Below are 115,343 nucleotides of genomic sequence, written 5' to 3' on the forward strand. Positions count from 1 at the left end.
GTCGGTGGCCGTGTGCCGCGGGAATACGTCCGCGCTGTCGAAGCCGGTTGCCGTGACGCGCTGGCGGAAGGCCCGCTCGGCGGGCACCCGGTGACCGGTGTTCGGGTCACGCTGACCGACGGGGCCACCCACTCGAAGGACTCTTCGGAGATGGCGTTCCGGACGGCGGGGCGGTTCGCGCTCCGGGCCGCTTTGGCCGCCGGTGCGATGACGCTGCTGGAGCCGGTCGCCGAAGTGACCGTCACCGTGCCCGAAAGCGCCGTCGGCGTGGTGCTCGGCGACCTCGCCGCCCGGCGTGGCCGGGTGCTGGGATCGGTGGTGCGCGCGGGAACGACCGTGGTCACCGCGACGGTGCCGCTGGCCGAACTGTTCGGCTACGCGACGCGATTGCGCAGCCGAACCCAGGGTCGGGGCACCTTCACCGCCCGGCCGACCGGCCACGCCCCGGCACCGGAGGGACAACCGGTCCGGTAGCTCGACGATGGCCCGCCCACGAAACTGTGGGCGGGCCATCGCCCGAACCGCTGTCACCCGGCGATCGGGCGCCGGATGGCAGCCGTCTTCAGCCGATCACGCCACCGGCCACGGCGGACGGCAGTTCTGCCGCGGCAACGCGTGCGATCCGTTGGTGTACACGCCGTCCGCGATCGTGTCCTCCATGATCGAGCGGTGATCCGTGGGACGGGCCCACTGGTAACACAGGTGCTGGGCGAAGTACCCGCCCGGCGCTTCGATGGTGTCGAAGTGGCAGACACCGTCGGTCTCGATGCAGTAGCGGATGTACGGGATACCGCCGAAGTCGGTGCGGCCGGGACCGAACGACACGTAGCCGCCGAACGGCGACGGCGCCCCGGTGCCCGGCGGGAGCACCGCGCTGATCCCGCGTCCCGGCGGACCGACGGGCTGCATCGGGTCGGCGAAGATCTTCGCCCTGAACCGCGACTTGTCCACCGCCAGCTTCCCGTCGGCGATGTCGTTCAGCACCAGGTTCGCGACCAGTGCGCCCTGCGAGTAGCCGACGACGGTGAATTCCGCGCCGGGGTTCTCGTCGAAGGAGCTTTGGGCGACACGACGGGCTTCTTCGTGCCCGCGCGCGACACTCTGGTCCATCGGCGTCTGGTCGCAGTTCGGTGCTCCGGCGGCCCCCGCCGGGTAGTGGACCACCTTCTTGATCCCGCCCCGCAACCAGGCGTCGTTGTAGACGGTCGCGGCCCCGTCGCAGGTGCCACCGATGAGGATGTAGTAGCGCGCATCGTCGGCCTGGGCAGCCGGCGCGGTGACGCCGATCAGCCCGGCGGCCAGCGCGGCCGCCGCCAGGACCCCCCTGAGCTTCTTCACATTCATCGTCCTTTCGTTCGACTACGGTGCGTGTTCGAACGCTAGGGACGAGTCATGAAATTTTGATGAAACCTCCTCAGCGGTGCGCGAGCACGTTGACCACGTGACCGCCGGGATCGCGGACGAAGAACCGCCGGACGCCCCACGGTTCGTCGGTCAGTTCGTGCACGATTTCGGCGCCGGACGCCTTCGCTTCCTCGTACGCCGCGTCGACGTCGTCCACCTGGATCGAGACGGCCGGGACGACGGGCGCGGTCTCGTCGTGGGTCATGAGACTCAGCTGCACCTCCGGCCGCTCCGGATCGGCCAGGGTCACGATCCAGCCGTGATCCATCACCACTTCGAAACCGAGCACCCGCTCGTAGAAGGCTCTCGCCTGCTCAAGGGACTTGGTCTCGAGGTCGGCTACCACTCTCTTGATCGCCATGCGCCGATACTGGCACAGCCCTCCGACGGTTTCGGGGGAGCAGGAGCGGGGTCGCGAGCATGAGCGCGCCGGCGATGCCGACCGCCGCGCGCGGTCCGGTGAACGCGGCGAGCAGGCCCCACAGCGCGGTCAGCGACGCGGTGGTGAGCTTGCCGGCGATCGACCAGGCCGACAGCGTGCGTGCCGCGCGGTCGAGGGGAACCTGTTCGAGCCTGCTGGTGGCGAGCACCGGATTGAACACGCCGATGCAGGTGATCAGGCAGAATTCGACGACGATGACCAGGATCAGCCCGGGCACACCGGGCTGGATGAAGACCAGCCCGACCGGCCAGCAGATCCGGAGCCAACCGGCGGTGAAGAGGACTCGGTCCCGGCCGTACCGGGCGACCACGGTCCGGGAGAGCCTCGCCCCGATCAGCCCGCCGAGGCAGGGCACGGCGAAGGCGACCGCGTACTCCCACGGAGCGAAGCCGAGCTGCCCGAGCATCAGGACGGCCATCAGCGGCGCGGTCGCCATGATCAGACCGTTGACCACGATGGTGTTGACGAACAGCGGGCGCAGCAACGGGTGGGTGAGGATGAACCGCCAGCCTTCCCGCAGGTCGCGGCCGGTCAGCCGAGGACCTTCCCGTTTCGTGGGTGGTGGCTCCGAACCACCGACCGCGCGGATCCCGAGCGCCGAGAGCAGATAGCTGACCGCGTCGGCGGCGATCGTGATCACCGGACCGAAGAGACCGACGGCGAAACCGCCGAGCGGCGGGCCGAGCACGGTCGCGGTCCAGGTCGTCGATTCGAACCGGGCGTTCGCGACCAGCAGATCTTCTCGTGCCAGCAGGGTTTTCAGGAACGCCCCGCTGGCCGCCAGGAACGTGATGTCGGCCGCGGCGACGATGACGGACACGGCGAGAAGCTGGCCGAAGCCGAGCGACCCGAACGCGTACGCCACCGGGACGGTCAGCAGCGCCGCGCACCGGATCAGATCCATCGCGATCATCACCGGCCGTTTGCGGCGGAACTCGACCCAGGGGCCGAGCGGCAGCGCGACCACGGCGCCCACGACGAGACCGGCGGACGCCAGCAGCGAAACCTCCGTGGTGCCCGCGCCCAGCGCCACGATGGCGATCAGGCTGAACGCGTCGAACGCGAACCTCGTGCCGAACGCGCTCGCCGCGTACGCCGCCCACAGCCAGCCGAACCGTCGCCCCAGCGATCTCCCACCCACTCGCGAGATCCAAGCAAGCCGGGATCTCGAAGTCGAACAACGGGTCGTTGGCGGGTCACAACCGCGGGTTGTGCGACCCGCTCACAGCTCCCCGAGCGCGGTGACCGGTGATTCGACGCAGTCGGCGACGAACCGCAGGAATCCGCCGGCGGTCCCGCCATCGCACACCCGGTGGTCGAACGCCAGGGTCAGCTCGCAGATCTTGCGCGCCACGAGCGCGCCGTCGACCACCCAGGCGCGGTCGATGATCCGGCCGATGCCGAGGATCGCCGCTTCCGGGTGATTGATGATCGCGGCCGAGCCGTCGACCCCGAACACTCCGTAGTTGTTGACCGTGAACGTGCCGCCCGCCGGTCCGGGTTTGCCTTCCCTGGCCTGTGTGGTCCGTTCGCGAATCGCCGCCGAAAGCTCCCTTGTGGACAGTGAGCCCGCGTCGCGGACCACCGGCACGACGAGCCCACGGTCGGTCTGCGCGGCGAAACCGAGGTTGATGTCCCGTAGCTGGACGATCTCGTCGCCCTCGACACGCGAGTTCAGCTCCGGGTACTTCCGCAGGCCCGCCACGGCGAACCGGGCGATGAGGCCCAAAATGCTCACCGGGCGATCCGGGGCCGAAGCGTTGAGCGACTTGCGCGCCGCGACGAGTTCGGTCGCGTCGACGTCGACCCAGACCGTCGCCTCGGGGATCTGACGGCGCGAAGTCGTCAGCTTGTCGGCGACCGCCTTGCGAACGCCGGTCAGCGGGATCCGCGTTTCCCCGTCCGTCTGTTCGGGGACGGTGAGCGCGGCTTCGACGTCGGCTCGCCGAATGATGCCGCCCGGACCGCTTCCGGTCAGCTTCGTCAGGTCGATCTTGTTGTCCGTGGCCATCTTGCGGACGAACGGCGAGATCACACCCGGCGCCTTCGACGGCTTCTCGGGAGTCGCGACGACGGTGCGCGTCCGGCGGCGTCTCGTCGTGGTGGTCGTGCCGTAGCCGATGAGGACGTTGCCGCTGCCTTCGCTCGCGGTCGTCACGCCGGGTTCGCTGAAGCCGGGGCCGATGGTGAGCAGGGGAGCGCCGACCGGCAGGGATTGACCGGGTTCGCCGTGGAGGCGGGTGACGACGCCGGCGAACGGCACCGGCACTTCGACCGCGGCCTTCGCGGTCTCCACTTCGACGACGGGCTGGTCGACACCGACGGTGTCGCCCTCCGCGACGAGCCAGGTGACGATCGTGCCTTCGGTCAGTCCCTCGCCGAGGTCCGGGAGCAGGAAGTCAGGCACCGGCCACCACCGGTTCGTCGTTCCACTGCAGCCGGGCGACGGTGTCCAGGATCCGGTCGACGTCCGGAAGCTGATGGCGCTCCAGTTTCGGTGGCGGGTAAGGGATGTCGAGGCCGGTGACCCGCAGAACGGGCGCGTGCAGCTGGTGGAAGCACTGCTCGGTGACCCGGGCGACCACCTCGGCGCCGTAGCCGCCGAATCCGGCCGCCTCGTGGACGACGACCGCGCGTCCGGTGCTGCGCACCGAAGCGGTCACGGTCTCGTCGTCGAACGGGCTGAGCGACCGGAGATCGACGACTTCGACGTCCCAGCCTTCGGCGGTCGCGGCCTCCGCGGTCTCCAGCGCGGTGGCGACCATCGGACCGTACGCGATCAGCGTGACGTCCTTGCCCTCGCGGCGCACGACCGCGCGGTCCATGGCCGCGCCGTCCCGGGTGAAGGACACGGGTTCCTTCGACCAGTAGCGGCATTTGGGTTCGAGGAAGATCACCGGATCCGGTGAGTCGATCGAGTCGCGCAGGAGGTCGTAGGCGTCCTGGGGAGTGCCGGGCGTGACGACGCGCAGGCCGGGGGTGTGCGTGTAGTAGGCCTCGCTCGAATCGCAGTGGTGCTCGACGCCGCCGATCCCGCCCGCGTAGGGGATGCGGATGACCATCGGCAGCGACAGCGCGCCGCGAGTGCGGTTGCGCAGCTTCGCGACATGCGAGGTGATCTGCTCGAACGCGGGGTAGGCGAAGGCGTCGAACTGCATTTCGACCACCGGGCGGAACCCGCCCATCGCCATCCCGACCGCGAAGCCGACGATGCCGGACTCGGCCAGTGGCGTGTCGAAACAGCGCTCCTCGCCGAAGTCGGCGGTGATGCCGTCGGTCACCCGGAACACGCCGCCGAGCGGGCCGACGTCCTCGCCGAAGATGAGCACGCGATCGTCGTCCTTGACCGCGTCGCGCAGAGCGGCGTTGAGCGCCTGCGCCATCGAGATCTCGGTCATCAGGCCTCCAGTTCGGCGGCGACCAGCGCGCGCTGGGCGGCCAGTTGGCGGGTCGGGACGGCGTACACGTGCTCGAACAGCGACATCGGATCCGGCTCGACGTCGGCGTTGAGGGTGTCACGCACCCCGGCGGCGAACGTCTCCGCTTCGGCACGGAATCGGTCGATGTCGTTGCCGGACAACAGATTTTCGGTGGTCAGATAGGTTTCGAGACGGCGCACCGGGTCGGCCGCGCGCCATTTCTCGACCTCGGCCTGGTCGCGGTAGCGGGTGGCGTCGTCGGCGTTGGTGTGCGCGTCGATCCGGTAGGTGTGCGCCTCGACCAGAACGGGTCCGAGGCCCGACCGCGCGTGCGCGACGGCGTCGTCCAGCACCGCGAGGACCGCGAGGGCGTCGTTGCCGTCGACCTGCTCGGAGCGGACGCCGTAGCCGACACCCTTGTACGCCAGCGCGGGGGCGGCGCTCTGCTTCTCGAACGGCACGGAGATCGCGAACCCGTTGTTCTGCACGAAGAACACCACGGGAGCCTTGAACACGGCCGCGAAGTTGAGCGCCTCGTGGAAGTCGCCTTCGCTGGTGGCGCCGTCGCCGATGAGCGCGAACGCGACGCTGTCCTCGCCGCGGCGCTGCATCGCGTGGGCGAGCCCGGCCGCGTGGAGGGTCTGCGTCGCCAGCGGCGTGCACTGGGGAGCGACACGGGTTTTGACGGGGTCGTAGCCGCAGTGCGCGTCGCCGCGAAGCAGGGTCAGGATCTCACCCGGTTCGAGCCCGCGAGCGACCAGCGCGACCGAGTCGCGGTAGGTGGGGAAGAGCCAGTCGGCGTCGGTGAGGGCCAGCGCGCTCGCGACCTGGCAGGCCTCCTGGCCGGCACTCGACGGGTAGACCGCGAGACGGCCCTGTTTGGTCAGCGCGGTCGCCTGCGCGTCGAACCGGCGGCCGAGCACCATCAGCCGATAGGCCTCGACGAGCCGTTCGGGCGGCGGCTCCGAATAGCCGCCGTGCTCGTCGACGCGTGTGCCGTTCTCGGCGAGGAACCGCACCGGGATCCCGGACGGCAGCAACGCGGCGGCAGGGGTCTCCCGCGACATGGCGCAGCACCACCTTTCACAGACATATGATGCTGAGATGGTGGTTTCCGGGGTCCCAGTGTTCAAGAAGTACGCGAAATGAGCGACAAACTGTCCTCAGAATCGGTTCAGCCGGACCAATCGTCCAGTAGTGGCGTGGCTCACGGCCGCGATCCGGGACGATCGGTCCTTGCCCTCGACGACATCGATCGCGCGATCCTCGCCGAACTCACCGCCGACGGCAGGCTCGCCGTCCGCGCACTGGCGGAGCGACTGCACATCTCGCGCACCAACGCCTACGCGAGACTGGACCGGCTGATGTCCGAAGGCGTCATCACCGGCTTCGGCGCCCGGATCGACCCGCGGCGCGCCGGACTCGGGACAAGCGCGTACATCCTGATCACCGTCGAGCAGACGTCATGGCGGACGATGTCGGCCGAGCTGCGGCAGATCCCGTTCGTCGAGCACGTTTCGCTCGTCGGCGGCGACTTCGACATCCTGCTGCTGGTGCGGACACCGGACAACGCGTCGCTGCGGGACGTCGTGCTGGAACGGTTGCAGGCGCTGGACGGCGTGCGATCGACACGGACCTGGCTGATCTTCGAGGAACAGTCAGGCGTCACCCCTCGTGAGTGGTGAGGGATCTTCCTCGCTCGTGTCGTCTGGGGGATCTCGCGTCTATGAAGGATCTGGGACGTTGAGTGTCCTGAATCCTTCATAGACGACACGTGTGGCGGCGGCCTGGCACCTTCCTGTAACGCTCTTCGCCTTCTCGCCGAATACAGGCGGGTTCGATGGCGGAGGCGGAGGAATCATGGCGCGGGTCCTGCTCCTGCTGTCGGTCGCCGCGGTGTGCTTCGTGGCGGTCGCCTGCGCGAGGTCGGCTCCGGCCGCGCGCCCACCCGTCACGGTCACGACGACCACGACGACCTTGACGACAACAGTCAACGCCGGACGGGGGATGACGCAGCGCGACGTCGAGAAGCAGCGCGACGAGTGGCTCCGCCGGCATCCGGGTCGGTGCGCCGCGGGCGAGACCGGAGCCGTGGCACCCTGTTGACCGAGACGCACCACCGAGCACGCCATTCGGGTGATAACGGTTCGGCATTCGCTGTATCTGACCTGCTTCCCATTGACACCTTCCTACGATCGCGGCGACTGGGTGGAGGAATGCGGTGACGGTGGAGGGCGCGGGTCAGGACTACCTGACGCGGCAGATCGGGGCGCTGCTCGAAGCGATTCGCGAGGAGGGGCCGGTCGGTGAGGGCAGACGCAGTTTCCGCCTCGCGGGGCATCTCGCGGCGGAGGGCGGGTTCCATCTCGGCGACATCCTCGCCGCGACGGCGCAGCTGCTGGCGGTCCACGCGTGGAACAACGGCTATCTCGCGGCGGCGGAACTGCTGACGCGCCGGATGCGGGAGTTCGGTGCCGAGTCGGTGGAGCTGGTGCAGTACCTCGTGCGGTTGGAGACCGGGAGCGAGCAGGGCTGGCTTCCTCAGGACGACCGGGAAGCCCTCATCGACTACGCGCGGCGGGCCAGGAGGCCCGACATCGAACGCCGGGCGCAGGCGATCGAGCCGTTGCTGCCGGAGGTCAGTGACCCTGAGCGTCCTGATCGGATGGCCAGTGAGTCGTGAGATAGTGCTCGGGGTCCGCGAGGATGCCGCGGATCACCGAGCCGGCGGCCCCACGTACGGCGGCTCCGGTGCCGAGCGCCGAGCGGACGACCCGCACCGGCGACCATGCCGTACTGGGTACGCGGCGTTCGAGCTCGGCGAGGAGTGGCTCACGCAGCCACGGCTCCAGCCGCGCGTAGGTTCCGCCTAACACCACCGCCGGAACGTCCATCAGATTGACCACAGTGGACAGTCCGACGCCGAGATGCCCAGCGGCGGTGGTCACCGCGGAAACCGCCGTGTCGTCGCCGGATTCCAGCGCGGAGACCAAGTCGTCCACCGATTCCGCGCCCGCGAGACGCAGGATCTCCTCCTGTCCCGCCATCCGTTCCAGGCAACCGTTCGCGCCGCAGGAACACGGCGGGCCGTCGGGCGCCACCGGCAGGTGGCCGATCTCGCCGCCCGCGCCGCGGACGCCCTCGAACAGGGCGCGGTCCAGCACGATGCCCGCGCCGATGCCGATCTCGCCGGACACGTGGACGAAATCCGGCAACGCCGAGCCATGCCAGAGTTCGGCGAGTGCCGCGAAGTTCGCTTCGTTGGCGACGGTGAACGTCTCGCCGAGCCGGTCGGCGAGGTCGACGTCGCGCCAGCCCAGGTTGGGCGCCAGCCGCACGAGCCCGGATTCGACCAGGCCCGGAACCGCGATACCGACGCCGCCGACGGGGACGCCCAGCGCCTCCGCCTGCTTGCGTGCTTTGCGCAGGAACGCCGAGACGCGCTGGAAGACGCGCGGGGTCCGGTTGTCCGCGTACCGGACCTCCTGCGCCCGGACGGTGCCGGTCGGATCGACGAGGCAGGACGCCAGGTAGTCGACGCCGATTTCGATCCCGAGCCCGTGCGGGCCGGTGGGGGAGAGCGACACGACGGTGCCGCGCCGTCCGGGGCCGACACGCTGTTCGGGTTCGCCTTCGGCCACGAGATCCGCCGCGATCAGGCGGTCGACCACGGTCGACACGGTGGCCTTCGTGAGCCCGGTGGCGGCGGCGAGACCTGCTCGCGACGTGCCCGGTCCGTCCGCGATCGCGCCGAGGACGAGGGCGGCGTTGTGCTGCCGCACGGTGTGCTGTCCCGCCGGACGCGTGCCGATCATCGCGCGATTGTATTCGTTCGATGCCTGAACGAAAGCCTTGACCCGCCGCAGGGGCGTCGATAAGTTCAGGCATCAAACTAATTGGGAGGCGAGATGGCTCAGGCACCGACGCGTGAGGACAAGTTCAGCTTCGGGCTGTGGACCGTGGGCTGGCAGGCGAACGACATGTTCGGCCCGGCGAGCCGTCGGCCGCTCGATCCGGTCGAAGCCGTGCACCGTCTCTCGGATCTCGGTGCCTGGGGGATCACCTTCCACGACGACGACCTCGTCCCGTTCGGCTCGGCCGACGCGGAACGCGCGCGGCACCTCGAGCGCTTCCAGGGTGCGCTCGCCGACACCGGTCTCGTCGTCCCGATGGTCACCACGAACCTGTTCAGCCACCCCGTTTTCAAGGACGGCGGCCTGACCAGCAACGATCGCGATGTCCGTCGCTACGCGCTGCGGAAGGTGCTCCGGAACCTCGACCTCGCCGCCGAACTCGGCGCGTCGACGTTCGTGCTCTGGGGTGGCAGGGAAGGCAGCGAGACCGACGCCGCGAAGGACGTTCGCGCGGCGATGGACCGCTACCGCGAGGGCATCGATTTCCTCGCCCAGTACGTCATCGACCAGGGCTACGGCCTCCGGCTCGCGCTCGAACCGAAGCCGAACGAACCACGCGGCGACATCCTGCTGCCGACCATCGGGCACGCGCTGGCGTTCATCTCCACGCTGGACAACCACGAGATCGTCGGCGTGAACCCGGAGGTCGGGCACGAGCAGATGGCCGGGCTCAACATCGTCCACGGCATCGGGCAGGCCCTGTGGCAGGGCAAGCTGTTCCACATCGACCTCAATGGCCAGCGTGGCCCCCGGTTCGACCAGGACCTCGTGTTCGGGCACGGCGACGTGCTGTCGTCGTTCTTCCTGGTCGATCTGCTGGAGCACGGCGGCTACGACGGGCCGCGGCATTTCGACTACAAGCCGCTGCGCACGGAGAACATGGACGGCGTCTGGGCCAGTGCCGAGGCCAACATGGCCAGCTATCTCCTCTTCGCGGAACGCGCCCGCGCCTTCCGCCAAGATCCCGAGGTGCGCGCCGCGCTGGACGCCGCGCTCGTCCCGGAACTGGCGACGCCGACCCTCGACGAGGGCGAGACGGCGGCGGATCTGCTGGCGGACCGGTCGACGTTCGAGGACTTCGACCCGGACAAGGCCGCGGAACGCGGTTACGGCTTCATCCGCCTGTCCCAGCTGGCCCTCGAACACCTCACCGGGGCACGCTAGAACCGGTCGACGTCGAGGACGGCCTTGGCGAATTCCGCCGGGGCCTCCTGCGGCACGTTGTGGCCGATCCCGTTCAGGACGCGGTGCTCGTACTTGCCGGAGAACTTCGACCGGTACGCCTTGCCGTCGGTGTTCGGGCCGTCGAAATCGCTGCCGATCGTGATGGTGGGCACCGAAACCGCCGGCCCCTGCGCGAGTTTCGCTTCCAGCACGTCGAGTTTCGGGTCGCCGTCGGCGAGGCTCAACCGCCACCGGTAGTTGTGGATCACGATGGCGACGTGGTCCGGGTTGTCGAAGCAGGCCGCGGAACGGTCGTAGGTCGCGTCGTCGAAGGTCCACTTCGGCGACGCGATCTTCCAGATCAGCTTGTTGAAGTCGTGGCGGTTCTCTGTGTAGCCGAGGATGCCGCGCTCGGTGGCGAAGTAATACTGGTTCTCTCATCTTCGGAGTGTTCGGGAGCCTACCGGAGAAGGTCGGGGCTGCCAAACGGCGGTGGTTCAGGCGGGTCGGAGCGTACCGGAAAGGCGCGGAGTCCAGGGGAGGGATGCAAAGGCATGGATAAGGCATGGGCGTGTCAGTCCCGCTGTCGATGCGCAGGAAAGAGAGAATCTCGCTGGACACGCACCTGGACGTTCGCGATGGGTGGCTCGTGGGCCACTGCTAGGGTTGATCGCCGTTGTGGGCTTCGTGATTCCTTGACCAGGGTCGCCACGTAACCTACAGGTTCGTGGTGTGAGATCACGGCGGCAGAGCCAGCGAAATGCTGTGGAGTCGGATCGGCAGTTGGCGGCGATCCGGGAGCATTGCCGTCCTGCAGGGAAGGGCATGTGGGCGCTGCTCGCCGCCTACGGAGCGTGTCAGCCGCATTCGTTTCCGGTACGTAGCCGGGGCGATCAAGGTCGACACCTTGCAAGTTGGACTTTCGCGCGATAAGGCGGGGGTAAGTGGTGCGAAGATTTGCCGTATGGAGAGTTAAAGGCGGGCTACTGGCGACATTGCCACAAAGTCCGACACTCAAGTCGGTCCTAGTGACGCTTGGTGACTCTCGGGATGTGTCATTCCATGGCGAGATCCTGCTTACGTCGATCGATGAGACGGCGTAGGTCCGCACGTGTTGAGTCAAGCGTGCTGTCGGCGGTATATCCACAGAAGTGGAAGGTTGCCACGTTGGTGGTTCACCTGTCCGCATCTGACTGGTCGCTGCCAGTCAGGAGTTCAATCAAATGCGCTCCACTGATCTTCCAGCGGTTGCCGACGCGGCGCGAACCGATAGTTCCGTTTCGGCACATCGAGTGGACCGTCCATTTGGACTTGCCAATTATTTCGCCAACTTCGCGAGGTGAGAGCCAAGCGGTTGGCGCGATGCCGGTTTCGATGTTGTTGGATTGCTTGTTGATCATTCTTCGCCACCTTCAGGCGGAGTTCTCATTGAGCATGTCGGGTAATGGGTTGATGTCGATCTAGCAGCACTTTGAAAACTGGAGTCCTATGCCGCTCGTTGACGCGATGTATAATTTTGGGACCCTCTGAAATTCATTTGAGGCAAGGTTAATGCTCGTCTTAAGGTGCGCGTCTCTGTGTTGGATGGGAGCGTATGCTCTTGAATCTATTTCGCGGTGAGTTGACGGTCATCTTTTCTGTGTGACGCGCAAGGTTGGGTGAAAATGTTGGCCCCGCGTTTTGTGTGCGATTCTTGGGGGTTGAGGAAGTGGTAGCTGGGCAGTTGGCAGTGCGGGTGACGAACTCCTGACGTGCTTGATTCCAGCGTGAGTGCCATGCCGTTCGTTCATCTAGATGGGTGCGTCGCAGGCGCTGATAGTTCGCCGTGCCGTAGGAGGTCGCGTGGGGGGTGTACAGAATAGTGGGGGATTGGGCAAGGCAATTCGCCACTATTTCGTTTAAGTGCTTTGTGAGTTGCCAGCTGTCGCAGTCCTTGGTGCCGCCTCGGTAGCTGTGAGTGCGGTGGATGAGGCCAAACTGCTCAGCTGTATCGCGCGCTCGTCGCACTGATTTTGGATCAAGGAGAGACCTCTCGGCCCATGAGCGGACCGATAGGGACCCGGATCGGGTGACGATAGCGACCGCGATAGCATCGAGAGCCGCATACAGGGTTGAAGGTTTTAAGGCGGTTTGCTTGACGGATGAGTGCTGCAGGCGAAGAGACGCTGTAATGTGCAGGATCTGTCGCGTCAGCGCGATCTGATGGCGGTGATCGTCCCTGCGGAACTCAGCCGATGACCGGTGTTGAAGTCGGCGGCGCCGGACGCGGTCGATACGCGCTTCGTTGAGCGCGGGAAGCCAGCGTTCCGTTTGCCAACGCGAGTGGCCCAAGTACCGTGCTTGCGTGGGAGAAGCCTGCATGAAGTGTCTCCACGCAGCGTTCTCTGTGAGGTCTTGCTCGGCATCGACGATCGTCTGCGCGGGGGCCCAGATCCATCGTTGCCAGGCGTGTTTGCCGATGTCTGCTGCCTTGGTCCCAGGGCGGTTCGCAGCTCGCCAAGCCTGCTCCGTGGTCCAGCCGGCACGGGCTCGCGCGAGAGCATCGCCGTATTCGCTTTCCGAGCGGCTTGCGGCCCGCGGTGATCGTGCAGTGGGATGCCGAGAACGGTTTTGATATCTAGATCGGGGTTGGCTTGGGCTGGGCGCGGGTAGGTCGCGTGCTTCAAGGGTGCCGTCGAGGATCGGACAGGGGAGACCTAGACGGTGTGGTGCTGTGATGAGACGAAGTGTGGTGCGGACGGTCGCTGAGATCGCATGGTGTCGTGCGAGCTGGGCGCAAAGTGCACGTAGGTCGTCTCGGAGCTGCGGTGGTACGAGGGCGATGAGGTGAAGGTGTCCGGGGCGGCCAGAGGAGCGGCGTAGCCAGGGGAGGCCGAGGCGTTCGCACCAGGAGACGAGGGCGTCGCTGAAGGCATGTCCGGCTTCGGCGGGGGCTCCGGTGTCGCCGGGGTCGACGTCGATTCCGCAGGCAGATGGGTGGAGGGTGCCGACAGTGCTTACTGCGTTGGGGGGCCAATCGCTGATGCGGTTGGGACGCTGGTGAACTGCTTCCACGGCTGTGTTGTCGTCGGCGATGTAGATGTACGGCGGGCCGAATAGTGCGATGTCGAGGTCGGTGCATGCGGGGTCTGGAGCAGGTTGGTCGACGGCGCGGTGGTCGGGCTGGTCGTTGCGGAGGTCGTTCATTCGGATCACCAGTGCTGCGGTTGGGAGGAATGGATGCCGGTGAGTTCGAGGACCGTGCGGGGCTCACGCGCACCAGCAGGTTCGGCGCTAGTGGCGGGAACCCTGGACGTCGTGGCTTGTGGGGAGTGGCGGGGTCCGGGTTGTCCAGGGGAGGAGAGTCGGTACCTGGTAGTCCCGCATCTCGTTAGGGACGGTGGTAATGCGCAGGATGCTGGCGGTCCAGGTCATGCCGATTCCGATGCCGATGAGCGCGAGGTGGTCGCCTGGTTCTACGGCGTGGCGGGTGAGGAGGTGAGTCAGGCCGATGAGCTGGTCGTTGGGGCCGACGTGGCCCCATTGGTCGCCGGCGTGGATCAGGCTGCGCTCGGGCGGCAGTCCGAGTGGCTGCAGGCACTGGCTGTGCAAGAGACGGTGTCCGTAGTGCGGAAGTAGGACCCATCTGAGGTCGGCGGCGTCGAGCTGTGCGTGGCTTAGTGCTTCCGCTACGACATAGGTCAGCCCGGCCGTGTTGCGCTGATGAATGGATGCGACGCCGACTGCGTCGGTGTAGTGCGCTTTGCGTTCGCGGATGGCCTCGATCCCGACTTCGGTGGTTCCGGGCGGCTGGAACCGTGTCGCGCCGCGGTGGAGCTGTTCCAGCGTGGGGTCGCTCCAGGAGCTTGTCGCGAGGACTTCGGCCAGGCCGGGCTCGCGGCCGATGATGAGTGCGGAGCCGCCGTCGCCGTAGGCGATGTCGCGGTCGGCCGTGAGGTGGTCGAAGGCGGGCGGTCCAAAGGTTTCGCCCCCGGTGAGCATGACGGTTCCGGCGTCTTTGCTGCCCGCGAGGATGCGTGCGGAGAGGTCGAGGCCGCCGATCAGGGAATTGCTCATGGCGTTGATTTCGGTGGCGATGCCGGGACCGGCGGGGAGGCCGAGGCGTGAGCGGACGTAGGCGGCGCGGGACCAGAAGTCGAGTCCGCGGGATCCTCGCCAGATTGCGGCGTGAAAGTGGAGGTTGGGCACGGACAAGGGGCCGTCGGTGGTCATGGCGAGGCTCGCGAGCGCGTTGCGGCCTGCTTGGACCGCGAGGTCCATGCCGGTTCGGCCGCGGGCGAGGGAGATGGATCGCTGTCCAGTCGGGGAGTCGGTGCGGCGCGTCGAGGCGGCGGTGAGTTCGCGAACCGGCACGAGGTCGCCGAGCGCGGCTCCGATGCCGCGGACGTGGATGTCAGTCCAGCGCATGTGTACTCCTGGTGCCGGTCGAGTGGAGGTGTAGGTCGCGGACGATGGCCTCGGGGGAGGTGTAGTAGGCGCGTAGGTGATGTCGGGACAGACCCGAACAGGCCGCGACTTCGTCTAGGGACAGAGCTGCCTCGTCTCTGGCGCAGGTGTGGTGGGTCAGCAGGTCCTGTGCTGTGGCCAGGATGGATGCTCGCATCGGGGTCTCCGGACGACGTAGTGGCGGTGTGATGGGTCAGCGGATGTGGCGGACGTGACCGGTGCGGCGGCTCATGAGCCGGTGCATGTGGTCGCTGCGGAGCTTGTCCACTTGCCGGAGTACCCGAGGCCTCAGATCGGGGAGGTGCTCGATGTCGGCGCTGAATTCCGGATCGCCACGAAAACAGGTGATGAGTACGGAGGCGTTGAGGCTCAGATTCACTACGCAGTACGGCGTATCCGGTGGGATGTAGATCATGTCGCCGGGGCGAGGCAGAGCTGTCTCGAGGTGGTGTCCGGATAGGATCGCGGAGTATCCGCTGACGATGGTGAGTATTGCCTCGGTGGTCCGGTGCCGTTGGGGCGTGGTGGTTTTACCGCCAGGGATGTGCATGCGCCCGGCGGAGACCGAGCGGACGGGCACGGCTGGTGCGTAGATGATCGAGGTGTTGGCGCAGCCGTCGTCGTGGACGTGGGTGTCGGCTCCGGTCGGTGGCCGGTGAACCGCTCTGCTGGTGCTGGTCATGCACTGCTCCTGATGACGTGGTTTAGTGGAGGATGGGTGTGCGGGCGAGCTTTCGGGCGAGTCGCGTGTTGGCGGCGGCGGCGTCGGGTGTGCGTCGGCCGAGTCCGCAGGCCGCGGCAATCGTCCTGATTGGACGGTCGAACTCGTCCTCGGCGAGCTGAAGTGCGATGAGGGACGCTGCGGCGTGGTTTTCATCGACGAGTCCCGCGATGATGTCGATGTTGCTGCGGAGATGCCCCAGCGCGCGATAGAAGGAACGGTCGGTGGATGGTGCGCTGGTTCCCGTGCACAGCGGAATGTGCGCAGTCGGCATGGGGTAGCCGGCCTTGGTCAGGCGGCGTTCGACGGCGTTGAGGTAGAGGACGGCGGCGACCAGGTCCGTGGGTTCGAACAGCGGCCGATGAGCTAGGTCGCCGTAGCAGAGGTGGATGATCCAGTTGATCTCCGGCGGTGCGGCGGTGATCAGTTCGGCTGTCTGCTTCGCGAGCCCGAGTGCGAGCATCTTCCACAATGGCCGCGGGGTGCGTTCGAGCAGGGTGAGCACAGCGGGCGTCTCGAGTTGGAACGTGACTTCGGTATCCCAGCGGTTGTGGATTTCGAGGACGTCTTGAACCAGCGCGTCGCGGAAGATGGGGAGTGCGGCGAGGGCGGGCCGGGGAGCGCCGAAGCAGAAGTAGCTGAGGTCCAACGCATTGGGTAGCGATACCTGGTGCGGTGGCAAGGCTCCGGTCGTGCGCAGGCGTGGGCGCGTGGACATGGCGACGGTGACGTCACGCACTCGGCGTAAGGAGACGTCTTCGGGCGCGAGAAACCGGCCCGGCGCGAGGCGGTAGGTCGGCATGTCGTCATAGCCGGTTGAGTTGCCGGTACGGCGTGGTTGGAGCGCGGGGACGTTCGTGAGGCTGATTAGCCAGTCGATGATCCAGCGCGGGTCGCGGTCACTGGGCAGCGTGAGGAAGTTCGTGTCGCCGGCATGGTCGAGGAACCATTGCATGGCTTCCATGTCGGTCTTGGACGCCGCGGGTGGCAGTGAACCGACGAAATGGATTGACCGCTCGGAGATCTCGTCAGAGTAGGCGTGCGTACTAGGGGTGCTCTCGGAATGGATGGTCGTTGACATGCTTTCTCCCCGTCGTGAGTAGGAAATGGCGGTGGGTATGGGGTGTGCGGGCGGCGCGGGGAGTTTCGCCGCGGTGCGGTGTTCGGCGGGTGGTCTGCCGGTGCACGTGACCCGTCCTCGTGTGGAGGCGAGGACGGGTCACGGCGTCGCCAGGTGGCTGGAGTTAGCCGGTGACCGGAAGGGATCCGGGTTTCGGCTGGGGTTTGGGCGCCTGCCGGGCCTCGGGGGCGATGTGGTGGTTAGCGCGGTCCCCGGGACGGTTTGGCTGTGAGGCCTTGGGCGGCTCTCCGGGCTTGCTGGGTGTTGGGGTGCCTGGCGGATTGGTGACAGGAGGCGTTCCGGTGCCGCAGGAGACCGCCGCGACGGTGATGGTGAGCGCAGTGTTCTTGCGTGGTTCGCTCGTGGGTACGGTCGTGGTGCTACCGGAACCTGCTGCGGAGACGGTGATGACGGCGGCGGTGGCCTTGCCCTGGCCGGACGCTCCGGGCCGAACGGTGAGATTTCCCTTGCTGCCGCCGGAACCGCTGACGGTGGTCTTGCCGTTGCGGCAGGTGGCAGAGAACGGTCCGACTGTGGTTCCGCCTACGCGGACGCTGGCGACGGTCGCTTCGGCGAGCCCTGCGCCGGCCTTGACGCGGACTCCGCTAGCGACGACGGCGCCGGACTTGGTGGAGACCGATCCGCCGCCGGTTTTGATCGCGCCGCTGCTAGACACGCTGGGTTGTGGCGCGAGGGATTCGGTGCCACTGACGGAAATGCCGCTCGCGACAGAGATGGTTTCGGCGTGCGCCGGGGTGAGGCATGACGTCGCTCCGGCGGCGAGGAGAGCGCCGATGCTTAGTCCGGTGAGCATGACGCGTGTGTGGGCGTTATGGAATGCGGATGTGGTCATGATGGTCGCCTTCTATCGCTGTGGTCTGAACTTCAGTTGATGAGGACAGGGGTGCCGAGGGGCACTTCGGTGCTCAGTAGCCGGAGGGCGTCCGCGGGCACACGGATGCATCCGTCGCTGGATGGTTTTCCGAAGACGTTTGGGGTGGGCCATCCGTGGATTCCGGTGGTGCCGGGGCCGCCGCCGAAGGTTTCGAGGCTGGTGGAGTGCGTGCCAAGTGGAAGGATCACGGGGCTGAACTGCTGTGTCGGGTCGATCAGGGAGGCCAGCACGAACGTCCGTCCGGGCGGGGTCTCCGCGTTTGGTTTCCCGACTCCGACTGTCCATCGTCCAATCAGGCGGCTTCCATGGTGAAGCGACAGCTGGAAGGAGCTCCGCTCGACTGTGATGAGATAAGGGCTTGTTGCGTGTTCCAGAGAATCGTCCTGAGTGGACAACCATCCGGTGGCGCCGTTGGGTCGAACTGGCAGGAGTACTTGCACCCAGCCTGGTTCCTCGACAATGACGGGCACCCAGGTGTCGGAGGTGATCTGCGTGGGCGGCAATGCGGCGATGGCGTCTTTGCCGGGGGCGGAAAACACGGGAATCGTCCTGTTTGGATGAACGACATGCCCGGTGGGCGCCTGGCTGGGTTGGAGATCTGGGGGAGCTTCGTTGATGACGTCGAACGTCGTGGCCTTGGGCAGGCTCGCCAGATCCGATACAGCGGGCGGCGCTACGGGCCGGTGTCCTGCTGTCGTCGCGGTACCGGTACTGAGTGGCGTGCCGGACTCGTCGACGAGGTTGGTCACGAACAAGGGCAGGAAGGCGCATGCCAGAAGAGCCATGCCGGTGCCGGCAAGGAAACGTGTGAAGCTGACTGCGTCGGACGCGTAGTGCGGCTTCTTTCGCCACAGTTTCTTGCTGTGTACGTCCTCGGGAAAGGGTTCTTCGGTCACGACGAGTTCTCCGGGTTTGTCTGGGGTTGCGGTCTTCGCCGTGCCCGCCCCCGACGAACGGGCACGGCGAAGGGAGCTAGCGGGCAAGCGAAGAAACGAACGCGGGGCCCGGGGTACCTACACCTGTGACCGGGTCCCAACCGCGGCCGCTAGCGAGGTTCTGCGGCCGGGCGTCGAAGTCGACCAGGTAGCTGCCTGCCGCGCCGGGGACCTTGGCGCCGGGCAGGGCGTGCATCACCGGTGTCCACACGCCTGCCTTCTGCGGCACGACGTCGACGAGCACGGAGGGGGCGTCGCGCAAGGCGTAGAGAGCGGGATTCAGCAGACCCCCACGCTGTGTACCGCCCCGGGCCTGCTGCGCGTTCGCGGCCAGGCCTGCCATCAGCGGCGCGGCCAGCGATGTGCCGCCGGAGACGCTGAGGCCGTAGCGGCCCGAGGTGTCGGTGTAGCCGATCAGCAGTCCGGTATAGGAATCTGCGAGTGCGGCGACGTCCGGGATTGCTCGCCGCCCGTTGGAGACGCTGGCGGGAACGATTCCCTGCTGCCACTCGGGCGCGTCGTACAGGGCGGACGGCCCACCGCCGGCTCCACCGGCGAAAGGTCCGTCCGCATCAGACTGCGGAACCCACTTCTGTCCGGTCAGCGTGCTACCGCTGTTCTCCCACCCGGTGAGGACTTTGGGCTTGTTGTCCTGGCCGAGCCCCACTGTGGTGCCGCCGACGGCGGTGACGTATGGGCTCGTGGCGGGGAAGCTCGCAGTGGGTGTCCCGACGGCACCGCTGTTGTTCCCGGCGTCGCCGCTGGACACCATGATCGACTGCCCTTGGATGGAGGCTTGCAACGCCATCTGGTTGAAGAGATCCCGTGTGGCGGGCGGCATGCGCCGCTCGCCGTCCGCATTGCCCCAGGAGGCGCTGATCACGTCGGCGACGTTGTCCCCGACCGCCTTGTTGAAGGCCTCGTACAAACCGCCGATGCAGGACCTCGCGGCGTAGTAACGAAGTTCCGCCGCCGGTGCGATCGTGTGCGCGGCTTGCACATCGAGTGTCTGCTCGACGTTCCAGCTGCCGGAATCGCATTCCTTCTCGTCGGTGAAACCGCCGTCGGGAAGTACCTTGCTGTACTGGCCGGCCGCGAGCCCCGGTGTCTTGGTGTCTGCCGCTGCCCGGTTGATATCGGGGCCCAGCGTTGTTGAGTCGTAGGCGCCGACGATGCCGATCGTTGTTCCCGCGCCGGACTGGCCAGGGTTCAGGCCGTACATCGCGCGCACCGACGGTCCGGTGTAGCCGCACAGGAAGTTCGACTGGGCTCCGGCCGGATACTTCTGTGGTACGTCGCGGTTGTTCTGCTCGCCCCACCAGCGTGCACAGGTCTGGGCCTGGGCGGTCGCATGCGGAGTGGTGTGCTGGGGCAGGATGGTCTTTTCGCTGTCGTCGAGACCGAGGACGGCGGTGATGGAGGTCCTGAGTGCCGTCGGCACGCTGATTGGTGTCTCTGGGGCGACGAGCGTGGTGATCCGGTCGGCGACCTTATCTCGGTAGGTGGCCAGCTGTGTGCCGAACGCCTTCTCCAAGACCGAGGTCGGGGCGTGGGCTTTGACCATAAAGCGGTTACTGCTGACTTCTTGGACCGATACCCCCTGCCCGGTTAACCAGTCGCGCACGGAGTTCACCGCGGCTTCGGTTGGGGCGAACCGGTCGAGGAACTGCCGCGAGGTGAGGAAGTTGCCTCGCTCGGGGTTGTTCGGTGATGCCAGGCGTGTGGCAAGCGTGTGCGCGGAGGCAGGGTCGCGTAGGGAAAGGGCGACCTGGATCTGACGGACGGACTGATCGTTCGCTTCCCCGGTGCGTGATGGCGGTGTTGCCCACGCCGGCACCGTCCCAGCGACGGTGGCACGGGCGTCGGCATCGACCGGTTGGGCCGCGGCCGGTGCGACGGTGGTTAACGTCGCGGCGGCCAAGCCTGCGACGGCAGCGCTTAGCCAGGCGTTTTTCGGCATGGAAGTCCCCTCATGCGTAATCACGGAATGTAAATCGAATAGATGCGGGCGCGAATGTGCCCGAAAAGAATTCCTCGGAACCCGACGGTCCTACAGAGGCAGTCGGGCGTGATTTGCCGGATGGCCGGCGTGATGGGCGAGCGAGCCGTGTGCGGCGTTCACCGCGCAGGACGCGACGCCTGCGGCGGTCCCCGCGTGTGGTACCCGCCGTCGGCGGTGGCTCCCGGAGTGTCCATTGAAGCCTTCGATCTGCGAGCGCTGGAAGTGCGAAAAACTGGACGATCTGAGATCAAGGTAGGCCAAAGTGGCTAAAGCGTCAACTTTCTAAGACGATTGCTGTGATCGGTGGGCGTCGGCGGAGCAGGGCCGCCGCATGTTGGCTCCATGGCGGATGGCCGGGTGGCTCTACCTGCGCCGAGGTGAGTAGATCCACTCAGTCGACAGGTCGACCGGTGCGGATACACCTGAATGGACTAGTTCCCATGTCGGGAACGCGGTGGACAACACGTCACCGTGTGGCACGATCCAATATCGGGGAGTGAGGGGGTCGATCGAGTGACCGAAATGCGAGAGGTGGCGAGCCCAGCAAACGGCGCTCGGCCATATCTGACGCTGGCCGAGAGGTTTCGTGCTGAGGTGGTGTCACTATGCGACGAGCGCTACTGGACATTGCGCGAACTGAGCCGGCGGGCCTTCCTCGACGTCGGTTTCCTCAGCAAGCTGATCCGAGGTCTGGTGCCTGCCACGGTCGACGTCGCCAGAGCTCTTGATACTGCTTTCGGCACTGCATCCAGGCTGCAGAACCTGGTCATCCGGATTCGATCCGACCTTCATCCGCAACTCCCCGTGGGCAGGGAGTTCGTCGGCAGGGGGAGCCAACGCGCACGGCTCGACGGCCTCGTGGCCCAGATGACGACAGACTCCCCTGCCGCAGTGGCGGTCCTCGCGGGCCCGGCGGGGGCGGGAAAGACCTCCCTCGCGGTCCACTGGGCCAACTCACAGAAATCGGCGTTCGACCTGATCTTGTGGGCCGATCTCTACGGATTCACCGGCGACCAAAGTCAACGGGCTGAGCCTGGCGACGTCCTCGGCGAGCTGTTGAAGGGCCTGAGTGTCTCAGCCGGTCGTATCCCGGTCACTGAGACCGAACGGCTGCAATTACTTCGCGGCAATCTCAGTACTCGCTCTGCGCGTGTGCTCATCGTGCTCGACAACGCGGTCGACCTGGCCCAGGTCAAGCCGGTACTTCCCGGGACGCCGGGGACCCTGGTGCTCATCACCAGCCGAAGGCGGATTCGGGGACTGGCCCAGGTCGCGCGCACGGTCCACGTGCCCGTACCGCCGATGACCGAAGCCGACAGTGTCGATCTCCTCAGCTCGCTGATTGGGGCTGAACGTGCCGCGCAGGAGCCCGAGGCTGTTGCACGTGTCGTCGACCTGTGCGCGTCGCTGCCGCTGGCGCTCTCCATCGCCGGAAATCTGATCTCCGCCGATGCAAGGACCAGTGTGTCCCAACACGCTGAGGCACTCGCGGATCGCGGCCGGTTACGCATGCTCGACGGCGACCACGCTGGCATCGGTGTGCGCGCAGCGATCAGCTGGAGCGTCGCGTCCGCCCAGGCCGAGGAAGCGCGCTTGTTCCGACTCCTCGGTATCCACCCGGGACCGAGGTTCACCGCTGGCACGGCCGCCGCGCTGGCCGGGTTGACCGAACCCGAGACACTCCCACTGCTGGATCGGCTCGTGGACGCACACCTGATCCAGCAACACCAACAACGCCAGGGCGGCTACCGGTTTCATGACCTCCTCCGCGACTACGCCAGTGAAGAAATTCAGGACCCGCGCTGGGAAAACGAACGCCGCGATGCGACGGAATGCCTGATACGGTGGTATGTCCACAGCTGCCACGCCGCTGACCTCGCCCTGACACCACTGCGCGATCACCATGAACCACTCGACGCGCCACCAACCGGCATCTATCCCGCGACGTTCGACGACGCGAGCGCCGCGTTCGCCTGGTGCACAGCGGAGCTTCCCAACATCGCACCGGTCGCGCAGTTAGCGCTTGATCAGCAGATGTGGTGGGAAGCATGGCGAATACCGACCGTGCTCATCGACTACTTCATCTTCGCTCGACCGTTCCACGTCTGGACGAGCAGCATGCAGATCGCGCTGACCGCGGCCGAGAAAGCGGAGAACGACCTCTGGCTAGCCGAAGTCGCGGACAAACTCGCGGCAGCCTACTCACGCATGCGGGACTACGACCGTGCGGACGACCTGAGCCGCCGCGCGATCGCACTGACCAAAGACCGCGTTCCCGTCTATCCGCGCCTGGGCTGGTCCTACATGAACCTCGGTATTAGCGCACACGTTCGTGGTGACATCGCAACGGCGGTCGACCTGATCGGCCACGGTGTGGACGCGTTCGTCGCTGGCGGCTCGCGCATCGGCGAGCTCGCCGCACGTATCGAGTGGGGTACCGCGCTCCGTGACGCCGGTGATCGCGACCGGGCGCTCCAGCAAGGCCGCATGGCGTTGGAAGCGTTCCGGGCCGACGGTGATTCCCACGGGCTCGCGTCCGCGCTGGCTCCGCTCGCGCGCACGTGCAGAACCTTCGGGGAACTCGACGAAGCACTGGCGTGTAGCGAGGAAGCCGCCGAGTGCTTCCACTCGGTCGGCGACGCTTGGGGCGAAGCCGACGCACTCGAGATCAAGGGCCTTGTGCTCGTGGATTTCGGCCGCCGTGCTGACGCTATCGAGGCGCTGACCACAGCGCTGCGACTGGTCGAGCCTCTGGACGAGGTCAAGGCCGAGCAACTGCGTCGAGAAATCAGGACGCACGACGCTGCTAGCGGCTCGACATGACCGACCACAACCAGGATCCGCTCGCCAATCCGGACGAAGCAGGTCACGTCATGCCGACGTCCTACCCGTCTGCCGCACAACAGTACGGCCAGCGGCTCTACCAGCTTCGTACCCGCCACGGCCTCAAGGTCAGGGACCTCGAAGACCGGACCCGTGAACTCGTCGACGCCCGCATCGCCGACCTGCGCAAGCACCCCGAGACCGCCAACCTGACAACCCCAGAGCTAGAGGATCTCGCCGGGAAACCGGTCAGCAAGAGCGCGATTTCCCGCATCGAGAAGGGAAAACCTCCAAGCGTCGACGCGGGCAAACTTCTCGACGAAGCCCTCAATGCCCACGGCACACTGGAGATCCTCGCCGGCCCGGCACGAGCGGAGCCCTCAGGTCATCTGCCCGTCAAACCGCCTTACTTCGTCGGTCGACAATCAGAATTGGAGCAGCTGACCAGATTAACCTCCCAGCCGCCCGCCCACGAAGCGCCGACCCTGATCGTCATCGGCGGACTTCCAGGCATCGGCAAGAGTGCCCTCGCGTTGCAATGGGCGCATGGCATGTATGCCCGGTTCGACCTTGTGCTCTACGCAGCCCTGGGCGGATACACATCAGGAAGCCCAGCGACCCACACGGAAATCCTCGCAGACTTGCTCCGCGGCCTCAGCGTCGAGCGAGATCATGTACCAGCATCTGAGCATCAGCGAGAAACGCTACTGCGCGAGCACCTTTGTCGCCGTAAACAACAGGTTCTGGTGCTGTTGGACAACGCGCGCGACTCTCAGCAGATCGAGCCGCTGCTGACCAGCCTGGCGGGCACGACTGTCGTGGTCACCAGTCGACAGGAACTCTCCGGGTTGGTCATCGACCACAACGCCCGCACCGTCCGGCTCGACACCCTTACAGACAACGAAGCATGCGCGCTCGCGGCTGACATCATCGCAGACGAACGCGTCGAGGCTGAGCCCGATGCCGTGGCACAACTTGTGGACCTGTGTGCATCACTGCCTCTGGCAATCCTGGTTGCCGCGGAGCGCATCGCCGCCGACCCCGACACCAGCATCGGGGAGCACGTCGCTGCCCTGGCCGACGTCGAGCGGCGCCTGCAGTTGCTCGACATCGATGAATCCGGCGGCGTGCGAGCCGCGTTCGAATGGTCCTACCGGACACTTCGGCTCGACGCTGCACGGATGTTCCGCCTGCTCAGCCTGTATCCACGGCCTCGCGTCACTGCCCAAGCGGCGTCAGCGCTCGCGGGCGTGACCATCGCCAAAGGCCTTCGTCTTCTCGATGACCTGGCCCAGGCACACCTGCTGCACCAGATCACTGTCGACAGCTTCCACTTCCACGACCTCCTTCGCGTCTACGCCGCCGAGCAAGCCGACCAACAACCGGAGGACGAGCGGCAAGACGCGATTGTTCGGCTGGTGACTTGGTTCCACCACACCGTGAACGCGGCAGCCTGGGCATTGACGCCGATGCGTGACCACCACGTCCACCTATCTCCGACACCACACCAGGTGACCCCCCTGGCCTTCGATGGTTTCACCGCCGCGTTCGCTTGGTGCTCGGCGGAGCTGTCCAGTCTGCCGGCCGTCGCGCACCTCGGTATCGATCACGGCCTCTACTTCGAGACGTGGCGGATGGCGATCGACTTGTTCGAGTATCTGGTCCACAGCCGCACGACCGAGCTGTGGATCATGCTGATGGAACTTGCTGTCGAAGCTGCCGAAAAGGACGGTCACACATCCCGGCTTGCCGAGGCCCAAGAGAAATTGGCGGAGGGATACCGGCGAGGCGGACGCCTCGACGAGGCCCGCGAATTCGATGAGCGCGCGGCACGCACCGCCGGCGCGCGCGGACCGAGCCGCACACTCGGTTTCGCCCTGCTGGGTTTGGGCAAGGCAGCCCATACTGCAGGGGACCTGACGGAAGCCTTCGTGCTCACGCGACGCGCTCTCGACGTGGCCATTGCGGCCGGAACGCGAATCGGCGAGGCGATGGGGCACATCGCACTCGGCAGCGTGTACCGCGACCTCGCGACGCCCGACTTGGCGATCACCCACGGCGAGAAGGCTGTCACGATGTTCGCATCCGTCGATGACCAGCATGGTGTTGCTGTCGCACTGCTGCCGCTCGCCCGGACTTATCTGGCGTTCGGGCAGTTCGGCCAGGCCCTGCATGCGTGCGAATGGGCTCAGGAAGCGTATGCCGCGACCGCGGACCGTTGGGGGCGGGCGGACGCACTCGGTGTCAACGCCGAGGTACTCGATCGGCTCGGCGATAGCCAGGCGGCGGCGCGGTGTTTGCGTGAGGCCTTGCCGTTGCTGCGAGGGCATGACGACGGGATGGCGGGTCGCTTCGCCGACTACCTTGCCGGCCTCGAGAACCGCTAGCCGGGTCGCCAATGTCCGGCGCCGAGTCGGCGCGCTGGGTGCTCTTTGGGCAGGCGCGGGCCGTTGCCGAAGAACTTGTCGCGCAGTGTGCCGGGAGCGTATTCGCGTTGCATGAGCCCGCGACGCTGCAAGATCGGGACGACGTGCTCGATGAACTCCTCGAACGATCCTGGTGAGGTGACGTATTCGAGGTTGATGCCGTCGACGCCGGCGTTGTGCCAACGTTCGATGTTGTCGGCGATCTGCTCGGGTGTGCCGACGATCCGTCGGTTTCCCCAGCGGAGAAGGAGCTCGCCGAGTGTCCAGTCGTCGCGACTGGACCAATCGAGCAACTTCCGGACGGGAGCGGACACGTCGCGATGCCGGAGGTCTGCGACTTTCGCGGCAAGGTCCTCGGATCCCCAGTCGTGATAGAGAAACACACTCATCCTCGCGGCGTTCCCCTCGACGGTCTGTCGTTCGAGAAGTTCTGCGTCTCGACGGCGGGCCTCCTGTTCGCTGCTGGCGATCAAATAGGACTGTGGAACGAAAATCTTGACGTTGCTCGCTTCGCGTCCCGCGTCGATGGATGCTTGCCGTACATCGGCCACGATGGGCGCGGCGGCATCTGGGTCAAGAGCGCTGATGAACAATGCCTCGGCGTGTCGACCCGCGAAGGCCCTTCCGGTGGGCGACATCCCGGCCTGGAACAACAGCGGGGTCCGTTGCGGGGACGGTTCGCACAGGTGGGGACCATCGAGCTCGTAAAACTCGCCGCGGTGTTTGACGGCGTGGACTCTTGCTGGATCGGCGAAGGTGCGAGTAGTCGTGTCGCGGACGGCAGCGCCGTCTTCCCAGCTGTGCTCCCACAATTTGTATACCGCTGCGGTGTATTCCTCGGCCCGACGATAACGCTCGGCGTGCTCGGGCAACCCGCCGAATCCGAGGTTTCTCCCCGCGCCGGGGAGAAACGACGTGACGATATTCCAGCCGATTCGGCCGCCGGTGAGGTGGTCCAGTGTGGACATGCGTCGCGCGAACTCATAAGGATGGGCCTGGAGGACGTTGGACGTGAAGACGAACCCGAGGTGCTGGGTGTGGTAGGCCAGCAGCGGGATCAGGACCGAGGGGTCCCCGGTGGGGAACTGCATCCCCTCGGCGACGGTCGCGTCCCGGTTTCCGCGGAAAACCTCATATGGCGCCAAAACATCGGCGAAGAACACTGTGTCGAAGAATCCCTGTTCCAGCAGCATGGCAAGGTCGATCCAGGGCTGAGGAAGGTGATAGTCCAGTTGTCGGCTGTCGGGCTCGAACGCGAGTCCGGGCGCATGATGGGATGGCGCGACCATGGTGAAGGCGTTGAACGTCACGTACGGGCGGTTAGCCATGGTGTCCGTCCTGCGGGGTGGGGGAGAGAATGCTGGCGCCGATGGTGTCCTGGCAGATTTCGCCGGAATAGGCCATGAGCCATCCGGCTTGCGCGTCGCGGAAGGCCCGCTCGGTGTCTCCGCGGATGTAGCCGGAGCCGCCGCCGACGCGGACACCCAGGTCGGCGACATCCCGGGCGATGGAGTTGGCCAGCAGCTTGGCGTGCATCGTGGCGGGCAGGAAGCCGGGATCGATCTGGTCGGCGAGCCAGGTCATGTGCTGGGCATACATCGCGGCTGCTTCCAGCCGGGAGGCGACGTCTCCCACGGCAAAACGCACCCACTGCATGCCCGCCAGCGGATCACCGGTAGTTGGGATCGTTCGGGTTCGCGCGTGGATGGTGAGCGTGGTGAGCGCCGCGTCCGCGATGCCGAGAGACAGAAACGGGAGACCGGCGCCGATATGGTTGGGCCGCGGCCCGGTCGACGGCGGGCAGCGCCGATCTTCGGGGAGGAGGGTGCCGGCGAATTCGATGAGTTGGGATCGGCTGGCGCGCAGGCCCATGGTGTCCCAGATCGGAACGAAGGTCATCGTGGGATCGGTGTCTAGGCCGAAGAAAGTAGGCCTGTCGTCGACGAGCGCGTTGACCAGGAAGTGGTCGGCGACCTCACAGCCCGAGGAGAAGCGTTTCGCGCCGGACAGCCGGTATCCGCCGTCAGCGGGTTCGGCGTGCTGGAGGGGTTGTAAGAACAGGTTCCCGCTGCTCGGTTCGGACAGCGCGTTGGCGAACCGTGCGCCGCCGATGAGTTCGTCAGCCCAAAATTTCGCCATGTCCGGAGAGGACATTTCGATGAGGCCGATCGCCGCACCGATGTGCATGACCCAAATACACGCGGTCGACGGGCACGCGGCACTCAGGGTACGAACGATCGTTCCGTAGCTGCGATAGCTGAGTCCCTGCCCGCCGAATGCGGTGGGAACAAGAGCGGCGTCGATGCCGGCGCCGTGCAGGGCGCGTAGGTTCTCTACCGGCAGCGCACCGGTCGAGTCGCGCTCTGCCGCGCTCTTGGCGAATTCGTGTGCCAGCTCCGCGGCGGCGGCGATCCAGTGCTGTTCGTGATCTGGTGGCGCGAACGGGTGCGTCACGTCGGCTCCTTCTGTGGTGGGAGGTGGTGTGCACGTCGGGCTCTACGCCGTCCATCGACGATGAGCAGAACGATTGAGGCGATCCATGGCAGCAGTTGATAGGCCTCGACCGGCAGGCCGAGCGATCGGGTTTGCGCGAGCAGGGCGAGGCTGTCGAAGATGCCGATCATTAGCGCCGTGGCGCCGACCCCGATCGGATGACGGCGCGCCAGGATGACGACTGCGAGCACGATGAAGCCACGCCCTGCGGACATCATCGGGGCGAAACTGCCGATTGAGGAGAGTGACAGCACCGCACCCGCGAGCCCACCGAACCCACCCGCGATCAAGGCCGCAGTAGCGCGATGCCTGCGGACGGAGATCCCGAGGACGGACGCGGAGACAGGATCATCACCGACAGCACGCAGCCGTAGACCGAGCCTGCTAGCTCGCAGCATCCACCAGACGGCCAAGGTCGCGGCGATCGCGAGGTAGGCGGAGACGCTTGTGCCAGTGAACAGTGGCCCGAGCACAGGGAGCTGTTCCAAGCCCGGCAGGGAGATAGTCGGCAGTGTCGGCACGCTCAGGGCGGTGTTTCCGGCAGGATCGGCGACCTGGGCAACGTACGTGCTGAGACCCGTGCCGAGCAGGGTCAGCGTGATCCCGATAAGGACCCCGTCCCCGCCGCAGGCCAGCGCCGCCGCGTACAAGACGCCGAAACCGAGACCAACGACGACGCCCGCGCCGAGTCCTACCCAGGGACCGGCCAGCGCGGCACCGAGCACGCCGGCGAGTGCGCCGGACACCATCGTCCCTTCCAGTCCAAGACCGATTCCGGCGCCGGAACGCTCTAGGACCACCTCGCCGAGGCCCGCCAGGATCAGCGGCGTTGCCGAGCTGATGGCGCCGATCAGCACGAGGACCACGAAATCAGCCATCGTGGCCGCCACGTGCGGTGACAGTGTCGCCTGCCGCAGACCGGCGAGCCTTGGCGCGCCGGGCAAAAGCGATCGCGAGTACCGCCGCGCCGAGCAGGACGGCTTGTGCGACTATGCCGATTGCGGAGGGGATCCCGGTACGCACCTGTACACCGCCCGCACCGGTACCGATGGCCGCGTAGACGACACCGGCGACGACGATCGGGATAGGGCGGCACCCGCCGAGAACCGCGACGATCAGGCCCCCGAAACCGACACCACCGGCCACCGCGGGGGTGAGTCGCTCGTCGACGGCGGCCAGTTGGTACCAGCCCGCCAGCCCTGCCGCCGCGCCGGACACGACAGTCGTTCCCACAAGCGCTCGCACCGGTGTGACCCCTGCGCGTTCTGCGAGCCAGTGGCGCTCACCGAAGATCTCAAGCAGGACGGCGCTGCGGCCACGATGCCACCAGATCGCCACGATGAGCAGAACCAGGACGCCGAACACCGCGGAGCTCACCCGGCCAGGCACGGGAAGCCACGGAATGAGTGCGGCCTCGGGAAGGTTTGCGCTGCGCGCGGTCGCGGACCCGGCCGGGTCCCGCAGGTGGGTTCGCAGCAGATAGGCCAGCAGCTGCACGGAGATGAGCGTGGCCAGCAGCGCCGTCAGGATCTCCGATACCCGCCACCGCAGCAGTGCGACGCCGGGCAGCAGCGACCAGGCCGCGCCTCCACCAGCACCGGCCGCCGCGCCTAGCGGAAGCGCGACCCAGGACGGCACCCAGTCCCCCAAGGACAGCAGAACGGCGGCAGTGGTGGTGGCGCCGACGATCATCTGGCCCTCGGCACCTACCACGACAACACCTGCCCGCAGTGGCACCGCAGCGCCGAGCGCGATCACAACAAGCGGAATTGCGGACGTCACAGTCTGCGAGACGTTGTACGGCAGCCCGAACGCGCCGTCGACCCAGCCGACGACGGCGTCCACAGGATCACCGCCGGAGGCAAGGACGAGTACGACCACCAGGACGAAGCCCGCGACGGCGACCGCGGCGCCGATCAGATAGTCGCGTCGCAGCAAGGCCTTCACCCCGCATCTTCCTCAGCAGAGGCGTTCGAGGCGGCATCGGCGGCGGGAAGCCCGGACGTGAGCCGCCACACCACTGTGTCGTCGAGCTCGCCGATGGGCACGTCGGCGAGGATCCGGCCCTTGGACAGCACGACAACACGATCCGCGAGCTGACGGGCCTCGTCCAGATCCGCGGAGATCACCAGGACGGCTGCTCCGGCGTCGGCTGTCCGGTTGATCTCGGCATGGATCGCGCGGGCCGCCAGCAGGTCCAGGCCGAGTGTCGGTCCGTGGAGGACCGCGACATCCGGACCACTGCCGAGTTCGCGGCCGACGACGAGCTTTTGCTGGTTCCCGCCCGACAGCGCCGTGACAGCGACTCTCGGGTCTCGAGGGCGAACGTCGTGTCGATCGAACAACGCGTCAGCGGCCCGTACGAGAGCGGCCGTGTCGGGCGCGCCCCGGCGGGTAAACGCGGGTTCGCGCAGACGCGTCACCATCGCCGACCACCACGCCGCGCGCCCCGGTAGCAGCGCGTCGAGCCGACGTTCGGGCACGTAAGCCACTTGGCGCCCACCGGACACGGTGCCGTTCGCGGGGGCAATGCGCCCCGCCGCGACCTCGGCCAGCGCGCGCTGGCCATTGCCAGCGACGCCGACAACACAGACCACTTCACCAGCGCGTACCCGGAGGCTGATGTCCCGGACAGGGACCGGATCGCCGCATGTCGCAGAGACGCCCGACAGCACAAGGACATCCTCACCGGGTTCACGAGTCCGTACCGGAGGAGGTGACGGTGCCTGGTCATCGCCGATGATGGCGCGAGCCAAGGTCTCGTCGTCGACGGCGGCGACGGGGCCGCTGTGGACGACCCGGCCATGCGCGAGCACGGTCGCGGTGTCAGCGACCCGGCGCACGTCGGCGAGGTAGTGGGTGATGAGCAGGATCGCCACCCCGGTATCGGCCACCGCGCGCAGGTGGTCGAACAACGTGTCGACCTCCCGCGGTCCGAGCGCGGAGGTGGGTTCGTCCAGCAGCAGGACGCGAGCGCCCTGCGCCAGCGCCAGCACCAATTCCCCGAGCTGGCGTTCGCCCCGGCTGAGATTCCGTGCCGGGGTGTCCAGGTCGATCGGAACGCCCGCCTGCGAGGCCACGGATCGCAACTTCGCCGTGAGCTTTTGCCGGCGCACAACCCGGTGGGGCTGGCTCAGCGCGAAGGTCTCCACGAGGGTCAAATCGTCGACAAGGCTGTCGGCCTGCGGGATGATTCCGACTCCGTGTTCGATCGCGTCGATGCGTCCGCCGAATCGAACCGGTGACCCTGCGACCTCGACATGCCCGTCGTCAGGCGCTTCCAGCCCGGCCAAGATCTTTCCTGCGGTGCTCTTCCCCGCTCCGTTCTGACCGAGCACGGCGTGAATGTGTCCGCTCTGCACGGCCAGGTCGACGTTTTCGAGGGCTTGGACCGCGGGAAACCGTTTGGAGACCGAGCGCAGCGCCAGCAGGGGCGCCGCGGTCATCGGCCCGGCTGCCAGGGCGTGATGGTTACCGCGCCCGCTCGCAGGCGCTCCGCTAGATCGGAGATCCGCTTGTCCAGATCGGCGGGCATCCCCGGAGCTGCGGCAACCTTGGTCAAGTCGGCGGGCACGAGAGAGGCGTTCGCGATGGTCGACGTCGTGCCTTTACCGCCGAACGTGCCAGCCTTCAACCGCGCCGCCCAGTCCATCAGGATCGGTGTCAGGTCGGTCTTCACCTGGCCGATATTGACCGATGCGGCGGCATGGCTGGTCGACGCCGCCAACCCGATGGTCGCGATTCCGGCGGCTTGGGCTGCGGACGCGACGCCGGTGCTATACCCCTCGGCGTTGGTGGCGATCAGCTTCGCCCCGGCTGCGATCTGCGCGGCGGTGGCCTGGCTGGCCCGCGCGGCGTCTTCGAACGATCCTGTGTAGACCGGTGGGAGCTGCTGCGCTGATGGGTTGGCGGCTGCGAGCCCTTGGCCGAAGCCGTGCCATTGAGCCTCGAGGAAGGGGGCTCGCTCGCCGTCGACGACGCCGACCGGGGACAGCTGCGCCGAACCGGCGATATATCCCATCAGATAGCCGAGTTGTAGTGCGTCGTACGTCCACGTCTCGACAGAGGCGGTTGCCTTGTCCAGGATGTCCATCCCGCCAGTGGCGACATACCGCGCTGAAGGAATCTGTTTCGCGACTTTGAAGACCGTGTCCGAGAACCCTAATCCCCAGCCGATGACGAGGTCGTAGCCCGAGGTCGCGTACTGCCTGAGGGTGGCCTCTGCTTCGGCGTTGGTGACGTTCTCCGAGACCTGGACAGTGATCTCGCCGCGTTTCTGAAGTTCGTGCGCGGCATCTGCGGCGGTTTGGTTGAATCCGCGGTCGTTGGCGTTTCCGCCCAAGACGATCGCGACTTTCGGCACCGCGCCGACTGGAGCCGAGTTGTCGCCACCTGCTTTGCAGGCCGTCAGTTGCACAGCCACCACCGCCGCCAGCATGGCGACGACCCCACGCAGTTTCGTGCCTTTCATCCGTGTGTTCCTCCCAAGATCCCTCGGGCAGACCCTGCCAGACTCGACGCTGTCCCACAGAAAGAGGCAACACCTCCCGGCGAGCGGAATGGATCGTTTGTGCAGGTCAACGTTGTCCCTGCATGATCGGCAACGACTTGCCCTATCCAGCTCCGTTGGTTTTCAACAGACTGACAATCAACTAAGTAGACCGCCCATACCGTCACAGTGGCGCCGGACTCGGCGCAGGCATGCGGCTTAGATCTGCCCGGTACCGAACACAAGCGGGCTACCAGACGTAGCGAGGGAGAGGGGACGCCATGGCTTTCGGGGGCAGCCGGAGAGAACTCAGGCGGCGCTGCGACGATCTGATCGAGACGTTACCGATCCGCCCCGGATTCGAAGTGACGACCTTCCTCGAGGAGTTGAGCGCGCAGCGGAAGACGCCCTTGACGCTGTGGCGGATGAACGCCACGGCGGCGACGCCCAGCGGCATGCTCGTAACCACCAAGACGATGGACTATGTGTTCGTGGTGCGCGGTACCCCATTGGCGCACGTCGTGCACATCCTGGCCCACGAACTCGGCCACCTGCTACTGGGCCACCAGTGCTCGCGCAGCCCAGGATTCCCCGACAGTCGCAGCCAGCCTTGGGAAGAGCTGGAAGCGGAGGAATTCGCGTACCGATTCGCGGCGCGGGTAAGGCTGGTGGAACGACGGCACCGGATGCGCGGGTCCTACCGGGAGGTGCTCGCGGCGTTCGGATCACGAAGCCACCGGTACCAGTACGGTGTCTGACCTTTCCAGCGTGGCGGCTTACATTGCCGCGCTGGTCACTTTCAGCGAATGCGCGCGCAGGCTCGCCGTGGATCGGCACCTGCCTTCCGCGCTAAGCCGCGACTATCTCACGGTCGGGCTGTTGCTCGCCAGTGCTTCCCTCGTAGCGGGGGCGCCGGCCACGATGCGCTGGAGTGACCAGCACACGGGAGTGCAGCACGTCGCCTATCTGATCCACTGCATCTTGACCATGCTTGCGATGGTCTGTATGGCGGGTTTCCTGCGTACGGTGACGATGACGACGGTACGGGTGCGGACAACGGTCGCCTTGTTCGCGGGATGTGCTGGTGTCCTCGGCGGTTTGTACGTGCTGTTCGGCACGGCAGATCCGCAGTTCGGCGTTACCGGTCGACACCCGGCGTCGTTGGCGTTCACGCTGATCTATCTCGGGTTCATGATCACGTGGATTGTGGCGTTCATCCGTGGAGCTTGGCGGATATCTCGCGGCGCTGACTCGGAGGTGCGCTTCGGGATCTTCCTCGCTGCCCTGGGTATGGGTGTCGGGCTAGTCGGCTTGGTGTGGAAGGCGTTGGTACTGCTCGAAACTCTCGTCGTCCCTGACGCGCCGATCCGGAATTCCGCCTTCACGCTCCTCGCCGAGGCCCTCGGCGCTGTCCTGTTCGCGGCGGGATCGGGTTTCGCGGCTGCGGCACGCCGGGTCGACGAATCCAAGGATCAGGCACGGGCCGAAGCGATCAAACTCCTCTGGGAGCGCCTTCGGCCGGTCTGGTCGCAGTCCGAGTTGTACACAGGGGAGGACGACCTGGACTTCCGTAGGCAAGTCGTCCAGGTCTTCGACACCTGCCTGACGCTGCGAAGCTATGTCGATCCTACGCTGGAACCCACGATCGCCACGGTGATCACACAGCGGCGGCTGGGCGCGAGACGCGGGGCGCGCGTGACCGCGGCCGCTAAATTGAGAATTGCCCTCGCCGCCTTCGAGAGCGGCTCACACGTCGCGACGTCGGGGCAGAACGCCGATCCCGCGCCGCAGCCCACCCTGCTGGCGGCCGACGAACAGAGCGAACTCGGCTGGATCGCCGAGGTGGCGCGCGCATGGACCGACAACGCGGTGAACGACATCGTCCAGCGCGCCTGTGCCAGCATGGATCCCGGCAGGTGCCACCGGTGACCTCGTCGGCCGGCTACCGCTTCCCTGTGGTGGTACCCGTCATGACGATGGCAGCTGTTCGGTGTCCGGTGGTGACGACCGGCTGCGGTCGATCGCTTGCAGAACCTCCAGAAAAGCCATCCGCTGAACGACATCGTCCTGGCCCAGCGACTGAACCTCGCGGGGTCGGACCCCGGTGAACCCGATCTTGTTCATCAGCTCATAGGTCCGCCGGTCCAGGTCGTCAAGCCCTTCGGGGTCATCCAGAAGATCCTCGAGCTGACTGGCCGGAACCGAAGGGTCCAGCAGGCGGGCATCGATACGCCAGAAGCCCGCCAGAGCGAGCGCGACCGGTGCACGGAGGTGGCGTGTCTTGCCACTGGCATAGGAGTAGATCATCGCGCGGCTAAGACTCTTCTCGCCTGCCCGACGCTCGACCCACGACGCGATCTTCGGCGGGTATACCCTCTTCTGCTTCAAGCCGCGCGGCTTCTCGGCGATCACCTCGGGGTCGAACACCAGATCGCCCCGCCACAGGTAGCAGAAGGACTCGTGGTCGATCAAGTACGACAAGCGTTCCGCCAGGGTCGGGAGTGACAGCAGCGTGGTCGTCAGCTGGATCTGCGCTGCCGGCGTACGCAGCGGCACCGGCGATTCGGCAGGCTCCTTCTCGCTGATGTCCTCTGCCGCTGTCGTGTCCGCGTCGTCAACCATCGGCATCCCCCTTTCAGTTCACCGCACACCGTACCCAGGCGGTCGCCTGACTGAGCGTCTAGTCGTCTGAATGCTCACTTTAGTTGACATTATCGCTTGATCGCCTAGTGTTGACGATAGATAGTCAACAAAGTAAGACGATCTGAGTCCGGTTCGATGTGTGTCGTTCCGCCGTCGACCAGGGCTTCGTGTCGCTGGCTCCCGTACTGGCGGCATGCGTCAGGTCGCGAAATTACCCCGCATGGGCGATCGCCCACGCGGGTCCGGTCACTCTCCACCGGATCTTGTCGCCGACAACCCGACCGGGTTGTCGGCAGATCCCCGCTGGAGAGGAGGCGGAAGCGTGAGCCGACAAGTACCGCCGTCCAGGCCTTCCATAGCTAGACCCGCCGAATCGGCCTTGAGCCGCCCCGATCTCCAAGCCGCTGTCGACGCGGAGATCCTTGCCCGTGGCCTCGAGGTAGGACAGAGCGGTGCGGATACATCCCCGTCGGCTCGCGATGTAGACCGGAGTGCCTCGGTCGCCGCGGCGACCGCACGTGCGGTCGCCGCCAGCGTCTGGCAGGCCGGGCAACCTACTGGTGACCCCGCCGACTGGGCGGACTTCGGGCGCGTGGTTCCGGTGCTCGCCGCTTCACCGGGCGCAGGAGCCAGCGTCACCGCCGCCACCGTCGCCGACGCGTTACAGATCGCTGGCCGGTCCGTGCTGATGATCGACACCGCTGACCCGAGCCGGTCCGGCCTGAGCCGCGCCTCCGCAGTTGACGGCCCCCAGGTGCCAGGGCCTCATCCGGCGATCCGGATCCGGTTCTCCTGGCGTGCCCAGGCTCTGCTGGCCCGCGCGGAAACAACGCTCCCGGTCCTGGCGCCGGGAATGCTTCCCCCGCCGGCGTTCTGGCGCCCAGGTCCACGCAAGATCGATGTCACGGTTGTCGACATCGGACACGACCCGTGGCGCGTCGGCGCAAACCCTCTCCTCGGGGCAGGAGCGTGGCTACGCGGCGGGAATCCAGCCCCGATACCGATTCTCGCCGTCCGGCCGAGCACGCCATCACTGGCCCACGCCGAACAGATTCTCGCGAGGTTCGAAACCTGGACCCGCGTCGATGCCATCACGCTACCGGTGCAACTCGTGGTGGTTGGAGCTCGACGATGGCCCGCCACCGTCACGGCCACCGCCGGAATCCGCGTACAAAAGCTGCTCGACAGCGCCATCTTCCTGCGGCCTGATCCCGAGCTGGCCGCTCACGGTGTTACCGCCGACGTCACACCGTCCCGTATTCGCTCGGCCGTGCTCCCGGTGCTACGGCGACTCGAACTCGTACCCACCGACAAGCCCTCCCGGCTCCGTACGCCCGGTCCGAAGGACCAGGCCCGTGAAAAGGGAGGGCGCACTCATGATCGCCCACACCATCGTGGAATGGCTGACCCAGCAACCGGCCCCTCCAACGCCTAGCCCGGCGCCCCTGCCGAACCCTGTCCCAGTAGAGCCGCCGGGCGCCAAAGCGATCCTCGGCCTCCTCAACAACGTCAAGTGGGCCGCGGGTATCGCCTTGATGGCGGCGTTCTTCATCGGCCTCACCGTCTGGGCTGGTGGCCGCTGGGTCGATCACCACCGCGCGGGCAAGGTCGGCTTGGTCATGATGCTCTGCGCTATCGGCGGAGCCATCCTGTACGGGATCGGCTACTCGCTGATCGACGGATTCTCCAAGGGGTGAGCGGCATGTTCACTCCCGACACCGATCGTCGCCTCGTCCGCGCCCGGATGACGATTCTCGCCCTCATACTCATCACATTGCTTGTAGTTGGCCTCGCTGCGGCACTGGCCATCGCGAATTTCCGAACAACGACCACGCCGCCGCCAGGAGGAACAGGACCTAGCAACCCGGCTGCGCCCGGGAAGGTCACGACACTCGAGCCAGAGCCGACCCCGGAACCCGGCTGGGACGTTGTAGCACAGAAGAAACTCGCTCTGCGCCCGATGCTTCGCCTGCCGGCCGAGGCCGCGCAGCCCCACGCGCTGAGTCCACAGGCCGGGCCGGAACTGAAGATCCCGGAAGCGAGCCATACCGCTGGCGTGTGGATCCCCGGCGGGTTCCCGGGAACACCCGGAGGCGCCCTTGCTCAGCTGAAAACAGCCGATGAAACGGGCCTGCGAGGAGGAGATCCGGCTGTCTACGATCGGGCCTACACCGAGATCGCCCTACCCGGCGCGCCTGCGGTCGACCGCACGGGACTGCACACCTTGCTGTCTACCTTCCGCATGCGTGCCGGAATCGCGTCCGGGGAGCCAAAGCCAGGCTTGACGGTCACCTATGACGTGACCCACGGGCAGGTCAAGGGGACCACGGACCAAGGGCGTTATGCCGTGGTCTGCGTGCTCGGCATCCTCACCTTTGACTACAACGGACAGTCGACGTCCATGGGGGTCGGTGACTGCCAGGCGATGCGCTGGATCGGAGCCGCGTGGCGGATCAGCACGGGAAACCAGGCCGCGATGGCAGCGAGTGCGTGGCCAGGTAGCGCGGAATCCGTGCAGGCCGGGTATCGCAGCCTGGGTGGGATTCCGCGATGACTCCGGAGGACATTTTCGTCTGGCTGGGACGGACCGCCGGTGATCTGGTCGGTGGGCTGGCATCCAGCGTCTTCGAAGTAGCGATGCAGGGTATCTGGATCTCGGCGCTGTGGCTGCTGCGCGAGGCGTTCACCCTGGTCGACTGGCTCTCGACGTTCACAGTATCGACAACGGACGGACCTGTCGGAACGTTGTGGCCGATGATGCTGTGGCTCGGGGGCGTCATCGCGCTCGGGCTGTTCTTCTGGCAAATCACCGTCTCGGTCCTGCGTGGAGGCCGCGGGTTCATCCGTGTCATGTCCGGACCCTTCCAGTACGGTGCCGCTCTCGCAGTCACGGTCGGGGCGATCGCCGGCTTCCTCGCCGCCGCGGACGGAGCCACGACCGGAATTCTGAACGTCCTGCACGTCGGAAACTTCAGTGACGCCCTGAAGGTAATGGGGCTGGTCGACGCCGGCACCGACTCGGTGAAGGCTGTCGTGCTCGGGCTGACCGCGATTTTCGGTCTCGTTCCCGCAGTGCTGGGTTTCGCCATGGAGATGGTCTTCCGCGAAGCGGCCATCTATCTGTTGACGGCGACTGTACCGATCATCGCAGCCGGTCTCATCTCGAACACGACCGCAGTCTGGTTCTGGCGCGGCATGCGATGGGTACTGGCGATCATCTTTATCAAGCCGGGCATCGCCGTCGTACTGGTGATCGGCATCGGTGCGACTGGTGAGGCGAAGGGACTTTCAGGTCTGCTCGCCGGGGTCGCCATCCTATGGATGTCCGTCTGGGTTCCTCTCGTGTTGTTCAAGCTGTTCGCGTTCATCGATCCCAATACAGAAGCGGGGGCGGCCGTTCGTGGAGCGTTCTCCGATGCCGGGATGGACTCCTACGGCTCCGACAGCCCAGGCGGAAAAGCGGGGACATCGGCGTTCAACGCGGCCAAGAACAAGCTGTTCGGTGGTTCTGACAACGACGAGGAAACCGGCACCCCGGATGATTCCGAGGCGGCGAACACTGACCGTTTTGACTCGGCCACGGACGACGCCGAACCGGCCGCTCCTGACGATGAACCCAGTGACTCCACCGCTGAGGCGGAGGACAGAGATAGCGACCGAAGTGGACCTGAAGAAGGTGCGATCGCCACGGGGGGCAGCGACTCGCCGCCGCCTGATTCGGTCCGCGACGTCGGCGAGGCCCCCGAAACCGGAGACGTGTTAGCGGCCGGAGACGAATCCTCGGAGTCTGACGCCGCAGACGCGGCGGCTGGGGTGCTCCCGGAGGCGGCTGCCGCGTCCGCCGTCGAGGCCGCGGTTGAGGACGACAGCGACGACGAGGGCGGCGATCCGAACGCGGGGAAGGTGCTCGAATGAGCAGCCGCGTGTATCGAGGGCTCTCACGACGTGAGCACGACGGCTGGATCCTCGGGCTGACGCCGGCGCAGGCGCTAGCGTGCGTCGCGCTCGCCGTGCCGGTTGCGATCACCCTTTCCGCAGGTGAGATCACCAAGGCGTTAGTGATCGCGTGCGTCAGCTGCCCGCTGGCGGCACTGGTTGCGGTGCCTGTCCGCGGACGGACCGCCGCGCGCTGGCTGGCTCATCTGCTGCTGTTCCAGGTCGGCGCAGCCTTCGGCTGGACGCGCTGGCAAACCCGAGCCGCCACCGGGCAAGTCGACCCCGACGAGCCCGACTTGCCCGGCGCGCTGGCCCGGGTGCGATTCCCTGACGGGCCACCGCTGCGTGACCAGGGACGGGTCTGCCTGATCCACGACACTGGCGAAGGTCGCTGGGGTGCGACCGCGCGCCTGTCCCACTCCGGTGTGGGAATGCTGTCAGACAACGAATGCGAGCTGCTTGCGGCGCGACTGGGGAACTTGCTCGAAGCCCTTGGCCAGCGTGAGGTCATCGACCGGATGTCACTTCTGGTGCGGACTGTTCCCGATGACGGGGCTGACTACCGTGCATGGCGGGCCCGCAACGAAGTCGTCCCGGCGCCACCACTGGCAGCCGAGACAACCAGGGAACTCGACCGCACCATCGGCCTGCCCTCGGTCCGCCACGAGATCTTCGTGACGATCAGCGGACGGGAAGACACCCTCCGGCGCCCAGCTATCGCCGCCGGAGGTGGCGCCAACGGCCGCGCCATCGTGCTCTACCGCGTCCTGGACAGCATCGACGAACGGTTCCGTGCCCTCGGCGCCCACAGTGTTCGCTGGCTGTCGGGTGGACACCTGGCCGAAGCGATCCGCACCGGGTTCAACCCAGCGACGGCGGCCATCCTGAACGCGAGTCATAACCAGGGAAAGCCCGCGTCCACCAGGCTTCCGTGGGCGGCAGCCGGTCCGACTCATGCTCCGGCACCGTCCGCGCGGGCCTACCACCATGATGGCTTCTCCACCGTGTCCTATGCGGTGCTGATGCCACACCGCGGCACGGTGTTCGGTTCCCTCAGCTCTCTTCTGGCGGTGAAGACACCGGGCGAACGGCGCAGCCTCGCCGTGCACTACGAGATCATGCCGGCCAACCGCGCGCACCGGGCCGTACGCGGTACCCGGTTCCGGACCCGCGTCATACGGGACTGGAAGGCGACCAAAGGGTTCGCCGCCAGTGCCGAGGACCGCCACGAAGCCCGACGCGCCAGCATTCAGGAGGACGCGATCGCGTCCGGTCACGGCATGGTCAGATTCGCGGTCGCGACCGCGGTCACAGTGCCTTCGACCTGGCCGGTCGAAGACCACGCGGCCCGACTGGAAAGCGCCATCGCCGGGAGATTCCGGTTGCTGCGTATGGAACTCGCACAGGATGCCGCGTTCGTCGCCACCGTGCTTCCGCTCGGCATCGGCCTTCCCCGGCTGCGTGGAGGTGGATGGTGACCCGCGACCACGCAGCCGCCGAACGGTCCGTGCGGGACCTGCTGTCCACCTTCGGCGCACCGCCAGCAGTGAGAAAACCCGAGCAGCCGCGAACTCGACGTCGTGAGCCGGTCAACCGGGCGATCGCGCCTCGCCGTGGCCGCCGCCGCCCCGGGCACGGATGGTCACCAGTGCCACCGCCTCTGGCGGTGTATCAGGCCAGCACGCACGAAGTCGGTGGCGTCTTCCCACTCCTGGCGTCCAGTCCGATGCCAGCGGTCGGGGCGAGGATCGGCTATGACGTCACTGCCGGGGGAGCTTTCTACGTTCATCCCGTCGAGGCTGTGCTCACCGGTGCCTGCACGAATCCGAACGTTGTCGTGTTCGGCGAGCCGGGAACCGGGAAAAGCTCCACCGTCGTCGCCTTCACGACGCGCATGATGCCCTTTGGCGTGAAGACCTTGATCAGCGGTGACGTCAAGGGCGAGTACACACCAGTCCTGAAGGCGCTGGGAGCGACACCGATCGTGCTCGGCCCCGGCAGTCCGGCCCGCATGAATGCCCTCGACCTCGGCCCGCTCACGGCGCGCTGGGACACCTGGACTGCGAGGCGTCAACGCAATGAACTCACCTGGGTACTCGGCCGGTGGGTACAACTGCTCACCGCGCTCGCCGAAGCCCAAGGGTATGCCGCCACTGTGACGGACGAAGCCGTTCTTTCCGCCGTTCTGCACCGCGCCGTTGGCGCAGCGGACGCCAACACCCGGCTTCGCCCGATCACCATCCCCGACGTTCATCGCGCCCTTGCCGATCCGCCCGACGAGCTCTGGCAGGAGAGCAGGTTCGCCGACCGGCGCCAGTTCCTCGACCACCTGCGCCCCATCACCGACGCGCTGAACAACCTGGTTTCCGGGCCGCTCGCCGGCATGTTCGACGCGCCGACCAATGTGGAACTCGACTGGGACGCCCCCGCGCAATCGATGGACCTGTCCCGGCTGGACAGCCGCGGGGACAAGGCAGTCGCAGTCGCCCTGACGTGCCTCGGGTCATGGTCGGCCATCGCCACCGACCTCCAAGACGATGGCGAGATCCGCATCGTCGTCCGCGACGAAGTGTGGCGACAAATGCGGCTCGGAGTCCGCGCGCTGATGTCCTTCGACAGCGAACTGCGCCTTTCCCGCAAGCACAAGATCATCCAGGTCGCGCTCGTTCACAAACCCGCGGATTTCCTGACCGTTGGCGACGCCGGATCGCAGGCAGCGTCGATCGCCCGCGACATGCTCAGCCTGTTTAGCACGAGAGTCCTTTTCGGGCAGACAACCAGAGTCGCGTCCGAGCTCGGCGAAGCGCTCTCGCTGGCGGAGAAAGAACAACAAGCGGTATCAGGATGGGCCAACCACCGCCGCGGACGCGCCCTGTGGAAGACGGAAAACCAGACCGGACGCAAAGTGCAGACCGTGCTCAGTGCCGTCGAACGACGCCACTTCGACACTAACGTCCAACTGCGAAGCACTCGCCGAAGTATTCGGTCCGTGTCCGCCCATAAGCCCGACTGCGGCGAAGAGGATTACGATCGAATCGTCGCCCGTGACAGTCAATCTCTTGAGGTGTAAGGAGCGGGCTGATGGGTGACGCACGGATTCAGCTACAGCCCCTTCCGAACCTGCATGCAGCCAGAGAGGTTCACGTCGGATGGGACCAGGCGCTCCAGACCTACTATGCGCACGTGAGTAACGGCGTCGACGCAACTGGACGCGAAAATTTCGCTCTGAGAATTGGAACCACATTCGAGGAGATCTCTGACCCTCTGGTGGTAGTTGAAGCAGTCTGCGCCTACGCGGACGTGCCCGCTGAACTCGATCACCTCCTTGACGTCGGGCGAAGGCTTCCTAACGCAACGATGACTGACCTGCGTGAAGACTCCCGGGTCTATAAGAACGAACAACGTTACAACGACAAGATGAACGAGCTTTATCGACCAGGAGGATTCGCCACGCAACTGTCGCATGAACAGGTGAATCCCATCCTGGCTGAGCACGGCTGGGTCATGAGCGAAGTCAGTCTGATCAACGGCGGGCATTCGGAGACATACACCAGAGGCGGACACGAGCTCACGATCCCGTGGGGATGGCCGGATTCGCGCCACGGCGAAGAGCAGTTGCTGAGCCCAGTCATCGCCGACGGCAAGAAATATGGCGTGTCGACCCCTGAAGCGCTAGCAAAGACTCTTGCCCATGTCCGATACACCCCAGTTCCTGATCCCCGCGATCTGCAGAGGAAACACGAAGCTGTAGATGAAAACGATCTGATGGAGCGTGACATTGCGCTGCGGGAAGAGCCACCCGACGATGATCTCAGCTTCGGTACCGGAATGGGCTACTGATGAGCCACGAGAAGCGCGCAGGATGGGGCGCCGTGGTCTTCCTCGCCGTCGTGGTGCAAATCGTGGCACCGATCGCGACACTCGGCCTGCTGCTCATCGCCGCCGGCGGTGGCCCCGGACCGATTTGCGAGCCGCCGGAAACCGGAATCGGCAGGATCGTCAAAGACCCCACTCCTGCACCGTCCGCTGAACAACTGGACATTGCCCGCACGATCGTCACTGTCGTCCGGCAACGAGGCCTGCCTCGCAGAGCAGCGGTCCTGGCCATCTCGACCGGACTCGTGGAATCCAAACTGGCCAACCTGGACTACGGAGACCGCGACTCCCTCGGCGTCTACCAGCAGCGTCCCTCCCAGGGCTGGGGCACACCGGCGCAGATCCTCAACCCGGTCTACGCCACGAACGCGTTCCTCGACCGGCTGGTCGCCATCCCCGGCTGGGACACCCTGCCGCCCGGACAGGCGCAGCAGCGGGTCCAGCGCTCCGGCTTCCCGGATCGATACGCGCCGCGCGAATCTGAGGCAGCACGAATCACCAACGCGGTATGGAACGACACAGCACCGCCGGCGGCGCCTGTCCGGCAACGTACCGAGACCGCGGACCTGCCCGCGGGTTGCGTCGACGACGGCGGCTCGGATATCCCGATCAGCCCGAACGAGGTTGACCGCACCAAACTGCCCGCCGGCTACCAATACCCAGCCGACCCTCGGCAACGCGCAGCGGTCACCTACGCCCTCGCGCAACTAGGGAAGCCCTATGTATGGGGCGGAAAAGGCCCGAACGGATTCGACTGTTCCGGGCTCATGCTCGCCGCATGGGCCGCCGCAGGCGTAGGGATTCCAGCCGGAACTGTCAGCCAAGTCCATACCGGACACGCGGTCCCCGGCCTGAACCATCTCATGCCCGGCGACCTGCTCTTCATTCCCGGATCCCTAGGAACGCCAGCTAATCCGCGCCATGTCGGCATGTACGCGGGGCACGGCCTGATCGTCAACGCCTACGACTCCAGCACCGGTGTGATCCTCGAACCGCTGTCCGCGTGGAGCGGAAAGATCGTGATGATCCGCCGCGTCGCAGACCCCAGCACGCCCTCCCCGAACTCGGGAGGGAGACCGCCAGATGGGCAACAACCCGGCCCGCGTCAGCGGCATGGACCGCGACGCAGCCCTCATGGGCCTGATCATCGCCGCGCTCATACTGATCCTCGCCCTCGCGGCCGCGATCAACACTGCCGCGGCCGTGACATGCGGTGTCACCGGTAGCGGCTGGTCCTGGCCGCCCTTCCCGGCTTGGCTACCGAACGCGGGGCGCATCATCGTGGCCCCCGCCAGCCCCGGCGCGCACCTGCGCGAGCCGTGGGCATCGGCCCTCGACGACCACGCCACCGTGTTCTGGGCGATCACCGCAGTCCTTGTGGCACTGAGCGCAACAGCCGTCGTCACGCTCGCCATCGTCGGGCGACGGCGCTGGCGGCCGGTGAAACCCGGACACGCCACCCGCCGGGACATGCGCAAGACCTTGTCGCCGCGCCGCGCCCGCGTCACAGCCGCCTGGACCCGTGGTGACCTCACCAAGCAGGAACGCAAGGCCGCCGACCTCACGGAAGTCGCCGTCCCGCTACACCGAGGACCGAATCACCAACTGCTCGTGACCTCCCTGGAGAACCCGACAGGGGTGATCGCGCCGACCCGTTCCGGGAAGAGCCGCACCGACCTCATCCATAAGGTGCTCGCTGCGCCCGGTGCCCTGTACGCCTCTACCACGAAGCCCGATCTCGCCGAGTGGGCGATGCTTGCGCGCACACGGCGGCCCGACGCAGGACCGGTCCTGCTGTGTGACGCCACCGGCACTGTCCACTGGCCCGCCCGGGTGCGCTGGTCACCGATCACCGGCTGTCATGACCCGTCCGTCGCGTTGCGCCGCGCCGAAACCCTCATCGAAGCGTCCTCGCTTGGCCTCCGCGAGACCGGCGGCAACGACAAAGTCTTCCGTGGCCGCGCTTCGATCGTCCTCCAGGCTTACCTGCTCGCCGCCGCGGACCATCAGCGGACTGTGACCGATCTCGTCAGCTGGGCGATCACGAAACCCGCCGACCAAGAACCGGTCGAGATGCTCAGCGCCCGATATCCGAACTTCGCCTACAACCTCGCCTCGGAGATCGGCATGGTCGCTGAGACCTCCGACGCGGTCTGGATGTCGGTGCGCCGCGCCTTGGAACCCTTCATGGACCCCGCGATCCGAGACTTCGCCACACCACCGCCCGGCGAGGAACTCGACATCCAGGACTTCCTTCTGCGCAAAGGGTCCATGTTCGTCATCGCGGGCGAACACCAAGCACCGCAAGCCCGGCCAGTGCTGACCGCGCTCGGGGAGCAGGTCGTCACCACCGCCCAAGACCTCGCGCTCGAGCAGGAACGCCGACGACTCGAACCGGCCGCCACCATGATCTTCGACGAACTCTTCGACGGAACACCCGTACCGCGGCTACCCGGTCTGATCGCCGATACCTCCGGACGCGGCGTACTCATCCACTGGTCGGCACAGTCACGCTCCCAGCTCGACGAACTCTACGGCGAACACGGCCGACGGCAGCTGATCGACAACACCCTCACACTGACTGTTTTCGACAGCATCAAAGACGACAAGACGCTCGAATGGCTCTCCACTCTCGCGGGACACCACCGGCGCAAGACCTACCAGCAACACAGCGACGGCTGGTTCGGCGCTGGCCGCACAGCCACCGGCGCGGAAGACGCCTTGACCTACCGGCCTGGCGCCATCCGCACCCTCGACAAGGGCCGCGTCCTGATCATTCACGCCAATCTCCGACCGATCCTCGGCCGCACCGTCGACGTATCCCGCCGACAGGACTGGGACCAGCTCAACGCGGACGTCGACACCATCCGGGCCGGCAACGCCCAGATCACCACCGACGGCTACACCTACCAACGGGCCCAACAACTCCGTGCCGCCGCCACCGCGATCGGCGGCTCGCGATGAGCAACGAGGACATCCCCCGACCCCCGCGGCGACAACCCGACGAGCATCAGGACGGCACAGGCAACCGGCAGGAACCGACGGCAGGCGACACACCCGAACAACAGATCGCGATCCTGCGTGCCGCCATCGGTGACCTACGACGCGAGGTCGCGCAGCAGCACGACCTGGCCAAAGACCTCGCGCTACAACTGCAACGACTCGTCGCGGACGACGAGGCCGACCCGGACCAGAGAAAGAACCGGCCGGCCCCCTGGGTACCTTTCGACCCTCCCGCCTCAGGTGCCCGCGACCCGTTGGTCGGCATCGCCCTCTTCGTCGAGTACTACAACACCACTTACGTCGGCCTCCCCGGCTCGCGCGCCGTTGCCATCCCGGACTGCTGGCTGAACCACCCCGGACTCCTGGCCGAGATCGCCACACTCGCCTACTTCTGGCGCGCGGCGAACACCGGCCCCAGAGCCAACGTCAAAGACGCGCAGTACTGGCACCACACGTTCCGGCCCGGCTTCGCCGCCCGCCTGTCCAGCGAGTGGACACACGCCCACTGCCGCGCCAGCAGCCACAAGGACGCTGGCGCACCAGCACGGCCCGATCGCTACTCCGCGCACGGAAGTGACCCCACCCACGACGCAGCGGAAGACCAAGCAACCCCGGCCGCGCAGCCGCAGCCCCACCGCAACCAGGCGAACGACAAATAGGACAAGAGAGGAATAGGCCGTGGCGTACCCGAACAACCGTGTCCCCCTCACACCGCGGGACACGACCACGAACCCGCACCTGGAGATCGTCGTCGGATGGGACCGAGGAATGCAAACCTACTTCGCCCAAGTCTTCAACGGCACCAACGAATACGGCGAAGACATCATGCTGGTCGACATCGGCACCCGGGTCGGCGAGATCACCTATCCCGGCGCCGTCATTGACGCAGTCCGGCCGTACGCGGACATTCCCGACGACCTCGGACGAATGCTGGCCGCGCAACGAGAAGCCGACACCTCCACATACGGCCAGCTGCGCAGGGAAGCCGGACACGTCGCACGCGCTGCAGATCTCGCGGGGATCGATATCACAGTCGCACTGACCACCACCTCGCCAAAGGACGGTCGCACACAGGCCTTCGAGTCCACTGACGACGACGTGGACGGAGGTGAACACCTTGGACGCGGGATGGGGTACTGACGACAGCAATCGGTACGTGCGGTACCAAGCCGATAACGCGATCGACGAGTTCGAAGCACTGACCGCCGCAGGCATCGCTGCCCCCGTAGCTCGGCAGCAAGTGGCGATCGATAGCCCAACGACCTACGACGGCAGAACGATCGCCGAACACGCCGTCGACCAGTACACCAGCCTGCTCGACCAAAACTTCGGAGGAGACGAAGCTCAGGAACACGCTGCCGACGTCACCAGCTACGCGGTCACAGACTTCGAAGACGACGCGCACCTGCACCGTTCCACGGCCGCGATCTCCGAGGAGGACATCGTCGCCGATCTCGACGATCCCTTGAACTCCGGAGACATCGAAGACCTTGGCCGTGGGCTCGGCTGCTCCTGAGCACTCGGGACACTACGACTTAGCCATCGTTGCCGTGTCCACAATGGGCGTTGGGAGGATGTGGAAGCGCGGGCCCGGCGCGCTGAGGGGGAGGGTGCGCACCAGGCCCGCGTCCTTGAGGCTACAGCGCTGTCAGAAACCCATGCCGTTTCGTAGGTCCGCGGCTTCGGTGTGAGCCGCGTCCATGTCTTCGTCGTAGTGCTGGTCGCGCTCGTCGTCGAGGCGGTCTCGGTCGGCCGCGGCTGCGTCGCTGAGCGCTGCTGTCTCGACGCCGTCGAGTGTGTCTCGCGCGGCCTCGACGCTGAGCAACGCGTCGGACTGCTGGTCTTCGGGATCGTGCGGTATGGCCATGATGCTCCTCCATGTGTCGGTGACGGTTTTCCAGGCCTGGGCCTTGGTGCCCGGATGACCGGGTTGAGAGCCCAGGGGCATGTGGGGGTCGTTGCTCGTGACATGGAAGTTCTCGCGGTAGGCGGCGGCGAGTCCGATGGCCGTGTCCCAGCGCTCGGCCGCGGCTACGTCGGTGGGCCGCTGACCGATGTGTTCAGCCCACGAAGGGCGTTGGCGAAGCACCTGTTCACGGAGTTGGTGCACTCGTTCGGTGATCTCGGCGTTGAGTGCGTCGAGGCGTTCGATCCGGCTGGTGGGTTCGCTGGTGTGGCCGTGGTCGGCCACGGCCTGCCAGGGCAGCGGGAGATGGTGGCCATCGCCCGCGTCGAACTGCTTCGCTAGGACGGCGACCAGCGCTTCCCCTACGTCACGTGGGAGAACGCTGCGGGTGAGCGGGACGGTCCCAGTGACCTGTTCCGCGGCTTCTGCCAGCGCCGTCTCGACAGCGAGCCCGCGGATTCCGCCGCCGGCCGCGTGCCGCCACACGATGCCCCACCGTTCGTCGTCGACGTCGGCGTCCGGAAGCCGCTCGGCGACGATGGTCCGCCACAGCCGAACCTGATCGTCGCCCGGGACACCGATCAGGGCAGGTGGGTCGTGGGCGGCGACATGAGCGGAGACGCGCTTCGCGAGCACGGCAGCTGGGTCATCCGCCCAGCCGAAACCGGTGTGGTCGGTGACGGCGCGGACGAGACGCTCGGCTTGCCAGCCGAGATCCTGAGCTCGAGATAGGGCGGCGAGCGCGGCAGGTTCTGCGCCTGCGTTGATCGCGCCCGGGACGTAGCGGGCGAGGATGTCCAGGTAGCGGTCCTCGTCGCCGTCGCGAGCGTGCATGTCGTACTTACGTACCAGGATGTCCAGCGTCTCGATCACGTAGCTGTTCTCGACGGGCTCGAACTCGGTGACTGCTTCCTCGACCTCGACGGATTCGTCCGCAACCGGAGCGCCTTGGCCAGGAGCGGTGGTGGTCGTTCCCTGGGCCAGGGCATCCCATCGGGAGGTCAACGCGTGCCACGCGTGAGCGCGGGCACCGTGGCTGTCGGGCGCGGGGCCAAGTGGCTCGATGGGGTCGGCACTGGTGATTCGGAAGGTTTCGCGGTAGCCCGCGGCGAGGCCTACCAGTTCGTCCCATTCTTCCGCGGTGATCGGGTTGTCGGGACGTGGTCCGAGTTGTGCTGTCCACAGGGGTGGTGTGCGGATGGCGGCGGCACGGAGTTCGTCGACGCGGCCCGCGATTGCGGTGTTCGTCTCGGTGAGATATTGGGCGTGCCCGGGGACGTGGCGGACGTGCGCGAAGTCCGGTCGCGCTAGCCACGGCACAGCGGGCCGATGGGCTTCGCCGAGCTCTGCGCGGCGTTCCAGTTCGTTGGTCAGGACCGCGTCCGCATACAGGTGATCGGGCATGGGATCCGGCCCGGATGGGCGGCCAGCGAGGTGGTGTGCGACCAGCGTTAGTGCCGCGTCGATGTCGAATCCGGCCGCCAGTGCGCCGGTGGCGCGTTGCCAGACCCGCGTCCACTGAGGCTCTTCGACGGCGACGTGAGGAGCGATCGTGTCGATGATGACGCGCCATCGCGTGATGTCCTCGCTCGTGGCCGGCGCCAGCGGGTGCGGCGGCGACTGTTGTTCGACCCGTGTGGCGATGCGCTTCTGAAGTACCGCGCCCGGGTCATCGACCTTGTGCAGTGGACCGCCACGTAATGACTCCCGCACCAGCGGGTCTGGTTGCCAGCCGAGATCGTGCGCGTTGCGCAGTGTCTGGATCAGGGCGGCTTCGCTGTCCAGATCGACGGTCGTCGGCGCATGCCGGGCGAGCACGGCGCGATAGCGGTCCTCGTCGCGATAGGTGGCGGTGTAGTTGTAGCGCAGCACGAGCGTGCCCAGCGAGACCTCGACGTCCTGCGCCTCGCGCAGGGTTTCGGTGGCCGAGACCTCGGCCCCGGAGTGGTTCAGGACGCCGGTCAGCACGGATTCCGGCGTTTGCACCTGCGGGGTCTCTTGGTGCTGATCGATCACGTGATGGACCGTGATCACGTACATGAAGTTCTGCAACATCGCGCGGGTGATGCCGGGATAGAACTGCTCTCGGGTCATCGTCGGAGGGACCAGCAGGTGCGCGTTTCCGGTACTTGTCATGCCCTGTACCCGGTTCACTGTCGCCGCGTACGCCAGTTCGACATGGGCTTTCACGTAGTTGGCGGGGAGGGTGATCGTCCCCTTGTGAGACCGGTGGGTGACCGTGATGCGCCCGTCGCGGTGCACGGATTTCACGGTCCACACGTCGCCGTTCTTCACGAAGTCCTGGCCGCCGTACAGGCTCAGCAGGCGTTGGTTGTGCCGAGTGACGACCCAGTCGCCGACACCGGCGGTCGTGGTGTCGTGCAGGTCGACCTCGCGACCGCGGACGATGGCGCCGCGCCGAAGACGGACGTCGCGCGCTTCGGTGTTCAGCGCGACGGTGTCCTCGTTGGTCGGGACGATCAGCAGCGACTGCACGCCGCGGTCGAGGTCAGCCCGCCAGTTGGCGTGCGCCGCGTCGCGCATGGTCTCCAGCGAGCCGTCGAAAACCCGGTTGGCCTCGAAGTAGTAGTCGAGTCCAGCGGGATCGGCGTTGCGGATCTGGAGCGACGCGGCCGCTTGGTCACGACGGTCCTCGCCTTGGAAACGCACGATCTCCGAGAACCGCACGGCACCGACGTCGTGCGCGATCAGCCGGATCGCGCCACCGGCTTCCACGGCGGCGAGCTGCGCGTCGTCACCGATCAACCGGACATCGGCGCCGCGTCGTAGCGCGTACTTGATGACCGCGTGCAGCGTGTGCGTGCCCGCCATGGCCGCCTCATCGATGATGACCAAATCCCCGGCGGCGATCGGGAACGCGCGGTCGACGAACCCGAACCGTTGCGCCGTGGTCAGCTGGTGCAGCGTGTATGGCCGGGCTCCGATCGAAGCACCAAGTTCTTGCGCTGCGCGCGCGGACGGGCCGAAGGCGTACACGCGGTGGCCTGTCCGACGCCACGCCGTGGCGAGCACCTTCATGGCGGTGGTCTTCCCGGCGCCGGCCGGAGCCAGCGCCAGCTGCAGACGGCGGCCCGAGCGGGCGAACTCGGTCACCATCCGCCGTTGTCCGGCGTTGAGCTTCTGCCCCGCCATCGCCTTGTCGACGGTGTCGGAGCGCAGCCGGTGACCGCCGCGGCGACGGGCCCAGGCAACCAGGTCTGCCTCGGCGGCGAGCGTGGCGGTGGTGGTGTAGCGCGGTGACCGATGCTCGACGAAGACCGATTCGCCGTCCCGGCGGCGCAACGACACCGGTTCCAATACCGTGACAGGTCCGGTCAGCGCGAGCGTGTCCGGCTCTGCCAGAACCGCGGCGACCACGTCGTCGACGAGCTGTTCACGCGTCGCGGTCGGCACCGTGAGATGCGCGGACTGCCGGTGCGCCTCTGCAGCGAGGTTCCACCACGAGAAGTGACTGTAGTGGTCGGAGACGACCTGGCGGGTGACCCGAGCCAGCTTCGCGACGTCGACCGGCGACGATTCCTTGGTGCCGGTCAGGAACACTCGTCGCCCGAGGACGTCCAGGATGCTCGGCGGAACGATGTTGATCGCGTGTTCGCGCCAGACGCGCAGGTGCTCCGCCAGCGTCCGGGGAGGCTGCTTCCCAGGGCGATTGTCGTACTGCGCGGCCCGGTCGATCGCGAAGATCTCTTTCGGTTTCGGTTCGCGGCCGTGGGCTTTGGTGAACTCCACGATCCGCTTCGCGCGCGCCGCTTCGAATTGCTTGTGTCGCTGAGAAAACGCCTTCACCAGCGACACAGGGATTCCGGCGAGCTGCCACACCGGCCGGGTCATGTCGACGCCGTGCGCGCCGCGCTGCGTCCAGGACGCGCCCTGTTCGCGGAACAGGTCGCGCACGCGGCTGTCGAAGTACTCGCTCGCGGTGACGGTGGCCGCCAGGATGGTGCGACCGTCCAGCGCTGTCCACTCGCCGTCGTCGCTGCGCTGTACCTTTGAGGAGATCAGCGCATGGATGTGCAGGTGCGGGTCCGAAGCGCGGGAATCCCAATGCTCGAACAGCGCGGCGGTGATGCCGTTGACGTCCACCTGCGCCTCGCCCAGGTTGCCCCGGCGCGTGAACGCTGCATGGCGCTCCACATAGGACAGCGTGTCGCGGGCCGCCTGACGCACGATGCTGACGATCAGATCGCGCTCGATGGGCTTGGCGTTGGCCCAGGCGAGGGACACCGATTTGTCTGGCGCGAACACCATCTCGAACCCGGACACCGCGCTCTTCAAGCTGCGCTTCTGTTCAGCGAGCCACTTCTGAAGCTCCTTCTCATCCTCGGGGCCGGCGCCATCGTGCGCCTTCGTATACGCGGCAGTCTGAACAGCGTGACGTAGTTCGACGCGCTTCGCCGCGGGAATCGGTGCCCCAACGGGACGACCGTTCTCGCGGTTGTAGTCCTTGTAGGCCTGCGAGACCTGGCTTCGCATGTGGTCAAGCTCGGAGTACTGCGGGAACCGGCGGCCCAGCCGGGTCGCCCGCAGCGCCTCTTCCGCCGTGGCTCCCTCGGCGATTTTCTCGTTCTCGATGGCATCGGCGTGCGGATGCCGGCCCTCGCCGAACAGCGCGTTCATCTGCGCAGCAGTGACTTCGCCGGACAGTCCTAATCGGTCTGCTCCGGCGCCGAACCATTCGCCTGCCGGGTAACCACGGGAGAGGTAGTAATCACTCAACAGCTCGCCGGGCTCGAGCTCCCGGTCGCGATCGGCGCACGCGACCGAGTTCGTGAGGTACTCATGACCACCAGGGCTCAGCTTGCGTAAGCCCATCACCACGTTCGAGCGTACGCGCGAAATCCGACGATGCCCACCCGGTTCAGATGATCTGCAAGACGTGCTGTGTGCGGTAGGGGCCTGGTGGGTGGTGAGGTGGTAGGGGTGGGGGTGTGGTCGGCGGTGGCGCGGTGGGGTGGTGGTGTCGGGCTGGGGTGGCGGGCGGTAGGTGGGCGGGCTGGTGGGTGAGTGGGCGTGGTCGGTGAGCGGGGCACGTCGCGCGCTGGCCGCGCGGCGGGTTTGCCTCGGCGCCGCCTGCCGGAGTGAAGCGGAGGCCGGTGGCGCCGAGGCAAACCCTGGTGACCGACACAAAAAGCGGCCCCGTCAGCCTGTGGCTGACGGGGCCGCTTAGCTTTGTCGCTGGTGGGCTACTGGTTCGCGAGTTCCGTTCGGAGTTCCATCAGGTAGCGGCCGAGGAAGTTTCGGCCGGGGCGTGCGCACGCGGCGCGGCCACATCGGCAGTCACCCCAAAACTGGTCATGCCACCGGTTCCCCTCCACCAGCCGGGCGTCACCGGTCGCCAGAAGCAGACGTGACAATTCGGGATCGGCGAATTTGGCGCGCAGTACCGCGCGCATGACGACGTGACGGCCGGTGTCGTTCCAACCGGCACGCAAGGAGACAAGGCGTCCGCGTCGCTTCGCCTCGCGTGGTGTCGGTGCGGACGCGATGAGGCATCGCTCTAGGAGGTTCGGTGTCTTCGCTGCCTGGAACGCTGCTTCGTTCGTCGGGTACGGGATCCCACCTGTGCCCACGATGGTGTGCCGGTAGAAGTTGCTCATGAATTCGTAGCGTCCTCGGAATTTCTCGATGCTGTCCACGGGTCTCCCTCTGGGGCGGGCTACTGCTGGGTGAGGTGGGCGGCTTCGCGCCGGATGGTGTCGGCGGTGACCACTTCGGACACGCTTCCCCCGACGGTGGCCCACTGGCCGTGGCGGGTGAGTAGTTCGCGGAGATAGGCGGCGACTGCTGTGGGCTCGCTGGTCGGGATGTGCTCGGCGTCGGTGAGCTGCTGGTCTATGTCGGCGAGTACTTCGGTGAGTGATCGCACGGGTTCGGCTCCTGCCGGTTGGGGCCTGGCACCCGTGCGGGTGCCAGGCCGTTCGGGTGTCAGGCTGCGGCGAGTGCTGGCGCGGTGCGCGGGCGGGCCTGAAGGCTGCGCAGGACGTCTACCGCGTCGAGTCCGTACAGGGTGTCAATGATCGCGTGGCCCGGGTTCGGGCGCTGGGCTGCGATCGCGACTTCACACCGGATGACGTCGAGCGGAACGCGGTCCCGGTCCTGGCATTCGTGGCACCGGTTGTCGCTGCTGTCGGTGGCGTGTGCCTCGCGGGTGGGGCGTTCGAGGTTGCACGCGGAGCATTGATCGGTTGCCCGGCTGGGACGCAACGCCATGCGGTCGTAATCGTGGTCGGTCACGCGGTGCCCGGTGAGGTCGTCGACTCCGTCCCGGCTGTCGTCTAGGTCGCGTGCCCGCTGCCGCTCGTCTTCGTACCGGTCGACGGTGCCCTCGTTCTTGCGCACCACCCCGGCGCTCGGGATCGCGGCCACGATAGCGCGGTAATGCTCGTCGTACTGCTGTTCGAGTTCACCGGCGACCGTCTTTGCCTGTGCGCGTTTCTCGGCGGTCTGCCGCTTCCGCTTGGTCGCTTTGACTTCCGGCCGTGCCGGGGCTGTGGTGGTGTGCTGCTCGGGCGCGGGACGTTCGGCCGATTCGGCGTCGCGTCGGCAATTCTCGGAACAGTAGTTCATGTCTTCGGGAAGCACGCCGTCACAGTTGCCGCACCGGTGCGGCTCGTCGGGCGTCTCGGCTTCGACCCGTGAGTGTCGCTTGGCGGCGCGGGCGCGCGCGACTTCCGCGCGCGCTTTGCTGGCGTACACGCACGCCATGAACAGAGTCCGGTTTTGCTCGTCAAGCTTCGGCCACACCCGGTAACCGGTCTGGATGGCCTCGACCACTGCGGGGTGGTCCGCGCTCGGGTTCGACAGCAGAGCAGAGCACGCCATGTACGCCTCACGGTGCGCGCCTTGGGTGACGGCGTTGAGCCAACGCAACGCGGTAGCGGCGTCTTTGACGCGCGGCGGGGTCGCGCGCAGCATGACGGTAATGTCGTTCGGTTCCGTCGCCGTGATCGCGTGCCGGGATTCTGTCGAGTAGACGCACGCGCTGTACAGCTTGCGCTCTAGGTCGCCATAGCTGTCCCACTCGGCGTGTGCCGTGCGCACTCCGGCCAGAATGTCAGCGGTGAGCTGGTCGTCCGTCTTGAGCGCTGCGGCGCACGCGGTGAGGATCGCGGGCGGCTGCTCGGAGCTGCTGACGAAGATACGTTGCAGCTCGGTCAGCGCGGAACGGACGCGCGGGGGTTGAGACTGCAACGCGGTGACGATTTTTTCCACACTCGTACGGTGTGTTTCGTGAATGGTGGAAACCATGATGAGCGATCCTTAACTGTGTTTTTTGTGGCGTTCAGGCTTGGCGTCCCGATTGCCTTGCATGATCGATATTAGTAGGTGTTTCCGCAGGTCACAAGGCAAGAAGGTTTGTCAGTAGTACTCTTTTTTGGTGAAATATTGGAAGGGTTTTCGGTGACTATCTGTATGTCGTTGACGTGGCGTTATCCCCGTTCGTGGTGGAATTGCGCTCGCGTGTCTGCTGGCGGATTTGCCGCATTTCGGTAGAGGTGAGCGGGGGCTGAGTGGGTGGTGGGTGGCCCCGGCGCACCTGGGGGCAGGCCTCCGGCCTGCCCCTTAATGCCTGTCCAAGGGAGCAAGGGGACCCGAATACAAGGGTGGGGCCTCAAGATGTTTTTTGACCACGCTTTTCGGTCAAAAAAGATCTTGGGGTGCCCTTGTATTTGGGGCAGCGACCGGCACAATGCCGGGGCCACCCACCACCCACGGACGGGACATCCGCGGCGAACCGAACCACCGTCAGCTGCCGACGGAGCGGCCGGATGCCGGCCGGACCAGAAGGTTGGTCGGCTCATCCCGCGCGAGCGGCGACGCTATCCTGGCTTGAGCGCTCCGTAGGCTGACTGTGCCTTTGGCGGAGCGTCAGCGGGTCCGTCGCGGCCTTGGCGGACCACCGCATGCGGTGGGAGCCCTCCGGGGCTGTCGCGGCGGCCCCGCGCCCACATTGACCGGGGCAGCGGCCCGGAGCGCGCCTCGGGCCGCTCTTCGCCGACGGCGCCACAGCGATCGTGGCGTAGCCTCGGACGCATGACCGCAGCCCTCCCCAGCGGGGAGGTTCGGCATGGCCGAGAACACGGCGAGGCCACGGCGGCGGCGATCCACGGCGGCGTTGGAGCGTCTGGAGTCGGCACGCCGGCGACGCGCGGAGCAACTGGAACGCGAGCGGGCCAACGAACGCCGGATCGACGAGGCGCTGGGTCCGTTCGCGGAAGCGGCGGCCGCGGTCGAGAGCATCGAGCGGAAGCGGGACAGCCGGATCACCGCTCTGGAAGAGCAACTGGAACGCAAGCTCGCTGAGCTGGACCGGCAGAAAGAGGTCAAGACCGGCGAGCACCATCGGCGGTGCGACGAAGTCCGCGCGGATGCGGCGATGGAGATCGCCGAATGGCGTGAGGTGATGAGCGCCTCGGTGCGGCAGATCCGCGCGGCCGAGGTGACGCTCAGCGCGACGGCGACGTTGCTGGGCTTGCCGGTCAAGGCGGTGACAGCTCTTCTGCGCGATAGCGCCGACGACGAGGCGGAGGCGTCGGCTCCGACGAGCACGGCCCCGAAGGCGAGTGCCGGACGATTCAGTGCGTCCGGCGTGGACGGCGCGCCGCCGGTGAATGATGCGGCACCGGACAGCGCAGTAGTGGACCGGAAGGCGCCTGACGTGGGTGACGCGAGCGCCGGGGTTGACGAGCGCACCGCGCACCAGGAGATGTCGGACTAGCCGCTGGCGCGCGGAGGCCGCCGGTGACGGCGCCAGTTTGTCGAGGGTGGTGGCCAGCATCTCCAGATGCGGCCACCACCCCCCGACTGTGGTCAGGCGACCGTGGTGTGCTGTCGCGCGCGGTTCTCGGCGGCGCGCCGGGCGTGCTGTTCGAGCGTGAGCCGCTTGCGCCACCGGTAGTGAACGGCGATTCCGGCGAGACCGCAGCAGAGGATGAACCCGATCGCCCACCGGCTTGGTTCAGGACTGCTGGTGAGCTCCTCGATACGGCCGATGAAGAAGAAGCCGGGCATGGCGGTCAGCCCGGCAGTGACGAAGCGCCGATAGCGCTGGGCCATCCTCGGACGGATCGCGTTGCGGGTGCCGTAAGCGACGAGCAGTCCGGCGAGCGCGCCAATGACGAGCGCGCCGGGCAGGGCAGCCAGCAGAGCCGGATTGGTGAAGAGAGCGGCGAGCATGGCGGCGTAGCCCAGGGGGACGACGCCGCAGAACACTCCGGCGCCGGCGGCGAGGGTCAGGCCCGAGAACGTGATCCCGTAGCGTGTGCTCATCATTCGAGCGTAGAGCACCCGGAGCACGCTTGAGGGTGATCTTCCGGCCGTTACACGTCGAGATGAACGCGTCGCGCGGTCTTGCCGGTCAGGCACTGCCGGGCCTCATGGCGAGCCCGTCCCGGCCGGGTGGCAGCGCGTCGACCGGATATTCGCCTGCACGAAGCCAGAGACCATTCCAGCCGTCGACGGGGCCGCGTCCAGCGTGACGCAGCAGGTACACGGCGAGGTAGCCGAGCGCACGGCGGTCCAAGGGCAGAGTGAAGTCGGGATCGGGTTCGAGCTGGCGCCACAGCCATCGCGGATTGTCGGGGATCGAACCGGTGGCCACGAACCCGTAGGACACGTCGTCGCCGCCGGAATAGAACTGTGCGGCGATTGTGCGGGCGAGCGCGTCGCTGGCTCGACCATCGAGGGCGGTTCGGGACTCGATGGCGGTGCGCAGGGCGGCTTGGATCAGGCTGGCGTCGTCCATGCGGGTTCTCCGGGGGCGGTGAGGACGGAAGGACATCAGACGAGGCCGGTGGGCCAGCCGGTACGGCTGGCCCACCGGCCTCGGGGTGGGTTGGTGTCCGGCCGGTGGGGGAGTCCCGGCCGGACACCTGACCCGGCTTTAGAACGGCGGCTCGCTGCCGCCACCGACACCCGCGCCGACGAGTTCCGGCTCCTGGTCCGGAGCCGGACCCCACACGTCGTCGGCGGGAGCGGCCGCGGTCGCGGTGGTCGCGGTGGTGGTCTGGGCGCTCTGCGTCCTGGTCACCTTGTTCACCTTCGCGGTCGCGTAGCGCAGGGACGGGCCGATCTCGTCGACGTCGAGTTCGACGACCGTTCGCTTCTCACCTTCGCGGGTTTCGAACGAACGCTGCTGCAACCGGCCCTGTACCACGACGCGTGCGCCGCGAGTCAGGGATTCGGCGACGTTCTCGGCCGCCTGCTGCCAGATGGTGCAGCGCAGGAAAATCGCCTGTCCGTCCTCCCATTCGCCGGTCGCGTTGTTGCGCTTGCGCGGGGTGGACGCGACCGTGAAGTTCGCGACCGCCTTTCCGGAGGGGGTGAAGCGCAACTCCGGGTCGGAGGTGAGGTTTCCGATGACGGTGATGACGGGTTCGCCAGCCATGGTGTTCTCCTGGTTGTCGGGTGAGTGGAGCGCGGCGTAGCCCTAGCGCGCCCGGTCCGGGGGCGTTCCCGGACCTGCTCGTCCGACGGGGTGGACCGGCCTGGGCGCAACTGGCGGCGGCGGACGGCGGGTGACGGGTCGGTTCACCCGGTCGGATCGAGCCGGAACTCCGGGAACGACGTCCCCGGTCCGGGGGTGCTTGACTTTGTGCGGTCCACACACCCACAGCCAGGGGACGCCAGACCAACGATGTGGGGTGAGCTGGGCGGGGACGCCCATCGGGCGTCCCCGCCCAGCTTGTGTCGGTCTCCGCCTGCGACAATTGCCGGTATCCGCGAGAGAATTTTCGGAACCTAGGAGTTCGGCTGAGCGTCGTCCGCGGCGGCTAACTTCGAGGAAGCGTTCTCGGGGAATCCGGCGGTCTCGAGGATCTCGTCGACCGAGGTCACCAGCGTGGCCCCGCCCTCGCGGATCAGCGCGTGGCAGCCGGCGGACACCCCCGACGAGACCGGCCCCGGCATGGCCATCACGACCTTGCCCAGGGCTCCGGCCGTACTCGCGGTGTTCCGCGCGCCGCTGCGCCTGCCCGCCTCGACCACGACAGTCGCGGACGTGAGGGCAGCGAGAATCCTGTTCCGGACGAGGAATCGATGCCTTCCGGGCAAAGTGCCGGGCGGGTACTCACTGACGAGTGCGCCGCTGTCCCCGATGGAGCGCAACAGGGTCGCGTGCCCTGAGGGATACGCCACGTCGATTCCGCAACCGAGCACGGCGACCGTCGTCCCGTCCGCGCTCAACGCGCCCCTGTGGGCCGCGCCGTCGACCCCGTACGCCGCTCCGGAGAACACCGGCACCCCGCGGCGGCCGAGGTAGTAACCCACCTCGGCCGCGTTGTGCTCGCCGTACCCGGTCGCAGCGCGGGCACCGACGATCGCGATCGCCTGGTCGGCCGCTTCGTCGAGCCTCGCGGGACCGCGTACCCACAACGCCAGCGGCGGCGCCATATGGGCGCTGCTCCGGCCGTAGGCGGTCACGAGCGACTGCAGGGGTGCCGCCGGCCATTCGTCGTCCTCGGGCGTGACGAGCCTGGCCGCGCTGAGCCTGGCCTGGTCCAGGTCACGCTCAGCGTGGTCGTTGCCCCGGCGTCCGTCAGTCTCCTCAAGCACCGCTGGCGGACATGCTGCCCGCTTGACGCGTTCGGCAGCCTCGATCGCCCCGTATTCGCTGACGAAGCGGACCAAGGCCGGGGCCGGGGGCTCGGCCACGCGCAGCAGGTAGGCCCGCGCGATCCTGACATTCTCGAAGGCCATATTTTGTCACCTTTCCTTGCTGTCAGGCGGAAGTCACTAGGGCGTCGAAGGCGGTGTCGCGGGAGCGGTGAGGTGCGCGCGTGCCTCAGCGGCACCATCTCCCGTCACTGTTCGCAGCTCGTGCGGTGGCAGCTGTGCGTCGAGGATGTGCCGGAGAAGTGCGAGTAGCGGCAGACGAGCGGTTCCGGCGTCGGCGGCGAACCTGGCGGTCGGGCCGCCGTCCACCATGTAGGCGTGGAGGCCGGCCACAGCAGCGAGGTGGCTCGCGCATGGTTCGGGAGCGAATCGCCAGAGGTAGGTGGCGAGCGCCGCGACCGCACGCAAGAGGCTTGTCGGCTCAACACTGAATGTGGCGCTGCGGAAGGGCTCGGTACTGAAGGTAGCGATCAGGTCGGCGATCTCCTTGTCTCCTAACGGCAGGGAGCCCTTCGCCGCGGCCGTGATCGCGGAGTCTGCTCGGGCAAGCCGTTCGCGTGCGGCATCGGGCTGTCCCCGATCGGCCTGTGCTTTCCCGAGCGCCGACAGGATCTGGGGCTCCAGGCGAGCCCTGTCGGCAAGTGGAGCCGGGGTGAACGCTGCGGCGAGTTCGTCGCGAGAGCGCGCTGTCACGAGCCCTTCGGAGACGGCTGTGGCGGCGACGGCGGTGGCGAAAGGATCGGGCAGAACGCCGGTTCGTCCGGCATCCAAATAGGAACGCCAGGGTGCGCCTTCGGTGAAGCCGGGCACATGACCGAGCTCACTGACACGGATGCCGAGCTGCTGGATTGCATGCGTGAGAGCGAGCAGTTCGGTTTGATAGGGGAGTATCTGGTCTGTGTCGGAAGAAGCCGGGCACACGATGAGGCCGATGGCTGCGTGTATCGGTCGATCCATCGCACGGCGAGTCAGGGAATGTGCCAGCGCTTCGGGATCGCGGTCGAGGTTGTCGAGTGAGGACCTAGCGATCAACTCGGTGCGATTGGGGCGACGAGGGTCGTTGCCGATGAAGATGAGCACAAGCGAACTGTGGGGCACGAACCCGAGCATGTGCGGGATCGCCGCGAACACGTCGGTAGTCGTGGTCACCTTCACGGTGCGAGCCATGGAAGTGTCCTTTCAGGACGAACTAGTAACAGATGTGTGGTGCTCGACACCACCGCGGTGGGAGCGATGCGGCCTGCGAGAGTGATAGTCGAGCGATGTCGACTGCAGGCGTGCACTGTCTCGCGCCGGGAAGCGGCGAGCGACGTCTCGCCGTGGGGGGTGTTCTGGCTTGTCGCCGGCATTGCTGCTGTCGCGGGTTCAGACAGGACGTATTCGCCGTGGCGAGGTGAGAAGGTAGGAGGCGGCGAGATTCCCGTAGAGGGTGACCACGTCGTAGCGACTGAGCCAGACTGCGAACCATTTCTCGGCGGTGGCGCCGAGCCGGGCAGTGGAATCAGTTCCAGTGAGCATGCCTGGATCCAGCGTGCGGGGACTGGACCGGTAGTGGTCGAGGCGCCCTGCGATCATGGGGCAGGCGGATGAGGTGTAGGCCGCACATACCGGATGCAGCGCGGGTTCTGTGCTCGCTCGCAGCGGCAGGTCGGACTCGCGAAGAAGGAGAACCAGAGGCTGCGTGAGCGTGCGGCCACAGACTCCGCACAACCGGTTTCGGATCGCCTTTCGGACGTGATCCGCGCTGACGGTGCCGAAAAGGAAGCGACCGCTGGCGGTCCGAGGCGTGGTCCAGGGGACCACGAGGCCGTGATGAACGGGCCGGTGAGCGAGGGCGGTGGGAATCGGGGGAACGTTGGCATTGTGCAGATCGAATTGTGGCATAAATCCTTCCGGGCTTCGCGGGGCGTGCGAGACGGAACCGAAAGCGCATGGACTAACTGTGGGCGTGATCAGGTGACGAAATGCCCGTCGGGGATCGGGCAGGCACAGAAGCGAATATCGGAGCTGCATTCTTCGCATGGAACGGTCAAGAGCAAGCGGTAACAGCCGCGACCGCAGTCGCGTTCGTCCGCGCCGCAGACGGGGCAGAAGCCACAGGCGAGGCAGAGGCCGTGCTCGGGATTGATGGCGTCGGCGACGCCACAGTATGTGCATCCTTGATCGAGGCCCCACCATCCAGCGTGCTCCGGCGACAGGTAGGCGGCGTGTGTCTCGAAGTCGCGGTTGGAGTACCAGCAGTCGGCGTTCCATACTCCTTTGTGTTCGTTGAAGATGTAGCCGTTCCTGCGATAGCGGGGATTGGCAGTTAGAATGACGACCTTGTTGAATCGGCCGAGCCATCGTTCGATGAGCTTGCAGGTCTTGGGGTCGTCGAAGGAGGAGAACGGCGGGATTCCGAAAATGTCGTCCGCGGCGATGCGGGTGTCCGACCGGTCGTCGCCCTTGGCTGGCTGTGCTGCGGCGGGAAGAACCCCGTTGTGTGCCAGGACGGTCAGTTCGTCTCCACCTACAGGAAATGGGTGGTTGTTGGACTCGTTGACCGACCCGTGTGTGGCGAATCGGCTATGGAACAGTGCTGGGCCTTCGGGGTGGAGGCGGCGAAGGGCGGCGAACTCGTCAATGACAGCAGAGGCTTGCATGCCGCGGCCGGCAATGATGCGCGTGTCCGCGACGATGGCGTAGCCGTGACCATGGTCGTTGACGATCGCTCCGTTGCCGAGAGCGTCGATGTCGGGCTGGGTCCCCTCGGGAAGGTAGGTCAGCATGCACATGCGAGGTTCTCCAGTTCGCGGGTCAGAGGCGAGTACTTCGGCCGCGTGAGAAGCCAGCGTGTGAAGCTGTCCCAGTTCCAGGCCCCACGCTGAGCGAGGTCGGAGATGGTGAGGTCGCGTGTATAGCTGACGGAGGCATCCGCGAACGCGAGAGCGGCTTGGACCTGGCCGATGTCGAGACTGGAGGCGAAGACGCGCAGTTCGAGTGTGTCTTCCGGTTGCGTGTTGATGGCGAGGGTTCGCTGGGGAATCCGCTCGCCTTTGCAGGTCTCTTTGACCATGACCCGCTCATGGTCGTCGAAGGCGGCGTAGCTGGATTGCCGCCTGGCAAGTGTTTGGACATCGGAAGCGTTGCGGTAGACGAACTTCATCCACCGATATACGTGAAAGGAGTTGACGAAGGCTGCGCGGCTGATGTGGACGTGCAGGCCGATGTCGTCTCCGGTGCAGCCTTTGGCTTGCAGATTGTCGAGGAGATGCCAGGGGAATGATTCTAGTGCCCACCGGTAGGACATCGGGTGTGTGACGAGTTCGAAGCCGCGGGCGATGGATTCGTCCTGTTTGAGGTATCCGAGTTCGCCGAGTGCGCCGGTCGCGTCGTCGATGCACTCGGCGAGTTGGCCACGAGGGACGTTGATCTCCAGTTCCATGCCGAGGTAGCGCGGGCCGGTTCCGTGGAAGATCGGTTCGGGTTTGAAGTAGTAGTCGTGAATCGCGTCGTAGGCCGCATGGTCGATGTGGTTGACGCAGTAATCGCCTTGGTCGATGAGCCTTTCGCAGCTCAGGCACTCGTAATAGTCGTGGTCGCGAGCGCAGGAATAGCAGAATGCTTGTGGAGAGTCGCTGCTATCGACCGCCGTGCTGTACTCGTCGAACAGATTGCAGTCTTCGCAGACGTGGAAGTAGCCCACGCAGGCGTTACACAGTTCCCGTTCTTGGGTTGCGAGTGACGCGGTCTCGCCAGTCCGCCGGGTGCGGCAGTGATCGCAAGTGAATGCGGGCGGCCGGAGGGCGGAATGAACGGTGCACGTGTCGCCATGGCCGATGAGCGTCGGGCACTCGTCGCAGGGATAGAGGCCGAGAGTGTTGGTGCACACGACACACAGGTCGCCGTAGTCGTCGGCCGGCGCGGCGGCCGCGGTGGGCAGGTCGCAGTAGTCGCAGACCTGCATGGGTGCGACGCAGGTGGCGCAAGCCCGCTGTCCGCCAGCGGTGAGCCGCAGCGCGGTGACGGGGCTGGTGCAAAGGCCGCATCGCGAGGTGAGGTGGTTGTGGGTGATCGTCAACGTTCGTCCCTTTCGGACAGAAGCAAGATGCCTCGCGGGACTAGTCCGCGAGGGCATCTGCGAGTGGCGAGATTGACGTTGCGTTGGTGTGCGAAGTGTTCTGCTGCGTAACGTGTGCAGGGCGTACGACGCCCCGCTAGTTTCGGTGGCTACCTGCAGCCCTAAGGCTGGATCTGCTTTCTTCGCGCGTTCGTGAACTCTTCGGCAGCCCTACGCGGTCACCCAGGTCCAGCCTCGCCAGCCGATGGCGTATCGGCCGTCCGCGCCGGGCTCGACGTGGTCCGGGCGGTAACCCTCTAGGGCGGCGGAATTGGGCTCCACGACGATGAGGGTGTCGCGTTCCCAATACGTGCGACTGTATGCGTCATCGAGTGTCAGATGCGCATAGTTCAGCCACGCAGCGACGATTCTTGCGATCTCTGGCCGGAAATGCGGCACTGTCGCGCCGTTCCACGGTCGGTCTTCCACGGTTGCGGGAAACGCGACCTCGGAGTCCGCGAGTCTGACGAAGATTTCTCCTGAGGTGGGAACTAGATTGGATGGCTTGTGGAGTTTTCGGTGGATTGACTTGATTATCGCGGCGGTCGTCGTCGGGACCGACAACTGTAGGAACCAGGTTGTGTCGCCTTGGATCTCGTAGAGGCCGTCGTTGTCCGCCCAGACCTTGAGTGAGCGCTCCCACCGTGTTCCCGTCGCGCGAACGGTGAGGACTTGGCTGGTCGTGCCGTCGGTGTCGTAAGGATTCAGCCGTAGCTGCATTCCTAAAGAGGGGTTGTCGAGCATCCAGCGCTGGATGGCTGACAGGGCTTCGACACGTAGCCGTGCCCGAACGCCGAAGCGTGAGGACCTCAGCGGCGTGTCGTCGATGAGTGCGGGAAAGCCGGGATGGTCGTCGGGATCGATTCCTTCGGCGACGAGTTCGACGTAGTGTTCGCCGGGAACTGCGTGCAGCATCGTGTCCTCCGGTAGATCGTGGTCGGATGACGGATTGCCCTGAGCGTGGTGTCCGGGTTGGACAGCGCCGACTCATGGCGGAGTCGGGTCAGGTGTCGATTCCGGTGTCGAGGGCTACGCGAGCGAGCCGGGCGATCGTCCTCGGCTGAGGGCGCGTGAGGCTCACGAGGGAGACGGGAATCAGCCCGTTGACGGCGAGAGACCATCGACCGGCGGACGTGGCCCGCCGTGCGGACTCGCTGCGATAGATGACGATCGTGTCGTGGCCGTGCTGCGGTCGCGCACGTGCGGTGATCCTCAGCCCGCTGAAGTTCCGGCTCAGCGGGCGGGTGAGTTCCTGGTAGAGCAACGAGATCGGTGCCGCGTGGAGTTCGTGGCACAGCTCGCTGAGGATCCCTCTGGCGACCGACCATGCGGCGGGGTCGCCCACGCTCCACTCGCGTGGGATGTTGCTGTCAACCGAGAGCGGCAGGTTGTAGGGCGGGTATGTGCTGAGGCGTTCGTGTTCGGTCATGGCCGGACGGTCCTCGATTCGAGGACCTCGGCGAGCGCGTTGGTCAGCAGTGACCGGGCTTCGGCGCGAAGCATCGTCTGGGTGGCTGGCCGGAATTGGTCGAGGCCGCCGTAGAGAGGTCCGCACGCGGCGAGCACAGCGGCCTCGGTGCACTGTCCGTTCACGGTGAGGTCGGGGTAGGCGGCGTCGACGACACGGAAGGCGTCGGTAAGCCCGTGAACGTGCACGGATCGATGTACTTGAGCGATCAGTGCGGCTTTGAAAGCAGTGGTCAGCTGACAGCGCTTGATGCCTCGAGATGGCTGCTCGCTGAGCGGGACCGCGTCGAGTTCGGCTATGAGCAAGCGGCAGGCGCGCTCGAATGCGTCGTCATCCGCCGCGCCGGCGAGTGTCGCAGTAGCCACGGTGGTCCTCCGAGGTCGGTGCGGGTGAACGCGGCCTGGCAGCACACCTGGTTTCGGGCGCCCAACAGTCCATTCGCGACGTCCGCTGGATGCGGGGCGCCCGAGGCCAGGTGTGCTTTGATGCGGCGATGTCACCCGGACGGCATCGGGGGAACAGCAGGTCCCCAATATTGTTTATTCTCAGCCCGGTCGTGGAGTCTCAGCGGTGCTAACGCTGCACGTTGTCGCTGGCGGTGGGCAGCGGGAGTCCGCACACATAACAGGCGGTGCCTGGGGCACCGCAGTGCGAGCTGAGCCCTCGATCGAAAGGCTCGGCGGGGCATCCCCTTTCAAGTGCTTCGGCGAGAGCCTCCGCTCGGTCGGAGGGGAGGCAGGCTTCGCAGTGACCGTAGGTAGCCGCGATCTCGCCGTGGATCCGTGTGGAGCACGCCCTACAGGAGAGTCCGGCTTGTTTGAGAGCGAGTTCGAAGTCGATTCCGTTGCCGTCCTGCTGGCGTTGTTCGACACACAGGGGAAATTGTTGGATCTCGAGAGTGCTGGTGAAGCGACGCCATTCGGCCTCGGTGAGTTCGCCGACCTTGAGGTACCTGGCGAGCCACCAGTGTTCTTCAGTCCACATGAACAGGGGTATCCCGTAGTGGTCCGCGATCTCTTTGATGGCTTTCGCCGCGTCGAGGTGGGTGAGTGTCTCGGCGGCGTTGAGGTGTAGGCCGGAGAGGGTGGTCGACAGGTCGGGGTTGGCGATGTCGAGGGCGGCGATCAGTGTCTGCCGCCGGAGAAAGGCGTCCTCTTCGGCGAGGGCTTCTTGCAGATCTCGCAGGATCGGCCAGTAGCCGTCGTTGTCGTCGTCCTCGATCTTCCTGTTCGCCCAGTCGGTGAGGTTGTCGATGGTCGTTGTTTCGCAGCGGTCGGCGAGAACGGCGTGCGTGGCGACGGCATGGGCGTGGTCCAGGACGGCGGCCAGGGTGAGGAGTGCGCGGCCCCACCGCGTCGCGAGGGCCGGCGTCAGCTCCCAGGTTGTGCCTTCCGTGTCGAGAGTGGCGTCGAAGGGCGCGTGGTAGTGCAGGTCCAGCCCGGCTTCGAGTGTCCAAGTAGATGTGGTTGCGTTGTGGCTGTTGGGATCGAGCAGATCGACGGGCAGGGTGGGGGGCAGGGATTGCTGGGTGTAGAACTGCCGGGCGTAGCCGAGGAGTTGTGCGGCCGTGTCGCGGGCGGTGTGGCTGTCGTAAGTGACGGGCAGGCTGATGTCGTTGGCTCGGACTAGTTCGACGTACGGATGCTGCTTCGTGGGCGGAAGTGGTTCGCGCCTGAGAAGTAGCCCGTTGGGCGCGAGGGAATAGCGGGCTGTAACCAAAGGCTTGGGGTGTATCTCGGTTGTTCGACTGTCGCTTGTGGACATAGTTTTCCTATGTGGAATTGGTTCCGGCGGCGCGTGCCGGAGCAGATGGCTGCGTCATGTCGGCAAGCAGGCATGAGTGGAACGGCACGACACCGTTGATGTGTGACAGGTATGGACCGCCGAGGTCGGACTGGACGGAGTGTCAGTGGCGCGGCGTGTAGGGGCGGTCGCTGAGTACACGGCGGGTACGGCGGCCTTTGGCGATGCCGTCGCGGATGGTGCTCGTGAGTTCATTCCAGGTGAAGTCGGCGATGCCGAGGTGGCGACGGGCTGCTTCGGTGAGGTGGTGGGTGATCGCGTGGTCAGTGATCCAGCCGTTGGCGAGTAATTCACCGAGCGCCGCCGCTGCCGCGTAGAGGGTGATGTGGCGCTGTCCCTTCTCGGCAGTAGCGACGTTGCGCGACTCGGCGGAAACGGCCGCGTTGACGTAGGCGACCACCCGCCTGCTGGTTGCCGCGAGCACCGGCGCGTGTGGCGGACGCGGTGGTGGCGGCGGTGGTGTGAGGGCTGCGACGAGCCAGCCGGGGAGATCGGCGATGGGGAGGTCTCGGACGATGGTGTAGGGGAGCCCGTTGCGGCCGATAGAGCCTGGAGCGGTGACCGCGGCGCCGGGACCTCGGGTGTCGGCGCGCCAGCCGAGGCCCCGTCCGCGGTCACCGATCGTGCTCCGAAGCGTGGTTCCTGGTGGGCGCCGGAAGTACCGATGTTCGCCGCGCGGGGTTGCGACGATGAGGGTGTCGACGGGATCGCGTTGGCGGGCGCGTGCGGCGAGCAGGGCGATGACGTCGCGACCGTGTGCGACGCCGAGGTTCGCCCACTGGTCGGGGACGGGTCCGTGCGCCGCGTCGAGGTCGAGCACCAGCAGGCCGGAGGGGCCGCACGCGATCCCGACGTTGCTGTCGGGGAAGCGGGTCCACCAGCGGTGGATCGTGTCGGGTTCCAGGGTCGCGCGCTGTTCCCATCGCGTGATGGCTGGCCGTTTGCTTCTCGGTGCCTGCGGGAAGACCCGCCAGCCGCGTTGGATGGCCTCGAGTGCGGAGTCGTGAAGTGTCAGAGCCGTGGGAAGGACCAGAGAGCTGGATTCGGGTGTGGTCGTCACGGTCACGGGTAGATGTCCTCGGGCGCGGGGTCGATGACCATGGCGGTCGCGTTGTCGGTGCCGCCGAAGTACCTGGCGGCGATGGTGAGCTTGTGTGCGCAGGTACGGGAGTCAGTGAAGGTCCGGGCCGCGCGGGTAATGGAGCGCAGCGGGACCGGTTTGTGGATGCCGTCGCTGGTGAGGATGAGCCGCTGCCGGGGCCAGCGGGTGGTGGTGTGGCCCACGCTCGTGGCGGTGGCGGTGCCGATGGAGCTGGTGACGATGTGGTCGGATCGCCGTGCGTAGGCCTCGAGTTCATCGGGCCGTTCCTGGTACGAGCTGGCCAGGGCGGTGCGCAGTTCCTGCCCGCGGGTGTGGTCGACGGTCAGCTGGACACACTGGTCGGTTTCGACGCGGTACTCGTAGGCGCGGCAGTCGCCGACCCAGGCGATGTCCCAGCCACCGCCGTCCGCGGCCGACTGGGGCGAGGCCACGACCATGACAGTGTCCTCGTCGGGGAGACCGGGGAGCGCGTCCGTGGCGGCGAGCAGACCGGCGACAGCTCCGTCGCGGGCTGCGACTCGCGCGGCGGTCGCGGCCGCCCTGGCGGCGGCCTCGGCGGGCAGCGGGTGATCGCCGATGCCGTCGGCTAGCGCCCACGCGTGGTCTTCGCTGTTGAGGGAGACGTGCACGGCGGTCGCGTCCGCTTGGTAGTGGCGGTTGCTGATGCGGGATGCCCAGCCGGGGTAGAAGACGTCGGTGTAGGCGGTGCGGCGGTGCCGGCGAGCCAGGACTCGCGCGTCGTGCAGTGATTCGGCGCAGTCGGCCCAGCCGCAGCGGCAGACCGCGTGCGCCCAGTGTGGGCCCGCCGGTAGTTCGGTGTGCGGCCAGGCCGGATGATGCTGGGCGGAGAACGCCGACGTCGGATGGGCTTGCCGTGGGGAAGGTGTTCGAGGGAAGTGCATGATGGGCTCCGTTCGGCGGGCTGAGGAGCAGAGGTGGGTCAGGCCGAAGCGGGGTGTGGACGCGAGGACGTCCACACCCCGCAGGAAACGCGGCGACGGGGGACGCCGCTACGCGGCAGCCTCACCGCCGGTGGACTTCGAGTCCTCAGTGGACGGGGTCGGGGGCGAATCAGCGACGTCGCCGGACAGATCGATCGCGGACGGGTCGACGACCTCGTCGTCGGAATCGCCGTCCTCGGCGTCGTCATCGTCACCGCCGGCGGCGGCGGCACTGGCGGTGTCGGAGTCCTCGCCATCCCCGCTGTCGGTGACGTCCTCGGATTCGGGGTCGGGACCGATCTGTTCCACGATGACGTCGTCTACCTGCTGGGGCTTCAGGACCCTCAGTTCGATCGAGGAGGGCTCGTAGCCCCAGCCCATCAGCGCGGTCAGGTACTCCTGGTTCTCCGGGTACGGGGTACGCCACGCATCGCGGTGCAGTTCTTCCTCCATCGCGCAGAGCGTGAGGAACACGTCGTAGCGTGCCGCCTTCGCCGCCTTCGCCGTGCTGATCAGCTCGGCCAGCGGCCTCCGGCCGGAGTCGCCGGTGTTCAGCAGCGTGTTCGCCAGCTTGTGGTTGCGCTCCATGGCGCGGCGCAGAGCGCGCCCGCCCTTGAGCTTCTGCGTCGCGAGGAACACCTGGGCGCCCTTGAGCGCCGCGGACTTCGCGGCGAACGCTGCCAGCCACTCGTGGCGCCTCTCGATGGCGCCGTCCCACTCCGCGTTGCTGTCCCGAACCCAGCGGAACCTGATGGAATTGGCGCGACGCTGCCACTCGGCGGCGGCGTGAGCGGCTCGGGCCGCGTCAAAAGCCGCGGCGTCGTCTTCGTTCTCGTCCTCGTCGTCGGTGTCGTACGGGGTGAAGTCGGAACGCCCGGCGGGCGCGTTGGACAGGGCGTGGTCGTGCTCCAGGAAGTCCGCGCAGCCGTACCGCGCGTCGATGACGGTGCGCCCGTCCCGGTAGTCCTCGTACAGCCAGGCGGCGTGTCCCGGGCAGTTGCCGTGCTGCTCGACGGTAATCTCGCTGCCGGGCTCGCTGTCGGGGGTGAGGCGGAGACGGTCGAGTGACCGCGCCGGCCCGGTGTCCGCGTCGATCGTGTCGTCGAGGATCGTGACCTTCGCGTCGGTCAGCTCGCGGGTGAGCTGCTCGGTCTGGGCCCGGACCTGCTCGGCTTCGGCGTGCTTGCGGCGCTGGACGTCGGCTAAGACGCGGAAGTTGTTCGGCTCGGCGACGGCGAGCCGGATGAGTTCCTTCGCGTTGACGAGGTCGCCACGTGCCTCGAATTCCGCCACGATGGCGGCCTGGTCGAGGGTCAGGTCGTAGCGGTCGGTCGCGGCGCGGGCCAGGTCGCTGGCGCCGGCCTGGAGGACGTTCTCGACGTACTTCTTGCCGCCTTTACCGCGGCCGAGTTTCCGGGCGATGCCGGCGGGCTTGAGGTCGAAGGCGACCAGCTGCTGAAGGGCGTTGTACCTGTCGCCGAGTGTCAGGCCCTCACGGAGATCGTTCTCGTTGAGCTGGCCGATGATGCGGTCGATGGTGGCCTCGCGCTCGTCATCGGAGGGCGGCGCCTGAATCCAGACTGGTACCTCGCACTGCGCTTCCCGGGCGTTGAGCACCCGGCGCTGACCCATCGTGATGATCACGGTGCCGTCGTCGTCGCGGTAGCCCTTGACCGCCATGTCGACGCCCCGCTGCTTCATGTCCTGGATGGTGGTGGGGTCGGTGTCGGCGTTCTCGGTCCGCACGTTGACTCCGATGACCACATCATCCGGATCGCAATAGACGATGGTGTCGTACTCGGCCTCCCTCACTGCGCGCTGGACGCGCGACTCCTCCTCTGTCAGCGCGTCGGTGGAGGCGGACTCGTCGACGTCGCCGGTTTCGGGAACGACGACGTCACCGGTGGTGGTCGCGGGCTCGTCGGCCTGGCCGTTGTCGTCGCGCTGGGCCGGGATTTCCACAGTGCTGGTCACTGGGGCTCCTTCACAGAATCCGGCTGGTGACCGCACGCGCGGCCACCGGCCCTTTCGCCCGCGTGTCTCTGTCCTGATCCGCACTGGCGAGGATCGGGACGCGGGTGTCCCGGTCGGGACGCACTCGATCCAGCGGCGCCGCCTGCTGCGGGAGGAAGCCCGCCTTCCCGTGAAAGACGCTGTTCCATCGGTAAGCGCGGGCTTCCTCCCGTGCCAGGCGCCGCTAGAGTGCGGCGTTCCGACCCGGGATCACCGGCGTACCGGAGACATCGCCCATCCCGCTTGCTGTTCTCGTAGCTCGTTGGTACCGCGGTTGGTTCCTGCCCCGACGAAGCGCGCGGTCCATGCGGGGCACCGGTGCGTCGCGGCGCCCGGCAACGTACTCACCAGCCCGGCCTGCTCCCTCACGAACGGCCCGGCAGCGGAGTTCTCTCGGCCGGATTGAGCGTTGTCTGGATCTTCCGGTACCAATCCAGCGCGAAATCCAGGCAGTTGGACTCCGTACGATGGCTCGGACCGCAACCAGGGACGTACCGGCCGCGTCTGCTCCACGCCATCGAGTCCGAGCTGGTGAGTGCGGTGGCGTAGCGGGTGAGCCCAGTGATCTTGATGCCGAAACCATGGAGGTTGATTTGGTGCGCGGCGAAGGCGCGCACAATGTGTTCAACTTCGGCGCTGCTCTGGCGTCGGCACACCGAACCGATTCCCACCAGCGGCTCGGCGGTCAGTGTGATACCGGCTCGTTCGTAGAGATCTGCGCAGCGTTGGTAATCCGACCGGGTCCACCCTTGCAGTGTGGGAAGCCAGGGGAGTTCGGGTGCGAGCTCGCGGAGACGGACGAAGTTGTCCACTGTGCGACGCTGGTGCTCACGGACCGTCAAGCTGGTCCGCTGGAGGATGTGCGGCTCACACATCCAGTCCTGGGCCGCTGCCCAGCTAAGCATGCCGATCTCGTCCGCGTAGCGGCGGACGGCACGGACGTAGTCCTTGGCGTTGATGTGCCAGCGTCCGTGGAGTTGCAGTTCGGTGAATCCGCCGGAGTCGAGCGCCCAGTCGGTGACGGCGCGCGGGAGCGTGCGACGGTGGCCGAGGCGTCGGTGTGACACCAGCAGCGGGACGTCCGGTACGCGGGTGAGCCAGATGGGCTGATGGGTCCTTTAGTGAGCGCGCGACATGTTCAGCGGGTTCGTGTCGCTGCGAACCTGCGCGTTGGCCTGCATCGAGCTCTACTGGTGTTCGGCGCCGGGTGTCGCGAATGGAACATCCCGGGTGTGATGGATGTCATAGATGCCTCGTGGCCGTCGGGCGAGGACTTTGGTGCGGTCGGCAGTGTAGTGGCTGGGTTTGTCGGTCGGATGCGACCGCGTTTCTCGTCGACAACCGACCGCACCCGGTTCGGTATGGAGGCTTGTGTTCGTGGGGTCTGACCGCACCCGATCCCCGACTTGCTAGGCCAGCACACTCCACCCTTCCTCGATCCGCACCGCCACCCCTGGCCGCAGCGAAGGCGCAGATCTGTGTGGTGCCGTTGCCACCTGTTGCGAGATCACCACGTTGCCAGTCGGTGGACTACCAATGGCAGCTGATCCATTGAGAGAACGTGTTCCAGGGGCTGCCGTGGAGGCCGATCACGACGATGGCTACCGAACGCGCTCATGCCGATGAGCGGATGTTGGGACCACCGTCGGCCGGCTCCGTAGCGACCGCACGGTGGCGGCTTCAGGTCGTTCGCGCCTTTGCGAGGTTCGAGCGGATGATCTGGGTTGTGGGGTGGTCGGGGCCGAAGACTCGTTCGCTGTCGGTGAGGGTGGTCTCGTACAGCGGGATCGCCCGCGCAAGATCCCCCGCCGACTCGTAGGCGCTCGCCACGTTGTTGCGCGAGCTCAGTGTGTCGGGGTGGTCGGGTCCCAGCACCCGTTCCCGATCGGTGAGGGTGGTCTCGTACAGCGGGATCGCGCGGCTCAGATCACCCACTGACTGGTAGGCGCTCGCCAGGTTGTTGCGCGCGGTCAGTGTGTCGGGGTGGTCGGGTCCCAGCACCCGTTCCCGATCGGTGAGGGTGGTCTCGTACAGCGGGATCGCCCGCGCAAGATCCCCCGCCGACTGGTAGGCGTAGGCCAGGTTGTTGCGCGAGCTCAGTGTGTTGGGGTGGTCGGGGCCGAGCACCCGTTCCCGATCGGTGAGGGTGGTCTCGTACAGCGGGATCGCCCGCGCAAGATCCCCCGCCGACCGGTAGGCGTAGGCCAGGTTGTTGCGCGAGGTCAGTGTGTCGGGGTGGTCGGGGCCGAGCACCCGTTCCCGATCGGTGAGGGTGGTCTCGTACAGCGGGATCGCGCGGCTCAGATCACCCACTGACTGGTAGGCGCTCGCCAGGTTGTTGCGCGAGGTCAGTGTGTCGGGGTGGTCGGGTCCCAGCACCCGCTCGCAGTCGGCGAGGGTGGTCTCGTACAGCGGGATCGCCCGCGCAAGATCCCCCGCCGACTGGTAGGCGTAGGCCAGGTTGTTGCGCGAGCTCAGTGTGTTGGGGTGGTCGGGGCCGAGCACCCGTTCCCGATCGGCGAGGGTGGCCTCGTACAGCGGGATCGCCCGCGCAAGATCCCCCGCCGACTCGTAGGCGCTCGCCAGGTTGTTGCGCGAGCTCAGTGTGTCGGGGTGGTCGGGGCCGAGCACCCGCTCGTAGTCGGTGAGGGTGGCCTCGAACAGCGGGATCGCCCGCGCAAGATCCCCCGCCGACTCGTAGGCGCTCGCCACGTTGTTGCGCGAGCTCAGTGTGTCGGGGTGGTCGGGTCCCAGCACCCGTTCCCGATCGGCGAGGGTGGCCTCGTACAGCGGGATCGCCCGCGCAAGATCCCCCGCCGACCGGTAGGCGTAGGCCAGGTTGTTGCGCGAGGTCAGTGTGTTGGGGTGGTCGGGTCCCAGCACCCGTTCCCGATCGGTGAGGGTGGCCTCGTACAGCGGGATCGTCCGCGCAAGATCCCCCGCCGACTCGTAGGCGCTCGCCAGGTTGTTGCGCGAGGTCAGTGTGTCGGGGTGGTCGGGTCCCAGCACCCGTCCCCGATCGGTGAGGGTGGCCTCGTACAGCGGGATCGCCCGCGCAAGATCCCCCGCCGACTCGTAGGCGCTCGCCAGGTTGTTGCGCGAGAGCAGTGTGTAGGGATGGTCGGGGCCGTTGAGGCGTTGGTGGCTGTCGCAGGCTCGGCTGTAGTAATCGATGGCGGTGCTGATGTCGCCCTGTCCTTTGAGGTAGACGCCCAGTTCGTTGAGCAGGAAGCTGGTCTGGCTGGTGTCGGTGTCGGGCGTGGTGTGTTCCAGTAGAGCCCGCGCATGGGGCAGGAGCATCCGTAAGGCGGGCCAGTCTGCGGGAGTGCGTGGATCCAGCTTGGAGAGGTTGGTCGCCAGCATGGTTGTGGTGGTGTCACGGGCGGTGGCGATGTCTGCGGGCTGGCGGTGGGGATCGGTGGGGTCGGGTGTGCGGGTGACCGCCTGTACAAGGCGATGGACGGTAACGGTGTTTCCGGTGGGGGTGATCATGCTGTAGGCGGCCAGACGGCCCAGCGCCTCGGACAGTTCGAGTTCCTCCACCGCGCCGGCCAGCAGGTTCCGGGGGATTCCGCCTGGGGCGTACCAGGCCAGTTGCCGTAGTACCCGCCCTGCGGCTGGGGTGTCGGTCAGGTGGTCGAGGGTGACGTGCCAGACCCTCGCCATCGTCCGCTGCGCGTCACCGCCCTCCGCCGTCGCGGTGAACATCCGCGCCGGAAACCGAGCCAGCAACTCAAGATAGGCGGCGGGGCTAGTCCGGGTCTGCGCGAGGTAGGCGCCTGCCTGCTCGACCGCCAGCGGCAGCCACCCCAGTTCACTGCACAACTGGTCCGCGCCGGCCAGGTCCGCCTCGGGCCACTCCGACCTCACGATCCGAGTCAGCAACCGCAGTGCCTCGTCCTCGGCGAGCACGTCCAGAGGCACTGTCTCCACAGCCCGCCAGCTTGAGCGCTGACGACTGGTGATCACCACCGTGCCCGTCCGCACCCGCCCCAAGAACCCCGCCACATCCTGTGGGCTGGTCACGTTGTCCAGCACCAGCAGCCAGTCCTCGTGGGTCGCGAGCCACCGCACAGCCAGCTCGACCCGCTGCTCTGCAGGAAGCGCCACCGTCTCCGGCGCCAACGCGCCGGCCAGCTCACCCAAGCCCGACTCAAGCGCCGGCGCTGAATCGGCCGTCACCCACCACACCGGGGCGAACCGGTCGGCGTGCAGCTCGGCGAACCGGGCGGCCAGGGTGCTCTTGCCGACCCCGCCCAAACCGTGCACCGCCACCACCACCGCACGACCACCCGACCCGGCCACAGCAGCCTCCAACCGGGCCAACTCGTGTGTCCTGCCTACGAACACATCCGGCTGCTCCGGGATGCGACCCACCCCCGGTACTGCCAGAAGCGACTCCATCACCGGCACCCCCGACGCCTGACGGCCTACCCCTGCGCCGACGTCCTGAGGGGTCTCGTTAAGCCGAGGCTGACGGGGGGTCTCTTGCTGGCCGGTGGCACCAGGCCTGGCCTGCAGTGCCGTGACGATTCCGGTGATGAAGCGTTTGACCTGGCTGTAAACCAGGTCGCTGGGAGCACTGGGCTTGCAGATGTCGATGTGGTCCGCGTCCACTGGGATCGGTGTCTGGCCTGGGATTCCGGGGTCGGCCGAGCCCGCGTCGACAACCTGCACACCCTTGGTCGGGCGGGTCTCGTAGAAGATCTTGTGGTCGATATTCGTTGTCGGGTGTACAGCCCAGTTGCGGTATCTGGTGTTGAGCTGCCGTAGATGAGTGCTGTTGCGTTCCAGGGCGTCGACCGCTGGCGTCTTGCGGTAGATGATGGATAACGCCTTGACGACAGCCATGGTGACGACGTCGGAGCCGGTGTGCGGGGTGGCCAGAAAGACCACCCCGCGGGTGGCGGTGGCGAACTCGGTGTAGTCGGCGCGACCGTCGGCCGCGTGCAGCAGCATCTCCTTGACCACCAGGCCACCCATACTGTGGGTGACGAAACACAGCGGGCGTTGCCCGACTCCGTGACTTTCCAGGTGGGCCAGCAGGTTGATCGCCCGATCCTGGATCGGCATCGCGTGACCTAACCAGCGGCTCGACGCCGCGGCATACCCCAGCGACCAGACAGCCAATCCTTCAATGTCCCGCCCGAGCCACTCCGGCCAGAACGTACTCTTCCGCTTCGCCGACCAGCTCTTACGGGAGTCGCCATCGAGGCCGTGCACGAAAACGACGTCCAATACCGGGTTCTCGCCGGAACTCACTTCGACGAGCTCGGTCACCGCTTGCCCCCCACATCGATTCCGGGCCGCCCCACCGCGACTTCGGCTTGGTGAACTGTCGTTTACCACCGTTGCCTCGTTACATGTTCGACCACCCTCGGTAAACGTCCTGTCGTGTCGCTTGTCGGGGTGTTCGAGAACGCAACCATCGCCAATCGTCAGCGCGGTAGCCGGTTCCAATTCTGATGATGTCTGTGACCCCGCGCCTGGCAACGTGGGGTCCAGCAGCGGGCAAGTGGCATGTGGAGCGTCCGGTGCGAAGCGGAGGGCGAACGACCTGGAGGCGCGTCGAGTAGCGGCCCGACTTGATCACGGGGAACGCCATGGTGCGGTCGAAACTCAGCGACATTGCTCCCACGGCGGGTGATCAACATGTGCGTTCAGAATTCACGCACAAGTGCGGTCGACATTCGCGGACGTACTCCGGGACGGAGTCGGAGCAGTTCCTCGTGCTGTGCGGCGAGTTGAGAGATCGCGCTGGTCTGTTCCGCTTTGAGCTCGACGACCTGCTGTGTCAGCTCGCTGAGGCGGGCCTTGAGGCGGACGTTCTCGTCTTTGAGCCGGGTGATCTGGGCTTCGCGCGGGTCTGGTTGGTGGTTGTTGTCGCGCAGCCGGTTCATGCGCTGATCGAACTCGACCTTGAGGTGGAGGTAGGTGCGGTAGAGCGCGGCGCGGGAGACTCGTGCTTCGCGGGCGAGCGTCTTGATGTCGCATCGGCCGCCTGGAGGGATGTCGCCGCTGAGCAGCCGGTCCATGGCTGCTCGGATGCGTGCTTCGGTCTGCGTTCGTTGGGCTTCGTTGATCGTCATGGGCGGTTGTCCCTGGTTGAGTTCGCGTCGATCGCGTCGACCACTTGGCGTGCGCGCTCGTGTTCGGCTGTAAGTCGGAGCTTCTCTCCGGCGGGGATGCGCGGATTGCCGAGGAAGGTCTTGGTGGTGCGGGCGTTGCTGGCCCAGACGTCGCGGTGGTGCTGGTGGAAGGTCGCTTGTGGGCATCGAGCGGCGTCGCAGAGGCCGGCGAGTGGCTGTGTGGCGTCGGGTGTTCCGGCGAGACGGAGGCAGAGCGCTTTTCGTGGATCGGCGAACCAGCAGTAGTTCGCGGCCTGGATGTGCAGGGCGTTGGCGAGCTTCTTCAGCAGCATTTCGACGTGCCGGTCGGAGGCGACCACGGTGGGTTGGGCGGCCTGGTCCTTGCGGAGCTGCGCGTCGACGTGGTCGAACGTCGAGATCAGGGAACGCGCACCAGGCCCGGTGGGCATGGCGCCGGCCTGGTAGTCGCGGAAAGCCGCGACGGTGAGGTTCTCCCGATGCTTGCGCTCCTCGATGACCGTCTCCGCCCGGAACCGTGCCTGGGACCCGCCTGGGCGTGCGGCGTATCCCTCCGTTGTGGCGACAGAGATGTGCTTGAGGTGCAGTTTCGCCGCGAAGAGGCCGTTGGGTCGGTGCGCGAGCTCCAAGGACAGGGTCCGGCGCAGCATGGGGGCCGTAATACGGCCGTCTGGGATGGCAGCGAAGCCGAGTCTGATGCCCTCGGAGCTGTTGACCCAGTTTCGGAAGGTGTTGAACCGGGAGGTGAAGGTGAAGCGTCCGAAGACGGACTCGCCGGGTTTGGTGCCGGCGAGGCGGGCCGCCAGCTTGACGGCTCGATGGGCGGCTTCAATGACGACCCACTCGTCGTCAACCCCGCCGAACTGTTCGCCCTTGATTCTTGTGCTGCCCAGGGCGAAGCGGAATAGGTCTGCGGCGAGCTCGCGCGGTGGCAGCGGGGATGACGCGGTGATCTCCATCAGTTCGCCGGACCGCATTCCGCTGATCGCGGCGGTGACCATCAGGCAGGCGTTGAACACGTGGTTTCGCAGGTAGTGCAGGCGCATCGGTGTCAGCGGTAGCGTCCATGGCACGCGTCCTTGTCCGTCTGCGCGTTCGATCAGCGCGGCGTCACGTGCGATTGCCGGCGCGATGCCGAGCTGGGCGACGGCGTCTTCGAGCAGGTTCCGGTGGCGTTCGACTACTGAGCGGCTGAACTCGACGCCGAGGTCGTGAGCCATGTCCCCGAACGCCAGCCGGAGCAGTGGATCGGTGTTGCGCCAGCCGTTCTTCAGCCTGGCCGCGACCCTGTGTCCGTCGGCCTGAGGAAGTGCCTCCGCCGCTGCGATGCGCCGAGCGAGATAGGTCGCGACCTCATCCGGCCGGGTGCTCGCCGCGGTCTGCGGTTGCTGTTTGCCGGAGCGTCGTTGCTCAATGAGGACGGCCAGGTGAGGAGCGACCGTGTCGACGACGTGCAGTGCGGCCTGGAGTGCCGGGTGCAGGATCTCCGGCGGAACCGGCTGAGTGACGTTCTCGCCGCTGCGCTGATAGCCGCTCACCTCGGCCAGCGACTTGCCATTCCAAGGGACGAACGCGTCCGGATATCGGTCCGTGGTGAACAGGTCGCCGTATCGGGCGACGTCCTTGATCACCACCGCGGCGGCCAGAATGGTCGAGTCAGCGAGCCCGCGTTCCCGCTCGTGCTGGAGAAAACGGTCGCAGTGCAGTTGGGTGACGTCGCCGAGGTCGGTGACGCCCTGTTCGGACAACCAGTTGAACCACCGGGTCAGGAAGTCGAGCCGGTTGCCGCAGGTGATCGGGTGCAGCGCCCGGCGGTGGGCCAGCGGTAGCGCCGCGACCTGGTCGTGGCCAGGGGCAAGCAGCGCTAGGAGGAGTTCGCGCGCGACCCATTGCCAGCGCGGGTGGGTGATCGAGGTGAAGTCCCAGATCAGGACGGTGCCTGACAGCTGCACCGGCTTGCCTGCCAAGTCGTTGAGGTCCCAGATCGTGTCCTCGAAACGGGGCCCCGTGGCCCCGGAAGCCAGGGCGAGCCCGGCGATCTCGCAGACCCTGTGGCCGGCGAACGGCGACTGTGCCGGATCGCCCGGCAGGTGTGTGACCGGAGTGGTCATGAGGTCGTCTCCTCGGGTCGCAGCGGCAGTTCGTGGTCGCGGTCGCTGACTTCGGTCCGTGCCGCGGCCAAGATCGCTGGGGAGAAACGCGGCAAGATCTCGTCCAGGCGCTGGGCGTAGGGGCCGAACACGGCCATGAAGTGCGCTGCGGGCATCTGTCGGAAGCTGCGTGCGAAGAACGCCTTGAGCCGAAGCAGGTTGGGCGCGTGACGCGGAGCGAACACCGCGAGCGGACACAACAGGCACACCCAGGGGCGGGCCGGACAGGGCTTCCCCGCGGGGCCGTGCAGACCGGCGAGCTGGTCGGCGCAGGCGGCGGTGAACACGTCGCGCTGCCCGCCCACCAGCTGAGCAATCACCCGGTCAGTGACCCGCAGGCCGGCCAGCTCGGTGGGCAATCGAGCCGCTGCGTGCTCGACGTCGTCTTGGGCCAGGACCAGCGGAGTTGTCGCCTTGCGGATCAGGTCCGCCTGTCCCTGCTCGATCACCGCTTCGAGGGAGTCCTTCTGGGCGGGTGTCGGGGCCGACAGGTAGTGGTCACCCTCGACCCGTGCGCTGTGGTTCGGGTCGATCGTGACGCGCCCGGTCCAGCGGCTCTTGTCGCGACGCTGGTGGAACGTGGTGCGAATCCGCGCCTTGTGCAGGTGCAGGGACTGGCCGTCGTCGCCGAGCAGGTTGTAGCGGGCGCCCCAGGACCGGACGGTGACGTATTGGAAGACCGGGGCGAACACGCGCTTGTGTCCGGGTCCGGCCGGGTAGTAGCTCAGCCAGAGGTTCGCCCGGATGTCGTCGCGGGCGAAGCTGCGAATCGGAGCCGAATGTCGCAGCCACTGCCGCAGGATGCGGACCGCCGGTGCCGGCAGGTTGAGACTCTCGGGTCCCGTGCGTTGTTTGAGGTAGCTCAGCACGACCGTCTCGTCGCCTGCCCAGTCCACGTCGGACAGTTCCAGGTCGTCGAGGCCATCCGGGACGATCCCGCTGGCCGTGCCCAGCAGCAGCCGGTAGGCCAGCGCGACGTCGGTGGTGACGAACAGTTTCGAGCCCGTGGTGGCGACGCCGCCGCGCTTCACGACGCCGCCGCGGTCCTGGTATCCCATGTGCGCCGCGACATCGAGCTGCCCGAGCGGTCCTCGATTGTGCAGTAACCACAGCAGGTTCTGCTCAGACCAGCCGGCCACGGCCGGGTCCCGCCCCGCTGTCGCCGTCCTGATCGCCTCGTTGTGCTCGGACCACGATGTCGAGATGACGTCGGTGCAGCAGCGCACCAGCCGCTGCCATTCACCGTCGCTGTAGGGCCGATAGGCCTGGCGGTCGCGATTGTGTGTCACCCGGAACGGCGGCCCGTCCAAGTGCTTCCGGACGTCCTCACGCAAGGGCTCGACGTGGGCGTCCACCGAGCGCAGGAGGCGCCGGGACATTCCTTCGATGACGGCGTCCGTGCTGCGCCAGAACCCGACCACGTGTGCCGCCGTCACGTCCGCCGCGGTCCCGGAGAAACCTGCCAGGTCGAGCCAGCGGGCGATGTGGCCGATGCATCGGGTGTAGTCCTTGGCGGTTCCCTTCGCGTTCACGTCGCCGTGCGGGTGCATCAGGTTCTTCAGTCCCAGCGCGAGCTGCCGGACCAGCGATGGGTTGGGATAGCGATCAAGTCGGGAGACGTGAGTGCGGCCGCTGCTGAAGGCGAACGTCAGGCGCAGTGGCGAGTCCGTGAGGTCCCCTGGCATCAGCCAGTCACCTCCGCCAGTTCGACGTCGTCGTTGAACTCGTCGTTGACCTCGTCCAGGACTGTGCGCGTCAGCCCAGCCCGCGTGCCAGCGGCCTCGTAGGCCTCCCGGAAGACTCGGGTGGTGTCCAGCCGCCGCAGGTAGAGCTCTGTCGTGGCGACCGAGGAGTGCCCCAGCAGGTCCCGCAGAACCATCAACGGGTCTGACATCGTCAGAAACAGCGCGAGTGCCGGGTCTGTGTCGGTGTCGGTCACGAGCGCGGCAGCTTGCTGGTAGTAGCCCGTCACGAGTTGCTCCAATGTGGACATCGCGAACGAGTGCCGGAGTCGGTGCGGGTTGACGTGCGGGAACCGCGGATCGAAGTCCGCGCGGATCCGGTCTGAGGCTCGTCGGAAGACAGTGGCCCAGTCCAGGAACGGACTGCCGTCCCGCTGCAACGCGAGCAGCAGTGATCCCCCGGCAGCATCGACCAGCCGCAGCCGCTCGGCCGGTCCCAGACGGGACCAGCTCATCCTGCGCCCGTTGATCGTGCCGCCAGTTCCGTCAGCACCGGTCACCACCAGCGGCGGCCCCAGCTTCTGGTCCGGGTGCCATGAGGAGCCCGCTGCCGCCAGCGGTCGCTCGAGCGCGATGTAGCGGTGCAGCGCGGACAACGCCTCATACGACACCCATGTTGTCCGCTGCTTGCGGCCCTTGGCGATCGCCGCCGCAACCGGCAACGGAATCGGCACCGTCGTCGGATCCGGCGGCAACGGAGGCACCTCATGGACGAGCAGATACGTGAACTCCTGACGCCTCAAGCCGCTGCTGAGCACCAACTGCGCCACGGCTGTGTTGCGGCCTGGTTCGAGCCCCCGGAACCGAGGGTCTGCTGTCCCGTCGGGCCGTAGACCTTCCAGCGCCTGGACGAACAGCTCAGCGAAGTCCGGTTCGAGGTGCTTGACCGTCACGTGTGCCTTCGGCGCACGGACCTTGGCCAGATTTCGTTCGACCTGTCGGGTCATGTCCCGGACCACACGCAGCGCGGTCGCGTAGCTGAACGGCTCGGCCGATGTCAGTCCTTCGACGACTGCCCACCGATAGAAGGCCGCCACCACGCCGACATGCAGGTTCCAAGTCGCCGGCGCGAACCGCGCCGCCAGCTCGCCGGTGAACCTGTGTTCCGCGTAGGAACTTAACGCGGCACGTAGACGCGGCCGGCCTTCGAACACACCCACCCCGCGGTCAGCCAGGAATTCCATCCATGCGCGCAACGCCCGCGCATAGACCTCCCAGCTGTTCGGCGAATTCACCCCGGCCGACGGTAGTTCCCGTAGCCACCGATTCACGGTCACCGTCGGACGCTGGTCGACGCCGTCTGCGAATCGAAGGTCCTCGTCGATCAGGACGGGCATGCCCTCGGGCACGACAGGACGGTGCTCCAGGCCCCACGTCTCCCAGCCCAAGGACGAATAAAAGATCAACTTCATGGGCGGAGAAGCTAGAACCGCGACACGCCCTGCCGCAAACGACAAGCACTGGTCGAAGCCCAGCTCCAGCCTCAATGCGAGACACGCAGATTGTGCCGACACAAGCGCGCCGAGGTAGAACTTCACGGCGGCGCTTGTCTCCGGCGCGCGAGGGAGAGCAGGGCGACCGCGGGAATGGTGGTGGCGGCCTTCCCGACGAGTTGCCCGGAGAGCTGGTCCAGTGATCCGAAGGCCAGCGGAAGGAACAGCACGGTGTCGACAAACAGACCGGTTGCGTTCGACAGGCCGGCGGCCGCGAGAGGGCTCCGTCGCCGAAGCGGGGTGTAGACGGCGAGGTCGGCGAGTTCGGATACGGCGAAGGCCGCAGCGCTAGCCAACGCGATGCGTGGGTCCGAGGTCAGACTGGATAGCGCCGCGCCAAGGACGACGGCGAGCAGCGTCATGCGGGTACCCGCGGCGTCCTGCAACAGGTCCCGCATGGTGAAGACGAGTCCGGTAACGAGTGCTCCGGCGGGAATTCGCAGGCCTCCGATCGTGACCGCGGGCCAGAGGGAGTTGGCCCAGTTCGCGGTGGCGATCGTCATCGCGTATCCGGCGAGCAGAACCACGCAGGCGGGTGAGAGCTTGGCGGTTCTCGCGCCGTGGTGGCCGGGAAGTCGTGTCGATACAGGGGAGGTACTACTGCGGAATCGACGGCGTAAGGGGAGTGGCGGTCCGGAAGGCTTGCACGGCGATGTCGTCGACTGCGGGCGCGGGGCCGGTGGGGGCGGGGAGACCGGAGGCCGAACGCTAACCGACGACAGTCGCCGTGGCGTGGTCATTGGCAGCTTTCGCGGCCTGTGTGGCGAGCAGATCGGCGAGGGCTAGCGCGATGTCGGGGCTGGTGTCGATGCTCCACCGGACTACGTGTTCGCCCCTGCGCCACAACGGCTGGATGACTTGAGCCGTCGCGAACAGTGGCTGCCCGAACTTTCCGATTCCGGTGGACTTCCCGTCCGGCTTTATGTCAGTTCCCAGCTTGAGTGCGACCGATTCGAGGACGCTGTGCAGATCGGTGGCGTCGCGGCGGCGACGCTCGGCGAGGTCGCGCGTGTCGTCGAAGAACCGGATCACTTTGGGCACGAGGCGGCGTCGAAGATCCATTCCGATGTCGTGCGGCGGCCGTGTTGGGGAAACGGTGACGACGGGGCGGACCGTTCCGGTGGGCTGGTGCGCGCGCAGATCGCTCGACAGCCAGGTTTCGAACACGAGGCGTTGCCCGCTGGTTCGCTGTTCGAGAGAGACAGCGACCGAGCCACCTTCCGGTCCTGACAGCGTGGCGACCTCGCCGGTACTGTGCGGAGGCAAGATGCGCCAGGGCGGTCCCAATACTTGGGCGACATCGCGTAGATACTCGGTGAGTGCTGCGGCGCTGCTACCGTTTCGGCTGCTCATGTCTCTTCCTTCGATCGTTGTAGTGGCGATAGCGACTGCTATCGGGTGGGGCGGTCAAGGATGTGCGGCGATCCTGAGGTACCAAGTCCCGCGTACGTGTCTGGCTGTCAGCTGGTCGGCGCTGGCTCGATTCGAGGTGTTGCTGCGCCAACCTCGCCAGCATCGTCGTGGGCGAGGGGATGCGGCCTCGCAGGGCCGCGGCAAGGCCGTTAGCAAAGCTCAGTCGTTGGCTTGTTCGGTTCCTGGGGAATATCGCCGTTTCGAGAAAGTGCGTAGATCGTCTCGGCGAGGCTGAAGGCCACTTCCTTGGTGGTGTGTACCGTCCACTCCACATCGGAGTTTGAGCGGATGCGTAGCTGGCCGCCGATCGGCGGCGAATAACGGCCTCCTCCAAAATCCATTGAGTCTTGATCATGCGGGAACTGATGCGCCTTCGGAAGAATTCCTAGCAAGGTTTTGATCGTGTGCGACTTCTCGGCCTCGCGGAGCTCGTGGCGCACTTTTGCTGCAGCTGCGAAGACCATGCCCTCGCGGTACGCGGGAAGGAGACGTCGGGTGATGTCGCCCGCTATCCGGGCGGCGGTCTTGGTGGGGCTGACGGTGATGAGGTGCCGTGGCTCGTTGTGGCGCGTGAACTGGTAGGGGAGGGAGCCGTAGACCTCAATTCGATTCCGTGTCGCTGTTGTGGTTCCTGGCCGGATCTGCAGCTTCTCGCCGTCGGGTCCGTGCAGGTAGGCGTCGCTTCCGTTGCTGTGTACGCCTTTTCCTGCTTTCCAGTCTCCTTCCAGGTGCTGCGTGATTTCGCGGGCCAGGATGGCGATTTCGGTCATCGTTTCCCCTTGTCGTGCAGGGCTCTCGGGTTAGGATTTGAGGAAGGTGGCGACGAGGTTCATCGCGCCGTCTGCGTCATGCCTCATTTGCAGCAAAGGTGTAGTGCCCTGGCGTAGCGTGCACAGGTAGTGGTCGTCGTCCGGGACGATGTCGAGGTCGAAGAGGCCTCCGGCGGTGAGGTTCTGCCGGGTCCAGGTGTCGTTCGTGCGGGTGAATCCGTTGGCGCGCAGAACAAGGTCGAGCATGCTGGGAGCTCCAGACGAGCAAGGGTGGCCGCCGCAGTTGGCGGGTCCTACGTGGGTTGGGTGTTGGTGGTGCTCGACGTCGCGGTATCGCGGGAACGCGCGCGGCGTTCGGAGCGCGCTGCGTCAACGCTGGCCTGCCAGTGGCTCCAGCGGCGACCGGCCTGCTTGGCCTTGAAGTGAGCGATGTTGTTGGCCGGGATTCCGACCGGTGCGGGTCCGACGACGGCGAGTAGATCCGAGCGGGACTGCGAATGCCAGCCCGCGTCGTCGATGGCGGCTTCGTCGGCGAACACATCGGCGACACGGTCGACGGCGGGATCCAGTGTGTGGTCCTGGGTGCCGCCGTACGAATAGACCCACCAGAAGTTTCTGGGTGGGCGTGGCTCGACGATTTCCCGGAACATCGCTACCTCCTTGGTGTAGGCGTAGAAGCGAGTTCGGGGGTGTGCCTCCATTACTTCGAGCCAGGCGGCGAGGTAGGCGGGAGAGAAGAAGTCTCCGCTGTCGTGGATTCTCACCCATGCGTCGGTGAACTTGTTGTGGGACAGTTCTTTCTGCATCGCCGTGATCCAGCCGGGAAGGTCGTCCAGAACCAACGCGAGGTTCTTCTGGTGGCGTGCTTTGACGTTCGGAAAGAGGTAAGTTCCGTTGCGGGCGTAGCACGCCTGCGCGCATACACCTGCTGAAGGGCAGGTGTTGTAGTTCCGTCCATCGGGGAGCTTCCCCGCGAAGGCGGGCAGTGACCAGTTCCAGATCCCGAGCTTCTTCAGTTCGCTGTTCTGCCGCAGCAACGTCATCATGACCTCCGTCCTCATGCGACTCGATGCATGGGGAGGCCACACCAAGATCCTTCAATTCCACCGTACACCGACTCGCGGAGCAGTGGATGCCGTGCGGTCTGCCGGTGCTTATTCCTCGTCCCAGGAAGGTGCGCCGTGCGCGATGCTGGCGATCTGGTCACCTGCCAAGTCGAAGACGGCGGCGGTGGTGTCCTCGCCCAGTTCTTGGGTCAGGCGGGTCACGCTGAGGCGCACAATGTCCAGGGCGCGCTCGTGGTCGGTACGCAATGGATGACCACGGTCGGCTTCTCCGGGCCCGGCACCTTGAGAGCTCGTGCGAGCCAGGTGGGAGCGCGAAGGTCCTGGGCGGCGGTCGTCTCGTCGGAGTCGACGTCGATGCCGAACTCAGCGAACCAGAGGTTGAGTGTTTCCATGACGTCTCCGCTGCTCCAGTCAGTCCCCTTGTCGAGCCGCTTGAGGCGCGCGAACAAGTCCAGCAGGTGGCAGAAACAGTGAGTCCGTCGATATCGGACGACACGGAGCCTGACCTCGCGGCGGATTGCGGACTGCCTTCCGCCTGGTTGGCGTTGATGCCGGCGAGTTCGTCGTAGATCGGGGTGGCGAGGTCTTCGCACGGAGTGGTCACGTCGCGCTCGCGGTTGGTCATGGGGTGATTCCAATCTGGGTTGGTGGGGTTGAGCTGGCGATGGGTGAGGCTGTCGGTGACGACGGAAGTGGGGTGCTCGGTTAAGGCCGTGAATCTGGGCGGGAGAGAACTCCGCGGCGGCCGATCCCTGCGCGGCATCGGCGAGCTGGGGGATGAGCGCGGCTGTGAGTCGCCGCGGGAACCGGGACCTGAAGCGTGGGCCGGTTGAGGAGAGTGCACGGTCGTTAGGCGTGGAGCGGCAGGAGGCGGGGGGTCTGGCCGTGCCGCTCCTCGTATGCTGTGAGGCCCGCGATCGCAGCCTCCCAGTCGTTAGCGCGTTCGGACTGGTGCACTTCGACGAAGACGTAGGACTGGTCGTTGCGGAGCTCTGGGCACACGGTGCGCGCCAGGTGCATGCACCGTCGGTGCATGGCGCCGCCTGCCGCGACCTCAGCTTGCGAGACGGCGATCCATGCGGTGGGGTTGGAGGCGAGGGGGCAGCCGCAGACTTGTTCTCCACATTCCGGCTGTCTCATGAGACAGCTTAGGTAGTGGTGAGCCTGGTCCATGTCGTGAGCTGGACTGGCACACTCGAGTTCCTGGCTGACGCGTGAGCCGTCGCAGTCGGCGACGTACACGGCTGGCGTTTCACCCGCTTAGGCTATGGAGACGCTTCTGGGCGGCAGGCCGGACCCATCCAGTGCGATCGCGCTGCTCAGAGGTTCACCTGATCTCCACCACCTTCAGCTCTTTAAAACTGCATCGTGTTCTTGGGACCCTTGTCTTCGGCGAGCCGGGGAGAGGGAGCGGCGATGACGGAGGGGCGGGGTTCGCGTCATCATTTGATTGTGGTGGCGGATGTGGAGGGGTTCGGGGATCGGCGGCGGACGGGGCCGCATCAGCGGGCGGTGCGCGATGGTCTCTATGAAGTGATGGAGGCGGCGTTCGCCGCGGCCGGGACCGCCTGGACCGAGTGCTATCGGGAGGATCGCGGAGACGCGGTGTTCGCGTTGGTGCCGGGTGAGGCGGACAAGGCCCGGTTCGTGGAGGCGGCGTTGCCTGCGCTCGTGACCCGTCTTCGGGTGCACAACGACACCCATCCCGAGGCACGGCGGATCCGGTTGCGGGTCGCCCTGCACGCCGGGGAGGTCGGCTACGACACCCACGGTGTCATGTCGTCGTCGCTGACGCTGACGTTCCGGCTGTGCGACGCGGCCCCGTTGAAGACCGCGCTCGCCTCCTCGCCAGGGATGCTGGCGGTGATCGCGTCGGACTGGCTGTTCGACGACGTCATCCGTCACACCCCCGGTGCCGCGCCCGCGACCTGGCGGCCGATCCCAGTCGAGGTCAAAGAAGTCGCCACGACCGGATGGGTCACCCTGCCCGACCATCCCTACCCTGCCCGCCCGGGCCCGTCGGCGGGTTCGAACCGGATGGTGCCCCGGCAGCTTCCGGGTTCGGTGCGGGATTTCACCGGCCGGGCCGAGCATCTGGCCGCGCTCGACGCGCTGATCCCGCCCGACCACTCCGACGAGCGACCCCAGTCGGTGGTGATCACCGCGGTCGATGGCGCTGGAGGCATGGGCAAGACCACCCTCGCACTGCACTGGGCCCACCGGATCCAGCACCGATTTCCCGACGGCACCCTGCACGTCAACCTCCGCGGCTACGGACCCGGCGACCCCGCCGCCCCCGGCGAAGCCCTCGGCGGTTTCCTGCGCGCCCTGGGTGCCGCGGCACGCGCGATCCCCGCCGACGTCGAAATGCAGGCGGGACTGCTGCGGTCGATGCTGGCGGGCAAACAGGTGCTGATGGTGCTGGACAACGCCCACAGCGCCGAGCAGATCAGGCCGCTTCTGCCCGGCACCGCGGGCTGCATGGTGGTGGTCACCAGCCGCGACAGCCTCACCGGCCTCGTCGTCACCGACGCCGCCCACCGCCTCACCCTCGACCTCCTCACCCAACCCGAAGCACTCGACCTGGTCACCGGCATCCTCGGCACCGACCGGGCCGCCGCCGAACCCGACGCGGTCGCCGAACTGGTCCGGCTCTGCGCACGACTACCGCTGGCGCTGCGGGTCGCGGCCAGCCGCGCCGCCGCCCATCCCCACCTGACCGTCACCGACGTCGTCACCGAACTGGCCGACGACCACACCCGACTCGACATCCTCAGCGAAACCGCGGACGAGCGGGCCGCCGTCCGCGCGGTATTCGACTGGTCCTACCGGCGACTCCCACCCGCACAAGCACGGCTATTCCGGCGCCTCGGCCTCCACCCCGGACCCGACCTGTCGCTTCCGGCCGCCGCCGCCCTGGCCGAACTATCCCCCGCTGCCACCCGTCCTCTCCTCGCCGCCCTGGCTGACGCGCACCTGATCGAACCCGCCACTGGTGGCAGGTACCGGTTCCACGATCTGCTGCGCACCTACGCCGCCGACCAAGCCCTGCACCACGACGCTGGCGACGACTGCGACCAGGCGCTGGAGGCTTTGCTGACCTGGTACATCCACACCGCCCGCGCAGCCGATCGAAAGCTCTACCCCGCAGAGACGAGGCCTTGGGATGTCGTGGCCGAGCCAGCCCACCGGTACCCGATCGGTGACTTCGACCACGCATTGGCCTGGCTCACTGCGGAACGCGACAACCTAATTGCCGCACTGCACTATGCCGACGAGCATCGGCTGGATCGCCGCACTATCTCGCTGACCATCGCATGCACCTTCACCGCGACGATGGTCAGCTGGCAAACGTGGATCGACATTGTGACAGTCGGGCTCATGGCGGCGTGCAGGGTCGGCGACCACACCCAGGAGGCGCACTTGCTGGCGCTTCGCGGCGGCGCGGCGACGTATCTGCACAGGTGGGAGCAAGCGGCGGCCGACCTCGATCGTGTGGAAACGATGGCGCGAGATTTGGGCGACGAAGAATTGGGGACCCGGGTGCTCAATGACCGAGGGCTGCTTCTTCTGGAGCAGGGGCAGTTCGAGGACGCTCTGCGGTATCTCGACGAGGCGTTGCCGCTCAGTCGTGGCATTGGCACGGGACGCTGGGAAGCCGTAGTGGAAGGCAATCTCAGCACCGCGTACGCTGGCCTCGGCCGCTACCGGGAAGCCCTTGACCACGGCCAACGAGGCCTGCGCCTGCGTCGGAAGGCAGGGGACCGCGCCGGTGAATCAGGGGCCATAACGGATCTAGCCCAAGCGCAGCAAGGACTGGGGAACCACGAGGCTGCGATCGCCCTGTGTCGTGAGGCGATCACCATCGGGCGCCGTGTCTCCATCGGTCGAGACGAAAACATCGCGGCGCCATTGGATGTCCTCGCGGCATCCCTACACCACCTCGGCCACATTAACGAGGCCATCGTTTGCTGGCAGGAATCCGCTACCATTCACGAGGACCACGGCCTTCCGCACAATGCCACCAAGGTCCGCCAACGTCTCCACGAGGCTCAGACCCGACCTTGACGCCCTGGCACGCACCCAGTCGCGCATCAGCCGGACCCTGCTCCGCGCGATCGCCGGACATCGGGGTTGAGGACTGGGACATGGGACACCTGGTACTCAGGAGCGGGATGGTTCCGGCTGCTTTTGCTCCCTACGGTGCTGGCTGATGTCAGCGAGTGATCCGTTTCGCGCATGCTGCTGTCGCAGCAGCGTGTTGTCGTGATGCAGCGCGGCGATCGCGGTGGCCGCGGCGTCGAGTTGCCGGGTGAGGTCGGTGCATTTCCGGATCTGCGCGGCGAGCTGTCGCCGGGTTTCCTTCAGCTCATGGGTGACGCGGGCCTCGCGGGCGGAGAGACTGCCCGCGGCGGTGACGCGGCTGTCCCATTCGGCCATCACGGCGGTGGCGCGGTTCATCGTCGCCCGGCTGACACCGGCCTCTTTCCACAGGTTGGTCTTGGTCAGGCGGCCGTCGGTGCGTTGCGGCTGTTCGGCGAGAAGGCGGTCCATCGCGGCGCGCAGTGCCGCGGCGGTGCGCGGCGAGACGGTGTCCCCGGTCGGTGCCGGGGTCTCTGGTGGAGTGGCGGTCACGGAGTTTCCTGTTGTGCGGTGCGGAGAACGTGGTCGACGTCGTCAAGTTCGCGGTGGAGCGCGGCTTTGCGGCACGGTCCACAAAAGACAGAAACAACGTCGGCCTCCCCACTTGAACACAACCGAGGAACAGACCTACCTGAACCGGCTACCCCACGCGAGCCGCGCCGCCGCCACCGATGGATGACGTTGAGACAGTTTCAAACCCTGAAAAGAACACCTGGCACAGCCAGCGCTGATCGGCTTCGTCGAGCCTGCCGGCGTTGAGTGCGGCCCACGCGACGCGATCACCGATGATGGGGGCCAGCCATGGAACTGGGCGTCCGTCGATGTTCTGTCTTGGCCAGCCGGGGGCGGGCTGGCCGTCCTGGCTCACGACGGATCCGGCCGAGATGCCGTCGTACGAGCATCCTGCGTTGAGGCAGTACGTATTTCGTGTCGTAGAAGTCGGCGTTGTACTGGAGTGTCAGGGGGCCATGACAATCAGGACAAGCCGGGAACGGAGCCTTGACGGTCATGATTCCGGCGTCTTGTCCGGCGCTGGGCGCTCGTGTTGAGCCAGCGCCGGAACACACTCGAGGACGTCGTCGGCGTTGGAAATCAGCGTGGCGCGTCCCGTACGGATCAGGTCGTGGGACTGCCGGAACAGCAAGGTGGTGACGGGGCCGGGAAAGGCCAACACGGGGCGACCGTTGACTTCGGCCTGCTCGACCACGCACATGGCGGCATCGCTGGACCCGGGCTCGACGACGACGCACGCGGTGGTCATAGCGGCCAGGAGGCGGTTGTGGGCGCCGACATGCGACGCTGGGGGAATCGTCAGTGGATTGTGCTCGCTGACGACGAGGGTGTCCGGAGACCGGTCTAGGAGGAAGGTTTCGTGGTGAGCGGGGTAATCATTGCGGATCCCGCTCCCCAGAACGGCGACCGAGGGTCCCCGGGCGTTGTGAGCTCCGCCGAGCGCCAGGGCGGCGATACCGGGGGTGCCGCCGCTCCATACCGTGATTCCGTGCCTGGACAGGCCCGCGGCGATGTCCATCGCGTAGATCTCGCCGTAAGTGGTTGGGCGACGGCTGCCGACGATCGCGACTGAACGCCGGGCAAGTTCGCCCAGGCTCCCGCGGCCGTTGACCCAGAGGGCGAGCGGCGGACAGAAGGCGGATGTGTGGACCAGGTCAGTCGGCCATTCGTCGTCGAGCGGGGTGACGAGGCGATGGCCGTGCATCGCGGCGGCCGCGACGGCGTCGCGTGCGGCGCCGTCGTGGTCGCCTGGCCGTTGCTCGGCCAGCACCGCGAGGGGTGCGCGGTCGGCAGAGATCCGCCGGACTGCTTCGATGGCGCCGACCTCCCGGACGAACCTGGCGGTAGCGTGCGCGGGCGGCGCCGCCGATGAGAGTAGGTATGCGTAGGCATGGGGAAGTGTCACGGGACGCATGGTGTGCTCCTATCGAGAAAGGGCGTGAGTGGGGTTCGGCCCGCGCGGTGACAGCGTCGCGGTGAGAGGCCGGGAGGCGCCAGCCATCGCGGTGAACGCAGGCGGTTCAGGGCAGGTCGAATAAAGTCTCTCGCGTCCGGCGACAGCCGAAGCCCCGCAGCGCCGTCGACACCGACGGCGACGCAGGAGTTGCGTGAGCGGATCACCCAGCTGCGGCAGCAGAATGAGCAACTACGTCTGCACGTAGCGCTCTACGAGGAACATATTCGGAGACTGACCGTTGAGAACAGTCGCCTGGCCCGTCAACTTGTGGCCCGCAGCGGTGTCATCGACCTCAACACACACGGACCACGACCTATCGTTGAGCCGTGATTGCATGTGTCACGATGGTGGGCATGCAAGCTGTTCTCGCAGCCGGGATTGCCGTAATCGGCACCCTGTTAGGTTCAACTGTGGCCTACGTCTTCCAGCGGCGGCAAGCGCAGTTCGTCCATTCGATGGCTTCCCATGGGCGGATGCGGGATGAGCAGATCCTAGCTTTTAGCTCGTTCGCCGAGGCGATCGCGGACCTGCGGGGCGCCCAGATTCGACGTTGGACGAGCAGACAGGAGGATCAGCCCGACAGCGAACCCTACACGCATGCCCGGACTGAGTCCTGGCGGCTGCGGACCGTCGCGCGGAGCGCCATGTACCGGGTTCAGCTGGTCACGGCCGACGAGGCCTTGGCCAGTAGAGCACGTGAGCTCGTGGAGTTCACTGTAGCGATCCTGGAGGCGGCCGATGTCGGGGAGATGGAGGCATCAGCGAAGCGCTCGGCCGCGGAGACCAATGTGTTCATCACCGAGGCGCGACGCGTCCTTAGCAGCGATCGTGCGCAGCTCATCTAGGTGGAGGCTGGCTGGCCGCGTTGGTGGAGTGGTACTCGAACACCGTGATGTCGCGCGCGCCGAGCGAGTACGGCGACAGGTACTGGGAGCCGCGGCTGTTAAGCACGTCGGCCCGGACTTCGCTCGTCGTCCCATGCTGCTCGACATGCTCCTGCACGACGAACTGAGCCGCGACGGCGATCGGCTTAGGGCCGAACGACCCGATCGCGAGCAGCGTGCGGAGTCCTTCTTCGCTGGCTTGCCCGCAAATCGCGGCGACATCGCGCATGTATGCCAGTGCGTGCCTGACTGTGAAGACATAGCGAACCTGCACGCCTTGAAGCGGTGCGTCACGCAGAATCGTGTAGTGGTTGCGTAGCTTTAGCCTCGATTCAAGCAGGTTGTCGGAGTTCATAAAGTTGACCAGGTGAATGCCAATTTGATTGCCCATACCGTTGCCTCTTAGAGCTTCGAGGAGTGAGACCGCATCGTGGGTGGTACCTGCGGCGAAGATCACCACCTCGGCGTGATCGCGCTCCTCCAACAGGCTCCGCAACGGCAGGCTGCTGAAGTGGCCGACGACTTCGCCCAGCAGCTCCGGTCCAGCCGCCTTCGGATAGCTCTCGGCCCATGCATAGAGCAGCGCGACGTTCTCCACCTTCGGGAACCTCCCGAGGTTGTTGCTCGACGCTGCCACCTCCTCGACCAGCGCTGACAGCAGGTTTCTAGGGATGGCGGAGTAATCCACAATCAACTGGTTAATGCGCGGCACGCCTCGCATGAGCAGGGCAAGCTCGCCAAGGAACCGCCCCGGATCGATCGGATACTCGACAATCTTGTGTGCGACGCGGCCTCGGTGCTGTCCCTCGGATAACGCCTGCACAACTCGGCGGACGTTGACCGCCTTGATGGCGTCGAGAACAGTCGGACTGTGCCTGCCTTGGAGGGTGAATATGATCCAGTGGATCTCGAACGTGCTTCCATCCTGCTCTATGCCCTCGAACAGCTCGATCAGTTCGGTGCAGCACTGAATGGATCGCTCCTCGAAGTTTGGTGCGAGGATAACCATGACTTGCGCGTGACCGGTGCTGCGGATGGTCAACCGGATCGATTGGAGGTCACCAATCCGCAGGTATGACATCGCATACTTCCCTTCAGCGCCGCAACGCTTCGACGAGTTCTGGTCTCTCCGTAATCGTTGTCCATTTCGCCGATGACGGTTCGGCAGACTGGTTGCCTATCCGGGAGTGGACGCGGACGTAGGGCCCGGTGTAAACGGTCTCCGCACCGGGTTCACTCGAGTACCAGAAGATGGGCAGTGAGTCGGTAGGGCAGTTCGCGTGGTCGACCAAGGTGAGGCCGCACCCGCGGTACCCGTACTCCAGGTTGTCTCCGCTGCGTTCCCTCATCCGATCCAGGCGCCGATCCGGTATCAAGAAGTGCTCGGCGAACCATCGGCAGAGCTCCAAGGCGCTCGTACGGAGACTAGGATCGAGGATCAGCGTCGTGTCGGGGTGAGTGACGCCGTGGCGGTCGTCGAAATAGACGGCCTTGTGCCAGCTGATCCCGTCGGCATGTAGCTCTGCCACGAGCTGGCGTATGGCTTGCTCGGCGCGACTGGTGAGCACCTGGCACAGCACGACAATCTTTGGCACCGAGAGCCCCGCTTGCTCAGCGAGTTCTCGTGCGAAGGCCAGCCGGCGCAGGTCCGAGACAGCGGAGTGACCGCTTAGTGACTTGTCCACTAACAGAACCCAGTGAGACTTCGCCACCATGGCCGTCAGCATGCTTCGCGCCGAATCCGACTTCGCCGGGTTGAGGAGGTCAAGCAGGACGTCGGCAAGCTGGTCAACGCCGTCAACCCGCTGCTGACGCTGGTTGTCGAGTCTGCCCTCAATCCCGTTGACGTGGCAGAACACGCTTGTCATGGCATTGGGGTCGTTCTCGAAGAAGTGGCATCGGGATAGGATCGTTTGCCGCGCAGTTATGTGATCCAGACCGAACTCGCCCTCGCAGAGGTCAAGGTACAAGGCGCGCCACGCGTCGTTGAGCAAGACCTGCGGGAGGTACACGGTGTTCGCGAACAGATACAGCGCGGCGTGCTTCCATGAAGAGGGCAGAGGTCCGGCGCGGTCCAACGACTCCAGAGAGCGCCAGATGCGCCGCCAGACCGGCACCGAGGTTCCACGGTAAGGCGAGGACACCTCGAGGTTGTCGAGCAGGTGCAGCTTGGACACCAACTGCTCGTCCGAGAGCGTCGCGATATTCAGGTCGTCCCAGTAGGGAGAGGCGTAGTCCGGGAACGGGCCTCGCGGATCACCGGACCGCACGCAGCGCACCGCCTTCTACGCCTGGAGGCCGCACCGCCGCCGCGAAGGCGACGAGGCGATTTACGTCGTGGTCTCCATCCGGCCCCAGCAGGGAACTCTGCGCATCAACTGCGTAGGGACGGTACGAGCTCACGAGACTGGCGACGTTGTCGGGGGCGATGCCACCTGCAAGGAACACTCGGTTGCTGGGGATCACATCTAGTGTTCGATGCAGAGCGTAGGAATCGAGCAAACGACCGGTCCCGCCTTGGCGGTGGTCGAGGATGACGAAGTCAACCAGATCAAGGATCTCGGTCACGAGTTCCCGAGACGGCCCCTCCTCCGGATCAACCAGCATTATCACCCTCGTGTTCGGCACCTCCGTTCGCAGCGCGGTCAGGAGCACGTCCAAACCGTCGACCGACCAGGTCCGGTGCAGTTGCAACCATCGGACCCCGGTCTCCCGCAGTGCGCGTGCCAGCGTCGCCACGGTATCGACCTTCGTCAGCAGAACGGGTTCGATGGTGAGCGCCTCACCTTCGACCACATCGGCTAAGGAACGCACTGTGCTTAGGATGCGATCGTCGAGCGAAGCTATGGCGTGGATTCCCGCGTAGTCGAATCCCAATCTTGACATCTGGCGGAGCGCTGTCGAGGTTCGCACGCGGCAGCCTTTGATCCGGGGGCCGGCGGACTCTCCAAGCGTCTGCATCACACCTCGTTTCTCGGTTGTCAGGAGAGTCGCGGTAGCCCAGTGATCGTTACTAAGCGATGGATGAAAGTCCGCCAGTTGGGCTTCGTGGCGAGCGATCCGGTGGTGCTTGGACCGTGACAGCGCTTGTGACAGTTGATTCACGACTTCCTCGGAGAGCCCGTGTGATGTCCGGTCGGGGCGCGTCCTGGTCGCAGGAGCATGGAACGGGAGCGGGCTTCAGCCTTTGTCGACCGCTGTGCATCTGATCTCTGACGTCGGAGCTTTCTACCGAGGTAGGCGGACAGTGGACAGGTAACAAACTCACAACATAAGTCGCGGTTGTAGCCGATCGCATGCCGGTACTCGCGGTCGGGAAACGCGGTGAGGATGAAGCGGTCGAGAACGAAGCCCTTGAATTGCAGGGAACAGCGGCGGTCTGAGAGCTGGGGAGTGATGCCGTTGGCCGCGTTGTGCTGTGCCAGTGTCCACGGACCCTTGCTGTGCATGACCCTGGGACTTCGTGTGTCATCCAAGATTTCGATGCCGTCGGACTCAACCGGGCCACGGCGCGACAACTGCACCAGGCGGACACCTCGGTCGCGCAGCAGCGGCAGGATGAAGCGCTCGGAGTCGCGGAGCGTGTCGTTGAACTCCGAACCGACGACCGCGTGAAGCACCACCATGTTCGCCGGGTCAATCCCGAGTACTTCCGGGGCCGTCAGGATTTCGGTCAGGTAGGCGGAGCTTTCCACACCCGCTCCCCACGACACGATGTCGAGTGGCGGACCGAGAGAGGGCAGCGGGAACAGCGTCGCGGCTGTCATAGCCGGCGGCCGTTTGTTGGCCGGGGTCGCTGCGGTGTGCCCGATGCGGCCGTGCGTTTCCTGGTAGGCGGATCGTCCGCAGGTAGGGCCGCCGCGGCGGGATGTTCGGGCGGGATCTGCACCGTGAGGTCTGGCGCGGGGGGCTTCAGCGGGGACGTGCCTTGCTCGTCGGTTCGGGGAAGACCCTGGAAGATGCCGACATGGTAGGCGATCGCCACGGCGTGGGCGCGGTTGCGGGCTTTGAACTTGTACAGAATGCTCTTCACGTGGGTGCGGATGGTCTCTGTGGAGCGAAAGGTCTTCTCGGCGATCTCACGGTTCTCGCGGCCCTGGGCGATGTGCTGCAGTACTTCCAGTTCGGTCGGTGAAAGAGGCATCCTGTTCCGCATCGGTTAGCCCTTCGCTGGAGGGGCTGGCTGGTCGTCGCGGCGCGGTGCGACGACCAGCCAGCCGAGCCGGGGCGCGGCACGTTGGGGGGACGTGCGCGGCTCGGGACCCGGCTCATTCGGGTGGCTTCGATTGGCGCTCTCGGTTCGTGTAGACGAGTTGCGATGAGCGGTGCGGCTCGGTCGGGGTGACCTGGACCAGGAACAGGTGAGGACCGATCTATCGGTGGAGAATTCCCGTGTCCCGTTCGTGGCGTTCGGATCGTGTGATGGGACCCAGCGCGTCGCTGCGACACCACGGACACCGCCTTGGTGGGTGTGCGAGGTGGACGAAGCGAGCTCTAAGCAGGCGCACCTGCGGCGGCCTGTCGACGTAAAGGGCTTGATACTCCGCGGCCGGCCGCCGCGGGTGGGTCTGCTTGAATGCCGTGTCCACCTCGTGCACGCACGAGGCGTTAATCCTGCTCATCGATCTATTTATGGCGTACCCGATGTGCCCGAACGCTTCTCAAGTTGTTGCGCGCGACGCCAAGCGGAGTCTGCATGGGCTCAGCACAGCTCAGCCGGGGAGGTTGCTGGACTCGACGCTACTGTCGGGCAACGGCGAGTCGGCGGCGTCGGTCTCGTGGCCGTTCGCCCAGACCTAGGACTCGCATACAGCGGGCAAGGTCGCCTTCGTCGACCATCGCGCCGGGATGAACTCCGGCCATGCCGGCTTCTGCGCGTACTTGCTGCAAGGGAAGTGGTGAAGTCCGGCCGCGGTGCTGGCGTTTGAGGATCGCGACGTTGCCGTGTTCAGCTCGGAACCGTTGCTCCTGCTGGTCGTACCACTGAAAGCGGTCGGGGAACTCGCGCAACGTCCGGTGCCAGTGCGCTTGCCCTCCTCGGACGCACAGGCCGCCGCAGTTGTTGTGCGCGAATCCAAGGCGGTACAGCCGGGGCGGGGTCAGCCCGCTCGCGCGGCACCAGGCGAGAAGGTCGTCTTTGGTGACAGATGTGTGGTGTAGCAACGGGAATTCGACGCTCCAGGGCTTCCAGTCAGCCACGATCCCGGGAACCCGGCGGAGTTCGGATCGTTCGAGTCCTACGTAGAGGACGGTGTTCGCCGGATCGAGGTGGTCGTCCAGCCATCGCCTGCACGGAAGTTGTTTCAGGGCACGGGAACACGGCGCGATCCGAGCATTTCCGAGAAACCGGCTGTCCCTGAACAACCCGAAAGGGGTCCGGCCGTCGCAGACTCGAGTGATGGGGATTCCCAGTCGCTCTGATGCGTCGGCATTGAACCGATACAAATCACTGTCTTCAATCAACACGCCAGCAAAGAGCAGGGTGACTTCGTCGTCGGGGTGTTGTCGCACAACGAGCTCGGCTGTGGCCCAGGAGCCGATGCCGCCTGACCATTGAATGACCCGATGCATAGGACCGTCGTCTTTCGTGGAAGGCGCACTGAGGTTGTGCGGTGGAACCGGACGTCCGCTACGCAGCGGCTCAGCTACGCCGAGCCACATGACGAACAAACGGTAGCGTTAGCAACACGGTGCGTAGTATTGCAAGAAATCGTCTGAAAAAGTTGACGATAGCGAGGGTGGTCGGCACACTTGGCTTAGAAGGTCGTTACGGAGTTACCCGTTCGGGACGGTGCTCCAGGCCTTCGAAGCGGCGCCTCCTCTACCCCCTGGTGGGCGCCGTAGTCCGGGAGACGGTTCCAGGGGAGGGCGCCGTCTCCCGGACTCCCTCATGTCATTTCATATGGCGTCGGCGCGGCGCGTGACCGACAAAGCGGTCATTGCCTTGTTTGTGTCGTCCTCGGTCCTCCCCGTATTCAGTCATCTCTTGGGAGGAATTGCTATGGGCAACGGTTCTCGTAATCTGCGAGCTGCGCGGGTTGTCGCGACGGTCTCGGCGGCGGGGGCGCTGGCGTGCGGAGTTACTTCACTCGCTGCGCCCGGGGCGGCGGCAGCGGAGAAGCCTGTCGGTGTGGTCGCGGCGTCGGATTCTACGGCGGCGGTCAGCGCAAAGGCGGCGAAGTCTCTGGCTGCCGAGGCGACGGTCGCTGGTACGCAGTCGCGCTACCAGTGCATCGCGCGGGACAACACCCCACTGTGGTATCACGGCGCGATCTTGAGGTGGTCCAACGCTGGGCAGGGGCTCTATGACCTGATGGACTTCGGTGGGCAGCGCATCTGGGCCAGGCTCTGGGGCGGTGGCGGGACGTCATACCAGATCGACCGATGGAATGTCGGTTGGTGCGGCTGACTGAAAGCTCCGGTCCTTCGAACTCGGAAGTCGCCGCTGATGGGTGCTTGGCTCCTCGCCATATCGATGGTGGGAGCCAAGCGTCGTGAGCTGTTATAGCTGCCTGAAAGGACGGCCGGCCATGGTTGTTGCTAGCAGTGCAGTCGTCTCGTGCACGTGTTGGGTTTTGGTCGCTTTTCGTTCTGACTGGGATGTCGCCATGGTCGAGAAAGTCACCATGGTGGGAATGGGCACTGGAATCAGTTAGCGGGCGCGGCGCGCCAGACGTTGTAGGTCGGCGATGAGCACGGACTTCCCGTCGAGCCGCATCCAGCCGCGGTGGACGAAGTCAGCCAGGGACTTGTTCACCGATTCACGCGAAGAGCCCACAGCTGTGCGAGCTCGGCCTGTGTGAGTCATGAACGAGGCGCAGACCACCGGCTTCCTGCGTCCCGAATCGCTGCGCGAGCTGCAGTAGCGTCCTGGCGAGTCGTCCAGGCACATCGGCGAACGCCTGATGAGCAACGGCCGCACCCGCTCGGCGGACGCGCGGTGCCAGGGCGCGCAGCAGTCGCGCCTATAGGTTTCACTGCAGATCGAGGACACTGCCCGCCGATCCTGGCCGTCCACCGATGATGTTCTTCTCCCACAGTTCGCCGAGGGAGTACTCGTCGAGCCAGGGTTGCAACGCGGGCTTGTTGGGCCGGGTGAAGACCGAAACGCCGTTCCGCTGTTCGACGACGATCAGGTCTTCGGCGGAGAACTGGTTCATCAGCGTCACCGATTGGGTCGCGATCAGAACCTGACTGCGGATCGTGGCGGAGCGCAGCATGTCCGCGAGCTGGACGATCGCGAACGGGTGCAAGCCGAGCTCCGGCTCATCCGCCACGATGAGCGCAGGAGGTTCCGGTTGGAGCAGCAGGGTGGCCAGGCAGACGAAACGCAGGGTGCCGTCGGACATCTGGTTCGCCGAAAAAACGGTTTCGGAGTTCTGCCGCTGCCAGCGAAGCAACACGCGGTCGGTGCTGTCCGGCTGGAGAACGAAGTCGCGGAAGAACGGGGCGACCAGCCGGATCGCGCCGACGATCCGGCGATAAGCGACCTTGTCCGCCCGGTCCTCACTGTCCCGGAGCCGCAGCAGGACCGCGGCGATGTTGCCGGCGTCCGCGCGCAGAGCCAGGTTGTCCGCGGTCGGGGAAAGGCGCTTCACCGGAGCATCGACGCTCGTGTCATGGAAGTGATAGACGCGGCAGCCTTGAAGCAACTCGATGATGTGCGACGCCACCGAATTGCTTCCGCGCTCTTCGACGACGTCGCTGAGACGGCTTTCCCGGTGCCCTCGTCCGATCGATTTCGTCCAGGGCTGCTCATGGCCGGGACCGTGATACGAGATGACTTCTTCATCGAAGATCAGTTCTTCGCCGGGCGCCGCCGCCAAATGGGCCTGGTAGCTGTTGGGCGGCGCCTCCAGTTTGAGGCTGATCCGCAGGGTGTCCACGGCGTCGTTGATCAACGCCGACGCGCCGCCGTTGCGTCCCACGAACAGGTTCAGCAGGTCTTCGCTGATCCTGCCCAAAAGCTCGAAGGCGTGGACGAAGTTGCTCTTGCCCGCGCCGTTCGCGCCGATGAGCACGTTCATCGCGCTCAGTTCGACGCGCGCCAAACGGATCGAGGTGAACCCCTCGATCTCGATCGACGTCAGCCGCTGTCGGGTCATGCGCACAGCTTAGGCATACCCGGCATCGTCGCGGTCAGGTGCCAACCGAACTGGGGAACCTGCACGCCAGTGATTGGTCGGCCACGGCGCCCTGTTGTGAGGGGTGCAACTCGGCCCGGTGTGACGACAGGTGTTAGTTGGCATCGGGTTCGTGGTTCAACCTGGCGATCCTTCCGAACGACAGATGATGGTTGGCATCAAAACAGGCGATAGTTGGCACGAAGCTCCGACGCGCCGCGCTCCGTTGAACGCTGACCTGTGACCGTGAGCGCCAGGTGGCCGGGTGAGCGTCGTGTACAGCCGCTGGGCCACATCTCGCGATGCATGTTGCTGTCTGTCGGCGGGTTGCAGCCCCGTTGCAGACCCTCCGACGGTCGGCTCTTGATAGCACGGCCATGATTTGTCGGTGGACAGTGAAGAGTTGGTATCAGTCGAGTTGGGCAAAACTGAACGATGCCGCCACCCAGGTCGCGACAGCAATCCAAGAGGTTGTCGACAGACTCAACAGCACACCGCCGACTATCAACGACGCAGACGTGCGCTCGACGGTTGGCTGATCCCCGAAGACGTCTGGGAGGCCGTCACCGAACCACTCCAGCGTCTGCCTCGTCCAGCGAAAGATTTCGGTCCCCGCAAACGCCAGATCACCTCGCTGCTGCTCTGGACCGTGATCACCAGCGGCGACTACCGCGCGGCCGCCCTGTTCCGCAACCGGACCCAGATCAGGCCGCGGGACGACCGGTTCGCGAGCTTGACCCACCGACTGATGTTCGAGTTCCTGTCCGGCAAGGGCAGGGAACGCAACAAGCACGTCTTCGACCTGCTCAACGCATTCGCTCCCTACCGAGCCGAACTCGAACACGCCATCGACCACGGAACCTTCATCGCACCTGCTCGTCCGCGTTTGTGACAACAGGCGCTCACAAGTGACAGATATCGCTCACAGTCACAGCTCGTTGTGGATTTGACAAAGTTGCAGGTAGAACGCACGATCGCACAAACGTTCGATGTTGGTGCTGTCTTCCCCACGGCTCCTCTGGTGTGTCGTGGAGTGATCGATGGCGTGGAGTGGCGGTCCGGCGAGCTGGTCGGAGCTGGAGCGGATCGCGTCAGGGCGTCCTCCGCAGGGTGACGGCAACGACGCGCCGGCGTGGTCCCGCAAACGTGAGGGGTATGCGGGTCCGCCATCGGACTTGATGACACCGAGGTCGGACGACGCAGGTGGCGCGTTGTCGCGGACGCCGTACGCGGAGTTGCACTGTCATTCGAACTTCAGCTTCCTCGACGGGGTCAGCCATCCGGAGGAGCTGGTGGAAGAGGCCGCGCGGTTGGGGCTGGACGCGATCACGCTGACCGATCACGACGGCCTGTACGGGGCGGTGCGGTTCGCCGAGGCCGCGAAAGAACTCGGCGTCCGGACGAGATTCGGTGCGGAGCTGTCGCTCGGGCTGACCGAGCCGCAGAACGGCGTCCCGGATCCGGCGGGCACTCATCTTCTGGTGATCGCCCGCGGGCTGGAGGGGTATCAGCGGTTGTGCCGGACGATCTCGACCGGGCAGCTGGCGGGGGAGAAGGGCGCCCCGCGCTATGAGCTGGATCAGGTGGTGGAGGACCTGCGTGGCCATGTGCAGGTCCTTACCGGATGCCGCAAGGGCGCGGTCCGGCGCGCGCTGATCGAGTCCGGGCCGTCTGCGGCCGCTGAGGAGTTGCGGGTGCTGGTGGACCGGTTCGGGCGGGGACTCGGTCACGGTCGAGCTGATCGATCACAGCCTGCCGCTGGATTCGACGCACAACGATCTGCTGGCGGGGATGGCCGCCGATCTGGGTTTGGCGACGGTGGCGACCACGAACGCGCACTACGCGGCCCCGCAGGATGCGGTGTATGCGGACGCGGTCGCGGCGATCCGGGCGCGCCGGAGCATGGAGGACATGCAGGGCTGGCTCCCGGCGGCGGGGATGCAGTTCCTGCGCTCGGGGGAGGAGATGGCGGAGATCTTCGCCCGCTACCCGGGTGCGGTGCAGCGGGCGGCGCTGCTGGGGGTGGAGTGCGCGGTCGACCTCACGTTGGTCGCGCCGGAGCTGCCGCCGTTCCCGGTCCCGGACGGGCACGACGAGGCCTCCTACCTGCGCGAGCTGACCTACGCCAGCGCGCGGGAGCGCTACGGGACCCGGGAGGACGCCCCGCGGGCGTACGCGCAGCTGGACTACGAACTCGACGTGATCACCGAGCTGGGGTTCCCGGGGTATTTCCTGATCGTGTGGGACATCGTGCGGTTCGCGCGCGAGTCCGGGATCCTCTGCCAGGGTCGCGGGTCGGCGGCGAACTCCGCGGTGTGTTTCGCGTTGCGGATCACCAGCGTCGACGCCGTGCGCTACGGGCTGCTGTTCGAGCGGTTCCTCGCACCGGAACGTGACGGCTACCCGGACATCGACGTCGACATCGAGTCCGATCGGCGCGACGAGGTCATCCAGTACGTGTACGACACGCACGGGCGGCGGAACGCGGCGCAGGTGGCGAACGTGATCACGTATCGGGCGCCGTCGGCGATCCGGGACTCCGCCCGTGCCCTGGGCTACAGCCCCGGCCAGCAGGACGCGTTCGCCAAGGCCGCCGACCGGTGGGGCGGGGTCGCCGCGACCGCCGCGCAAGACGGGCACGGGATCCCGCGTGACGTGCTCGGCCTCGCAGCCCGGATCGAGGGGTTCCCGCGGCATCTCGGGATCCACTCCGGCGGCATGGTGCTGTCGAGAACACCGGTGTCGGAGGTGGTGCCGGTCGAGTGGGCCCGCATGGAGGGCCGGTCGATTCTTCAGTGGGATAAGGATGATTGTGCCTCGGCGGGGCTGGTGAAGATCGACCTGCTTGGGCTGGGGATGCTCTCGGCGCTGCACTACATGCTCGATCTGATCGCCGAGCACCATGACACCACGATCGACCTCGGGCAGCTCGACCTCGCCGACTCGAAGGTCTACGACATGCTGTGCGCCGCGGACGCGATCGGGGTGTTCCAGGTGGAGAGCCGCGCGCAGCTGGGCACGTTGCCCCGGCTGCGGCCACGGACGTTTTACGACCTGGTCGTGGAGGTCGCGCTGATCCGCCCGGGCCCGATCCAGGGCGGATCCGTGCACCCGTATCTGCGCCGCCGCCGCGGCGAGGAGCAATGGTCGCACGCGCACCCGCTCCTGGCCGGCCCGTTGGACCGCACTTTGGGTGTGCCGTTGTTCCAGGAGCAGGTGATGCAACTTGCCGTAGCGGTGGGGTCATTCAGCGCGGCTGAGGCCGACCAGCTGCGGCGCGCGATGGGCGCCAAGAGGTCCGCGGCGAAGATGGAACGGCTCCGGGACCGCTTCTACACCGGTGCCGCGGCCAACGGGGTCACCGGCGAGCTCGCCGACACGATCTACGAACAGATCAAAGCGTTCAGCGGGTACGGCTTCCCCGTTCACTCACCTAGCCGACACCTGTCGGGCTCTGCAGTCAACGACACGGTAGACGATCTTGGGCAGGCGGGCCAATGCAGAGGTGTCGTTGACTTTCTGTGCCTCGGCAACGACGGAATCGAAGTTCACCTCGTCGGGTGGTCCTGCGGCGGGCCGAGCATCAAGATCCATCTCGCTGGCGACGGACGGGGTTTGCCGATGCGGTTCCTGCTCACCCCCGGGCCAAGCGGGCGACAATCCGCAACTAGTTCCGCTGCTGGACGGCATCACCGACTATTCGCATCCTTCAACCCGCCGGGCGACGCGACACCGACAGATCAGGTTTGTCAACCCGGAGCGGGTGGTCGCCCGCCGTGCGGCCAAGGCTGCACGGCGGGCGACCACCCGCATTCAATGCCGAGCTCAATAAACACCGCAACGTGGTCGAACGGTGCTTCAACGGAGCCAAACAGTTCCGCGATCTGGCCATCGGCTACGCCAAACGCGCCGCGCAAACCAGGCTGAACTCACCATCGCCGCGATCGCGCTCTGGTCGCGATGACTTAGAGGAAGCGCCTAGTCCAATACTACGCAAGCGTCGCCTCCGCGCTGAACATACGATCCAGGGCCTGTCTGTTCCCAGAACCGATTGCACCAGATCTGGCCGCGAACGTACGGCCTGCCGACAGATATCTGGTCGCGCTTTGATGTCCAATTGTTGTCTCTGCCATTCGCGTGGAAATTTGGACCCCAGTACTCGAAATGGCCGTAGAGATTTTGGCCGACGGCTCCCTGAAGGTGCGTCACGGACCAGCAGTTGGGATCAGTTAGCGCTCTGACCAAAACAGCGTAGTGGCCGCCGGGGTTGTTTGACTTGTCGCAATGGGCATTGATCCGATCGCCTGCGGAAGCTTTCGTGTTCGCAGAGGCATTCACGCCGTACGCCTGTGTCAATGACAACACCAACGCCATGCTGGCTAGAAAGACGCCGCGGGCAGTGTTGCGGCTGATGAATCTCACATGAATCCCTTCGGTTGTATTCGATCTATCGAAGCTGATACAAGTCCGACTTTCATGATCCGAGAACATGTGTCATGTCCTGCAGGCCTCTTGCTAGGTTGAGGCCGGCTTCGAGCCGAGGAGTGCAGGACGCACGCCTTACCGGTGTGTCGTACGCTCGCAGCGAGCGGTTGCTTGTCGGTTCGGGAATGTGGACCTGAGTTTAGCGGCGAGCTGCACCCTTGGATTGGAAAAATGTAAGGCCCGCCGGTGTGGCCCGTGCTGGACGTCCGGTCAGCCTTACGTGGTCCAGCGGCGCGGTGTGGTGTCGCTCGGACTGATGGTTATTTGGGCGTATCCGAACCTGCGGATGCCGTACGAGGTGTCACGACCACGAGGGTTCGCTGCCTCTTTTCGGTTCGTTTACGGCCGGGAAGTCCCACCGCGAGCGCAGGTCCTGCCATGCTTTTCGTGCTACGGATGTCGCACGGCTTCGCCGGAACCAAGGGGGTAGCGGTGGGGGATATTTCGTCGTCCGACGACGAGTGTTGGAAGGTCGGGTCGCCGGATCGTCGGTTGGCGCGCTGGGTCAGTCTCTACCTGGCTTTCCAGCGCATCGCACCGGTGCCGGAGACACGTACGATGATCGCGCTGAACTCGGTCGTGGTGGGCATCGATCTGGACACACCGGTTCGGCAGCAGATGGCAGGCTCGCCGCTGGCGACGGTTTCCCCCGTGGTCGGGCTGTCGACCAAGCCGCTGACCTACACACGGGTGGGCCGGGAGCGAGGGATCATCATCGAGTTGACCCCGCTGGGCGCGCGGGCGCTCTTCGGCCTGCCACTGCGGGAAATCAGCCGTATCAGCGTGGGAATCGACGATCTACTGGGCGCACGGGCCAGACGTCTGCGGGAAGAGCTGCAGGCGGCGCGGGATTCGAACCACCGGTTCCGGATCCTCGACCGGAGGTTGTCGAGCTGGCTCCTGGACGCACCGGAACTGCCCAAGTCGCTCGACCGCAGCTGGCGCAGCCTGACCATATCGGGCGGTGCCATCAGGATCGACGACCTCGCGGAACGGGCCGGCCTGAGCCGACAACATCTCGCCACCCGCTTCCACCGGGAAGTCGGGCTACCACCGAAAGCCGTCGGACGGATAGCCCGCTGCCACCACGCGATCCGGCTCCTGACAGGCACCAACCCGCCACCGCTACCCAGGCTCGCCGTGCTCTGCGGATACACCGACCAGGCGCACCTCAATCGTGACTTTCGACTGCTGATCGGTCGCACCCCGACAGCGTTACTGCGCGGGAGCGCGACCGACTTCTTTCTCGGCAGCCTCATCAGCCTGTGCCCCACGCCCCTGACCGGCACAAACCTTGAAGCGGGCCGCCCGCTTTTCTAGTCCTGGGTCACAGCCGACGCCCGGCAGGATTTCACGGTCCACCTCGATCGTCCCGCCGGATTGAACCAAAACGTGTACGTCTGCACGGGCTGCCTCGGACTCACCATGCCCCAGAGCATCTTCAGCCTCCGGGAGGTATCCGGCGAGCTGAAACTGGCCAGCGCGACGAACTGAAGCCTTATGACGGATGGGCAGCGCGTCGGGAAGCAGCACACACCTGGACTGCTTCGCGAGTGCTGAAGGGATGCCGTTCGTCCTGCCGCGCCGCCGCGTGGTCTTGTGTGGTTCTGTCAATCGCGGGCTTTCGGGCGTGCCTCGTTCGTCTGGTGGCGGCGCGGGAGGGCGACGATGTTGTCGGCATGCTGTTCGTGGGTGATTTCGGTGATGACAGCGGCGAGCGCGCTGACCTGCCGCCGGAGAGCGGCATTGGTGTCCTCGAGGTGCCGGATGCGGTCGCTGGCGGCGTCGAGTTGGTGCCGCATGCCTTGTATGTTCGGTGTGAGCGGTCCGCGTCCTGCCGCAGTTTTGAATTGGCTGGCGATGTCCGTGTGGTGTTCGTAAACCCGGTATCGCGGTATCCCTGCTTCACGCGCCAGTCCGGAGATGGTGAGTGCGCCGTCGCTGCGTACTGGGGTGCCCGCGAGGAGGCGCTGGCTGGCTTCCTTCAGTTGCGTTCGCTCGGCCTTGAGCTGGTGTTGTCGGTGTTGGGGTGGTTTCACTGGGCGCTCTCCGGGGTGGCGTCGGGACGGGAGGTTTCGTGTGCGGTGAGGGCGCGTTCGTGTTCAGCGACCCGGTCACGGATTCGGTCTCGCAGCGGGGCTGGGATGCCTGGGATCGCGAGGTCGGTTCTGAGGTTGTCGGCGTGCTTGCGTAGCTGGGCAATGTCACGGTCGGTTCGTGCCGCGTTAGCGCAGGTGAGGCGGCATCGCGACCAGACGGGTCCGTCGGCTACGTCGTCGCGGCAGGCGGCGGTAGTCGGCCTGTAGACGCAGGTGAGCAGCGCGCCGTGGTGGATCTGCAGGTCAGGGTTGGTCAGCGCGGTCGCTGCCTGGGCTGGGCTGGTGATCGCTAGGCCGGCGAAACGTTCCCCGGCTTGGACTCGGGCACGGTAGGCGTCGGCTGCAGGGCCGGAGACATGCTCACCGTGACGCAGGCGCTGATAGTCCTCGTGCAGTGTTTCCGCGCGCAGGAGGAACTCCTCGAAGGTGATCTCGTCGAGGAAGCCGGCGTCCGCGCGTCCGGCGTAGCCCTGGATGATCCGGGTGTGCACGTGCCCGTACTGGGTGGCGCCGGCGACGGTGCCACCAGGCCTGCGGACGATATGCCAGGCCAGGGTGCGGCGCAGGCGCGGCGCGACGATCTTCCCGCCCGCATCAGTTCCGATAGCCGGATGCCCGATCATCGGGGCGACAGCGGAGTCGAACCACCTCATGAAGGCAGGAACGTCGCGACCGAGGGAACCCGCACGGCGACTCGACACCGCGCCGTCGACAATCCAGTCCCGAGTACCGATCGCTTCGATGGGGAACAGCATCGGCCCGGGTGCGATCGCCTCGAGAACTGTGACCGCGTCAGCGACCTGCTCGGTGACCACCCAGGGGATCGTGGCCGGTGAGCGGTCCTGGCGGGCACCGGCGACCTTCATCTGCTGCCCGGAGAGGAACACCATGCCCAGCCTGGGGTCGCGGCTGATGCAGCCGCGGCGCAGGTTCAACGCTTCACCGGTGCGCAGGCCTGACAGGTAGGCGATGACCAGGAAGCATGCGGTGGTGACGTGGCGAAGCAACTCCAGCACTGTCGGGGCGTCCGCGTCACCATCGCGCCAGGTGCGGTCGTTGACCTGGGTGAACTCGGCGGCGGTGAACAGACCAGGCTCGATCGGTATCCCGCTGGCGGCGATGATCTCGCGCCCGGCGACGTTGCGGTGCAGAAATTCTCGGTCGAACCAGCCGGCCGTGGCGAAACCGACGTGATCTAGCACGATCTGATCGCCGATCCGGCGCCCCGGCAAAGCGAGTCCGGCGGTCGTCACAGCGCACAGCAGCCGCCGCAGGTGGACGAGGGAGAAGGTGTTCCGCTCGGCACCTTGGAAACGTGGGCGCTGCTCACGTGCGGAGACCTGGTGTGCCAGAGCTCGCATGGCCAGTATCCGCTGGGCCACGGGCAGCAGATCGGCCGCGATCGTGTCGGTCACCAGCAGTGCCGCCGACAGCAGTTTTTGCATCACCTCGGGTTGGATGCGCAGGGTGCTGTTCTCGGTCTTGCGGACGGCGGGCTGGTTAGCGAGCTCGGCTGCGCTGGCACCGCCCCAGATCGGGCCCTCGGGCAGCCGATCGTGCTCGGGTAAGAAGCTGCGGTAGGCGTGCAGCCGTTGCACGGCTATGAACGCCTTGCGTTTCCAGCTTGTCGAGACCCCCGTCTTGTCAGTGACGTGGTTGTAGTAGCTGTCCAGATCGGACTGGCCGACGTCACCGAACCGGCGGATGCCACGTTCGACCAGCCATACGGTGAAGGGGTGCAGGTAGCCGAGATCGGCGGTGAGCGTCTTGATCCCAGGGACTCCGGTACGAGCGTTCGGCAGCCGTGGCGCTTTGTCGACGACGTTAATGAGCGCGAAGGCATACAGTTTGCAGGAATGCCGCAATGGCAGCGGATATCGGACCCAGGTCAACGCTTGGCCGGACGTGTGCCGGTCGGGCAGTGCTGCGGCGAGCCGCCACGTTGCGTCGCCGAAAACCGGGGTGCCAGCCGGGTCGGCGTCTGGATGCAAGGCTCGTTGGAGTAGAACCGGGGTTCGCGCGGTGATCACGGTGCCGTTGATGACGTCAGTGACAGCGGGTTCGAGAGCGGGCTTGGTCATGGCGTGTCGAGGTCTCCGGTGAATAGACGGCCGACGAGACGACGATGGTCATCGGTGATGGCGGCACGTGCTTGTTCGCGTTGCGCCGATTCATATTCCTCGACGATGGCGGACAGCTGCGCGATGCGTCCGGCCAGTTCCGTGACCTGCCGCACGCGTGACATGGTGTCCCGTTGGGCGTGCAGCTCATCGAGGACGAGCAGTTGCATCGGCAGGTGTTGCGGGAACGCTCGCGCGTTGGAGCAGTCCAGGCAGTGCAGGAAATTTCGGCGGCAGCGCTGCCCGTCCTCGGGCGAATGCTCGAAGTCGGTGCACGCGCCCAGCACAGTGTCGTCGGTGCCGCGCGCGGCGTGCTCGGCCTCGGCCGCGTTCACGGTGACGGTCATTTTCCTTCGGTGCAGCGCTTTGGCGACCTCGTCGTCCAGCGCCTCGCGCACGATCTGGAACCCCTCCACGGTGACCCGGTCCATCCGGCGCAGGTAGCGGGCGAGCGTGCCGGGAGTGTGCGCCACCGGACGCCGGTTACGCTCCAAGTGCGTCTTACGGAGCCGGTCCAGGCTGATACCGAGCAACAGCTCGTCCTCGACGGGATCGCCGCTCAGCCATGCCCGCACCCATCTGCTCCGGTGCGAGCGGAATGCTTGCGGCATACCGGCGCGCAGGCGCGAACCTCCCGCACCGGCCTGACCGCCGTGGTAGGCCAGGGCCAGGTCGGTGCCGAGCAGCTCCCGTGCCGGGGTAGTCAGCTCGATCAACAAGGCGAACACGCCCAGCGCGCTCGACAGCGACGTCTGGCGCACCTGCACCGGGCGGGCGTCGCCAGGCGGCGAGTGGAACGCGCGCGGGATCGTGTCCAGCGGCAGCGTCATCTCTGAGCGAGGTCCACGACGAGGTTTACTCAGCCGCAGCAGCGCGATCGCCGATTCACCCGGTGCGGTCGCGCGGAACGCCGGCGCCGGCAACTCGGCGAGCATGCTCGCGTTGAATCCGGTCTCCGCGGTCAGCAGCACCGCGAACGCCCAGACCTCGCCCGCTGTCACATGCAGCATCGACGCCAGACTCCGTCCCTCACCGGTCCGTTTACTCACCGGGGCATACCCACCCGAGATCGGCGAGCGCGGAACGTCGCCGGTTCGCGCGCAGTGGTCGAGGACCTCGGCGAGCGAGCGGTGCGGATCCAGTGGGTCGAGGTCGTCGAACCCGCCAGCACGGTAGGTGTGCACAATCTCCCAGCTGCCGCGGATCCGCTCCCGGGCCTGCCGCAGGATGCCTCGCGCGACCACCGCGATTCGCTGAGCCTCCTGCGCGGTGTAGGGCTGGCGGGCAGTGCTGCTGCGAGGGAACCGCAACCGGGCCAGCTCGGTCGTGAACTCGGGGCGGACGAGCGGGCTGAACCCCATCAACGTTCGCATCGCGGCGAGCCTCTGGTCACCGGCAGGTGTCACCAGGACCGCGGCGAGCGCCCGCGCGTCCACCGTGCCTAGCTCCGCCAAGCTGCTGATCTCAGGTCGATCCGTATGCAGCCATGCCGCCGCCTTCGCCACGACCGCCCACAGGTTGCGAGCGGACTCGACACGTTTAGTGGTGCCCAACGGCCCGGTCATGGTCTCGAACGCCGTGGCGAACTCCTCCAACACACGAGGATCCCCTGGCAGCCTGGCGAAGTCGAACTCCTTGCGATGGCGGCCATCCTCGGACACGAACTCGACCCGCAACCCGACCTGACGTGCAGGTGGTCGCCACCGTTGCGGTGGAAGCGCCGCCGACCTGCCCGCCGCGCTCACACGCCCACCCCGGTCAGCACACGTGGCTGATCCGACGCGACCACGTCGACCAGCCGCTCCAGCGCCGCGCGGTCGTCGGTATCCATCAGCGCAAGCAAATGCTCCACATCCAGCGCCTGGAACGGCTCCAGATAAACATCGCGAGTGGTCTGTGGACTGGAATGGCCCAGCAGCGTCGCCATCAAAAACCACACATCGCCGAGCTGATCGCGGAAGTCCCGCCGCTCCCGCTCAGTCAGCAGCCCGGTGCGCTGCCAGGCCACGAACTTCGCGATGCAGAACCAGCGCAACGCGAACGAGTGCCGCAACATGTGCGGACGGCACCACAACGCCGAGGCCGCGCCAGCGCCGGGCATCGTCCGCTCCACTCGCTGGTTCGCCCGGTCGAACGTCTTGTGCCATGCCTGTTTAGGGCGGGGCAGGCCGTCGTGGTTAAGCCACAGCCACACCGGCTCCAGCCCGCCCGCACCCTGCTTGAACAACCGCATCCGCAGCCGCGGTGCCAGCGTGTCCAACGCGACGGTCATCGACTCACCAGTAGGAGTAACAACGTCGAGACGCCCGTCCGGGTGGACCCGGCGCAACAACCACCGGTCGCGGAGCTCCTCGTACCGGCCTTCCCGCTGTGCACGGGCCACCGCGGCTCGACGGCTCCCTTCTTCCAGGTAGAACCGGGTTAGCCCGATCACCCGCTGGCGCATCCAGAAACGCCGCCCGGCCGATCCCTTCGCGCACGCCGACGCCAGCCACCCGCGAAACAGCCCCCGGTGCGCCGCGTCCGGCAACTCGATCGTGAGCACACTGGCCCATTCCGCCATGCGCAGGCCGGTGCCGAACAGCCCCTCGGCGTAGGCGACGTCACGGTCCTCGGTCCGGCCCCGCCAGGCCGGCGCAGGCACACCGTCCATGGTGAATCCGCGCAATCCGATGTTGCGCCACAACCGAAACGCCTCCGGCGTCAACCACTTCACATCTGCCCGGCGCACCCCCGCTGGGCTTGCCTCCAGCACGAGCGAACCGTCCCGTGACGCCGCCGCTCCCACTGCCCGCAACCGCACCGGGTTCTGCACAGCCGCGCGTTCGGCTGCCCACACATAGAACCTCCGGATCGCCGCCAGATCCACGCGGAACGAGCCAGGAGCCACATGCTCCGGGTTGTCCTCAGCCGAGAGCCGCCACTCCTTGAACACTGCAAGCTCGCCTGGGGTCACCTGCCCCCACTCGACCTCGATCCGATGCAGGAACGTCAGCCACACCTTCAGCGAAAACGCGTACCGCCGCTTGGTCTCCGCCGACAACCTGCGAACTGGCGGCGCGCGCCAGAACGCGTTGACCACAGGATCGGCCCGACCGGACGGCGCCAACAAGAACGGCGTCCCCTCGCGCGCACCGTTGGCTCGCGCACGCTCGGCGACACCGCGGAGATCCGGCGCAACAGCATCGCCCGGATCCCATACACGATCGAACTCGTAGAACCCGAGGAACCAGCCCTCAAACACATCGGGCAAGGCTTCTACCACCACGCACCATCCCATCGGCCATCGATCACGTAATGATCAACTAGTTGAAGTCCGACAGGTGTGTTGGGCAGTGAATCCCCGAGGCGCATTCGATGTCGTTCGCGCTGCTGGTCTACGCCTCCGCCTACGTGAAGTGCTACTACCCGGCCGCGTTCACCGCCGGGCTGTTGCGCGCCCAGCCCATGGGCTTCTACAGCCCGCAGTCCCTGGTCGCCGACGCCCGCCACCACGGCGTCCGGGTCCGGCGGGCCGACATCAATCGCTCCCTGGCCCACCCGACCTTGGAACCCGACTCTGACAGCACCGGCGGGGTCGCGATCCGGCTCGGCCTCGGCGGGATCCGCCACCTCGGCGACGACGCCGTCGACCGGCTGATCACCGAACGAGACCAGAACGGCCCGTTCACCGACCTCGGCGACCTCGGCTACCGCACCGACCTCACCACCCCGGCGCTCGAGGCGCTCGCCACCGCCGGCGCGCTGGAATCCCTCGGCCCGGACCGGCGCCAGGCCCTGTGGGCCGCCGGACCTGCCGCCGCCAGCCGCGACACCCACCTGCCCGGCATCGCCTCCGGCCTCGACGCCCCCGCCCTACCCGGCATGACCGCCTTCGAGATCACCGCCGCCGACCTGTGGGCCACTGGCATCTCCCCGGACGAGCACCCCATGCAGTACCTGCGCGAGCATCTCGACGGCCGCGGTGCACTCACCACCGCCGCCGTCACCAGGGCTGGGAATGGTGCCACGATCTGGGTCGCCGGAGCCGTTACCCACCGCCAACGCCCCGCCACCGCCGGCGGGATCACCTTCCTCAACCTCGAAGACGAAACCGGCATGCTCAATATCGTCGTGACCCAGCGGCTCTGGGATCGCGAGCACAAGATCGTGCGCAGCTCGGCCGCGCTGCTGGTCCACGGAGTCGTCCAATCCCACCACGGCGTCACCAGCCTCTCGGCCGACCACTTCGAACCACTCGACCTGCTTGGGCTCGCCGGGACATCACGTGACTTCCGATAGCGGGCGACCGTCAGCTGCCGCCAATGTAGGTTCTCAATTTCCGTGACCAAATCTCATTGATCTTGGCCAATGTTGGCCAATATGCCATTGGATTGATCATCGCTGGGCCATCCGAGCGGGCCTTGGTGACTCGCCGATCGTCGTCGGGCCCTCACGTGTTGGTGCGGAGCACCAAGGTCGTAGAGCTCGTCGAGCGCTGCAGTCGCCACCGGTCGGAGACGCGGTGGCACAAACGAACCAACAGCGTCCGCTCATGCCGAAGGCGGACGCATTCGCGTGGTATCGCTGTGTGCCGCAGGGCGGGCCCTCGCGCGCGACGGCGTTGTAGCCGCCTATCAGCCTCGTTATGGCTGCTGGTTCATACAGGTGCCCATGCAGCGGGGGTCAGGGATTCCTCGGCAGGCTACGGCGCATTTGACAGCGCTTGTGCCGGTGCTCAAGGTGCGGCCTCGCGATGCCCAGAACGCGCCCCATCCACTGCGCAGAATGCCGCCGCGGTCTAGGAAGATGTGTCCGAGCGTGGAGGAGGACGAGTCGTACTGGTTGGGTGTCCCTCGGCAGCCAGCGTGTGGATGGTTCTCATCGACCAGCCTCCCGCTGTGATCGTAAAAGCACTCGTTCTGCGGGTCATCAGGAGTGGGTTTACGGTCCTCGAGGATTCCGCGGTAGCCGCAGTGGAACCAACTAGAGTCCCCGAAGTACGCCTTCCAGCCCGGCGGCGCCGACCCAGGATGTTTCGGCGGACAGGCTGCCATTCGCTGGACTGGAAGGCTGTCCGGGCTCGCAAGCCGCGCTACCGGTGGCTCCTCGTGCTCGGCCGACTCATCCTTCGAACAACCGCAACTCGGATTTTCGGGTCCACACCGCTGCACGACGGCGGCAAGGGCGCCAGCGACCGCACGGTTCCCGGCAAGCGCCTGAAGCTGGAGGAGTCCTCCCGGTACCCCACTGGACACCGGACGCAGTGCTCGGGAAACAGCGGCTGCGCGGGTCTGTTCGTACTCGAACATCGCTTCTCCAAGGTGCCGATACGCCTGGGTGCTGTCGTAACGATGAGCGCCCGACGCGCGCGCCGCGACGCTATCGGAACGATTCTTCGGGCAGTATCGGTCGCCCGGACGGGCAAGCGCTCGCACAAGCGGACACCTTGAATGTCCTGTCATGCCGCTGACCGCGCTGTCGCGAGGCGCGCATGTGCCGAGTTGAGGATGACGTCGGTAACGCTGCGGGTTGGGTTATTGGGTTAACGCCAAGGTTCGGGACTTGTATCGTCCATGGCGTGTTGTCGTGGATATGCGGGGAGTGACGTCTGTGTCGGTTGACCTGCCGGTGGTGATGGCCGGGGTTGCGCTCTACGAGCACATTCGCCGGAATCTTGAT

General features: G+C 66.3%; 91 protein-coding genes and 4 pseudogenes (2 of these 95 cut by a window edge). 29 read left to right on the forward strand and 66 right to left on the reverse strand.

Annotation, left to right across the window (positions count from 1 at the left end; genetic code table 11):
- Positions 1-474 carry the final stretch of an elongation factor G gene (gene fusA, locus DMH01_RS14345; protein WP_125676986.1) on the forward strand. The gene continues 1,566 nt to the left of window position 1, outside the view, so the window shows 474 of its 2,040 coding nt (coding positions 1,567-2,040); the start codon falls outside the window, past its left edge; its stop codon occupies positions 472-474.
- A 96-nt stretch (positions 475-570) separates the two neighbouring features.
- Here fusA and DMH01_RS14350 read toward each other — a convergent pair whose 3' ends face one another.
- From DMH01_RS14350 to pdhA, 6 genes and pseudogenes are all read right to left on the reverse strand, one after another.
- Positions 571-1,344: a PE-PPE domain-containing protein gene (locus DMH01_RS14350; protein ID WP_125676989.1), complete on the reverse strand. Its 774-nt coding sequence runs from the start codon at positions 1,342-1,344 to the stop codon at positions 571-573.
- Positions 1,345-1,414: 70 nt separating this feature from the next.
- The gene (locus DMH01_RS14355; RefSeq protein WP_306856077.1) at positions 1,415-1,693 is read right to left on the reverse strand and encodes a VOC family protein; all 279 of its coding nucleotides are present in this window, start codon (positions 1,691-1,693) and stop codon (positions 1,415-1,417) included.
- A pseudogene (locus DMH01_RS14360) lies at positions 1,602-2,987 on the reverse strand (MFS transporter); the annotation flags it as partial. The pseudogene DMH01_RS14360 and the gene DMH01_RS14355, both read right to left, overlap by 92 nt.
- A gap of 81 nt (positions 2,988-3,068) precedes the next feature.
- Positions 3,069-4,253 carry a dihydrolipoamide acetyltransferase family protein gene (locus DMH01_RS14365; protein ID WP_125676990.1) on the reverse strand — a complete coding sequence of 395 codons (1,185 nt, stop codon included), beginning with the start codon at positions 4,251-4,253 and terminating at the stop codon, positions 3,069-3,071.
- Complete coding sequence (locus DMH01_RS14370; RefSeq protein WP_125676992.1) at positions 4,246-5,244, reverse strand: alpha-ketoacid dehydrogenase subunit beta; 999 nt, start codon at positions 5,242-5,244, stop codon at positions 4,246-4,248. The genes DMH01_RS14365 and DMH01_RS14370 overlap by 8 nt, the downstream gene beginning before the upstream one ends.
- Complete coding sequence (pdhA, locus tag DMH01_RS14375) at positions 5,244-6,332, reverse strand: pyruvate dehydrogenase (acetyl-transferring) E1 component subunit alpha (RefSeq protein WP_125676994.1); 1,089 nt, start codon at positions 6,330-6,332, stop codon at positions 5,244-5,246. The genes DMH01_RS14370 and pdhA overlap by 1 nt, the downstream gene beginning before the upstream one ends.
- Positions 6,333-6,467: 135 nt before the next feature.
- Between pdhA and DMH01_RS14380 the strand changes: the two genes are divergently transcribed.
- The 3 genes from DMH01_RS14380 to DMH01_RS14390 all read left to right on the forward strand — a co-directional run bounded on the left by DMH01_RS14380 (position 6,468) and on the right by DMH01_RS14390 (position 7,948).
- The gene (locus tag DMH01_RS14380; protein WP_125676996.1) at positions 6,468-6,950 is read left to right on the forward strand and encodes an Lrp/AsnC family transcriptional regulator; all 483 of its coding nucleotides are present in this window, start codon (positions 6,468-6,470) and stop codon (positions 6,948-6,950) included.
- Positions 6,951-7,125: 175 nt separating this feature from the next.
- Positions 7,126-7,371 carry a hypothetical protein gene (locus DMH01_RS14385; protein ID WP_125676998.1) on the forward strand — a complete coding sequence of 82 codons (246 nt, stop codon included), beginning with the start codon at positions 7,126-7,128 and terminating at the stop codon, positions 7,369-7,371.
- A gap of 115 nt (positions 7,372-7,486) precedes the next feature.
- A complete protein-coding gene (locus tag DMH01_RS14390; RefSeq protein ID WP_125677000.1) occupies positions 7,487-7,948 on the forward strand; it encodes a hypothetical protein in 462 nt (153 codons plus the stop codon).
- On the opposite strand, the gene DMH01_RS14395 is transcribed toward DMH01_RS14390, so the two are convergent.
- Positions 7,905-9,080 (reverse strand): ROK family transcriptional regulator, encoded by a 1,176-nt coding sequence (locus tag DMH01_RS14395; RefSeq protein WP_125677002.1) that lies wholly within the window; start codon positions 9,078-9,080, stop codon positions 7,905-7,907. The two genes, DMH01_RS14390 and DMH01_RS14395, sit on opposite strands and share 44 nt — an antisense overlap.
- A gap of 93 nt (positions 9,081-9,173) precedes the next feature.
- Between DMH01_RS14395 and xylA the strand changes: the two genes are divergently transcribed.
- Entirely contained in the window at positions 9,174-10,343 is a 1,170-nt protein-coding gene (xylA, locus tag DMH01_RS14400; protein ID WP_125677004.1) for a xylose isomerase, read from the forward strand.
- Here the strand turns inward: xylA and DMH01_RS43710 are convergent.
- The 8 genes and pseudogenes from DMH01_RS43710 to DMH01_RS14435 form a co-directional block, all read right to left on the reverse strand.
- Positions 10,340-10,774: pseudogene (locus DMH01_RS43710) on the reverse strand (alpha/beta fold hydrolase); the annotation flags it as partial. The gene xylA and the pseudogene DMH01_RS43710 overlap by 4 nt on opposite strands.
- 744 nt (positions 10,775-11,518) lie before the next feature.
- A complete protein-coding gene (locus tag DMH01_RS14410; RefSeq protein WP_125677006.1) occupies positions 11,519-11,743 on the reverse strand; it encodes a helix-turn-helix domain-containing protein in 225 nt (74 codons plus the stop codon).
- A gap of 1,873 nt (positions 11,744-13,616) precedes the next feature.
- Positions 13,617-14,750 (reverse strand): 3-oxoacyl-[acyl-carrier-protein] synthase III C-terminal domain-containing protein, encoded by a 1,134-nt coding sequence (locus DMH01_RS14415; protein ID WP_125677008.1) that lies wholly within the window; start codon positions 14,748-14,750, stop codon positions 13,617-13,619.
- 232 nt (positions 14,751-14,982) lie between these two features.
- A complete protein-coding gene (locus DMH01_RS14420; RefSeq protein ID WP_158633210.1) occupies positions 14,983-15,471 on the reverse strand; it encodes a cupin domain-containing protein in 489 nt (162 codons plus the stop codon).
- Between the two features lie 22 nt (positions 15,472-15,493).
- Positions 15,494-16,591, reverse strand: a complete 1,098-nt coding sequence (locus DMH01_RS42690; RefSeq protein ID WP_158633211.1) for a hypothetical protein — start codon at positions 16,589-16,591, stop codon at positions 15,494-15,496.
- Positions 16,592-16,754: 163 nt separating this feature from the next.
- Entirely contained in the window at positions 16,755-17,483 is a 729-nt protein-coding gene (locus DMH01_RS14425) for a hypothetical protein (RefSeq protein WP_125677012.1), read from the reverse strand.
- Between the two features lie 32 nt (positions 17,484-17,515).
- Positions 17,516-18,421 (reverse strand): L,D-transpeptidase, encoded by a 906-nt coding sequence (locus DMH01_RS14430; RefSeq protein WP_233621518.1) that lies wholly within the window; start codon positions 18,419-18,421, stop codon positions 17,516-17,518.
- 76 nt (positions 18,422-18,497) lie between these two features.
- Positions 18,498-20,420 carry a protease pro-enzyme activation domain-containing protein gene (locus DMH01_RS14435; protein WP_125677014.1) on the reverse strand — a complete coding sequence of 641 codons (1,923 nt, stop codon included), beginning with the start codon at positions 20,418-20,420 and terminating at the stop codon, positions 18,498-18,500.
- Positions 20,421-20,984: 564 nt separating this feature from the next.
- On the opposite strand from DMH01_RS14435, the gene DMH01_RS14440 reads away from it, so the two are divergent.
- Positions 20,985-23,285: a tetratricopeptide repeat protein gene (locus DMH01_RS14440; RefSeq protein ID WP_233621605.1), complete on the forward strand. Its 2,301-nt coding sequence runs from the start codon at positions 20,985-20,987 to the stop codon at positions 23,283-23,285.
- Positions 23,282-25,672 (forward strand): NB-ARC domain-containing protein, encoded by a 2,391-nt coding sequence (locus DMH01_RS14445; RefSeq protein WP_125677018.1) that lies wholly within the window; start codon positions 23,282-23,284, stop codon positions 25,670-25,672. Before DMH01_RS14440 ends, DMH01_RS14445 begins: the two co-directional genes overlap by 4 nt.
- Here the strand turns inward: DMH01_RS14445 and DMH01_RS14450 are convergent.
- Genes DMH01_RS14450 through DMH01_RS14475 form a run of 6 tightly spaced genes read right to left on the reverse strand, consistent with a single transcriptional unit; the run spans position 25,669 to position 32,675 of the window.
- Positions 25,669-27,039, reverse strand: a complete 1,371-nt coding sequence (locus tag DMH01_RS14450) for an NtaA/DmoA family FMN-dependent monooxygenase (protein WP_125677020.1) — start codon at positions 27,037-27,039, stop codon at positions 25,669-25,671. The two genes, DMH01_RS14445 and DMH01_RS14450, sit on opposite strands and share 4 nt — an antisense overlap.
- Positions 27,032-28,165, reverse strand: a complete 1,134-nt coding sequence (locus tag DMH01_RS14455; RefSeq protein WP_125677022.1) for an acyl-CoA dehydrogenase family protein — start codon at positions 28,163-28,165, stop codon at positions 27,032-27,034. The genes DMH01_RS14450 and DMH01_RS14455 overlap by 8 nt, the downstream gene beginning before the upstream one ends.
- Positions 28,162-29,082, reverse strand: coding sequence for an ABC transporter permease (locus tag DMH01_RS14460; protein ID WP_125677024.1), 921 nt, complete (start codon positions 29,080-29,082; stop codon positions 28,162-28,164). Before DMH01_RS14460 ends, DMH01_RS14455 begins: the two co-directional genes overlap by 4 nt.
- On the reverse strand, positions 29,075-30,151 hold the full coding sequence (locus DMH01_RS14465; RefSeq protein WP_125677026.1) for an ABC transporter permease: 1,077 nt from the start codon (positions 30,149-30,151) through the stop codon (positions 29,075-29,077). The genes DMH01_RS14460 and DMH01_RS14465 overlap by 8 nt, the downstream gene beginning before the upstream one ends.
- The gene (locus DMH01_RS14470) at positions 30,148-31,650 is read right to left on the reverse strand and encodes an ABC transporter ATP-binding protein (RefSeq protein WP_125677028.1); all 1,503 of its coding nucleotides are present in this window, start codon (positions 31,648-31,650) and stop codon (positions 30,148-30,150) included. The genes DMH01_RS14465 and DMH01_RS14470 overlap by 4 nt, the downstream gene beginning before the upstream one ends.
- On the reverse strand, positions 31,647-32,675 hold the full coding sequence (locus DMH01_RS14475) for a BMP family ABC transporter substrate-binding protein (RefSeq protein ID WP_125677030.1): 1,029 nt from the start codon (positions 32,673-32,675) through the stop codon (positions 31,647-31,649). The genes DMH01_RS14470 and DMH01_RS14475 overlap by 4 nt, the downstream gene beginning before the upstream one ends.
- A gap of 383 nt (positions 32,676-33,058) precedes the next feature.
- On the opposite strand from DMH01_RS14475, the gene DMH01_RS14480 reads away from it, so the two are divergent.
- Both DMH01_RS14480 and DMH01_RS14485 read left to right on the forward strand, forming a co-directional pair.
- Complete coding sequence (locus DMH01_RS14480) at positions 33,059-33,451, forward strand: ImmA/IrrE family metallo-endopeptidase (protein ID WP_158633212.1); 393 nt, start codon at positions 33,059-33,061, stop codon at positions 33,449-33,451.
- A 10-nt stretch (positions 33,452-33,461) separates the two neighbouring features.
- Positions 33,462-34,622 (forward strand): DUF6545 domain-containing protein, encoded by a 1,161-nt coding sequence (locus DMH01_RS14485; protein ID WP_125677034.1) that lies wholly within the window; start codon positions 33,462-33,464, stop codon positions 34,620-34,622.
- A gap of 39 nt (positions 34,623-34,661) precedes the next feature.
- Here the strand turns inward: DMH01_RS14485 and DMH01_RS14490 are convergent, their stop codons facing one another.
- Complete coding sequence (locus DMH01_RS14490; RefSeq protein WP_125677036.1) at positions 34,662-35,315, reverse strand: hypothetical protein; 654 nt, start codon at positions 35,313-35,315, stop codon at positions 34,662-34,664.
- A gap of 1,397 nt (positions 35,316-36,712) precedes the next feature.
- On the opposite strand from DMH01_RS14490, the gene DMH01_RS14500 reads away from it, so the two are divergent.
- The 11 genes from DMH01_RS14500 to DMH01_RS14550 are packed head-to-tail and all read left to right on the forward strand — an operon-like array spanning position 36,713 to position 47,667.
- Positions 36,713-37,033, forward strand: a complete 321-nt coding sequence (locus DMH01_RS14500) for a hypothetical protein (RefSeq protein WP_233621519.1) — start codon at positions 36,713-36,715, stop codon at positions 37,031-37,033.
- A 5-nt stretch (positions 37,034-37,038) separates the two neighbouring features.
- Positions 37,039-37,890 carry a hypothetical protein gene (locus tag DMH01_RS14505; protein WP_233621520.1) on the forward strand — a complete coding sequence of 284 codons (852 nt, stop codon included), beginning with the start codon at positions 37,039-37,041 and terminating at the stop codon, positions 37,888-37,890.
- Positions 37,887-39,251 carry a hypothetical protein gene (locus DMH01_RS14510; protein ID WP_125677038.1) on the forward strand — a complete coding sequence of 455 codons (1,365 nt, stop codon included), beginning with the start codon at positions 37,887-37,889 and terminating at the stop codon, positions 39,249-39,251. The genes DMH01_RS14505 and DMH01_RS14510 overlap by 4 nt, the downstream gene beginning before the upstream one ends.
- The gene (locus tag DMH01_RS14515; protein WP_125677040.1) at positions 39,248-40,750 is read left to right on the forward strand and encodes an SCO6880 family protein; all 1,503 of its coding nucleotides are present in this window, start codon (positions 39,248-39,250) and stop codon (positions 40,748-40,750) included. The genes DMH01_RS14510 and DMH01_RS14515 overlap by 4 nt, the downstream gene beginning before the upstream one ends.
- Positions 40,744-42,342: an ATP-binding protein gene (locus tag DMH01_RS14520; RefSeq protein WP_233621521.1), complete on the forward strand. Its 1,599-nt coding sequence runs from the start codon at positions 40,744-40,746 to the stop codon at positions 42,340-42,342. The genes DMH01_RS14515 and DMH01_RS14520 overlap by 7 nt, the downstream gene beginning before the upstream one ends.
- Positions 42,343-42,353: 11 nt before the next feature.
- Positions 42,354-43,112, forward strand: a complete 759-nt coding sequence (locus DMH01_RS14525; RefSeq protein WP_125677042.1) for a hypothetical protein — start codon at positions 42,354-42,356, stop codon at positions 43,110-43,112.
- Positions 43,112-44,374: a C40 family peptidase gene (locus DMH01_RS14530; RefSeq protein ID WP_233621522.1), complete on the forward strand. Its 1,263-nt coding sequence runs from the start codon at positions 43,112-43,114 to the stop codon at positions 44,372-44,374. Before DMH01_RS14525 ends, DMH01_RS14530 begins: the two co-directional genes overlap by 1 nt.
- Positions 44,283-46,112, forward strand: coding sequence for a type IV secretory system conjugative DNA transfer family protein (locus DMH01_RS14535; RefSeq protein ID WP_233621606.1), 1,830 nt, complete (start codon positions 44,283-44,285; stop codon positions 46,110-46,112). Before DMH01_RS14530 ends, DMH01_RS14535 begins: the two co-directional genes overlap by 92 nt.
- A complete protein-coding gene (locus DMH01_RS14540; protein ID WP_125677044.1) occupies positions 46,109-46,810 on the forward strand; it encodes a hypothetical protein in 702 nt (233 codons plus the stop codon). The genes DMH01_RS14535 and DMH01_RS14540 overlap by 4 nt, the downstream gene beginning before the upstream one ends.
- Before the next feature lie 19 nt (positions 46,811-46,829).
- Positions 46,830-47,291, forward strand: coding sequence for a hypothetical protein (locus DMH01_RS14545; protein WP_125677046.1), 462 nt, complete (start codon positions 46,830-46,832; stop codon positions 47,289-47,291).
- The gene (locus DMH01_RS14550) at positions 47,260-47,667 is read left to right on the forward strand and encodes a hypothetical protein (RefSeq protein WP_125677048.1); all 408 of its coding nucleotides are present in this window, start codon (positions 47,260-47,262) and stop codon (positions 47,665-47,667) included. Before DMH01_RS14545 ends, DMH01_RS14550 begins: the two co-directional genes overlap by 32 nt.
- 132 nt (positions 47,668-47,799) lie before the next feature.
- Here DMH01_RS14550 and mobF read toward each other — a convergent pair whose 3' ends face one another.
- From mobF to DMH01_RS14570, 4 genes are all read right to left on the reverse strand, one after another.
- Complete coding sequence (gene mobF, locus DMH01_RS14555; protein ID WP_233621607.1) at positions 47,800-52,890, reverse strand: MobF family relaxase; 5,091 nt, start codon at positions 52,888-52,890, stop codon at positions 47,800-47,802.
- A 371-nt stretch (positions 52,891-53,261) separates the two neighbouring features.
- On the reverse strand, positions 53,262-53,714 hold the full coding sequence (locus DMH01_RS14560; RefSeq protein WP_125677052.1) for an NADAR family protein: 453 nt from the start codon (positions 53,712-53,714) through the stop codon (positions 53,262-53,264).
- Positions 53,715-53,734: 20 nt separating this feature from the next.
- Entirely contained in the window at positions 53,735-53,944 is a 210-nt protein-coding gene (locus DMH01_RS14565; protein WP_125677054.1) for a hypothetical protein, read from the reverse strand.
- A gap of 59 nt (positions 53,945-54,003) precedes the next feature.
- Positions 54,004-55,326 (reverse strand): hypothetical protein, encoded by a 1,323-nt coding sequence (locus DMH01_RS14570; RefSeq protein ID WP_125677056.1) that lies wholly within the window; start codon positions 55,324-55,326, stop codon positions 54,004-54,006.
- Between the two features lie 820 nt (positions 55,327-56,146).
- On the opposite strand from DMH01_RS14570, the gene DMH01_RS14575 reads away from it, so the two are divergent.
- On the forward strand, positions 56,147-56,797 hold the full coding sequence (locus tag DMH01_RS14575; RefSeq protein ID WP_072030333.1) for a hypothetical protein: 651 nt from the start codon (positions 56,147-56,149) through the stop codon (positions 56,795-56,797).
- A gap of 92 nt (positions 56,798-56,889) precedes the next feature.
- Here DMH01_RS14575 and DMH01_RS14580 read toward each other — a convergent pair whose 3' ends face one another.
- The 26 genes from DMH01_RS14580 to DMH01_RS14710 all read right to left on the reverse strand — a co-directional run bounded on the left by DMH01_RS14580 (position 56,890) and on the right by DMH01_RS14710 (position 86,251).
- Complete coding sequence (locus DMH01_RS14580; protein WP_072030334.1) at positions 56,890-57,348, reverse strand: hypothetical protein; 459 nt, start codon at positions 57,346-57,348, stop codon at positions 56,890-56,892.
- 88 nt (positions 57,349-57,436) lie between these two features.
- The gene (locus tag DMH01_RS14585) at positions 57,437-57,823 is read right to left on the reverse strand and encodes a hypothetical protein (RefSeq protein ID WP_072030335.1); all 387 of its coding nucleotides are present in this window, start codon (positions 57,821-57,823) and stop codon (positions 57,437-57,439) included.
- Between the two features lie 138 nt (positions 57,824-57,961).
- Complete coding sequence (locus tag DMH01_RS14590) at positions 57,962-58,465, reverse strand: single-stranded DNA-binding protein (protein WP_072030336.1); 504 nt, start codon at positions 58,463-58,465, stop codon at positions 57,962-57,964.
- Between the two features lie 353 nt (positions 58,466-58,818).
- Complete coding sequence (dprA, locus tag DMH01_RS14595; RefSeq protein ID WP_125677057.1) at positions 58,819-59,775, reverse strand: DNA-processing protein DprA; 957 nt, start codon at positions 59,773-59,775, stop codon at positions 58,819-58,821.
- Positions 59,776-59,811: 36 nt separating this feature from the next.
- Positions 59,812-60,858 carry a DUF4192 domain-containing protein gene (locus tag DMH01_RS14600; RefSeq protein ID WP_125677059.1) on the reverse strand — a complete coding sequence of 349 codons (1,047 nt, stop codon included), beginning with the start codon at positions 60,856-60,858 and terminating at the stop codon, positions 59,812-59,814.
- A gap of 785 nt (positions 60,859-61,643) precedes the next feature.
- Positions 61,644-62,465 (reverse strand): hypothetical protein, encoded by an 822-nt coding sequence (locus DMH01_RS14610; protein ID WP_125677062.1) that lies wholly within the window; start codon positions 62,463-62,465, stop codon positions 61,644-61,646.
- Positions 62,453-63,751, reverse strand: coding sequence for a hypothetical protein (locus DMH01_RS14615; RefSeq protein ID WP_233621523.1), 1,299 nt, complete (start codon positions 63,749-63,751; stop codon positions 62,453-62,455). The genes DMH01_RS14610 and DMH01_RS14615 overlap by 13 nt, the downstream gene beginning before the upstream one ends.
- A gap of 210 nt (positions 63,752-63,961) precedes the next feature.
- Entirely contained in the window at positions 63,962-64,705 is a 744-nt protein-coding gene (locus tag DMH01_RS14620) for a hypothetical protein (protein ID WP_125677064.1), read from the reverse strand.
- An 88-nt stretch (positions 64,706-64,793) separates the two neighbouring features.
- Positions 64,794-65,219, reverse strand: coding sequence for a hypothetical protein (locus tag DMH01_RS14625; RefSeq protein ID WP_125677065.1), 426 nt, complete (start codon positions 65,217-65,219; stop codon positions 64,794-64,796).
- Entirely contained in the window at positions 65,216-65,623 is a 408-nt protein-coding gene (locus DMH01_RS14630; RefSeq protein ID WP_125677067.1) for a hypothetical protein, read from the reverse strand. Before DMH01_RS14630 ends, DMH01_RS14625 begins: the two co-directional genes overlap by 4 nt.
- Positions 65,624-65,831: 208 nt before the next feature.
- Positions 65,832-67,022, reverse strand: coding sequence for a hypothetical protein (locus DMH01_RS14635; RefSeq protein ID WP_125677069.1), 1,191 nt, complete (start codon positions 67,020-67,022; stop codon positions 65,832-65,834).
- A gap of 142 nt (positions 67,023-67,164) precedes the next feature.
- Positions 67,165-68,127, reverse strand: coding sequence for a bifunctional DNA primase/polymerase (locus DMH01_RS14640; protein ID WP_083715569.1), 963 nt, complete (start codon positions 68,125-68,127; stop codon positions 67,165-67,167).
- Positions 68,124-69,065 carry a PP2C family serine/threonine-protein phosphatase gene (locus DMH01_RS14645; protein ID WP_072030344.1) on the reverse strand — a complete coding sequence of 314 codons (942 nt, stop codon included), beginning with the start codon at positions 69,063-69,065 and terminating at the stop codon, positions 68,124-68,126. The genes DMH01_RS14640 and DMH01_RS14645 overlap by 4 nt, the downstream gene beginning before the upstream one ends.
- Before the next feature lie 108 nt (positions 69,066-69,173).
- Complete coding sequence (locus DMH01_RS14650; protein WP_125677073.1) at positions 69,174-71,078, reverse strand: hypothetical protein; 1,905 nt, start codon at positions 71,076-71,078, stop codon at positions 69,174-69,176.
- A 404-nt stretch (positions 71,079-71,482) separates the two neighbouring features.
- On the reverse strand, positions 71,483-72,184 hold the full coding sequence (locus DMH01_RS14655; RefSeq protein WP_233621524.1) for a hypothetical protein: 702 nt from the start codon (positions 72,182-72,184) through the stop codon (positions 71,483-71,485).
- Between the two features lie 613 nt (positions 72,185-72,797).
- Positions 72,798-76,397, reverse strand: a complete 3,600-nt coding sequence (locus tag DMH01_RS14660; protein WP_125677076.1) for a tetratricopeptide repeat protein — start codon at positions 76,395-76,397, stop codon at positions 72,798-72,800.
- Positions 76,398-76,777: 380 nt separating this feature from the next.
- Positions 76,778-77,206: a hypothetical protein gene (locus tag DMH01_RS14665; RefSeq protein WP_125677078.1), complete on the reverse strand. Its 429-nt coding sequence runs from the start codon at positions 77,204-77,206 to the stop codon at positions 76,778-76,780.
- Positions 77,203-79,335 (reverse strand): hypothetical protein, encoded by a 2,133-nt coding sequence (locus DMH01_RS14670; RefSeq protein WP_125677080.1) that lies wholly within the window; start codon positions 79,333-79,335, stop codon positions 77,203-77,205. Before DMH01_RS14670 ends, DMH01_RS14665 begins: the two co-directional genes overlap by 4 nt.
- Complete coding sequence (locus tag DMH01_RS14675; RefSeq protein WP_125677082.1) at positions 79,332-81,059, reverse strand: hypothetical protein; 1,728 nt, start codon at positions 81,057-81,059, stop codon at positions 79,332-79,334. Before DMH01_RS14675 ends, DMH01_RS14670 begins: the two co-directional genes overlap by 4 nt.
- Entirely contained in the window at positions 81,059-82,528 is a 1,470-nt protein-coding gene (locus DMH01_RS14680; protein ID WP_125677084.1) for a site-specific integrase, read from the reverse strand. The genes DMH01_RS14675 and DMH01_RS14680 overlap by 1 nt, the downstream gene beginning before the upstream one ends.
- Positions 82,529-82,650: 122 nt before the next feature.
- Positions 82,651-83,112 carry a VUT family protein gene (locus DMH01_RS14685; protein WP_125677086.1) on the reverse strand — a complete coding sequence of 154 codons (462 nt, stop codon included), beginning with the start codon at positions 83,110-83,112 and terminating at the stop codon, positions 82,651-82,653.
- 205 nt (positions 83,113-83,317) lie between these two features.
- Positions 83,318-83,962: a hypothetical protein gene (locus DMH01_RS14690; protein ID WP_125677088.1), complete on the reverse strand. Its 645-nt coding sequence runs from the start codon at positions 83,960-83,962 to the stop codon at positions 83,318-83,320.
- 209 nt (positions 83,963-84,171) lie between these two features.
- Positions 84,172-84,792 (reverse strand): hypothetical protein, encoded by a 621-nt coding sequence (locus tag DMH01_RS14695; protein ID WP_072030348.1) that lies wholly within the window; start codon positions 84,790-84,792, stop codon positions 84,172-84,174.
- A 30-nt stretch (positions 84,793-84,822) separates the two neighbouring features.
- The gene (locus DMH01_RS14700; RefSeq protein WP_072030349.1) at positions 84,823-85,038 is read right to left on the reverse strand and encodes a hypothetical protein; all 216 of its coding nucleotides are present in this window, start codon (positions 85,036-85,038) and stop codon (positions 84,823-84,825) included.
- Positions 85,039-85,085: 47 nt separating this feature from the next.
- Entirely contained in the window at positions 85,086-85,838 is a 753-nt protein-coding gene (locus tag DMH01_RS14705) for a hypothetical protein (RefSeq protein WP_228708149.1), read from the reverse strand.
- Positions 85,839-86,056: 218 nt separating this feature from the next.
- Positions 86,057-86,251 (reverse strand): hypothetical protein, encoded by a 195-nt coding sequence (locus DMH01_RS14710; RefSeq protein ID WP_125677090.1) that lies wholly within the window; start codon positions 86,249-86,251, stop codon positions 86,057-86,059.
- A 1,024-nt stretch (positions 86,252-87,275) separates the two neighbouring features.
- On the opposite strand from DMH01_RS14710, the gene DMH01_RS14715 reads away from it, so the two are divergent.
- Positions 87,276-89,927 carry a tetratricopeptide repeat protein gene (locus DMH01_RS14715; RefSeq protein ID WP_125677092.1) on the forward strand — a complete coding sequence of 884 codons (2,652 nt, stop codon included), beginning with the start codon at positions 87,276-87,278 and terminating at the stop codon, positions 89,925-89,927.
- Positions 89,928-90,023: 96 nt separating this feature from the next.
- On the opposite strand, the gene DMH01_RS14720 is transcribed toward DMH01_RS14715, so the two are convergent.
- Entirely contained in the window at positions 90,024-90,494 is a 471-nt protein-coding gene (locus tag DMH01_RS14720) for a hypothetical protein (protein ID WP_199745491.1), read from the reverse strand.
- A 514-nt stretch (positions 90,495-91,008) separates the two neighbouring features.
- Positions 91,009-91,929 carry a DNA-processing protein DprA gene (locus DMH01_RS14725; protein ID WP_072030352.1) on the reverse strand — a complete coding sequence of 307 codons (921 nt, stop codon included), beginning with the start codon at positions 91,927-91,929 and terminating at the stop codon, positions 91,009-91,011.
- A 395-nt stretch (positions 91,930-92,324) separates the two neighbouring features.
- On the opposite strand from DMH01_RS14725, the gene DMH01_RS14730 reads away from it, so the two are divergent.
- Positions 92,325-92,816 carry a hypothetical protein gene (locus tag DMH01_RS14730; RefSeq protein WP_083715571.1) on the forward strand — a complete coding sequence of 164 codons (492 nt, stop codon included), beginning with the start codon at positions 92,325-92,327 and terminating at the stop codon, positions 92,814-92,816.
- On the opposite strand, the gene DMH01_RS14735 is transcribed toward DMH01_RS14730, so the two are convergent.
- The 6 genes from DMH01_RS14735 to DMH01_RS14760 form a co-directional block, all read right to left on the reverse strand.
- On the reverse strand, positions 92,809-93,936 hold the full coding sequence (locus tag DMH01_RS14735) for a hypothetical protein (protein ID WP_125677094.1): 1,128 nt from the start codon (positions 93,934-93,936) through the stop codon (positions 92,809-92,811). The genes DMH01_RS14730 and DMH01_RS14735 overlap by 8 nt on opposite strands.
- A gap of 13 nt (positions 93,937-93,949) precedes the next feature.
- Positions 93,950-95,125, reverse strand: a complete 1,176-nt coding sequence (locus DMH01_RS14740) for a hypothetical protein (protein ID WP_125677096.1) — start codon at positions 95,123-95,125, stop codon at positions 93,950-93,952.
- Positions 95,112-95,732, reverse strand: a complete 621-nt coding sequence (locus tag DMH01_RS14745) for a hypothetical protein (protein ID WP_158633213.1) — start codon at positions 95,730-95,732, stop codon at positions 95,112-95,114. The genes DMH01_RS14740 and DMH01_RS14745 overlap by 14 nt, the downstream gene beginning before the upstream one ends.
- Positions 95,733-95,956: 224 nt before the next feature.
- On the reverse strand, positions 95,957-96,550 hold the full coding sequence (locus DMH01_RS14750; RefSeq protein WP_125677100.1) for a hypothetical protein: 594 nt from the start codon (positions 96,548-96,550) through the stop codon (positions 95,957-95,959).
- A gap of 68 nt (positions 96,551-96,618) precedes the next feature.
- Positions 96,619-96,999, reverse strand: coding sequence for a response regulator transcription factor (locus DMH01_RS14755; protein ID WP_158633214.1), 381 nt, complete (start codon positions 96,997-96,999; stop codon positions 96,619-96,621).
- Between the two features lie 596 nt (positions 97,000-97,595).
- Positions 97,596-98,426, reverse strand: a complete 831-nt coding sequence (locus DMH01_RS14760; protein WP_199745492.1) for a hypothetical protein — start codon at positions 98,424-98,426, stop codon at positions 97,596-97,598.
- A gap of 349 nt (positions 98,427-98,775) precedes the next feature.
- On the opposite strand from DMH01_RS14760, the gene DMH01_RS14765 reads away from it, so the two are divergent.
- A complete protein-coding gene (locus DMH01_RS14765) occupies positions 98,776-99,264 on the forward strand; it encodes a hypothetical protein (protein WP_125677103.1) in 489 nt (162 codons plus the stop codon).
- Between the two features lie 243 nt (positions 99,265-99,507).
- Here DMH01_RS14765 and DMH01_RS43300 read toward each other — a convergent pair.
- A pseudogene (locus DMH01_RS43300) lies at positions 99,508-99,817 on the reverse strand (Crp/Fnr family transcriptional regulator); the annotation flags it as partial.
- 12 nt (positions 99,818-99,829) lie between these two features.
- Positions 99,830-100,960 (reverse strand): AAA family ATPase, encoded by a 1,131-nt coding sequence (locus tag DMH01_RS14770; protein ID WP_125677105.1) that lies wholly within the window; start codon positions 100,958-100,960, stop codon positions 99,830-99,832.
- A gap of 406 nt (positions 100,961-101,366) precedes the next feature.
- On the opposite strand from DMH01_RS14770, the gene DMH01_RS14775 reads away from it, so the two are divergent.
- The 3 genes and pseudogenes from DMH01_RS14775 to DMH01_RS14790 all read left to right on the forward strand — a co-directional run bounded on the left by DMH01_RS14775 (position 101,367) and on the right by DMH01_RS14790 (position 106,783).
- The gene (locus tag DMH01_RS14775) at positions 101,367-101,870 is read left to right on the forward strand and encodes a hypothetical protein (RefSeq protein ID WP_125677107.1); all 504 of its coding nucleotides are present in this window, start codon (positions 101,367-101,369) and stop codon (positions 101,868-101,870) included.
- A gap of 148 nt (positions 101,871-102,018) precedes the next feature.
- A pseudogene (locus DMH01_RS14780) lies at positions 102,019-104,401 on the forward strand (error-prone DNA polymerase); the annotation flags it as partial.
- Positions 104,402-105,859: 1,458 nt separating this feature from the next.
- Positions 105,860-106,783 carry a helix-turn-helix domain-containing protein gene (locus DMH01_RS14790; RefSeq protein WP_233621525.1) on the forward strand — a complete coding sequence of 308 codons (924 nt, stop codon included), beginning with the start codon at positions 105,860-105,862 and terminating at the stop codon, positions 106,781-106,783.
- A gap of 290 nt (positions 106,784-107,073) precedes the next feature.
- Here DMH01_RS14790 and DMH01_RS14795 read toward each other — a convergent pair whose 3' ends face one another.
- The 4 genes from DMH01_RS14795 to DMH01_RS14810 all read right to left on the reverse strand — a co-directional run bounded on the left by DMH01_RS14795 (position 107,074) and on the right by DMH01_RS14810 (position 112,950).
- A complete protein-coding gene (locus DMH01_RS14795) occupies positions 107,074-107,502 on the reverse strand; it encodes a hypothetical protein (RefSeq protein ID WP_125677109.1) in 429 nt (142 codons plus the stop codon).
- Positions 107,499-109,643, reverse strand: a complete 2,145-nt coding sequence (locus DMH01_RS14800; protein ID WP_125677111.1) for an integrase — start codon at positions 109,641-109,643, stop codon at positions 107,499-107,501. The genes DMH01_RS14795 and DMH01_RS14800 overlap by 4 nt, the downstream gene beginning before the upstream one ends.
- A complete protein-coding gene (locus DMH01_RS14805) occupies positions 109,640-111,277 on the reverse strand; it encodes a hypothetical protein (protein WP_199745493.1) in 1,638 nt (545 codons plus the stop codon). The genes DMH01_RS14800 and DMH01_RS14805 overlap by 4 nt, the downstream gene beginning before the upstream one ends.
- A 146-nt stretch (positions 111,278-111,423) precedes the next feature.
- On the reverse strand, positions 111,424-112,950 hold the full coding sequence (locus DMH01_RS14810) for a site-specific integrase (RefSeq protein WP_199745494.1): 1,527 nt from the start codon (positions 112,948-112,950) through the stop codon (positions 111,424-111,426).
- Between the two features lie 89 nt (positions 112,951-113,039).
- Here DMH01_RS14810 and DMH01_RS14815 point away from each other — a divergent pair, with 89 nt between their 5' ends.
- Complete coding sequence (locus DMH01_RS14815) at positions 113,040-113,963, forward strand: OB-fold nucleic acid binding domain-containing protein (protein WP_125677117.1); 924 nt, start codon at positions 113,040-113,042, stop codon at positions 113,961-113,963.
- A 1,311-nt stretch (positions 113,964-115,274) separates the two neighbouring features.
- On the forward strand, positions 115,275-115,343 hold the beginning of the coding sequence (locus DMH01_RS14820) for a hypothetical protein (protein ID WP_125677119.1). Its footprint extends 1,506 nt past the window's final position; only the first 69 of its 1,575 coding nucleotides appear in the window; the start codon lies at positions 115,275-115,277; the stop codon falls past the right edge of the window.

The sequence above is a fragment of the Amycolatopsis sp. WAC 04182 genome, from assembly GCF_003947465.1.
Classification (GTDB): domain Bacteria; phylum Actinomycetota; class Actinomycetes; order Mycobacteriales; family Pseudonocardiaceae; genus Amycolatopsis.

What these genes read in the sequence shown, in the direction of transcription:
- DMH01_RS14350 (WP_125676989.1), bottom strand. Translation starts at nt 1,344, where the DNA reads ATGAATGTGAAGAAGCTCAGGGGGGTCCTGGCGGCGGCCGCGCTGGCC.
- DMH01_RS14370 (WP_125676992.1), bottom strand. Translation starts at nt 5,244, where the DNA reads ATGACCGAGATCTCGATGGCGCAGGCGCTCAACGCCGCTCTGCGCGAC.
- pdhA (WP_125676994.1), bottom strand. Translation starts at nt 6,332, where the DNA reads ATGTCGCGGGAGACCCCTGCCGCCGCGTTGCTGCCGTCCGGGATCCCG.
- DMH01_RS14385 (WP_125676998.1), top strand. Translation starts at nt 7,126, where the DNA reads ATGGCGCGGGTCCTGCTCCTGCTGTCGGTCGCCGCGGTGTGCTTCGTG.
- DMH01_RS14395 (WP_125677002.1), bottom strand. Translation starts at nt 9,080, where the DNA reads ATGATCGGCACGCGTCCGGCGGGACAGCACACCGTGCGGCAGCACAAC.
- xylA (WP_125677004.1), top strand. Translation starts at nt 9,174, where the DNA reads ATGGCTCAGGCACCGACGCGTGAGGACAAGTTCAGCTTCGGGCTGTGG.
- DMH01_RS14410 (WP_125677006.1), bottom strand. Translation starts at nt 11,743, where the DNA reads ATGATCAACAAGCAATCCAACAACATCGAAACCGGCATCGCGCCAACC.
- DMH01_RS14415 (WP_125677008.1), bottom strand. Translation starts at nt 14,750, where the DNA reads ATGCGCTGGACTGACATCCACGTCCGCGGCATCGGAGCCGCGCTCGGC.
- DMH01_RS14420 (WP_158633210.1), bottom strand. Translation starts at nt 15,471, where the DNA reads ATGACCAGCACCAGCAGAGCGGTTCACCGGCCACCGACCGGAGCCGAC.
- DMH01_RS42690 (WP_158633211.1), bottom strand. Translation starts at nt 16,591, where the DNA reads ATGTCAACGACCATCCATTCCGAGAGCACCCCTAGTACGCACGCCTAC.
- DMH01_RS14425 (WP_125677012.1), bottom strand. Translation starts at nt 17,483, where the DNA reads ATGACCACATCCGCATTCCATAACGCCCACACACGCGTCATGCTCACC.
- DMH01_RS14435 (WP_125677014.1), bottom strand. Translation starts at nt 20,420, where the DNA reads ATGCCGAAAAACGCCTGGCTAAGCGCTGCCGTCGCAGGCTTGGCCGCC.
- DMH01_RS14440 (WP_233621605.1), top strand. Translation starts at nt 20,985, where the DNA reads ATGCGAGAGGTGGCGAGCCCAGCAAACGGCGCTCGGCCATATCTGACG.
- DMH01_RS14445 (WP_125677018.1), top strand. Translation starts at nt 23,282, where the DNA reads ATGACCGACCACAACCAGGATCCGCTCGCCAATCCGGACGAAGCAGGT.
- DMH01_RS14450 (WP_125677020.1), bottom strand. Translation starts at nt 27,039, where the DNA reads ATGGCTAACCGCCCGTACGTGACGTTCAACGCCTTCACCATGGTCGCG.
- DMH01_RS14460 (WP_125677024.1), bottom strand. Translation starts at nt 29,082, where the DNA reads ATGGCTGATTTCGTGGTCCTCGTGCTGATCGGCGCCATCAGCTCGGCA.
- DMH01_RS14470 (WP_125677028.1), bottom strand. Translation starts at nt 31,650, where the DNA reads ATGACCGCGGCGCCCCTGCTGGCGCTGCGCTCGGTCTCCAAACGGTTT.
- DMH01_RS14475 (WP_125677030.1), bottom strand. Translation starts at nt 32,675, where the DNA reads ATGAAAGGCACGAAACTGCGTGGGGTCGTCGCCATGCTGGCGGCGGTG.
- DMH01_RS14490 (WP_125677036.1), bottom strand. Translation starts at nt 35,315, where the DNA reads ATGGTTGACGACGCGGACACGACAGCGGCAGAGGACATCAGCGAGAAG.
- DMH01_RS14500 (WP_233621519.1), top strand. Translation starts at nt 36,713, where the DNA reads ATGATCGCCCACACCATCGTGGAATGGCTGACCCAGCAACCGGCCCCT.
- DMH01_RS14505 (WP_233621520.1), top strand. Translation starts at nt 37,039, where the DNA reads ATGTTCACTCCCGACACCGATCGTCGCCTCGTCCGCGCCCGGATGACG.
- DMH01_RS14510 (WP_125677038.1), top strand. Translation starts at nt 37,887, where the DNA reads ATGACTCCGGAGGACATTTTCGTCTGGCTGGGACGGACCGCCGGTGAT.
- DMH01_RS14515 (WP_125677040.1), top strand. Translation starts at nt 39,248, where the DNA reads ATGAGCAGCCGCGTGTATCGAGGGCTCTCACGACGTGAGCACGACGGC.
- DMH01_RS14520 (WP_233621521.1), top strand. Translation starts at nt 40,744, where the DNA reads ATGGTGACCCGCGACCACGCAGCCGCCGAACGGTCCGTGCGGGACCTG.
- DMH01_RS14525 (WP_125677042.1), top strand. Translation starts at nt 42,354, where the DNA reads ATGGGTGACGCACGGATTCAGCTACAGCCCCTTCCGAACCTGCATGCA.
- DMH01_RS14530 (WP_233621522.1), top strand. Translation starts at nt 43,112, where the DNA reads ATGAGCCACGAGAAGCGCGCAGGATGGGGCGCCGTGGTCTTCCTCGCC.
- DMH01_RS14535 (WP_233621606.1), top strand. Translation starts at nt 44,283, where the DNA reads ATGGGCCTGATCATCGCCGCGCTCATACTGATCCTCGCCCTCGCGGCC.
- DMH01_RS14540 (WP_125677044.1), top strand. Translation starts at nt 46,109, where the DNA reads ATGAGCAACGAGGACATCCCCCGACCCCCGCGGCGACAACCCGACGAG.
- mobF (WP_233621607.1), bottom strand. Translation starts at nt 52,890, where the DNA reads ATGGGCTTACGCAAGCTGAGCCCTGGTGGTCATGAGTACCTCACGAAC.
- DMH01_RS14570 (WP_125677056.1), bottom strand. Translation starts at nt 55,326, where the DNA reads ATGGTTTCCACCATTCACGAAACACACCGTACGAGTGTGGAAAAAATC.
- DMH01_RS14575 (WP_072030333.1), top strand. Translation starts at nt 56,147, where the DNA reads ATGGCCGAGAACACGGCGAGGCCACGGCGGCGGCGATCCACGGCGGCG.
- DMH01_RS14580 (WP_072030334.1), bottom strand. Translation starts at nt 57,348, where the DNA reads ATGAGCACACGCTACGGGATCACGTTCTCGGGCCTGACCCTCGCCGCC.
- DMH01_RS14585 (WP_072030335.1), bottom strand. Translation starts at nt 57,823, where the DNA reads ATGGACGACGCCAGCCTGATCCAAGCCGCCCTGCGCACCGCCATCGAG.
- DMH01_RS14590 (WP_072030336.1), bottom strand. Translation starts at nt 58,465, where the DNA reads ATGGCTGGCGAACCCGTCATCACCGTCATCGGAAACCTCACCTCCGAC.
- dprA (WP_125677057.1), bottom strand. Translation starts at nt 59,775, where the DNA reads ATGGCCTTCGAGAATGTCAGGATCGCGCGGGCCTACCTGCTGCGCGTG.
- DMH01_RS14600 (WP_125677059.1), bottom strand. Translation starts at nt 60,858, where the DNA reads ATGGCTCGCACCGTGAAGGTGACCACGACTACCGACGTGTTCGCGGCG.
- DMH01_RS14610 (WP_125677062.1), bottom strand. Translation starts at nt 62,465, where the DNA reads ATGTGCATGCTGACCTACCTTCCCGAGGGGACCCAGCCCGACATCGAC.
- DMH01_RS14620 (WP_125677064.1), bottom strand. Translation starts at nt 64,705, where the DNA reads ATGCTGCACGCAGTTCCCGGCGAACACTACGTCGAACTCGTCGCCGAA.
- DMH01_RS14625 (WP_125677065.1), bottom strand. Translation starts at nt 65,219, where the DNA reads ATGACCGAACACGAACGCCTCAGCACATACCCGCCCTACAACCTGCCG.
- DMH01_RS14635 (WP_125677069.1), bottom strand. Translation starts at nt 67,022, where the DNA reads ATGTCCACAAGCGACAGTCGAACAACCGAGATACACCCCAAGCCTTTG.
- DMH01_RS14645 (WP_072030344.1), bottom strand. Translation starts at nt 69,065, where the DNA reads ATGCACTTCCCTCGAACACCTTCCCCACGGCAAGCCCATCCGACGTCG.
- DMH01_RS14665 (WP_125677078.1), bottom strand. Translation starts at nt 77,206, where the DNA reads ATGACGATCAACGAAGCCCAACGAACGCAGACCGAAGCACGCATCCGA.
- DMH01_RS14670 (WP_125677080.1), bottom strand. Translation starts at nt 79,335, where the DNA reads ATGACCACTCCGGTCACACACCTGCCGGGCGATCCGGCACAGTCGCCG.
- DMH01_RS14675 (WP_125677082.1), bottom strand. Translation starts at nt 81,059, where the DNA reads ATGCCAGGGGACCTCACGGACTCGCCACTGCGCCTGACGTTCGCCTTC.
- DMH01_RS14680 (WP_125677084.1), bottom strand. Translation starts at nt 82,528, where the DNA reads ATGAAGTTGATCTTTTATTCGTCCTTGGGCTGGGAGACGTGGGGCCTG.
- DMH01_RS14685 (WP_125677086.1), bottom strand. Translation starts at nt 83,112, where the DNA reads ATGACGATCGCCACCGCGAACTGGGCCAACTCCCTCTGGCCCGCGGTC.
- DMH01_RS14690 (WP_125677088.1), bottom strand. Translation starts at nt 83,962, where the DNA reads ATGAGCAGCCGAAACGGTAGCAGCGCCGCAGCACTCACCGAGTATCTA.
- DMH01_RS14695 (WP_072030348.1), bottom strand. Translation starts at nt 84,792, where the DNA reads ATGACCGAAATCGCCATCCTGGCCCGCGAAATCACGCAGCACCTGGAA.
- DMH01_RS14700 (WP_072030349.1), bottom strand. Translation starts at nt 85,038, where the DNA reads ATGCTCGACCTTGTTCTGCGCGCCAACGGATTCACCCGCACGAACGAC.
- DMH01_RS14705 (WP_228708149.1), bottom strand. Translation starts at nt 85,838, where the DNA reads ATGATGACGTTGCTGCGGCAGAACAGCGAACTGAAGAAGCTCGGGATC.
- DMH01_RS14710 (WP_125677090.1), bottom strand. Translation starts at nt 86,251, where the DNA reads ATGGAAACACTCAACCTCTGGTTCGCTGAGTTCGGCATCGACGTCGAC.
- DMH01_RS14715 (WP_125677092.1), top strand. Translation starts at nt 87,276, where the DNA reads ATGACGGAGGGGCGGGGTTCGCGTCATCATTTGATTGTGGTGGCGGAT.
- DMH01_RS14725 (WP_072030352.1), bottom strand. Translation starts at nt 91,929, where the DNA reads ATGCGTCCCGTGACACTTCCCCATGCCTACGCATACCTACTCTCATCG.
- DMH01_RS14730 (WP_083715571.1), top strand. Translation starts at nt 92,325, where the DNA reads ATGCAAGCTGTTCTCGCAGCCGGGATTGCCGTAATCGGCACCCTGTTA.
- DMH01_RS14735 (WP_125677094.1), bottom strand. Translation starts at nt 93,936, where the DNA reads ATGTCATACCTGCGGATTGGTGACCTCCAATCGATCCGGTTGACCATC.
- DMH01_RS14755 (WP_158633214.1), bottom strand. Translation starts at nt 96,999, where the DNA reads ATGCCTCTTTCACCGACCGAACTGGAAGTACTGCAGCACATCGCCCAG.
- DMH01_RS14760 (WP_199745492.1), bottom strand. Translation starts at nt 98,426, where the DNA reads ATGCATCGGGTCATTCAATGGTCAGGCGGCATCGGCTCCTGGGCCACA.
- DMH01_RS14770 (WP_125677105.1), bottom strand. Translation starts at nt 100,960, where the DNA reads ATGACCCGACAGCGGCTGACGTCGATCGAGATCGAGGGGTTCACCTCG.
- DMH01_RS14790 (WP_233621525.1), top strand. Translation starts at nt 105,860, where the DNA reads ATGTCGCACGGCTTCGCCGGAACCAAGGGGGTAGCGGTGGGGGATATT.
- DMH01_RS14800 (WP_125677111.1), bottom strand. Translation starts at nt 109,643, where the DNA reads ATGACCAAGCCCGCTCTCGAACCCGCTGTCACTGACGTCATCAACGGC.
- DMH01_RS14815 (WP_125677117.1), top strand. Translation starts at nt 113,040, where the DNA reads ATGTCGTTCGCGCTGCTGGTCTACGCCTCCGCCTACGTGAAGTGCTAC.